98 protein-coding genes and 1 pseudogene (2 of these 99 cut by a window edge) are annotated in these 115,343 nt (G+C 51.4%); 9 read left to right on the top strand and 90 right to left on the bottom strand.

Going from position 1 to position 115,343, the window contains the following annotated elements; genetic code table 11:
• The 23 genes and pseudogenes from MKX42_RS17085 to MKX42_RS17195 form a co-directional block, all read right to left on the bottom strand.
• Nucleotides 1–1,074, bottom strand: the beginning of a protein-coding gene (locus MKX42_RS17085; protein WP_340753532.1) for an amino acid adenylation domain-containing protein. It extends 3,399 nt beyond the left edge of the window; the window shows 1,074 of its 4,473 coding nt (coding positions 1–1,074); the start codon lies at nucleotides 1,072–1,074; the stop codon falls past the left edge of the window.
• A gap of 1 nt (nucleotide 1,075) precedes the next feature.
• The gene (locus MKX42_RS17090; RefSeq protein WP_340753533.1) at nucleotides 1,076–3,736 is read right to left on the bottom strand and encodes a type I polyketide synthase; all 2,661 of its coding nucleotides are present in this window, start codon (nucleotides 3,734–3,736) and stop codon (nucleotides 1,076–1,078) included.
• A 597-nt stretch (nucleotides 3,737–4,333) separates the two neighbouring features.
• On the bottom strand, nucleotides 4,334–5,797 hold the full coding sequence (locus MKX42_RS17095; RefSeq protein WP_340753534.1) for an alpha/beta hydrolase family protein: 1,464 nt from the start codon (nucleotides 5,795–5,797) through the stop codon (nucleotides 4,334–4,336).
• Nucleotides 5,798–5,980: 183 nt separating this feature from the next.
• On the bottom strand, nucleotides 5,981–7,585 hold the full coding sequence (locus tag MKX42_RS17100; RefSeq protein WP_340753535.1) for a hypothetical protein: 1,605 nt from the start codon (nucleotides 7,583–7,585) through the stop codon (nucleotides 5,981–5,983).
• On the bottom strand, nucleotides 7,569–8,321 hold the full coding sequence (locus tag MKX42_RS17105) for an ABC transporter ATP-binding protein (RefSeq protein WP_340753536.1): 753 nt from the start codon (nucleotides 8,319–8,321) through the stop codon (nucleotides 7,569–7,571). The genes MKX42_RS17100 and MKX42_RS17105 overlap by 17 nt, the downstream gene beginning before the upstream one ends.
• Nucleotides 8,322–8,456: 135 nt before the next feature.
• Nucleotides 8,457–10,013, bottom strand: coding sequence for a glycine betaine uptake BCCT transporter (locus MKX42_RS17110; protein ID WP_340753537.1), 1,557 nt, complete (start codon nucleotides 10,011–10,013; stop codon nucleotides 8,457–8,459).
• Between the two features lie 116 nt (nucleotides 10,014–10,129).
• A complete protein-coding gene (locus MKX42_RS17115; RefSeq protein WP_340753538.1) occupies nucleotides 10,130–10,318 on the bottom strand; it encodes a hypothetical protein in 189 nt (62 codons plus the stop codon).
• A gap of 100 nt (nucleotides 10,319–10,418) precedes the next feature.
• Nucleotides 10,419–10,721 (bottom strand): MazG-like family protein, encoded by a 303-nt coding sequence (locus MKX42_RS17120; protein WP_340753539.1) that lies wholly within the window; start codon nucleotides 10,719–10,721, stop codon nucleotides 10,419–10,421.
• A 32-nt stretch (nucleotides 10,722–10,753) separates the two neighbouring features.
• Complete coding sequence (locus tag MKX42_RS17125; protein WP_340753540.1) at nucleotides 10,754–11,776, bottom strand: hypothetical protein; 1,023 nt, start codon at nucleotides 11,774–11,776, stop codon at nucleotides 10,754–10,756.
• A gap of 92 nt (nucleotides 11,777–11,868) precedes the next feature.
• The gene (locus MKX42_RS17130) at nucleotides 11,869–12,705 is read right to left on the bottom strand and encodes a class I SAM-dependent methyltransferase (protein ID WP_340753541.1); all 837 of its coding nucleotides are present in this window, start codon (nucleotides 12,703–12,705) and stop codon (nucleotides 11,869–11,871) included.
• A 194-nt stretch (nucleotides 12,706–12,899) separates the two neighbouring features.
• A pseudogene (locus MKX42_RS17135) lies at nucleotides 12,900–13,274 on the bottom strand (SDR family NAD(P)-dependent oxidoreductase); the annotation flags it as partial.
• Nucleotides 13,275–13,423: 149 nt separating this feature from the next.
• Entirely contained in the window at nucleotides 13,424–15,163 is a 1,740-nt protein-coding gene (locus MKX42_RS17140; protein WP_340753542.1) for an ABC transporter ATP-binding protein, read from the bottom strand.
• Between the two features lie 179 nt (nucleotides 15,164–15,342).
• Entirely contained in the window at nucleotides 15,343–15,735 is a 393-nt protein-coding gene (locus MKX42_RS17145) for a GNAT family N-acetyltransferase (protein WP_340753543.1), read from the bottom strand.
• The gene (locus tag MKX42_RS17150; protein WP_340753544.1) at nucleotides 15,722–17,008 is read right to left on the bottom strand and encodes an ABC transporter ATP-binding protein; all 1,287 of its coding nucleotides are present in this window, start codon (nucleotides 17,006–17,008) and stop codon (nucleotides 15,722–15,724) included. The genes MKX42_RS17145 and MKX42_RS17150 overlap by 14 nt, the downstream gene beginning before the upstream one ends.
• Before the next feature lie 11 nt (nucleotides 17,009–17,019).
• Complete coding sequence (locus MKX42_RS17155) at nucleotides 17,020–18,744, bottom strand: ABC transporter permease (protein ID WP_340753545.1); 1,725 nt, start codon at nucleotides 18,742–18,744, stop codon at nucleotides 17,020–17,022.
• Nucleotides 18,745–19,024: 280 nt separating this feature from the next.
• Nucleotides 19,025–21,271 carry a hypothetical protein gene (locus MKX42_RS17160; RefSeq protein ID WP_340753546.1) on the bottom strand — a complete coding sequence of 749 codons (2,247 nt, stop codon included), beginning with the start codon at nucleotides 21,269–21,271 and terminating at the stop codon, nucleotides 19,025–19,027.
• Nucleotides 21,272–21,463: 192 nt separating this feature from the next.
• Nucleotides 21,464–22,213 carry an ABC transporter permease gene (locus MKX42_RS17165; RefSeq protein WP_340753547.1) on the bottom strand — a complete coding sequence of 250 codons (750 nt, stop codon included), beginning with the start codon at nucleotides 22,211–22,213 and terminating at the stop codon, nucleotides 21,464–21,466.
• Nucleotides 22,210–22,995, bottom strand: a complete 786-nt coding sequence (locus MKX42_RS17170; protein WP_340753548.1) for an ABC transporter permease — start codon at nucleotides 22,993–22,995, stop codon at nucleotides 22,210–22,212. Before MKX42_RS17170 ends, MKX42_RS17165 begins: the two co-directional genes overlap by 4 nt.
• Nucleotides 22,992–23,705 (bottom strand): ABC transporter ATP-binding protein, encoded by a 714-nt coding sequence (locus MKX42_RS17175; protein WP_340753549.1) that lies wholly within the window; start codon nucleotides 23,703–23,705, stop codon nucleotides 22,992–22,994. The genes MKX42_RS17170 and MKX42_RS17175 overlap by 4 nt, the downstream gene beginning before the upstream one ends.
• Nucleotides 23,706–23,796: 91 nt before the next feature.
• A complete protein-coding gene (locus MKX42_RS17180; protein ID WP_340753550.1) occupies nucleotides 23,797–24,804 on the bottom strand; it encodes a HAMP domain-containing sensor histidine kinase in 1,008 nt (335 codons plus the stop codon).
• Complete coding sequence (locus MKX42_RS17185; protein WP_340753551.1) at nucleotides 24,801–25,478, bottom strand: response regulator transcription factor; 678 nt, start codon at nucleotides 25,476–25,478, stop codon at nucleotides 24,801–24,803. The genes MKX42_RS17180 and MKX42_RS17185 overlap by 4 nt, the downstream gene beginning before the upstream one ends.
• Nucleotides 25,453–25,668, bottom strand: coding sequence for an aspartyl-phosphate phosphatase Spo0E family protein (locus MKX42_RS17190; RefSeq protein WP_340753552.1), 216 nt, complete (start codon nucleotides 25,666–25,668; stop codon nucleotides 25,453–25,455). Before MKX42_RS17190 ends, MKX42_RS17185 begins: the two co-directional genes overlap by 26 nt.
• A gap of 187 nt (nucleotides 25,669–25,855) precedes the next feature.
• Nucleotides 25,856–27,265 carry a transcriptional regulator gene (locus MKX42_RS17195; RefSeq protein WP_340753553.1) on the bottom strand — a complete coding sequence of 470 codons (1,410 nt, stop codon included), beginning with the start codon at nucleotides 27,263–27,265 and terminating at the stop codon, nucleotides 25,856–25,858.
• Between the two features lie 236 nt (nucleotides 27,266–27,501).
• On the opposite strand from MKX42_RS17195, the gene MKX42_RS17200 reads away from it, so the two are divergent.
• Complete coding sequence (locus tag MKX42_RS17200) at nucleotides 27,502–27,738, top strand: helix-turn-helix transcriptional regulator (protein WP_340753554.1); 237 nt, start codon at nucleotides 27,502–27,504, stop codon at nucleotides 27,736–27,738.
• A gap of 114 nt (nucleotides 27,739–27,852) precedes the next feature.
• Here MKX42_RS17200 and MKX42_RS17205 read toward each other — a convergent pair whose 3' ends face one another.
• The 16 genes from MKX42_RS17205 to MKX42_RS17280 form a co-directional block, all read right to left on the bottom strand.
• The gene (locus MKX42_RS17205) at nucleotides 27,853–28,680 is read right to left on the bottom strand and encodes a hypothetical protein (RefSeq protein ID WP_340753555.1); all 828 of its coding nucleotides are present in this window, start codon (nucleotides 28,678–28,680) and stop codon (nucleotides 27,853–27,855) included.
• A 145-nt stretch (nucleotides 28,681–28,825) separates the two neighbouring features.
• Nucleotides 28,826–29,449: a TetR/AcrR family transcriptional regulator gene (locus tag MKX42_RS17210; RefSeq protein ID WP_340757709.1), complete on the bottom strand. Its 624-nt coding sequence runs from the start codon at nucleotides 29,447–29,449 to the stop codon at nucleotides 28,826–28,828.
• A gap of 112 nt (nucleotides 29,450–29,561) precedes the next feature.
• Nucleotides 29,562–31,424 (bottom strand): beta-L-arabinofuranosidase domain-containing protein, encoded by a 1,863-nt coding sequence (locus MKX42_RS17215; protein WP_340753556.1) that lies wholly within the window; start codon nucleotides 31,422–31,424, stop codon nucleotides 29,562–29,564.
• A 123-nt stretch (nucleotides 31,425–31,547) separates the two neighbouring features.
• The gene (locus MKX42_RS17220) at nucleotides 31,548–32,795 is read right to left on the bottom strand and encodes a hypothetical protein (RefSeq protein ID WP_340753557.1); all 1,248 of its coding nucleotides are present in this window, start codon (nucleotides 32,793–32,795) and stop codon (nucleotides 31,548–31,550) included.
• Nucleotides 32,796–32,809: 14 nt separating this feature from the next.
• The gene (locus MKX42_RS17225) at nucleotides 32,810–33,622 is read right to left on the bottom strand and encodes a hypothetical protein (protein ID WP_340753558.1); all 813 of its coding nucleotides are present in this window, start codon (nucleotides 33,620–33,622) and stop codon (nucleotides 32,810–32,812) included.
• Nucleotides 33,619–34,308, bottom strand: coding sequence for an ABC transporter ATP-binding protein (locus tag MKX42_RS17230; protein WP_340753559.1), 690 nt, complete (start codon nucleotides 34,306–34,308; stop codon nucleotides 33,619–33,621). The genes MKX42_RS17225 and MKX42_RS17230 overlap by 4 nt, the downstream gene beginning before the upstream one ends.
• On the bottom strand, nucleotides 34,301–34,756 hold the full coding sequence (locus MKX42_RS17235) for a GntR family transcriptional regulator (protein ID WP_445669328.1): 456 nt from the start codon (nucleotides 34,754–34,756) through the stop codon (nucleotides 34,301–34,303). Before MKX42_RS17235 ends, MKX42_RS17230 begins: the two co-directional genes overlap by 8 nt.
• 231 nt (nucleotides 34,757–34,987) lie before the next feature.
• Nucleotides 34,988–36,559 (bottom strand): glycoside hydrolase family 3 protein, encoded by a 1,572-nt coding sequence (locus MKX42_RS17240; RefSeq protein ID WP_340753560.1) that lies wholly within the window; start codon nucleotides 36,557–36,559, stop codon nucleotides 34,988–34,990.
• Nucleotides 36,560–36,589: 30 nt separating this feature from the next.
• The gene (locus tag MKX42_RS17245) at nucleotides 36,590–38,515 is read right to left on the bottom strand and encodes a DUF4838 domain-containing protein (RefSeq protein WP_340753561.1); all 1,926 of its coding nucleotides are present in this window, start codon (nucleotides 38,513–38,515) and stop codon (nucleotides 36,590–36,592) included.
• Nucleotides 38,516–39,008: 493 nt separating this feature from the next.
• On the bottom strand, nucleotides 39,009–39,368 hold the full coding sequence (locus MKX42_RS17250; protein WP_340753562.1) for a hypothetical protein: 360 nt from the start codon (nucleotides 39,366–39,368) through the stop codon (nucleotides 39,009–39,011).
• An 18-nt stretch (nucleotides 39,369–39,386) separates the two neighbouring features.
• Nucleotides 39,387–40,550, bottom strand: coding sequence for an N-acetylglucosamine-6-phosphate deacetylase (locus MKX42_RS17255; protein ID WP_340753563.1), 1,164 nt, complete (start codon nucleotides 40,548–40,550; stop codon nucleotides 39,387–39,389).
• The gene (locus MKX42_RS17260) at nucleotides 40,547–41,323 is read right to left on the bottom strand and encodes a 6-phosphogluconolactonase (RefSeq protein WP_340753564.1); all 777 of its coding nucleotides are present in this window, start codon (nucleotides 41,321–41,323) and stop codon (nucleotides 40,547–40,549) included. Before MKX42_RS17260 ends, MKX42_RS17255 begins: the two co-directional genes overlap by 4 nt.
• A 48-nt stretch (nucleotides 41,324–41,371) precedes the next feature.
• Complete coding sequence (locus MKX42_RS17265) at nucleotides 41,372–44,422, bottom strand: CBM96 family carbohydrate-binding protein (RefSeq protein WP_340753565.1); 3,051 nt, start codon at nucleotides 44,420–44,422, stop codon at nucleotides 41,372–41,374.
• A 74-nt stretch (nucleotides 44,423–44,496) separates the two neighbouring features.
• Nucleotides 44,497–46,065, bottom strand: a complete 1,569-nt coding sequence (locus MKX42_RS17270; protein ID WP_340753566.1) for an extracellular solute-binding protein — start codon at nucleotides 46,063–46,065, stop codon at nucleotides 44,497–44,499.
• Nucleotides 46,066–46,108: 43 nt separating this feature from the next.
• Nucleotides 46,109–46,978 carry a carbohydrate ABC transporter permease gene (locus MKX42_RS17275; protein WP_340753567.1) on the bottom strand — a complete coding sequence of 290 codons (870 nt, stop codon included), beginning with the start codon at nucleotides 46,976–46,978 and terminating at the stop codon, nucleotides 46,109–46,111.
• A gap of 15 nt (nucleotides 46,979–46,993) precedes the next feature.
• A complete protein-coding gene (locus MKX42_RS17280; protein WP_340757712.1) occupies nucleotides 46,994–47,920 on the bottom strand; it encodes an ABC transporter permease in 927 nt (308 codons plus the stop codon).
• A 303-nt stretch (nucleotides 47,921–48,223) separates the two neighbouring features.
• Between MKX42_RS17280 and MKX42_RS17285 the strand changes: the two genes are divergently transcribed.
• A complete protein-coding gene (locus MKX42_RS17285; RefSeq protein WP_340753568.1) occupies nucleotides 48,224–50,491 on the top strand; it encodes a helix-turn-helix transcriptional regulator in 2,268 nt (755 codons plus the stop codon).
• Here the strand turns inward: MKX42_RS17285 and MKX42_RS17290 are convergent.
• The 11 genes from MKX42_RS17290 to MKX42_RS17340 all read right to left on the bottom strand — a co-directional run bounded on the left by MKX42_RS17290 (nucleotide 50,441) and on the right by MKX42_RS17340 (nucleotide 63,375).
• Entirely contained in the window at nucleotides 50,441–50,926 is a 486-nt protein-coding gene (locus tag MKX42_RS17290) for a hypothetical protein (RefSeq protein ID WP_340753569.1), read from the bottom strand. The genes MKX42_RS17285 and MKX42_RS17290 overlap by 51 nt on opposite strands.
• Before the next feature lie 320 nt (nucleotides 50,927–51,246).
• Nucleotides 51,247–53,922: an ABC transporter permease gene (locus MKX42_RS17295; RefSeq protein WP_340753570.1), complete on the bottom strand. Its 2,676-nt coding sequence runs from the start codon at nucleotides 53,920–53,922 to the stop codon at nucleotides 51,247–51,249.
• A complete protein-coding gene (locus tag MKX42_RS17300) occupies nucleotides 53,919–54,602 on the bottom strand; it encodes an ABC transporter ATP-binding protein (RefSeq protein ID WP_340753571.1) in 684 nt (227 codons plus the stop codon). The genes MKX42_RS17295 and MKX42_RS17300 overlap by 4 nt, the downstream gene beginning before the upstream one ends.
• A gap of 82 nt (nucleotides 54,603–54,684) precedes the next feature.
• Nucleotides 54,685–55,674, bottom strand: coding sequence for a sensor histidine kinase (locus MKX42_RS17305; RefSeq protein ID WP_340753572.1), 990 nt, complete (start codon nucleotides 55,672–55,674; stop codon nucleotides 54,685–54,687).
• On the bottom strand, nucleotides 55,661–56,347 hold the full coding sequence (locus MKX42_RS17310) for a response regulator transcription factor (protein ID WP_340753573.1): 687 nt from the start codon (nucleotides 56,345–56,347) through the stop codon (nucleotides 55,661–55,663). Before MKX42_RS17310 ends, MKX42_RS17305 begins: the two co-directional genes overlap by 14 nt.
• A gap of 134 nt (nucleotides 56,348–56,481) precedes the next feature.
• Nucleotides 56,482–57,726, bottom strand: a complete 1,245-nt coding sequence (locus MKX42_RS17315) for an MFS transporter (RefSeq protein WP_340753574.1) — start codon at nucleotides 57,724–57,726, stop codon at nucleotides 56,482–56,484.
• A gap of 179 nt (nucleotides 57,727–57,905) precedes the next feature.
• Nucleotides 57,906–58,898, bottom strand: coding sequence for an alpha/beta fold hydrolase (locus tag MKX42_RS17320; RefSeq protein ID WP_340753575.1), 993 nt, complete (start codon nucleotides 58,896–58,898; stop codon nucleotides 57,906–57,908).
• A 125-nt stretch (nucleotides 58,899–59,023) separates the two neighbouring features.
• Nucleotides 59,024–60,157 carry a glycosyltransferase family 2 protein gene (locus MKX42_RS17325; protein WP_340753576.1) on the bottom strand — a complete coding sequence of 378 codons (1,134 nt, stop codon included), beginning with the start codon at nucleotides 60,155–60,157 and terminating at the stop codon, nucleotides 59,024–59,026.
• On the bottom strand, nucleotides 60,154–61,389 hold the full coding sequence (locus tag MKX42_RS17330; RefSeq protein ID WP_340753577.1) for a sugar efflux transporter: 1,236 nt from the start codon (nucleotides 61,387–61,389) through the stop codon (nucleotides 60,154–60,156). Before MKX42_RS17330 ends, MKX42_RS17325 begins: the two co-directional genes overlap by 4 nt.
• 21 nt (nucleotides 61,390–61,410) lie before the next feature.
• A complete protein-coding gene (locus MKX42_RS17335; RefSeq protein WP_340753578.1) occupies nucleotides 61,411–62,370 on the bottom strand; it encodes a phosphotriesterase family protein in 960 nt (319 codons plus the stop codon).
• Between the two features lie 24 nt (nucleotides 62,371–62,394).
• Nucleotides 62,395–63,375: an NADP-dependent oxidoreductase gene (locus MKX42_RS17340; RefSeq protein ID WP_340757713.1), complete on the bottom strand. Its 981-nt coding sequence runs from the start codon at nucleotides 63,373–63,375 to the stop codon at nucleotides 62,395–62,397.
• A 128-nt stretch (nucleotides 63,376–63,503) separates the two neighbouring features.
• Between MKX42_RS17340 and MKX42_RS17345 the strand changes: the two genes are divergently transcribed.
• On the top strand, nucleotides 63,504–64,238 hold the full coding sequence (locus MKX42_RS17345; protein WP_340753579.1) for an SDR family NAD(P)-dependent oxidoreductase: 735 nt from the start codon (nucleotides 63,504–63,506) through the stop codon (nucleotides 64,236–64,238).
• Here MKX42_RS17345 and MKX42_RS17350 read toward each other — a convergent pair.
• From MKX42_RS17350 to MKX42_RS17375, 6 genes are all read right to left on the bottom strand, one after another.
• Nucleotides 64,213–64,680: a hypothetical protein gene (locus MKX42_RS17350; protein ID WP_340753580.1), complete on the bottom strand. Its 468-nt coding sequence runs from the start codon at nucleotides 64,678–64,680 to the stop codon at nucleotides 64,213–64,215. The genes MKX42_RS17345 and MKX42_RS17350 overlap by 26 nt on opposite strands.
• A complete protein-coding gene (locus tag MKX42_RS17355; RefSeq protein ID WP_340753581.1) occupies nucleotides 64,677–65,099 on the bottom strand; it encodes an acyl-CoA thioesterase in 423 nt (140 codons plus the stop codon). Before MKX42_RS17355 ends, MKX42_RS17350 begins: the two co-directional genes overlap by 4 nt.
• The gene (locus MKX42_RS17360) at nucleotides 65,086–66,315 is read right to left on the bottom strand and encodes a glycosyltransferase (protein ID WP_340753582.1); all 1,230 of its coding nucleotides are present in this window, start codon (nucleotides 66,313–66,315) and stop codon (nucleotides 65,086–65,088) included. Before MKX42_RS17360 ends, MKX42_RS17355 begins: the two co-directional genes overlap by 14 nt.
• Complete coding sequence (locus MKX42_RS17365; RefSeq protein ID WP_340753583.1) at nucleotides 66,296–66,745, bottom strand: hypothetical protein; 450 nt, start codon at nucleotides 66,743–66,745, stop codon at nucleotides 66,296–66,298. Before MKX42_RS17365 ends, MKX42_RS17360 begins: the two co-directional genes overlap by 20 nt.
• A gap of 70 nt (nucleotides 66,746–66,815) precedes the next feature.
• Nucleotides 66,816–67,571, bottom strand: coding sequence for an SDR family NAD(P)-dependent oxidoreductase (locus MKX42_RS17370; protein ID WP_340753584.1), 756 nt, complete (start codon nucleotides 67,569–67,571; stop codon nucleotides 66,816–66,818).
• A 6-nt stretch (nucleotides 67,572–67,577) separates the two neighbouring features.
• A complete protein-coding gene (locus tag MKX42_RS17375) occupies nucleotides 67,578–67,973 on the bottom strand; it encodes an acyl carrier protein (protein ID WP_340753585.1) in 396 nt (131 codons plus the stop codon).
• A 197-nt stretch (nucleotides 67,974–68,170) separates the two neighbouring features.
• Here MKX42_RS17375 and MKX42_RS17380 point away from each other — a divergent pair, with 197 nt between their 5' ends.
• The 4 genes from MKX42_RS17380 to MKX42_RS17395 are packed head-to-tail and all read left to right on the top strand — an operon-like array spanning nucleotide 68,171 to nucleotide 72,536.
• Nucleotides 68,171–69,181 (top strand): NAD-dependent epimerase/dehydratase family protein, encoded by a 1,011-nt coding sequence (locus MKX42_RS17380; protein ID WP_340753586.1) that lies wholly within the window; start codon nucleotides 68,171–68,173, stop codon nucleotides 69,179–69,181.
• A 4-nt stretch (nucleotides 69,182–69,185) separates the two neighbouring features.
• On the top strand, nucleotides 69,186–70,469 hold the full coding sequence (locus MKX42_RS17385; protein WP_340753587.1) for a beta-ketoacyl synthase N-terminal-like domain-containing protein: 1,284 nt from the start codon (nucleotides 69,186–69,188) through the stop codon (nucleotides 70,467–70,469).
• Nucleotides 70,466–71,710, top strand: a complete 1,245-nt coding sequence (locus tag MKX42_RS17390; protein WP_340753588.1) for a beta-ketoacyl-[acyl-carrier-protein] synthase family protein — start codon at nucleotides 70,466–70,468, stop codon at nucleotides 71,708–71,710. The genes MKX42_RS17385 and MKX42_RS17390 overlap by 4 nt, the downstream gene beginning before the upstream one ends.
• 4 nt (nucleotides 71,711–71,714) lie before the next feature.
• Nucleotides 71,715–72,536, top strand: a complete 822-nt coding sequence (locus MKX42_RS17395) for an arylamine N-acetyltransferase (RefSeq protein ID WP_340753589.1) — start codon at nucleotides 71,715–71,717, stop codon at nucleotides 72,534–72,536.
• A gap of 68 nt (nucleotides 72,537–72,604) precedes the next feature.
• Here the strand turns inward: MKX42_RS17395 and MKX42_RS17400 are convergent, their stop codons facing one another.
• From MKX42_RS17400 to MKX42_RS17460, 13 genes are all read right to left on the bottom strand, one after another.
• On the bottom strand, nucleotides 72,605–74,212 hold the full coding sequence (locus MKX42_RS17400; protein WP_340757714.1) for a bifunctional metallophosphatase/5'-nucleotidase: 1,608 nt from the start codon (nucleotides 74,210–74,212) through the stop codon (nucleotides 72,605–72,607).
• Between the two features lie 21 nt (nucleotides 74,213–74,233).
• On the bottom strand, nucleotides 74,234–75,061 hold the full coding sequence (locus MKX42_RS17405; RefSeq protein ID WP_340753590.1) for a carbohydrate ABC transporter permease: 828 nt from the start codon (nucleotides 75,059–75,061) through the stop codon (nucleotides 74,234–74,236).
• A 12-nt stretch (nucleotides 75,062–75,073) separates the two neighbouring features.
• Nucleotides 75,074–75,958 carry a carbohydrate ABC transporter permease gene (locus tag MKX42_RS17410; RefSeq protein ID WP_036690801.1) on the bottom strand — a complete coding sequence of 295 codons (885 nt, stop codon included), beginning with the start codon at nucleotides 75,956–75,958 and terminating at the stop codon, nucleotides 75,074–75,076.
• Between the two features lie 85 nt (nucleotides 75,959–76,043).
• Nucleotides 76,044–77,339 carry an ABC transporter substrate-binding protein gene (locus MKX42_RS17415; RefSeq protein WP_340753591.1) on the bottom strand — a complete coding sequence of 432 codons (1,296 nt, stop codon included), beginning with the start codon at nucleotides 77,337–77,339 and terminating at the stop codon, nucleotides 76,044–76,046.
• A gap of 254 nt (nucleotides 77,340–77,593) precedes the next feature.
• Nucleotides 77,594–78,439, bottom strand: a complete 846-nt coding sequence (locus MKX42_RS17420) for a response regulator transcription factor (RefSeq protein ID WP_340753592.1) — start codon at nucleotides 78,437–78,439, stop codon at nucleotides 77,594–77,596.
• Nucleotides 78,436–80,286, bottom strand: coding sequence for a sensor histidine kinase (locus MKX42_RS17425; protein WP_340753593.1), 1,851 nt, complete (start codon nucleotides 80,284–80,286; stop codon nucleotides 78,436–78,438). Before MKX42_RS17425 ends, MKX42_RS17420 begins: the two co-directional genes overlap by 4 nt.
• A gap of 206 nt (nucleotides 80,287–80,492) precedes the next feature.
• Nucleotides 80,493–80,618 carry a hypothetical protein gene (locus tag MKX42_RS17430; protein ID WP_340753594.1) on the bottom strand — a complete coding sequence of 42 codons (126 nt, stop codon included), beginning with the start codon at nucleotides 80,616–80,618 and terminating at the stop codon, nucleotides 80,493–80,495.
• A complete protein-coding gene (locus tag MKX42_RS17435) occupies nucleotides 80,618–82,369 on the bottom strand; it encodes an acyltransferase domain-containing protein (protein WP_340753595.1) in 1,752 nt (583 codons plus the stop codon). The genes MKX42_RS17430 and MKX42_RS17435 overlap by 1 nt, the downstream gene beginning before the upstream one ends.
• A gap of 27 nt (nucleotides 82,370–82,396) precedes the next feature.
• Nucleotides 82,397–83,074, bottom strand: a complete 678-nt coding sequence (locus MKX42_RS17440; protein ID WP_340753596.1) for an MBL fold metallo-hydrolase — start codon at nucleotides 83,072–83,074, stop codon at nucleotides 82,397–82,399.
• A gap of 199 nt (nucleotides 83,075–83,273) precedes the next feature.
• A complete protein-coding gene (locus tag MKX42_RS17445; RefSeq protein ID WP_340753597.1) occupies nucleotides 83,274–84,689 on the bottom strand; it encodes a 6-phospho-beta-glucosidase in 1,416 nt (471 codons plus the stop codon).
• 12 nt (nucleotides 84,690–84,701) lie between these two features.
• A complete protein-coding gene (locus tag MKX42_RS17450) occupies nucleotides 84,702–86,582 on the bottom strand; it encodes a glucose PTS transporter subunit IIA (RefSeq protein ID WP_340753598.1) in 1,881 nt (626 codons plus the stop codon).
• Between the two features lie 26 nt (nucleotides 86,583–86,608).
• Nucleotides 86,609–87,160 (bottom strand): DJ-1 family glyoxalase III, encoded by a 552-nt coding sequence (locus MKX42_RS17455; RefSeq protein WP_340753599.1) that lies wholly within the window; start codon nucleotides 87,158–87,160, stop codon nucleotides 86,609–86,611.
• A gap of 14 nt (nucleotides 87,161–87,174) precedes the next feature.
• Complete coding sequence (locus MKX42_RS17460; RefSeq protein ID WP_340753600.1) at nucleotides 87,175–87,732, bottom strand: DJ-1 family glyoxalase III; 558 nt, start codon at nucleotides 87,730–87,732, stop codon at nucleotides 87,175–87,177.
• 222 nt (nucleotides 87,733–87,954) lie between these two features.
• Here MKX42_RS17460 and MKX42_RS17465 point away from each other — a divergent pair, with 222 nt between their 5' ends.
• Both MKX42_RS17465 and MKX42_RS17470 read left to right on the top strand, forming a co-directional pair.
• Complete coding sequence (locus tag MKX42_RS17465) at nucleotides 87,955–88,917, top strand: LysR family transcriptional regulator (RefSeq protein WP_340753601.1); 963 nt, start codon at nucleotides 87,955–87,957, stop codon at nucleotides 88,915–88,917.
• A gap of 146 nt (nucleotides 88,918–89,063) precedes the next feature.
• Nucleotides 89,064–90,440, top strand: a complete 1,377-nt coding sequence (locus tag MKX42_RS17470; RefSeq protein WP_340757715.1) for an MmgE/PrpD family protein — start codon at nucleotides 89,064–89,066, stop codon at nucleotides 90,438–90,440.
• Between the two features lie 29 nt (nucleotides 90,441–90,469).
• Here the strand turns inward: MKX42_RS17470 and MKX42_RS17475 are convergent, their stop codons facing one another.
• The 21 genes from MKX42_RS17475 to MKX42_RS17575 form a co-directional block, all read right to left on the bottom strand.
• Nucleotides 90,470–90,967: a DinB family protein gene (locus tag MKX42_RS17475; RefSeq protein WP_340753602.1), complete on the bottom strand. Its 498-nt coding sequence runs from the start codon at nucleotides 90,965–90,967 to the stop codon at nucleotides 90,470–90,472.
• A 73-nt stretch (nucleotides 90,968–91,040) separates the two neighbouring features.
• Nucleotides 91,041–92,816, bottom strand: coding sequence for an ABC transporter ATP-binding protein (locus MKX42_RS17480; RefSeq protein WP_340753603.1), 1,776 nt, complete (start codon nucleotides 92,814–92,816; stop codon nucleotides 91,041–91,043).
• Between the two features lie 23 nt (nucleotides 92,817–92,839).
• Complete coding sequence (locus tag MKX42_RS17485; protein WP_340753604.1) at nucleotides 92,840–94,624, bottom strand: ABC transporter ATP-binding protein; 1,785 nt, start codon at nucleotides 94,622–94,624, stop codon at nucleotides 92,840–92,842.
• A 198-nt stretch (nucleotides 94,625–94,822) separates the two neighbouring features.
• A complete protein-coding gene (locus MKX42_RS17490; RefSeq protein ID WP_340753605.1) occupies nucleotides 94,823–96,355 on the bottom strand; it encodes a methyl-accepting chemotaxis protein in 1,533 nt (510 codons plus the stop codon).
• 189 nt (nucleotides 96,356–96,544) lie between these two features.
• Complete coding sequence (locus MKX42_RS17495; protein WP_340753606.1) at nucleotides 96,545–98,098, bottom strand: stalk domain-containing protein; 1,554 nt, start codon at nucleotides 98,096–98,098, stop codon at nucleotides 96,545–96,547.
• Between the two features lie 325 nt (nucleotides 98,099–98,423).
• On the bottom strand, nucleotides 98,424–100,010 hold the full coding sequence (locus MKX42_RS17500; protein ID WP_340753607.1) for an FAD-dependent oxidoreductase: 1,587 nt from the start codon (nucleotides 100,008–100,010) through the stop codon (nucleotides 98,424–98,426).
• A 27-nt stretch (nucleotides 100,011–100,037) separates the two neighbouring features.
• Nucleotides 100,038–100,955 (bottom strand): ROK family protein, encoded by a 918-nt coding sequence (locus MKX42_RS17505; protein ID WP_340753608.1) that lies wholly within the window; start codon nucleotides 100,953–100,955, stop codon nucleotides 100,038–100,040.
• Nucleotides 100,956–101,348: 393 nt separating this feature from the next.
• A complete protein-coding gene (locus MKX42_RS17510; RefSeq protein ID WP_340753609.1) occupies nucleotides 101,349–102,182 on the bottom strand; it encodes a MurR/RpiR family transcriptional regulator in 834 nt (277 codons plus the stop codon).
• Nucleotides 102,169–102,876 carry an N-acetylmannosamine-6-phosphate 2-epimerase gene (locus tag MKX42_RS17515; RefSeq protein WP_340757716.1) on the bottom strand — a complete coding sequence of 236 codons (708 nt, stop codon included), beginning with the start codon at nucleotides 102,874–102,876 and terminating at the stop codon, nucleotides 102,169–102,171. Before MKX42_RS17515 ends, MKX42_RS17510 begins: the two co-directional genes overlap by 14 nt.
• A 128-nt stretch (nucleotides 102,877–103,004) precedes the next feature.
• Entirely contained in the window at nucleotides 103,005–104,534 is a 1,530-nt protein-coding gene (locus MKX42_RS17520; RefSeq protein WP_340753610.1) for a DUF4127 family protein, read from the bottom strand.
• Complete coding sequence (locus tag MKX42_RS17525; protein ID WP_340753611.1) at nucleotides 104,527–106,239, bottom strand: protein O-GlcNAcase; 1,713 nt, start codon at nucleotides 106,237–106,239, stop codon at nucleotides 104,527–104,529. The genes MKX42_RS17520 and MKX42_RS17525 overlap by 8 nt, the downstream gene beginning before the upstream one ends.
• Nucleotides 106,240–106,257: 18 nt before the next feature.
• Complete coding sequence (locus MKX42_RS17530; RefSeq protein ID WP_340753612.1) at nucleotides 106,258–107,076, bottom strand: carbohydrate ABC transporter permease; 819 nt, start codon at nucleotides 107,074–107,076, stop codon at nucleotides 106,258–106,260.
• Nucleotides 107,076–107,957, bottom strand: a complete 882-nt coding sequence (locus MKX42_RS17535; protein ID WP_340753613.1) for a carbohydrate ABC transporter permease — start codon at nucleotides 107,955–107,957, stop codon at nucleotides 107,076–107,078. The genes MKX42_RS17530 and MKX42_RS17535 overlap by 1 nt, the downstream gene beginning before the upstream one ends.
• Before the next feature lie 36 nt (nucleotides 107,958–107,993).
• On the bottom strand, nucleotides 107,994–109,316 hold the full coding sequence (locus MKX42_RS17540; RefSeq protein WP_340753614.1) for an ABC transporter substrate-binding protein: 1,323 nt from the start codon (nucleotides 109,314–109,316) through the stop codon (nucleotides 107,994–107,996).
• A 240-nt stretch (nucleotides 109,317–109,556) separates the two neighbouring features.
• Nucleotides 109,557–110,081 (bottom strand): TlpA family protein disulfide reductase, encoded by a 525-nt coding sequence (locus MKX42_RS17545; RefSeq protein WP_340753615.1) that lies wholly within the window; start codon nucleotides 110,079–110,081, stop codon nucleotides 109,557–109,559.
• Complete coding sequence (locus tag MKX42_RS17550) at nucleotides 110,078–110,797, bottom strand: ABC transporter ATP-binding protein (protein ID WP_340753616.1); 720 nt, start codon at nucleotides 110,795–110,797, stop codon at nucleotides 110,078–110,080. Before MKX42_RS17550 ends, MKX42_RS17545 begins: the two co-directional genes overlap by 4 nt.
• Nucleotides 110,790–111,611, bottom strand: coding sequence for an ABC transporter permease (locus tag MKX42_RS17555; RefSeq protein WP_340757718.1), 822 nt, complete (start codon nucleotides 111,609–111,611; stop codon nucleotides 110,790–110,792). The genes MKX42_RS17550 and MKX42_RS17555 overlap by 8 nt, the downstream gene beginning before the upstream one ends.
• A 2-nt stretch (nucleotides 111,612–111,613) precedes the next feature.
• Nucleotides 111,614–112,162, bottom strand: a complete 549-nt coding sequence (locus tag MKX42_RS17560; RefSeq protein ID WP_340753617.1) for a nitrous oxide reductase accessory protein NosL — start codon at nucleotides 112,160–112,162, stop codon at nucleotides 111,614–111,616.
• Nucleotides 112,159–113,526: a right-handed parallel beta-helix repeat-containing protein gene (locus tag MKX42_RS17565; protein ID WP_340753618.1), complete on the bottom strand. Its 1,368-nt coding sequence runs from the start codon at nucleotides 113,524–113,526 to the stop codon at nucleotides 112,159–112,161. Before MKX42_RS17565 ends, MKX42_RS17560 begins: the two co-directional genes overlap by 4 nt.
• A 221-nt stretch (nucleotides 113,527–113,747) precedes the next feature.
• Nucleotides 113,748–115,139: an erythromycin esterase family protein gene (locus MKX42_RS17570; protein WP_340753619.1), complete on the bottom strand. Its 1,392-nt coding sequence runs from the start codon at nucleotides 115,137–115,139 to the stop codon at nucleotides 113,748–113,750.
• A 96-nt stretch (nucleotides 115,140–115,235) separates the two neighbouring features.
• On the bottom strand, nucleotides 115,236–115,343 hold the final stretch of the coding sequence (locus MKX42_RS17575) for a phosphoenolpyruvate hydrolase family protein (protein ID WP_340753620.1). Its footprint extends 723 nt past the window's final position; only the last 108 of its 831 coding nucleotides appear in the window; the start codon falls outside the window, past its right edge; the stop codon is at nucleotides 115,236–115,238.

Consider the following 115,343-nt stretch of genomic DNA (forward strand, 5'->3'; position numbering starts at 1 on the left):
GGTTAACAGGTGGGTATTATAATAATTCACAGAGGCCTGGTATAGGCTGCCATACCCATTTTTCCGCAGCTGAAGCTGCTGTGCAAGGAGATCGAACGGATACTTGTGATTGGCGAGATTACGTGAATATTCACGGCGTACCCGCTGTAAAAATGCCCGGATGGACAAGCCTTCCTTAAAATGCAGGGACAGCGGCAGATTGCCAGTGAACATGCCAACGATTCCCTTGGTGTGAGAAGAGCGGTTGGATACGGGTATGGACAGGATTACATCCTCTCTCTGGTAATACCTGCCTAACACCAACCCGAATGCGGCAGATAAAAATAGGGGCAATGACACATTAAGCTCTGGCAGAATACGGGTGATCTGCTCTGTGGCCTGCTTGTCGATCAGGCGGGTATAGCGTCTGCCGGCGGGAGCAGTGGCAGTTTTGTCAAATAGCGGTTCGGGAAGAGCATCAAATTTGTTCTCCCAGAATTGTTTGTTGCTCTGACAGCGCTGAGAGCCCAGGTATTGATTTTCGAGATCGAGATAAGTCAAATAGGAGGGTTCGGACACGGCACAGTCAGAGATATCTTCCCTGCCGAGCGATTCATAATGTCCGAGAATTTGTCTGGTCAGCAGGTCCATTGACCAGCCGTCGCAGATGATATGATGGGCTTTCAGGAGAAAACCATTATCCTGCTCCCCCACCTTGAAGGTAGCGATGTGGTATAAAGGAGCATCAAAAAGCTCAAAGCGTTGTGCCGCTTCGGTATTCACCCACCTCTCAAAAACCGTCTGGGGATCGGTATATGAGCTGAAGTCGTAGTGAGGCAACGGCTGTAGCGAATGAGCATCTGCTACATATTGTTGCGGTTCACCTTCTTGTGCCTGCAAACGCAGGCGCAGGCCGTCATGGGCCTGAATCACATTAAGGATCGAAATTTCCAAACGGGAGAAATCTAGCGTTCCGTGAATACGGACACAGCCACCAATATGATGTACGGCTGTCTGGGGATGAAGGCATTCGGTATACCAAATTCTCTTTTGGGGATGGCTTAAACGATGCAAGGCCTTATTCACAAGATCCATGTCAGTGTCCGCCTTTCGCAGATTTAGAATTCAATCTCCAGGATTCAATGGATTCGGCTAAGCGGGCTATCGTCTGCTGCTCCAAAAAAACTTCAAGTCTAAGGGTCACGCAAAGCTGCTCGCATAGATATGCATGCAAGGAAGCTGCCAGCAGCGAGTTGCCTCCCAATTCATAATAATTGTCGTTGATTCCGATCGGGGCCACCCCCAGGTACAGCTCCCATGCTGCCACCAGCTCCCGTTCAACCTCCGTTCTTGGTGCGATATATCCATCCAGCTGTTCTGGACGTAAGTTGATGGGGTCCACCATGGGCTGAAGCGGTCCGGTAGAATCCAGTGCAGAATCATCACGCTCTACCCAGCAGCGTGTTCTTACAAACGGATAGGCAGGCAATTCAATGCGTTGGCGGCGCTCCCCTTGATAATAAGCCTTCCAATTGACGGGGTAACCTTCCATCCAGACTTTGCCGAGAAGAAGGTAAAGGCCCTTCCATTCCGTGGGTCCATGACTTTCCGAAGATTCAGCGAGATTCATATCCAGCACCAGCCGATCGTTTTCATTCCTACAGCTGGTCTGTAATGAAGGGCCTTCTTCCAGGGCATCTGTGAGATACGAAGTCCAAAAATCACTACTGCTCCACTCTGCATGAGTCATCTGGCTCTTTCCCGGTAGTGCGGCAATCGGAACTCTCATCGGTCCCGTTCTCAGACTGGAGACACGTTGCCGGTAGCTTCGGACAATAGTACCCTGCTCCTCCCCCGAAGTGGCGAGTGCGGCCGTATAGGAGCTGCCCAGATACAAAGCATCCGCATGAGTCATGAGGCCACAGGCATAAGCGGCGGCAAATAAGCCGCTGCCCGTGCCTTGGCAGCCTGAGGGATGGATTCCCCAGCTCTCCCAGAGTTTGAATAAGGAGAGCTGCACGGTTAAGGCGTATGCGGCTTGTGCCTGCAATGCTGCAACTTCCTTGCCGAACCATTCCTCTGCCAGGTTGTTACCCAGCACGAAGTTGTTGTAGAATACCGTTTCCTCTGCCATCCAATCTCCAAGCTCAGGAGTCTCGAAACCGGATAGATCCGGGAAGTGGAACAAGGGCATGCCCGCAAGATTCTTCCCGGTCTCCTGTTCTATCCACTCTGTCTCACCTCCACTGCCGTATAGCATAATTGCCCGGTGCTCAAACAGCTTCCGGCCGGTTTGCAGTGTATAGGCTGCATCCGCTAACTGCTCTTCTGAAGCCGAGCTTAGAAATTGCTGTAAGGATTGCTGTTTCCTCTTGAGCGCCTCTGCATTTTTGGCGGAGAGTACGAACAACTTGCTGCGGCGCAAGGAAGCTTCCTTTGGCAACACCGGTGCTTCTTGCAGGATTACATGTGCATTGGTACCACCAAGCCCGAAGGAGCTGACCCCAGCCAGACGCCGTTGATTGGGGCTGCTCCACTCCAGCGGAAAAGGATTTAGATAAAACGGGCTCCGGCCGGTCATTAACCTGTCATGTGGTGTATCTGCGTGAATAACGGGTGGCAGTATCCTCTCTCGCAGAGCCATGACTGTCTTGATTAACCCAACGATGCCTGCGGCTGGCCCCGTATGACCGACGTTAGATTTAACCGAACCCAAAGCACAAAAAGCGTTTTTTTCAGTATGTCTGGCAAATACCTCATGCAGCGCTTCAAGCTCAATCGCATCTCCTAGAGGAGTGCCGGTACCATGAGCTTCTATGTAACTGATGTCCCCGGCACTTACGTCAGCGTTCATTTGCGCTCGTTCAACAACCTGAATCTGACCTGTGACGGCGGGAGCTGTATATCCGGCTTTGAGGGCTCCGTCATTATTGACGGCAGAACCTTTAATTACAGCATAAATGGTGTCGCCATCCTCAAGGGCATCGCTGTATCGTTTCAGTACGACACAACCTGCCCCGTCGCTGTATAGGGTTCCAGTAGCGTGTTTATCGAACGCCCGAAGATGCCCATCAGCAGACATCAACCCATTGTCTTGATAGTAATAGCCGTTGGCTTGGGGAATGCCAAGTGTCGCCCCTCCGCATACCATTATGTCACTGGAGTATGTGAGCAGACTCTCACACGCCAAATGTACAGCAACCAGCGAGCTGGAACAGGCAGACTGGACATTCAGCACTGGCCCGGTAAGGCCTAGCTTGTAAGCGGCCATCATCGCCGCATGGTCTTTCTCATTTGCGATCTGCATTTGGAGTTCGGAGGCTGCTCTGTTGCCATTAAGAAGCGGCATAAGGTTGAACATCTGATAATAGTTCGCGTACACACCAGCATACATCCCGATAAGACCATCATAGGTTCCCGGATCACATCCCGCTGCCTCCAGTGCTTCCCAAGCCATCTCCAGCAGCAGACGATGCTGCGGGTCCATTAAGGACGCCTCTCTGATATTGAAATTAAAGAATGCAGCATCGAAATTCTCAATGTTCCGGATGTTGGTGTTTGTGCGAATAAAATTTTGCTTTCCCTCAGCAGAAGCAACTTCTGCTGTATCCTGTAAGGATGTGTCAGCAACGACCTCTTCTCCAGTCAGGATCGCCTTCCAGAATTGGGAAACGGTATCAATGCCAGGCAGACGGATGGAGAGGCCAATAATGGCAATATCCGCCTTATTATCATCATATTCGTGCTCCAATGACATGAGATCACTCCCGTAATATTGCTTATATTCAATATCATTGTAGTATTAAAACTGATTTTGACGAGGGCTTGATAATACCTACTATACTATGAAAATATTTAAATAAGTACCATACTTTAGGACTATATAACAATAAAAATAATTAATTTCAATTTATTATAAATAATAATTTTGTCTATGTATCTGCAGCATTCGACGTCCGATTATGTCGTAATATGCCAGTTGCTAAATAATGCGCAAATTCGGGAAAGTGCTATTAGTATCAATTTAGGTATAGAGTGATTTCAAATTAATATGCTAGAATCGTATAGCTGCCCTGTTTAGAGAACGGACTGCAGATTTCGCAAACTTCACAATAACGAAAAAAATTCAAAATCTCCTACGACAGGTGTTTGATATGTCCAAAATTCTTGCTTTTAAGCTCCTGGAGCAGCTAAGTCTGGAGAGCTATGCTTATTTTACAGGACAGGTAATGGAAGAACATCGCGCACAGCTCGCAGCCCCCCCTTCTTGTTTCTATTCTCAGAATAGTAATAAGAAGGGGGGGCTGCTCCCGGAATCGTTTGTAATTTTATCAATATCGTATATTATTTCATCTTAAAGGTCTTCCGGCTTTATAAATTTCACCTCTGGATAGCTGTCGTTTGGACCCTCAAGCAGTTGTCCCCCTTCTCCTTTCAATTCCTTATTAAAGAAATCGAGGACATATTGATTTACGAGGTCTGATCCTCTTTTACCATTTATATCTCCTGTGATTCCAGTCAGTTTAATCAGCTCAGAATAAAATTGAAGGTCCGTGAAATTGAAGTGTTGGGTACCCTCTATATAGATCGCAGGCCCTCCCTGATTGATCACATTTTTAATAATGTGCAGTTCTTCTTCAAGTTGTTTGGTGACTTCGTTATCCGGATGGGTATCCTTCTTGAAATCGGTCAACCAGTCTTTAAAAACTCCCGATCTTATGAACATAAACGGCTTGTTTAGATCATCTCTATTGTCCACTTCGATCAGTGACCCGTCCATATTGACCCCGGCCTTGATTCTAGGATCAACATAAGTTGTGTTAAACGCTGTTGCCCCACCGAAGGAATGCCCCATTACGCCCAGATGATCTAGATCGATTTTTCCTTTAAATTGACTTTCGATTGCACCTGAATTCAGCTTTTCAATTTCGTCGATTACAAACTCCACATCTTTCGTCCATATCTTACCGATTCTTCTGCGATCTTCTACGGTAGTCGTCTTGGTGGTATAGTCCGTTACACGGCCATCCGGAAAAATGGTAGCAAAGGTGCTATACGTATGATCAATGGTGACCACGATATATCCGTGACTGGCGAGATTCTCGGCCTGAGACGCATGTAGAACCCGACTGGTTCCCATACCGTGAGATAGCAGTACCACAGGATAAGGACTTGTAGAAGGCAATATTTCTACATTTTCATAAGAGTTGGTTTTACTGTACTTCCAGTAATCGAATACAAAGTCTGGAAGGTTTAAGGAATTAGAATAGGTCTGGATATACTTTTTGAACATTTCTTTATCCTTTGGAAAAAGAGCTTCACTCTTCTTATTACTGCTATTTGCAGTAGGGTACCACACTTGAACCATTAGTTCCCTCTTATCGCTTGGATCTGCAGTTAAGACTTCATCTCTGTTCTGATCCGTAAAATGAAAGCTTTGAGTACCCACCTTCTCCGGACCTTCAAGCTTCGGCAAATGAAAGACTGGCAAGTATACAGACAAGGCGGTAGATATAATAAGCAGAATGAGAATGATGGAAGATGAACTGTATTTCAACAGCTTCCCTGCTTTTATATTCCCTATATTCCCCATCTTACCTAAATGCCTGAGTATAACGATGAGTATGAGCAGCGCCGTCATCATGTATACCAAAAGCAACTGCCATCTGTATCCCTCTACCCATAATTGAACTGCCAATATAATGCTGCTTCCTATCCCCAAAACCAGTCCCGTTGTCTTTGCACCTCTTCTGATAAACAATAGATCTGCGAGCAGCGCGAAACAGGATAGAACTAAAAACACCTCAAATAATCTCATCTTACTCCCTCTCTTTCTACTACTACTTATTCTTCTGCTAAAATGTAAGCTTAACCAATGAACGTGTGCTCCCCGTGACGTCAATATGAACTGAATATGAACGGACAAAAGAAATGAACCCAAAGCTAAAAACCCTCAGGACGCTAGAATCGCGTTCCTGAGGGTTCATCCATTGTATATTAATTATTTCAGGCTGAATCTGCTGCATGAGTACCGTGAGACAAGCGGAAATGCACTGATAAAATAAATGACGGTGAGCGAGGCGACGGTGCCAGCTAGTATCCAGGGGGCCGGGTTCAGCAAGAATGCTGCAAGGAAACCAATCGAACCCAGACTGTTCAGCAATGTAAACCAGGGGTTACCTGTAGTCATATCCGGGGCATAAGGCTGGAGGAGATAATACAACAGTAAATGATGTACCGTGAACACCACAGCTAACGCCAGCGTTAACAGCCATACCGGAGGAAGGATTGAATGTAACTTCCCTTCAGCGACGATCAGGGTAAACACACTCAGCACAGCCGCCAGGGCCGCGCCGATTAGCAAATTCCGCCCCAGCAGCCAGCGGAGGCGCAAGCAGAAATGCTGCAGCACATCTCTCCGGTAGAAGGAATACCGCATCAGCGGCATGTCACAATGGCGAAACAGTGCTCTGCACCATTGATTGCCCATTGTCAGTTGAAACATCGCCAGAATGATAAAGGATACATACCGTTCAAGCTGTGTTACATTCAGAGGCTCCGTATAAAACAGCGCGGAAAGCGCTAGGAGAACGCCGATTACGCTAATGATTACTAACCTTTTATGAAAAGGTGCAGCTGCAAGTCCCCTATGCCGTTTAACAAACACAGAGTGCAAATAAGCGTACCCCCTCTTGTCTTGAGCAGGAAGAACGCCGCTATTGTCTGTGCGGTCTGTCTGTACACTTTTTTGTTGAAGATCCAGCAGCATCCGTTCCATGTTAAGCAGCGGATCATCGAAGCTGGTCACCGCTCTTACCGCATCTGTGTAATTTGTTCTGTGCAGCAGGATATATCCGGCGGTAATGCCGCTGAGCAGCAGCAATACCAGGAGCAGCGGTTGACCGAGCACTGCAGCACCGAACAGCGGAAAATCCATCAACCCTGTGAATGGCAGATAAGCCGCAGCAAGTGTGATCAGCATGACCAGTGAGACGAGCCCTGTCTTCTTCACCAGTATGATTTTGGAATACCGGAAAAGTCTCAAATGGAGCAGTTCACATAAGATCCTCCACATTGTCACAGCCCCAACCAGCAAGAGTGCCTGCTGTGCCGAGAGGCCTAAGCTGCCGGCAGTCATCATCATGGCGATCCATTGATAGAGCAAAAACGTCACATACCGGTTAACCAGTACTGCCCGCATGTACCTTGTAGGCGCAATCCGCATCAGCCGGACCGCAGTATATTTCATTTTATTCGATTCCAGTACCTTCGCACTTGATACCCCTGCCAGTAAGACGCTGATGCAAAAATACATATGCGTAAACAAAGCACGCCGTTCATCTGCCGCCCAGCCGTCTGTCCACAGAGCAATAGGCAGCGCAATCAGCGCTCCGAAGTAGAGCAGGCTCTCGGCTAAACCGCCCAAAAGGATCTGAACAACAGCGACAACCCCCGCCCTCCGCTTGGCCTGTACAGCCGCATACGCCCGGTCTGTAATCAACCTCCCGATCAGAGGCAGACGCTGGGCATAAAAAATCAGCTTGTTAACAAAGATGGTAACCTGCAACTGCCACATACGGACAAACGTATTAAGCATCTCCGGCATAGGCATTCTCCTTCCCTATCCCGGGTTCGCTGGCGTCATCTTCAGTCAACAACTCAATCACCTGTTGCTCAAAATCCGGCTGTTTCAGCACCTCTGCCGATACGCGCGTTAGCTTGCCTCTATGAAGTACCACCAGCTCATCGCATAAATCGGCGGCCAGCTGCAAAATATGCGTGGAGAAAATCAGCACATGCTCATTCTTCATTTCCCGCAGCAGATTCTTCATCTCTAAGGCCAAGATAACATCTAATGAGGTCAGCGGCTCATCCAACAGAATCACAGGGGGTCTCATTAGCAGAACAAGCAGCATTTGAAGCTTGTTCTTCATGCCGTGCGAATAGTGCTTAATCAGCTTGTGGCGGTCACTCTCTTCAATAGACATCAGGTCGAATAGAGCGTCTACATCGTCTCCCCGGTCTGCAATCGCGGCTTGATTCACATCCATATAGAAACGGATAAACTCACATCCGGTTAGAAATTCCGGCAAAATGGGCAGTGAATAGACATAACCGACATCCTCAGGCTGCAAGTCACGGCTTGAAGTCCCTTGTACCAGCTTCATCCTTCCGTGATCCGCCTGGATTTCCCCGCCTAAGCAATTGAACAAAGTCGTCTTCCCCGCCCCGTTGCGGCCAAGCAGACCGTAAATTGTCCCCTGCTCAAACACAAAATCCGCACCCGTCAATACAGGCTTATCGCCGAAATCTTTTAATAAGTTCTCTACTACTAGCTCCATCCCTGTATGTTCCTTTATCAGGTTATTCGTTGTAATCTTTAACACACACCCTTTTAAATATTTAAATTTATGTGTATTAAGGATAACACTGTTCATGGAGCAGGGCCTGTAGAGAATTTATTAAATTAAGTGTTACTACTGTAGTAACTCCTTTATATCACTTGCCTCTTGCTCCTCCAGCAGCCGCTTCAGCTTTTGACGTTGGCGCTTTTCCCGTTGACGGCGCTCTTTGTCCTCCTCCTTGAGGGCCTTAAGCAGGGAGAAGCACATGCCGATCAGGACAATGGCAAAAGGCAATGCAGCTACAATGGAAGCGGTCTGAAGCCCGCTCAATCCGCCGCTAATCAACAGCACTACAGCGATGGAGGATTGCAGAATCCCCCAGGTTAATTTGACTCTTGCGCTGGGATTCAGCTTGCCGTCTGAGGTCAGCATGCCCAGTACAAAGGTAGCGGAATCGGCTGATGTAATGAAGAAGATCATAATCAGGATCGTTGCTATAAACGATACTATAGTGCCTAAGGGGAGTTGCTCCAGCATGACAAACAGAGCTGTCGTCGTATCTGCTTTTACGGCCTCTGCCAACTGGACAGCATCGAACAATTCCATTTGCATGCCCGTTCCGCCAAATACCGAGAACCAGATGAAGCCGAACAGACTCGGTATAATCAGCACACAAATGACAAATTCCTTGATTGTTCTTCCTTTGGATACCCTCGCAATGAATGTTCCGACAAAGGGTGCCCAGGCAATCCACCAGGCCCAATAGAATAAGGTCCACGCCCCGACCCAGGTTCCCTTGGAGAATGGCGTTAGCCTCAAGCTCATATTGACGATGTTTTGCAGATAACTGCCTAATGTGGTTGTAAAGGTATCAAAGATAAACGAGGTCGGACCCGTTATCCATACGAACAGCATCAGAAGAACGGCAATCACCAGGTTGGTGTTGCTGAGAATTTTGATCCCCTTGTCCAGACCGCTGGTAGCGGAGATGAGGAACAGTACGGTCACTACAGCAATAATTGCAATCTGAGCAGGTACGGTATTCGGAAGCCCGAATAAATAGTGCAGCCCTCCGTTAATCTGTAGAGCCCCGAGGCCCAGCGAAGTCGCTACTCCAAAAATAGTGGCAATCACCGCCAAAATATCGATGGCCTTGCCCAGCCAGCCGGATACCAGCCGCTCCCCGAGTAGAGGGATAAAAGCGGAGCTGATCAAGCCTTTGTACCCTTTGCGGAACTGGAAGTAAGCCAGTGTCAATCCAATAACGGCATAGATCGCCCAAGGGTGCAGCCCCCAGTGAAAAAAAGAGTACCGCATCGAGATCCGCGCGGCTTCTGTTGTCCCTCCCGCTACGCCCTCTGGCGGAGATAAATAATGGGACAGCGGTTCAGCCACTCCCCAGTAGACAAGCCCGATTCCCATCCCTGCGCTGAATAACATCGACAGCCAGGATATCGTGGAATATTCCGGTTCGTCGTCATCGTCTCCCAGCCGGATACTGCCGAATCTGCTGAAGGCTAAATAGAAGGTGAAGATCAAGAAGAACAGAGTGGCCAGCAGATAGAACCAGCCGAAATTATGGATGGAGAAATTGTACGCAGCATTAGCTGTAGCTGCCATCTGATCAGGCGCTACGGCTCCCCATAATGCAAAAATCGCTACGATGGTAATTGAAATGATAAAAACCATATATGAACCTCCATGAGTAGGGTATGTATACAAATTAAATAAACAAAAAAAGCCTCAGGAACGCATCAAAGGCTTCCTGAGGGTCCATCCCTTGTACTTTTCCGTCAGGGTCCTGCTCAGTTCTGTCTGTTCTCCACCGATTTCATCCGGTTCTGGTCGTCAGGCAGCCGGTCATGACTGAATTCCTGGCCTGCTTCTACTTCCCCGTCTTCGGATACAGCCCTGGCAAAGTTAGTGAACTGTCTTTTCTCCTCGTCCTGCTCATGTTTACGCTTCAAAAGCTCCTTCGGGTCCTGAGTTGTCATTATGCTAACCTCCTGAGAAATCTAATCATGCTGTTTATCTGCACTGTATAAGTTTTTCCATACCATCGGGGTGCTTATGCACCAAATCGGAGAATGAGCTCTAATCCTTAACTTTTATCAGCACTCCGTCCCTATTCTCATAGACCCTGTTTTCATTTTTACCAATCTTGTTCATGATCTCTTCTTCCAGGTTAATCCCCAGAATCTCGGCCAGCCCAATCAGGTAGATGGCAACGTCCGCTAACTCTTCGCCGAGGTCATCTTTCTTCTTCCGGTAAGCATCACAGGCTTCTGACAGTTCGCCGTGGGTCAGGCAGAATTCCTGATAGATATCTGTGACATTGAACCCCTTCTCCAGCTTATTCTGATACACTCTCTTCTGGAGTTGTACTAAATCAATCATTGGGATCACTCCTATCTTCTATCTTATTGAACTTATCCTATATGCTTGCGTAAATGCACTAGCGACATGGGCTTAATCCGCTGGGCTTCGGCGATATTCTCATACAATAGGTGGCTCTTGCCTGCCTGGGCAAACGACTCACGTAAGGCTGCGATCCTTCCTTTTTTGAGATCAAGGAACTGGAAGTCGATCTGCTTCAGATGCTTCATTGCGGTCAAAGGCTCTAACTCCTTCGCGGTCACGGCTGCTGAAATCTCTCTTAGCTGTAACATTTCAAGCTGCGTTGCGGTCCATAAAGGGTCAATATCCTCCAGGGATTTCATCTGATCGAGTTCAAGCTGTATAAGCCCCGGCATATTCGAAAAGTCACACAAAGCCTCAAGCTTCGGCAAGGATAAGTTCAGGTATGTAAGATTGCTCATGGACTCCAGGGCATCCGCCTTCGTTAAGTTGCGGATAGCCGCCAGACTCAGCATGGGGACGGTAGAATCTGCAAGCGCATCCAGTGATCCTTTCAAGATGGAGTCGTGAATGAAGAGGCACAGCAGGTTCGGTAACCGGCGGACAAATTCCAGCTCATGAATCGTAGTCCGCAAGATTAAAGTATCCAGGCTGGCGGCATCGCCTATCGGCGTTAAGTCCTGAAATTGCCCATGGACCGAGAGATATTGTAGCTGCTTGAAGCTTGTGAGGAAGCTTAGGTCCACTGGCTTTTTGGCCGAAATGGATAAAAACTGCAGTCGCTGCAACTTGCCAAGCACACTCAGATCCACACTATGAAACAGATTCAACTCTAAGGCTGTGATGTGTTGTAATTCAGATAGGATCTGTAGCAATTCCTCGGAATAGCGCACTTTCCTGTCGGCTTGACTAATTGACAAGACCAGATCCGGGCGTTCGGCAAATACATGCTGATCTAATTCCTGCAGATCCTGGAGCTTGTCCACATCGATGACATACGAAATAAGCGCCCGCTGTCTGAGCTCCTTCACCGCTTGATCCATTTTACCTTTTGTCCAAGGTGCACCATTCATTGAGCTAGCCCATACTCCCATTCCCGTGATCCCCCATTCCTTCGGATATAAAAAGTCCCGCCTGTTTGTGGCAGACGGGATTTTGACTAAGTCATACTTATTGAGCGGCTACCTCATAACTTGCGCACCACATAGATGAGATTCATTCCACAATCTAGTGTGCCGGGTAATTTGGTGAAAGCAATTTCATGTTCGACAATCAGCTTCCAGAATTCCTGGTCACCCCGGGCATTCTCCAAGGCAGCGTCTCCAGCTTGCGTATATAGTCCGGCAGAGCTTCTCTCCAGAATATTAACCGGAAACTGGGCAAATAAAGCATCTAATTCAGAACTTCTCATCATATGGACGTAATGCTTGCTGGGAACGGGATAATGCTCTTCATCTTGAATCCCTGTGTTCATGATCCACTTGGTAGCCTCAATGCCGAACAGGTCTTTCTCATAGCGGATGCCATCCAGATAATACATGGAAGCGCCGATGAAGCTCATCGATCCCAGGATCAATATCCCGCCCGGCTTCAGTACTCTCAGGAGCTCCCGGATGCCATCCGTCTCTCTGTCCAAGAGATAGTTTATGACACCGCCGATACATACCACAGTGTCGAACGTACCCTCTTCAAACACGCTCATATCCAGCACATCTAGTACATGGTATGCCTTGATTCTGTCCGCCAGGGACAGCTCTTGCATTTTGGACTTGTTGAATTCAATCTGATGGCCCGACAGGTCAGCAACGGTCAACTCAGAACACATGGTCACGAGGTCCTTGGTGTACCTGCCTGAACCTGCGCCAATCTCCAGCACGGTATCTGTAGCCTTAGTGTAACGCTGAAGAATATCCAGATGCACCTGATACAAAAGCTCGCCTGGCCCATCCTTCTCCAGCCGTGTCCATTCACGGTCGCCATAGTTGTCGTACCGGGTTCTCGGGATTTCGGGGTTGTAACTCATGAAAGCCTCTCCTTTTCAAATTCAATTGGGTAATCGGAGTAATGCCACTAATGTCGCTAATATCGCCTGCACTCATACAACCACCACCTCCTTGGAATCCGTCTGCCCCTATTATACTAAGCCTCGGACCATTTAGCATCCTAAATTTCCCAAACCCATCAGAGGGTAAAGTTACCGGGTGGATTTAAACCACCTAAAGGTAATGCCTTTTGTACGGTGAAAATAGTTCCTTTGACGTTGACATCAAAAGTCTTGTAGTAGTGGGCTTCCGTAATTTGGCCTAACGGCAGGAATGACCCTAGTCCGGCATTTGCAAATAGAATGTCCAGGTGTCCCTTTTCCCGCTTGACGGTATCGAATAAGGTGTCCAGATCTTCCAGCTTGGAGATGTCACCTTGAACGCCTGTAACATTCTGACCGATTTGCTGTACCGCTTCATCCAGCTCACGTTGTCTGCGCCCTGTGATAAACACGTAAGCCCCTTCTTGTACGAACTGTTGTGCCGCAGCCAGCCCGATGCCGCTTGTCCCTCCGGTTACAACTGCCACTTTCCCGTCAAATCTACCCATACTATTATACACTCCTTTTATGGTTTGTAGTTCTTATGAACGCTAGTATGGGGGAAAAGTCACAAGAAAAATAGTACCCACTTTTTTGTGATATAGTCACCAAAAGGTGATAATTGAGGCGGATTAAGCTGTGTTATTCTGCTGAAGCTCTAAATTTTCTGCTTCTCCACCATCTTGTAATACATTCCCTGTCGGGCCAGTAATTCTGCTGGACTTCCCTGCTCTACAATGTGGCCCTTATCCACGACCAGGATGACATCTGCATTCTTCACAGTGGACAGCCGGTGTGCGATCACCAGGATCGTCTGCTTCCCCTTCAGGCTCAGCAAGGTATCGTTCAGGTCACTCTCCGTCAAGGCGTCCAGAGCCGAGGTGTATTCATCCAGCATCAGAATCCGGGGTTCACTCATGAATGCCCGTGCTAATAGAATCCGCTGGATCTCGCCGCCGGAGAGGTTGTCGCCATGGTTCTCCACTTGCTTGTCATACCCTTCTGGCATGACTTGTACGAATGAATTCACGTGGGCAAGGTCAACAGCAGCATTGAATTTGATCCAGGCTGCTTCATTCATTTCTTCTTTTCGCAGAGGATAAATGATGTTGTCCAAAATGGACTTGTTCCATAACACTCCCTTTTGCGGGGAATAGCCGACATATCGTCTTAGTTCATGAATGTCCAGTTCTTGGATCGAAACGCCGTCCAGGCAGATCTCCCCTTCATCCGGCTCTATGAATCTGTGGATCAGCTCGAATATCGTAGACTTCCCTGAGCCGCTTAATCCAACAATCCCCACGAAGGCTCCGGGCTGAATATCCAGAGTAAAACCGGTGATCCCAAAAGAATCTGACGGGGCGTAACGGTACGAGACATTCCTCATCTGCAGGAGGGGGACACGGTGATAGTCAGGAGCTGTAGCTCCCGACGAAATTTTCTCCAGTTCAAGGATGTCATTCAGGTTATTAATAATGACCGTCATGCGGCTCCTATCGATGTTCAGCGTAAACAGTGACTTGAAAATGCTATACAACCTTGGAAGAATCACAATGAAGGCCAGTAATGTGCCTGGTGAGATGCGCCCTTTTAGAATCAGGAACAGACTATAGCCGTAAATGATGCCCGTAATGATGGAAATGACTGTATCCGCGACCATGTTCAACACCACATGATGAAATAGCCTAGACTGCCGGGATATCCTCCACGCCTCGTCATTCCACTCCCTCCAGCGCTCCTGCTCAGCCTGATGTCCGTTACACCTGTGAACCGCCTTCAGATTCGTGAAGAAATCATTCAAATAATTGATGCCCTTATCCAAAATCCCATGATACTGTTTATCCAGGCGCTCTGTCTTGCTCCTGAAGCGCTTGAAGCCATACATACATAGAGGGAATGAGAGGATGGCTGCGAGTGTAAGCTCGGTACTCATCGAGAACATGATCCACAGGGTAGCGATCAGTAGAATAGCATTCGAGACCATGGCCATCAGGGTGTCTACCACGAAAATTTCACATAGCATCCCCACCTGCAAGGTGATCCGGTTAATGATTTCCCCCTTGCCGATGCTGTCCACGTTTCTTGGCCGGGTCTGAAGTACGTCAGAGATCAGCCGCAGGCGCAGATTCTTGGATAAATGGTTGCCCAGCTCATTATTATAATAAGAGGTGACGCTGTTCAAGGCGGCGTAAATTACGGGAATTAGAATTAGCAGGAGCATATAGAATGCAGCCGTCCCGATCTGCTTGTCAGGCAGGATGTCATCGAATAGGTCTTTGAACAGGAGGGGCTGAACAGTCGAGACGAATGCGGCTAAAATATTGAAGAATAGGATCATAACAAGGATTCTCTTACTATTAGACAATATCTCCTTAATCAACGTCCGGGTCGGATTCATAAGCCCGCAGAACCTCCTTCAAAGAGCGCAGCTTATGTAATCATACCGGATCGGGAAGATGGAATTAACCTGTCTAATGATAGTAAACCACCTTACATATTATAGTATTACTGTCGGTTTACGGTCGCTAAAAAGCCAGCGTTCATAAGGGTTCGCTGGCTTCTCAGTTCTTGTATGAATTACTTTCCTTCCTCCGCCCGCCAAATTCCGGCCGCTGTAGACGAGAAGCCGCACTTCTCATAGAACTCCTTATGCTCACGGCTATAAGTGAGGGTTACTATGGTCAATCCGCGTCGAATAGACTCGTTCAATAGCTCCTTAACAAGCTGCTGCCCCACTCCGCGCCTCTGATAATCTGGATGGACGATAATATCCTCCATATACCCGTGCTCCAGACCCGTTCCGGCAACATAGCCAAAAGCGATGAGTCTCCCTTCGGGATCTCTGGCTCCTGCCCAGAAATTGCATCGCTGAAACAGGGCTGGATAGTCAGAGTCTCTTCTTGACCAGCCCACGGTTTCTCTTAAACCGGGAACCTCCTCCGCGCGAATGTCCAAGTTAATCTGAATCATTTTCCAGATACAACACCTTTGCTTTTTTGTCGTAGGCAATCAGTTCAGCATATCTGCCCCAGTCGATCACAATGTCCAGTTGAAGAGCGGCTTCTTCTGCCCCAAAATGCTTTTCAAAAATCTCCGCGAAAAAGGCCCGTTCCATTTTGTTATTGGATTTTGATTGCAGAATCCAGATGATTTTCTCCATGATGGGAACATGCTTCAGAACCTGGTCTTTAAAAATTTCCTTCCGGAACAGAACACTTGCATTGGCAAACTGGCGTCCAATCTCTGTCAACTCGATATCTCCATGCAGAACCGCAGCAAAATGCAGCATTTCCACCGCTTCGACGATGGGCAGGAAATCTTCCAGCTTCAGACTTAATTGATCGGCTAGTTTGTACAGGTCCACTTGTTGGCCTAGATCGTCAATCAATTCAATGAAGCCTGTGAGGGCACCTGCCGGAACCGGTTGAATTTTCTCGATGGTATTTTTCTGTTCTTCGTTCGGATCGGTAGATTTCACTTCCCTTTGGGTCAGTATAGAATAGATGCGGTCTACCAGCGAGGTGAACTGCGGATCTTGCTTATCCCGCCAGTGCGGCAGCACAATGGGAATATCGGAGATCACACGGGCGGGATCTCTGGATAAGACGATCGCCCGGTCTGACATATAGACAGCTTCCTCTATACTGTGGGTGACCATAATAATGCATTTGGTAGGAATTTGCCGCTCCGTCCACAATTCGAGCAGGTCGCGCTTCAAGTTTTCTGCGGTCAATACGTCAAGAGCCGAGAACGGTTCATCCATCAGAAGAATATCCGGCTCCATGACGAGTGCCCGGCCGATGCCCACGCGCTGCCGCATCCCTCCTGACAATTCTTTGGGGTAGGCTCCTTCAAAGCCGTCAAGGCCAATCATATCGATGACCGAGAGCGCTTTACGCATTTTATCGGCTTCGCGTAACGGTTTGTTCGCAAGTCCCAGCTTCACATTCTCCAGGACGGTCAGCCAAGGAAACAACGCAAACGATTGGAACACCATTCCTACGCCCGGATGGGTGCCGGCAATCTCTTGTCCATTATAGAGCACCGTGCCTTGTGAAGGAGGGACAAGACCTGCAATGATGCGCAGAAGAGTCGATTTCCCTGAACCTGAAGGCCCCAGGATCGAGACTAGCTCGCCTTCTTTAATATGAAGGTTGATATCCTCCATAATGCTCACATTTGCCTGTTTCGGCTGATCATAACGTTTGGTGATTTGCTTTAATTCAATCAATGCTGTGGTCATGTTCTACACCTCTAATCCAAGTGATATTTGCTTTCAGCTAAGGCATACAGCCTGCGCCATACCAGACGGTTCATGATCACAACGAGCAGGCACATGACGAGAATGCCCCAGATGATCTCCGGCCAGTTCCCGTTCGTGGTGGCTTGCGCAATGAATGTACCTAACCCGGCTGCCTGCAGATCTTGATCCTTCCAGGAGACGATTTCGGAGACGATGCTGGCGTTCCAGGCGCCTCCGCTTGCCGTAATGCAGCCAGTGACGAGGAAGGGGAAAACAGCGGGAAGAATGAGCGTCTTCCAGGTCTGCCAGCGTGTTAATTTTAAAGTCACAGCAGCTTCCTTGAGATCGGAAGGAATGGCCATTGCTCCGGCAATCACATTAAATAATACATACCATTGTGTACCCAGCATCATCAGCGGAATGGCCCCAATCTCCATCGATATTCCAAACTTCAAGTACAGAATCGTGAATATTGGAAACGCCATGTTGGCCGGAAAAGAAGACAGAACCTGCACAACAGGCTGAACAATTCGTGATAGCCGCGGATTTGTTCCGATGAACACGCCTACAGGCAGCGTCCAGATTACAGCCAGCAGTGTTGAGACGACTACCCTCAGTGCGGTCAGCAGGCCGAGGTACACCACATGAATCAGCTCGCTCCAGCTTAATTGGGCAATTTCAAGAATACCCGAATACAAATATCGGAGTATAAGAATAACTACCGCAGACAGGATTAGCCATTGAATGGCCTTTTTGACCTTTAACGGGACATGTGGCAGCTTCAACTGTGCGCTTCGGGCAGCAAGCCGCAGGAATCCGTCATGAACCCCACGGCGCAGCTTACGGTTAAGATAATGAACAAAGCTGGCCCGCTTCAGAAGATTCAATACCCATGAGGTAGACACCTCGCCTGCTTCCGTCTGTTCATTCTTGAATTTCTGACTCCAGGCAATCACCGGACGCCAGAATAATTGGTCTACCATCACAATCAGCACGATCATCGTCAGGATCGCATAGATAAGCGCCCTAATATTGCCGTCATCTGCGGCCAAGGCCATGTACGTCCCGATTCCGGGCAGATGCAAGTCCTGGTTCAACACGCTGATCGACTCGCTGGCCGCGAGGAAGAACCAGCCCCCGCCAAATGACATCATGCTGTTCCATACCAGACCGATCATCGAAAAGGGGGCTTCCAGCTTTGTGAACCGATGCCATCCGCCCAATTGGTTCATCGCGGCAGCCTCATTCAGCTCGCGCGGAATCGTCTTAAGGGAATGATAATAGCTAAGGGTCATATTCCAGACCTGGCTGGTAAAAATAGCGAAGATCGAAGCCAGTTCCACGCCGAGCAGGCTGCCCGGGAACAAGGCCATGAAGGCCAGTACTGTGGCCGACAGGAATCCAAGTACAGGAACGGATTGCAGGATATCAATGGCGGGAATCATAAACTTCTCTGCAGTCCGGTTATCCGCCGCGATGCGGCCGTACACGAAGGTGAAGATCAGGGATGCTCCAAAAGCGATAAACATCCGCAGCAGCGAGCGGCCTGCATAGTAAGGAAGCCATTTGGGGTCCAGACTTAAGGAGGCTAATTGATCCGGGTCCAGTGGCACCTGCATACCCGAGCCTAGCTTCGCTGCGGCATACAGGATGGATAACAACAAGGAAATGACGAGAATATCCGCCCAGCCGAATGGTCTTCGCTGGTTCCCTTGCTGGTAAAAGTTCATTTGCATAGTGTACAACTCCAATCTGCTCCAAATAAAAAACTCTCCTCTGCATCAGCAGGGAGAGCTACACATTCCTTCATTCACGAGAGCTGCAAGGCTATTCCGATTCAGTCATCCAGGGGGGCCTGAAGACAGACTGAATACAATAGACCTATACCGCAATGGGGGAATGGGATGCTTCCTGCTTAACCGCAACCATAGGTTCGTAAGATTGTATATTCGGCTTCTGCTGTCCATCTCCAGTTCCCTCCCTTCATTAAATGAATTTACCAATCCTTGACTGTGCTTACGTGGCATAATTAACAATAGTGGCTTCCCCGGTGCGCTCATCGTAGGCAATCCATAAATCATCCCCGGCTTCTACGCCATACACCGGTTCTATAGATTGCCTGATCCGGTAGCTCTGTCCGCCGCGTTCGACGGTGATCGTGGCAAGCGGCCGGTCGCCGGTCGTTCCCCGGTAGTCGACCGATCGCACGCTGGCACTGCCTTGCTTGCCTTGCAGAAGCCGCGATTGAAGCGCAACCTCCTCCGGCTTAGCAGTTACGGGAACTACCGCGCCTACAGTGACTTCCAGATTTTCCGGGACGAACTGGCTGTTCACCTTGCGCAGACGTTCCTTTCTGTTCACTATCACTATCTCAAGCAGCAGCAGATCCTGGCCGGCAATCTTCACCGGCAACCGCTGAACTCTTGTAATTTCAGCCTCTAAGGTGAGCTGGGTTGCCTGATCACTCCGCTCCGCAGGACCATATTTCAACAAACGGGCGTTGCCGCTTGTGATTATCAGATCTGCCCGTTCTCCGGTACGGTAGACGAAGCCGGAGGGCTGCACCACAGGCACACTGTAGCTTTGGCCTGCTGTCTCAAAGTGCAGCAGCAGTGCTTGCCCGCGGTTTACAGGTCCGCAGGCTTTCATCTGTCTTAAGACCGCATCATGAATGATCCGGGGAGGTGCCTGGTTCTTAAGCTCGCTCTCCCGTACCAGGATCGCCTTATGCTTGCTCCGGTTATAGCTGATCATCACCTGATCGCCTGGACGGATCGGATTCAGATAAGAAATGACCTGCTTGATCTGGACTTCCTTACTCTGGCCCTGGTCCGTGAAACGGACGGTAAGCCGGACCTGTGGTTGTTCGTTGACCAGCATCCCCGTCTCGGCCAGATTGATAACCGTGCCTTGAATCAGAACCCCCTCGGCCAGCTTCTGCCACCGTTTGCGGATAAGAAGCTGTGGCAGCCAGAGTAGTCCCGCCACCATCAGTAAAGGAATTGCGAGCCAGATCACCCAGTTCACAACCAGGGCATTCCATGTCAGCACATAGTTCTTGAAGGTCGCTGCAGATAATTGATCCTCCCCGGCAGCCATCTGCCATTGCTGCAGCTCCCCGTTGCTGATCTGTCCGCTAAGCCCCTCCTTGACAAGCAGCCAGCCTCCCAATGAATCCGGACTTGAATAGTACAGTGTATCATTATTCGCTTCTTTATAGAAGCTCAGCTTCGGATCTTGCAGCTGATCGTAGGATAATGTCTTAAGCGCGGCATTGACATTCGTAAATTCCCCGGTCTGCCCATGATACAAATAACCGCGCAGGGTACCCTTGATCTCGTCTTCCGTGGTGGACCCAGCAATCAGCGTCTCCTGGTCGTTCAGCGGGAAGAGCCTGGACTGATAGACCGGCTCCGGCGTCTTGACGGCTTCGCCCCATTTACCCGCAGTCTCATTGTAATAGTGAACCTGTTTTGGATATTCGCTGCTTACCCGCAGTAGCCGGGTATTGTCCAGTCCGAACTGCGCGGCAAACTCCTGCCCTACCCTCTTCTGCGCTTCGGGAGCACTCTCTTGCGCCCCCTTCAGCCCAAGTAGAGGTATGCCATCCTTGCCGAAGAGGGCAGAAGCATAAGCAGTGCGCCCGTCCTTGAGTCCCACCTCATAGACGGGCAGAGAATGCTCCTCCTGGAAGCTGAAGAAGGCTTCACGGATGGAGACCGGCCGTGCGGGAAGCCCGGCTGATCCGTTCAGATTCGCGTAGTGGAGCTGAGCCTGGCTGACTTCCGCCACATGGACCGCTGAGCTTTTATCCGCCCCGGCGAACAGTAATCTGCCCCGCCACTCATGCCCGTCGGAGCTCAGAAAGGTCGGGATATTAAAGCTTCCCTGTACCAGCTCTTTCGCGCCCCCCGCCGGATCAATAACATTCACCTGTAGGCCTGCCTTATCCTTAGTTGCGATCACCAGCTTACCGGCCTGATAAGAGACCAGCTGCTGCCGGTGGATGTCTGAGCGAAGCTCCACCTCTTGTTCAGCCTTATGGGTGCCTGCGTCATACAGCGTCGCCATTAACCCGTTGCTGCTGTCCATGACCGCAATCACCTTCTTGCCCTGGTCCAGATAATACAACGCTTTGACCGGGTGCAGGCGATCCGCTGCACTGCGCACATAACCGGAATAATCGTTCCAGACCAGGAAGCTAAGGATCACCGCAGGAATCCAGAATATTAGAATAAATAAGGAAAAAACTGATTTTCTCATCGATTTCTCTCCTCTGCAGGGTTCGGTGTTCACTATAGCCTTCACCGTAAGGTGCGAGAATGAAACGGCCAGAAGCTTTCATGTTGTATAGGATTGTATAGGTGAACTCAAAAAAGCAGAGCAGTGATTCTCCCGTCACCGGAGTTTCACTGTTCTGCTCGCTTTAAGCATTGTCTATTCTCAGCGGTAGCTTCAAGCATCCCGGATACGGTAGAATACAATCGCTATTGCCACAAGGGATACTGTCCAGATCATTAAAATACCGCCTCCCTGCACAGGTGTAAGGACATTAAGTTCGCCAGAGGAAGGCAGCAGGTACATGTAACGTCCAGCCGTATCCGGGAAGTAAGCCGGCAGCAGCTCCCGCGACCATGGACTGATAATGAAATAATAGCCGAGCAGGATCACCAGGGCCGGAAGGGTTCTTCTCAATAAAGCCCCTATCGCCGCACTAAGCAAGGTGGTCAAGGTCAGATAGCCCGTTGCCCCCAGCAATGCTTGTATGACATCATGAGGCTCTACCCCCGCTGGATGACCGTCCAGTCTCCAGCCTGCATATAGAACACCAGAGGCTGTAAGGATAAACGCCGCGGGAATCGTAATCAGGGTGAGTGCCAGATGCTTCATGAATAATTGGCGCCCGCGCCAGGGGCTTGCCGTTAACGTTGTCCGGATCTGTCCGCCTGTATACTCCGAGCAAGCCGCCAAGATCCCCAGAATAATGAACCCTGCCTGAAGATAGGTCATTGAGGCAAGTCCTGTATTCAGGATTCCGGGGCCTGCGGCTCCTTCCTGCAGAGAGGCGGAAGTGAAGGCTGCGGTCAAAAGCAGATGAACAAGAAATGTAACCATAACAGCAGTCCATGTCCATGGCAATGTCATCAGCTTGTCCAGTTCAGCCCTAAGGATTCGTATAGTCTTCCTGCCGGATGAGGCATTCATGCTGCAACATCCCTCCTATGGAACATAATAGCTGCAATCCCAAGCAGCACGGTCACCCAGGCAAACATGATCAAACCGCCGGTGAACGGGGTGTGATAGCTGTCGAACAGACTGCCTGTAACCTCGGTCAAGGCGCTGTTCTTAGTGAACATAAACATCTCCACGCCGGCCCGGTCCGGCAAATAGAATGCCAGCTTCGTCACCTTGGCCAGCAGGACACTGAAGGATACCAGCGATGAATTGATTATAAGCACAGTAAGCGGGATCGTACCCTGCTTGGTCAGCAGCGTAAGCCCGAAGGCCAACAGTGCAGTGAAGGTCCAGTAACAGACGGCACCGGCAAGCCGGGTCCATTCCAGAGCCGGGGCATAGTCACCTAATATATAGTGTGTGGTTGGCACAATCAGAATCACAGCAAGGATACACAGCAGGATGCTAATGACGGATACAGCGCCTGCTTTTGCCAGAAACAACTGAAGCCGCGATGACACAGCCATCAGACTTGTGGAAATCTGCTGCCCTCCGGCTCCTTCACTGCTCTCTGTCCGGTACTCGCTGCTGCCCGCCAGCACCCCCAGGATAATCACGCCCTGTATACCAAAGCCTAACCCGATATAGCCCACCTCAGGGAGCCGTGTGCTGACGCCTGCCAGAATGTCCTCCTTCTGGGCCAGACTGTCGAAGGCGGCCACCACTGCCGGAGCCAATGCTCCAATAAGTAGGGCAAGCCAGATCCCCGGCAACGAGAGCAATTTCGAGATTTCTGCATGGAAGGCCTTCACCAAGCATCACCTGCCTGTTCAGAGGTCAAGGCAAAGAAGGCATCCTCCAGCGTGGAATGACTGCCGGTTACCTCCTGCAAGGTGCCGTCTGCGACAATTCTCCCCTGCTTAATGATCACCACATCGTCAACCGTCTCGGCCAGCTCGCCCATAAGATGACTGGAGAGCAGCACCGTATTCCCGGCCTCAGCCCGCTTACGCAGAAATGTCCGTATCCAGCGGATGCCTTCGGGGTCGAGACCGTTCACAGGTTCATCCAGAATCAGAATCTCCGGGTCTGCAAGCAGCGCTGCCGCGATCCCGAGCCTTCTCCCCATGCCGAGAGAATAACGCTTCACTCTAGTGCCTGCCGCCTTGGTAAGACCGACGATATCCAGCACTTCCTCGACACGGGAGCGGGGCAGACCGGCGGCGCAAGCCATCCAGCGCAAATGTGCCCGTCCCGTCCGCATCGGATGGGCTCCTGATCCGTCAAGTGCAGCACCTACGGTTCGCAGCGGATGCTGTAATTCTGCGAAGGGCTTGCCGTGAATCAAGGCACTTCCGGAGGTGGTATGATCCAGTCCGAGCAGGATACGGAGGGTAGAGCTTTTGCCGGCCCCGTTGGGTCCCAGGAATCCCGTGACTCTTCCAGGTCTCGCTTCGAAGGTGATCCCGGATAGAATTTCCTCCTTACCGCGGCGTTTGACTAAATTATTGATGGTAAGCAACCATAACACATCCTTTCGTTATGGTGCTAAGTATACAGCTGCAAGGTTACATTCCGGTGGGCAGGCCGTTTACTTCCGGGTTAACTTCAGGTTACATTTTGCCAATGACTACCCTCGTCCCCTGCCCGCTGGAGTTGAATTCAGCCTTCAGATTCATTGTATTCAGCATGTATTGTACGGTCGACAGCCCTATTCCCGCCCCGCCACCGTGAGCGGAGCGATCCATGCCCGGACCGCTGTCAGCGACAAGAATCCGTTCCTGCTGCACATCCACGGCGATACAAGCATATTTCCCGTCCGCTGCATGGCGAATGATATTCTGAAACAGATTATCCAGCACCCGGGTCATCCACCCAGGATCTGCTGTCCAGTGGAAGGTCTCTTCTGCGGGCAGATCAACATCGACCTGAATGCCATGTTCTTCAAAAACCGGATACCACGCAGCAACCGAGGCTCTTACCAGGCGCCCCATGTCTGTGTGGGCAGGCTCGAAGGGATATTTTCCTGAGGTAAGCAAAGTATACGATAGCAAATCATCCATCAGCTCGCCGGTCCGGGTAATGGTCTGGTTGATCTCGGCTAAGGAGCTCTTTCCTTCTGGACTCATAGGTTCTTTGTTCAGCCGGTTGACATGTCCCCGCATGATGGTCAGCGGTGTCCGCAGATCGTGGGACATGTTGGCAATGAGCCGTTGCCGCAGCCCGGCCTCTTCCTGCTCCCGCCTGCGGCTGTCTTCCAGCTGCCGGATCATCCGGTTGAAGGAAACGCCTAACAGGTCTATTTCATCCATGCGGTCCTTTTGAATCAGGATAGGCTCTGTCCACGAATCAGCAGCGGTAGTAGCGGACATAGCTTCTTGTAAGCGGGTTAGACGTTTGCGGAGTCTCCAGAAGAACAGCCAGGATAGAACAACGAACGCCACAATAATACCCGTGAACATAAGGACTGTAATGTAAAACAGATTCAGCGTATTGAACCTTGCTTCTGGCCCGGAAGTTCCGAAGAACGATGAGAAGACGATCATCGAGAGGGGCGGAAGAAGGATGAACAGAAAGTGCAGCTTCAGAAAATGCCGGAACAAGGAGCGGGGCTGCTTCATAGCTTCACCCTGTAGCCGATTCCCTTCAGCGTCTCAATAATCTCCGGGGTCTCCGGGTCACGCTCCAGCTTCTGCCGCAGCCGGTGGAGATGTACCAGCAAGGTCTTGTCGCCAGGGAGATAGGCTTCCTCCCAGACGGCTTCAAAGAGCTGTTCCTTCGGCAGAACCTGATTCGGATGGCGCAGGAAATACATCAGGATCTGATGCTGCTTCCCGGTCAATATAATCTCTTCTCCTGTTCGTATGTCATAGAGGGTCTGGAGCTTCATATCGACTTCAATATGAGTGCCCAGTGTAATACGGTCCGGGTAGACTCCGGCGCTACGGCGGATTAATACCTCCAGCCTGGCCACTAATTCATCGGTATGGAAGGGCTTAGTGACATAGTCATCCGCGAATTGTAAACCCTCCACCTTATCGTCAACAGAGGTCCGGGCGGTCAACAGCAGCACAGGGACGGCGGGTGCCGCCTTTTTCAACCTCTTGCCTATAGTGAATCCATCTAAGCCCGGTAACATGATATCCAGAATAACGACATCATACTCCGCGACCTCAGCCTCGGTTCCCTCACCGGATAACAGCCACTGTACCGAATATCCGCGCTGCTCCAGCTCCTCTTTAACCCAAGTGCCGATTTTCTCATTATCTTCAATATAAAGTATGCTTGTTCTCAAGTGATTCCCTGCTCTCTATTAATCTCTGCGGCTCTCCCTTCTTATTATACTGGTTAATCAATTCATCCAATACCATGGATTGCTTAAGGACCGCAGGATGCTGAAGATCATGATGTTTCTCCGCCAGAAGGTGAAGCCGGTTACGGGCACGTTCAATCCGGACATGTACGAGCATATTTCTGTTCACCATAGAATCCTCCCTTTATGCTATCTTAGGGTTTTATGTCAGATAATAGGATGTTCGTTTAATTGCAAAAAAATAGATGCCCCCGAGATGTCAGGAGCACCCTTGTATATTTTGCGAAAATGATTAAGTTCCCCAGCCATGCCCCATCGTAGTCACCAAGGTTATAGTCGTTGAAATAACAATCGAAACACTACAGAGCGTCAAGAAGAATAAGATCTTTTTTTGCATTGAGCTGATACACCTCACTTGATAGTTTTTTAAATCTTTCCAGCAGTTCTTGATCCGCAAAATCCCTATACTGTTCAAAAAGAATCATACAAGCAACCATATTTTTACTGCTATTCATGGCAATAGATATTTCCAATCCTTTCAATACAGTGTTCAATGCCTGCTCCTTACTCTTGTTGTGATTGAAAAGATAGATTGCCAGCTCGATGAGGAATTGCGCATAGCTCTCTTTTAGAATGGTCTGCTTGTATTCACCGAACTCTGTCTTGCTGGATTCATAAGGTATATATGGCGCGAACCGATCCAAGATGCTGTCGACATTAAGCTTAAATACATTCGCCGCTCGAACGATATAACGCACTGCCACAAATATTTCATTCTCGTGAAGAGCTATATAGTCTGCATACTCATCTAATACATCCAATTCTCCGGTCATCAATCGGTACAGATAGGTATTAGCAACAGCCCATTTTGAAAATTGTGCAATGATCTGCCTGGATTGCTCGTCGTTCTCATGAACCCAGCGTTCACCATTTGCATACATTTTCACAAAGGATAATGCTCGCTTATAGTCGCCGCACTCTTCGCTGGCAGTAGCTCTGGCTAAGTAAGCGTACAGAATATAATAGTAGCAAGGACGCTCAGGACGCTTCAACCCTTCATCTATTGTGTCTGACCGGCGGTTTTCCAGTTCATATTGAATGGATGCAATCCGGTGCATTTTCTTAGCGAGTTCGTCCACTCTCTTCCACTTGTGTACCAGACCATAAATATGCATCAGCTGTTTCATTGCATCGAGCTGATCGGCTGCGTCTAAGCGATATACATACAACTCAAATTGAGCAGCTGCGCGTAATTTCTCCTCCAGATCGTGCTGGTCTTCTATTTCAATCCGAAATATCCGGTACTGGCATAACGCTAACCGTTCGGAATGCTGATACTTTTCGGCTTCGCTCACACCCTGATACAGTATCCTTGCAGCTTGGCGTTTATTGTCCCCATACAAAAGTTCAGCGAATTCAAACAGTAAAGAGGCATAAGACAAATCCTCCAGCAGACGGTTCACAATCTGTTCAAGACAATCCAGACGATCTAACTGGGCTGAGCGGAAAATAAAGGGGCGTATCCGCCGCATGGAGACTACAAAAGCAAAGCATTCCTCGATGTAGTCTTCAAAAAAATAGTCCTCCGGCAGCTTCATTCCAGCAGTAATCGCAGCAAGTTGTGCCATGGAGATTGGATGTTTACCTTTTAAGATCCGGCTGAGCGTACCTGAATTGAGACCCGATAACTCCGCAAAATGGGAATGTATCATTTGATTTCCGTTCATATACGCGAGCAGTTCTTCCCGGATAGAATGTACCGATCCCAAACTAACATACCTCCTTCCATAAAATAGGATTAAAAACATACGTATAGTTGATACTAAGGTTGAATCAAACAGCGGTCAATATAAAGGGATATTTTACTATTTAACCCGTTTACATCTATTATTATATCCATAAAATTATAATGCGCAATATATTTCGTGTATTATAAATCGTTAAATTAACGGCTCTCCTCCCCTATCATAAAAACATACCGAAAAGTTGAGGGAGATATTGCATTTTGAGGATAAAGGATGCACGGAAAGCCGCAGGGTATACCCAAGAATCCATCGTACATCAGATCAATGACACCATGAAATGCACTTTGCGCAACTACCAGAATATTGAGTACGGTGTGGTACTCCCGAATGTTACCTTGGCGCTGCTCATCAGTCACTTGTTTGGTGTTGATCCCCGTGAAGTAGATGAATGGAAATACTCAAATCAACGTGCAGATGCGCAAAAAAATGGCAATTGAATTTCCAAAGTCAATTTTTTCACGGCAAAAAATTCATTCTATACGCAAAAAAACCACCGATGAAGGTTCTAAATCTTCACTGGTGGTTTTTTTATTTTCATATGAATACACGTATTAAACCTTATAAATTCTCCTGTAGCTGTCGCGCAAGCGCATTCCGTCGCCCTCTAACACAGTGACAACATAATCTCCCAGGTCTTCGGAATAATTAAAATGCACATTGGCCCCTGTATCCAGGAAGACGATCATGACATCCAGACTGCGGCATTGCTCCATGATCTGAATACCGTTATGCCGGGCAAACGCCCGGAAATCCCCCCACGTGAGGAATTCGTTATCCTGCTGTTCTTCCTCTTTCGCATCCCCTTCGTGATCCCCGGTGAATTTCATATTCTCGCCTGTAAACTGCAGCTCCTCATCATAAAAAATCTCCAGCAGCCAATGCTTAAATTGAAATCCCAATATCGTTCCCGTGATACTGCTGTGGCTTTCTTTGGTGGTACAAAGTGTGAGCAATTCCGGGAATGGAAGGTTCTGCTGCTCCGGCAGCTTGAAGAATCCGCCTTGCTTCAGGTATTCGCTGACTGTACAACCCATGCTCTCCATCGCCAGGATCATTGGCTCAGCTATGATGCGGTTGATTTTTCTTGAGTTGCTGTAACGGCTACTGATCCGCTCCAGCAGATAATCGCCATGGTCCGCCGAGTATTGGAAAATAACCCGCAATCCGTTGCTTAGCTGCGCTCTAATACTCTTGCGGGTCTGCGTGAAGCTGACGGTGGTCAGGCCCAGCTCTGCCAAGACATTCGGGAAATACTGCCATAGGTTCATGGTACTCCCTGTAACTCTCCGTCCTCTGCGGTTGAAGTCAAGCTGCGAACCGAAATAGCCTTTAGTAGTGTAGATTAAAATAATCCATTTGACAATCCAGTTGCTTCGCACGCTCCATGAGTCCTTGGTTCGGCGTTCTGGATATACATATCAGATGGTGGGACGGGTCGATTAATTGATTAGCCAGGGATTCACCGATTCCTCTGGATGTTCCTGTAATAATAATATGTTTCAAGTGTAGTTGCCCCCCTGTAAGTTACTGGTTATCTTCACGAAGAATTATTCTTCGGACAGCCTCTTCCCAAATCTGCTCATATTCGAGGTCCATCCTCATCATCTTGCATCTGGACAAATTATCAATAAGCAAGGCAAGAATGGCTGCGTTAACCCCGATGGTTGAAGAAGCAATAAGCCCGAATTCAGCGCCCTTCGACAGAAGTTGAACAAAACCGTTAACAAAATCCTGTTGAATTTTTAATAGCGGAGCTCTAAATTGCTCATCACGCTCGGCCAGCATCGCAAACTCACTCAGCACCCTTAATGTGGAGCGATACTCCTCCTCACCGCTTGGCAGCATGCTTAGACCGCCGCTGAGTAATATTTCTGCAAAATTGTCTTTATTGGCGGATTCCGTATCAAAGTACGCTGTAAAATGATGATCCCGGAAAATATGCGCAAAGGTCCGGCTGATCAGCTCTTCTTTGGTCGCAAAATGATAATAAATAGAGGATTTGGTGATCCCCACTTTTTTGGCAATCAAGCCCAGACTCGTCTTCTCTATGCCATACTCAGCAAAAAGCTCAAATGCGGCCTGGATGATATAACTGGATGTAATCTCTTTCTTCTTGATAACCCTCAGGCTCCCTTCGATTGAATTTATGTCATTATAAGGATTAACCTAATGAAATGTCAATAATTTAACGACCGATCGTTCAAAAATAAATTTACGCATAAAATAACCACCTGCAGGATGCAGGTGGCCGTTCTAACATCTATTCGTTTCGCACCGGGAAATACACCTGATAAGTCTCATACCCGATATCCCGGATTCTTCTGAGCTGAATGCCCGGGTCCTGGCGGGTGGTCTTGAAGAAGTAACGCCAGCTCCCCCACTCCCGTTCGTTCTCCATGATGATCTCACCGGCTGCATCCGCCAACGGGGTGTAGAGAATTCGTTCGTTCTCGGTAATGCCAGCCAGTACTTCCGGTCCGTAGCGGAACGCGCCAGTCTGCCCGTCGTCCGGCAGAGGAATGAAGCGGATGCCTACCGGCATAATGATGCTGATCCGGTCGCCGTCTTGCCACTCTCTCAGTATCGTATAGAAGGCGGAGTGATCCGCAGACTTCCCGTGCAGCTCCCCGTTCACATAGATCACAGCTTCTGACATGATCCAGTCTGGAATGCGCAGATGGACGGCAAACTCGCTGGCAGAGCTGGTATGGACGGTGAAATCATATTTTCTGTAATCCGGCATGTTCTCATGAAGTGCAGTAATCTCATTCAGCTCCTGCTGCCCGGCTGTGTTCGAGGAGTTCAGCATGCTTCCGCTCATATGATCCTGGGATTGCTGAATCCGCACATTCTCTCCGTGGATCCCGGTGGTCAGCTCCGAACGGAAATACTGGCAGACATAGATATCGTTCTGCTCCTGATAATAGATGCCTCTGTTGAGCGCCGCATTGGCCTGGACCATTGTTCCGTGACAACAGAAGAAACTATCCGTCTCCGTGCTCCAGTCCTTCCGCAGCCCGGCCTTCATCGGCAGGAAGTAGGTTAGCAGCCCGGTTGCCGGATCGCTATGCTTGTTGCCGGTCAGATGGTATTCCTGGTAATAGGCCTGAGCCATAATGCCGTTGTACATATTATATTCAATATACTGCGCGTAGGCCGGATTCGAGGTGTGCCGGAAAAGGAACTCAGCCAGGCGAATCATGTTATACACTGTACAGTGCTCCTGATTCTTATCTCCAAGGCGGGCCTTGATCTTCATCTTCGGCATCCATACTTCACCCGCCGTATTACCGCCGGTAGCCAGCATTCCCCGCTCAGTGACCGCACATTTCCAGTAAGCCGTGACAATATCCATCCAGCGCTGCCCGCCGGTGACCTCGTAAGCTCTGGCGCAGCCGAGTACCTCGGGAATGGTCGTGTTGGCGTGCATGTTGGTCAACGGGTCTTTATTCTCCAGTAATGGGCGGAACAGTCTGCTGCGGTAATACCGTTCCAGCAAAACAGTGTATTTATCGTTCCCGGTAAGCTCCAGCAGATCAGCCCAAGCCTCCAGCATACCGCCTGTCTCCATATCCAGAATATCGTCGAATTTCTCTCTGGTGAAGGTACTGCTCCAATCGACGAACCAGTCAGCGAATCTGTCCGCGATATCAAGCGCCTTGTCACTCCCGGTGAATTGATGCATATCGACAAGACCCATAAATAACTTATGAATATTATATTGCGGCGCCCAGATTGCCTTGCCTTGGGCCACCCAATGCAGATATTTCTCAGGAATCGGTGCGGCCCATTGTCCTCCGTTGTCCTTCTGGCATTCAGCCAGCTCATCCAGGATAAGGTCGGCCTTCACCTTGATTTCCAGATCCCCGGTCTCATGATACCGGATCGCTGCCGCAGACAGCCAGTGTCCCAGAAAATGGCCGCGGATCTGGCAGACCGGCGTCTCCCAGCCCCCGTGGGCATCTTCCGGGATATCCCTGCCGTCATATCTTCCCGCCTCTACTTTATAGTTAAAAAGGAGATTATCATTCGTCAGTTTCATCAAATACCGGCGGTTGGCCTCTTCCCTGCGTCTCAAATCATGATCTTGAAGAATGACCTCTTTGCCCTTCAGTTCTCTCATTGCTGCAGCCCCTTAATGGAATGACATTGTTTGCACAATGAAATTATAAAGAAGCCTGCGTCTTAATCCAATGATGGATACGAATATAAAGTTGATTCATACTGATGATTAGCCAGTGAATGTTCATCTTGTGATATACATGTTCAACAACGATACCTCATCCAGTTGATCGGCTGGTCTTCCGTTCGCTTTAACGATTGCTGGCGTGCCTTTGTAGAGAATATGGCCGTCAGCAGCATCGGCAACTGCCGCGATAGGCATGTTGTTATTCTTAAAATAGTCACCGGTCTGCAGCAGCAGATAAACCTGGCCATTCGCCACCTGTGCTTGACTGATCCTCCCTTTGCCTATTTGACTTGCCTCAATAGTCACTTGGGAATGAGCGAGGTTGGAGGACAGGTCATAGCGGTCTACGGTTACTGCCTCCTCCGAGATATGCAAGGAGGTGAATATGTCTCCCTCCAAGATACGGGTTGTCGAAGTTACCGGTTCGTTTCTTATGGTCCCCGTTACGGGCGGCAACTCCTTCAGGTCTTCAGAAGCGTAGCGATACTCAAATGTTTTTTCAGTGAATATTGTGACTTCGTTTGTAGAAACTGCTTTGCCAGGCTGGCCCTCGCTCTGCTCTGTCACCACAAACAACACCCGGGAGTTAGCTACAGTCGGCTTTGCTTCGGCGATACTTTTTATTCGCAGCTCCCGTCCGGTACCGGATGTTGCCCCTAATGGCAGCTCGACACTCCGAACTGGCTCTCCCCGCTCGATGTCAAACACCTTATCAATGACCTCATTGTCACTGTTTTCTCTGCTGACCTCGGTGAGTACATGCACTTCAGATCCGATTTTCTGTACGTCAATCACATTAGCGTAGAATGCAAAGCTGGGCTGTTGATCCGTGTAACGGGTTTGCTCCCCGGTTGTCAAATCCAGTGAATCTATACTCCAACGAATAGTCCCTTCTTGGTGCGAATCTTTCGGTGTAGCATAACTGGCTTTAGCATAAATAATTACTTCTTGATCTGAGTAAAAGCCATAAGCATCCGACTTCCCTCGCATGAACCCTGAATGCTCTTCATACAGCGCGTTTAAATCGGAATAAAATTGTTCATGCGGACCTTGGTCTCTCATCCATTGATCCCTGAACGTCCGCTCGATTCTCTTGCTGCCTGATGTTAATACCTCAATGGGATACGAGCCTTTGCCACCGGTATAACTGCCTGACAACGTTAACTTATCTGCCAGGGAAGGGTCTCCTTCTATGGTCTGCAGCTGATATTCCGGCAGGCGCAATTCAGCCCCAAACGCATAATAGGTGCCGAGCGAAACCACTGTCAACAAAATAAGCGCACAAGTAATTGCATAGCGTTTCATAAGTCATTCCCTCCTTACACAGTGATCTTCTTGGAGATTAGTCTGAAGCCCAGCGTAAGCGTTATACCTAACACAGCAAGGTATACCACCATACGGATGGCTGTGAGCTCTCGCGGATAGAAATAACCGTACGCATTAAGATGTACTGTGAACCCGATGACAGTCCCGCAGGCGGCAACATATAAGATTGCATAGATAATGCCTGTCCAGCGGTAGCATCGTTCTAACAAGATTGCCGTAAAGATAACGCAGACAGCCAGAATGCCGATACCATAATAAACAACAAATTGCAGTCCATCCTGTGGAAGTAAGATTTGATTGAATACCCGGTTCGATGCGACGGCTTCGGCAAACAAGGACGAGATGCGATATTCAGCGGGAACCATCCAGTTGAACAATTGGCGCTCTAACAGCAGGAGCAGCAGCTGAAAAGCGACTAAGGCAAAAACAAACAGAAAGATAGCAGTAGCTTTGGCTATATATACGTTCCACCTTGCTGTCGGCAGGGTAAACATCCGGTAGGCAAATTTATCACGGCCGATCCAGTCCAGGTACCAAATCAGAAAGACATACAGACCCAATACCGTAATGCTGATCAAAATAGGAATGGTGAACCAGAACTGTGAATCCCCGATGATATCGGCAAATGAAAAGTTATGCGGTGTTTGATTCTCCAAGCGGGCGGCCTCTTTCCAGTTGTTAACTCTTACCTGTACAGCAAGCACAAGTCTGATGATTTGAAAGACTGCCGTCAAGCTCATTAAGCTGAAAAGCACATACTGGAAGCGCTGGACTTCCAAATGAACAAGCTTAAGATATCTGTTCATGCGAGGTACACCTCTTTCATGACGTCAACGACGGATTTGTTCTCCTCGCTTCGTAGCTGTTCGCACTCAAAACTGCGGGCAACAGTCCCTTCACGCAGCAGCACCGCTTTATCGATGAGATGCTCGATCTCCCCCACCTCGTGAGTGGTCAGTAGAACACCGCGGCTGCCGACCATTTCGCTGGAGAATACTTCGGCAATCCTCTCCCGGCTGATCAAATCAATTCCGGAGAAGGGCTCGTCCATGATTACATAATCAGAGTCTTGGGCCAAGCCGAGCACCAGATTGAACTTGGCTGCTGTTCCCTTCGACAATTGGCGGATACGCTCCTGGAAATCCAGATCAAAGAAGCGCATGAGTTCGTTCGCTCTATCCTTGTTCCAACTGCAATAAAAGTCTTCCATGAACCGGAGAGCGTCAGCTAGCTTCATGGAAGGCGGAATAGCCAGGTGATCAGGGATATAGGAGACCCGCTCATAAGTATTCCAGCTAATCGGCTTACCTTCAATTCGAATGGACCCTCCATGAATCGGCGTTAGTCCCATAATCGCTTTGAGTATTGTTGATTTGCCTACACCGTTAAGCCCGATCAGGCAAGTGATCTGTCCCATTTCAGCAGTGAACGTGACATCTTTTAGCACATTTTTATAAGCATATCTTTGTCTGACATGTTCAAGCTCAATCATTGCTGTTTCCTCCTTGCTCACTGCCGAAGGGTTCTCCCGTTGGCTGTTCTCTTTTTTTCACTTGAGCGTTCTCATATTTTCGTTGAACCACATCCAGGACTTCATCTAACGGAACGTCAATGCTGCTGATGGAAGCCACAAACGCCTCAACGGCTTTACCGAGCAGCTCCGACCGAATCTGTCTCAACACCTCCCGCTCCATAGTGATGCGGCTGGGAGAGTTGCCTTCCGTTACAATCAACCGCTGATCCTCCATTTCTTTGTAAGCTCTCTGCGCAGTATTGGGATTAATCTTTAGCAGGGCAGCCAGCTCTCGCCTAGACGGTATGGTCTGGCCAGACTGGAGAACGCCGGTTACGATCTTCTCCTTAAACAGGCGAACGACTTGAAGATAGACAGGATCACGACTGTTGAAGGGGATTGTGGCCCATTCGTTGACTTTGTTCACAAGCGACACCCTCTTATCTTCACATGTGTGTGTACTAAGTGGTGCATACACTACAAGATGTATTATGTGGTTAATACACTTGTTTGTCAATCGGTTGTGGTTCAAAAAAACCGTTGAATCTTTTCAGATCAACGGTTTCCGCAAAACTCAATTTTTGCCCTATACCTTATATAATGGCGTAATTAATAATTGTGGCTCGTTCCCTGGTACTCAATCGTGCCGTATATAGTCTTATCCGGCTGTTTCAGGCCTCTGAATAAGCACTTCCGCCAGCGCCTGAAGCGAATAATCGGAGGTCGAGCACAGCAGGATGCTTCCGGCGTTCTGTGGCAGGTGCGCATCGTCATACGGGTTACGCAGCACCAGGTTCAGCAGCGGTCCGGCGGCGGCAAGCTGCGCGGCAAGTTCGAGCTGTCCCTGAAACAGATGGGCATTCAGTGTCCCCTGGATCACGGTATGTCCGGCAGCTTTGACACATAAGTCAACGATCTCCGCAGCTTCAGGCTTCATGCTGCAATACTCTACCTGTACGGACAGGCCTTGGGCTTCCAGCAACGCTGCCAAGCCGATTGTCTGTCCACCGGAGTTGTCGGCGATGGTGAGCTGCTCCTGGCGCGGCAAGATCAGCATATATTGATGCGCGGCAGACAGCGGCAGCAATTGTTGCGGATCGCGGCTGATCTTGACCGTGCGGCGTGCATATTGAAGGGCCGACTCATTCCATCCCTCGCGCGAAATAGGCCGGGCTGCCCCCTGGTATTGCCGGAATTTACCATAGAGGCGGTGTATACGGTTGACCGATTCGTCAATTCTCGATTCATCGATGACGCTGTCCAGAACAGCCTTGCGGATGCCGGCGATCACCCGCTCCTGGTATTCTGGCGTATGACACATTAGAATCATGTCATTGCCGGCCAGCACAGCCAGTACGCCCACCTCATCCGGGTTGAAATTCTTCTTGATCGCGCCCATCTCAATGTCGTCGGTGCAGATGACACCCTCGAAGCCCAGCCTGCTGCGCAGTAAGTCTCCTGCAAAGAAGGGGCTCAGTGAAGCAGGCAGTCCTGCCGACTCGGTAATGTTAGGAAATACGAGATGTCCCATCATGATTGAATCGGCCCCGGCTTCGATGGCAGCGATAAATGGCAACAGCGGCCCGTTCATTAACTCCTCTATTGTGAGTTCGCACTCTGGCAGGACAACGTGGGAATCCCCGCTGACTTGTCCATGGCCGGGGAAATGTTTGGCCGTGACCGCCACGCCTGCCTCATGCATACCGCTGATGTATGCCTTGCCGAAAGCGGCTACGACTTCGGGGTCTTCGCCGAAGGAACGCACCCCTACAACTGGATTGTCTATGTTCGTATTCACATCCAGCACCGGTGCCCAGTTCATCGGGATGCCCAGCGCATGGAGCTGGCTGCCAATGATTTTACCCTGGAGATAAGCGGTCTCAGCATCCAGGCTTAATCCGGCTGCACGGTTACCGGGGATATAAGGATAAAAGGTCTTGAACTTGGAGAGCGTACCTCCTTCCTCATCAATCGATACATAGTAAGGCTGGGGAAGGCCGGAGTCTCCGGCAATGGCCTGAACCTCCGCCATCAGCCTCAGCGTCTGCTGCTCATCCTTAACATTATGGGGGAACAAGCCGATCCCCCCGAACCGGTTCTGAGACATCCGTTCACGGAAGTCAGGCTCTGCTGCTGTGGAGGGGGTTCCGACCACGCACATCAGGGATATTTTGTCCTCCAGACTCATGGCTGCCGGAGCTTGTGGTGAATTCACTTCATTCAGCTGCATAACTGTTCCATCCTCCTGTCGGTTTGTTGGCTAACCCTCGCTGTGGACAAGGCCCAGCTCCTGATAGAGCGTCCGCTCTAGATAATCATGCAGATAAAAGCGCGATGTCACGAAATGTTCAGCCATATCCCGGGGCTGGTATTGCAGAAGCGCCTCCAGCATCCGAGGCCGGACGGCTTCGCGTCCGTTATGGTTACGTGTGTAATTGTTCAGCAGAGAGCGCCATTCTGCGCTGTCGCCCGGGTACAGCTCCCAGCGGTAGGCATACTTGTGGATCGCCCTGGAGCGGTCGGTCGCCACCTCGAAATCATGCATAATTGCAATTAGTTCGGCGTAATCCTTATTCCTCTGCGCATGCTCCCGCAACTTCCAGATGATTTCGTAGTAATCCTCTAACTGGTAATTACCAAGCTGAGAATGGCCTGTCTCAGGTGGTATACCATGGAACAGCTCCAGGAAGCGGTCGATGAACGTACCAGCATCTGCCCGCCGGTTCCAGGCGAGATCGGCATGAAGCAGCATCGGATACCAGGTGGTCTCGAATACGCCATAAGGAACGCCAAGGCTGAATGGCCCGGTCCAGTTCGTTGCCACCATACAGCGGATATCCAGCTTCTCGGCAGTCTCTGCCCACTGTAGCAGATTGTCGGTCCGGTTATTAATGACCGGGTAGTTCTGGTGCTCCGCCCAGTCGAAGCTGCGGACTGCCGGAGCACCCATCACCTCAATGCCCAGTGCCCTGAACTTATTGGTCAGGGAAGTAACTTCATGTTTGATGTTGCGGCCGTTATAGATCCAGATCATCGCCGCGCTGCGCGGATCAAGCTTCGCCAGCTCTTCTGGCGGGCATTTGTCCAGCATATCATGCCAGAAGAGCGGCTGCCGTCCCCGGCTGACCGTGAATTCGATCAGGCGGTTCAGGAAAGAGATGAAGGCCCGTTCCCGTACGCCGCCGAATTCCTTCCGGCACGCTTCACATTCACACAGGCTATACACCTCGTCACAACCCAGATGAATATAACGTGATTCAGGATGGGCATCCATCATCTCCGCCAGCAAGCTTGTAATCAGTTCATACGTCTGCGGATGGGACGGGCAGATCTCGCCGGTAGATTCCTCGGTCTCCCGCAGATGCTTCCAGGCGTCATGGCGCAGCACATACTCCAGGTGGCCGAAGCTCTGCTGCAGCGGAATAATCTCGATATAATGCTCATGGGCAGCAGCCTGAAGCGCCTCCAGTTCTTCCCGGCTAAGCGCATGCTGCGGATGGACGAATTCCGGGTGTATGCTGAACGGGAACTTATCCTCGTATTCAATGAGCACCGCGTTCGTCTTGTAGCGGGAGAACTCCGCCAGGTAATCGATTAGCCGCTCCGGCTTCGAGAAGGTCTGGCGCAGATCGAAGTTCATCACCCTCAGCTCCGTATCGGGCCAATCGGTAATGGACACCGCAGGAATATCGCCACCGGCTTGCAGGCACTGCAATTGCAGCAGTGTCTGCAAGCCGTAATAGAGTCCGGCAGCGTCAAGGGTGCGGATTGCTGCACCGCTTGCGCTAACCTCTAGATGGTAGCCTTCAGCCCGGCCCTTCAGCACGGACAGATCAGTCTCAGCAAGCTTAGAAGCCGAAGCCCCGCCGTTATGAAGGCCGGCTTCTCCGGGCTCAGCCCAGGCGGCAACCTGCCCGGAAGCTCCGGGTTCAGTCTGCGTTGAAATGATCTCAGTGCTCTCAGTTCCCTTGCTTTCCGCAAAATCCTCAATCAGCAGCGAGTACCCCTCACCTGCTCCCGAGACAGTGGCGATAACCTCCTGGCCGCGAAAAGCCCGCCGGCAATGAAGCACCAGCCGGGGGTCTTCCACTTCCATAGCCAGTTGCAGACGGACCTCCCCGCCTGACCGCCATGGCTTCTTGTCTGTAATCCTCACCTGCTTCGGCTCGGGTATCAAGTTTAGCATTGCACTCTCCTCCTCTTACAACTTCAGGTTTTCAACTACATTGCTCTACGCGCCGCCCCCGTTCCAAATGTAATCGGTTTTTCGACTACATTTGGTCAACGCGCCGTCCCCGGTCCGAATGTAATCGGGTTTTCGATTACATTTGGCCAGCGCGCCATCCTCGGTCCGAATGTAATCGGTTTTTCGATTACATTTGGCCAGCGCGCCGTCCCCGGTCCGAATGTAATCGGTTTTTCGATTACATTTGGCTCACGCGCCGTCCTCGGTCCGAATGTAATCGGTTTTTCGATTACATTTGGCTCACGCGCCGTCCTCGGTCCGAATGTAATCGGTATTTCGATTACATTTGGCCAGCGCGCCGTCCTCGGTCCGAATGTAATCGGTTTTTCGATTACATTTGGCTCACGCGCCGTCCTCGGTCCGAATGTAATCGGTTTTTCGATTACATTTGGCCAGCGCGCCGTCCCCGGTCCGAATGTAATCGGTTTTTCGATTACATTTGGCTCACGCGCCGCTCCGGTCCGAATGTAATCGGTTTTTCGATTACAATTGGCCAGCGCGCCGTCCCCGGTCCGAATGTAATCGGTATTTCGATTACAATTGGCCAGCGCGCCGTCTCCGGTCCGAATGTAATCGGTTTTTCGATTACATTTGGCTCACGCGCCGTCCCCGGTCCGAATGTAATCGGTTTTTCGATTACATTTGGCCAGCGCGCCGTCCCCGGTCCGAATGTAATCGGTTTTTCGATTACATTTGGCTCACGCGCCGTCCCCGGTCCGAATGTAATCGGTATTTCGATTACATTTGGCTCACGCGCCGCTCCCGTCCCGAATGTGATCGATTTTTCGATCATATTGGGCTACAGCGCCGGCTAATCCTTATCGGCCGCTGTAATCCGGCCGTTTTTCCATACCGCTTGGATCTCCATGGCTCCGCTGTCCTTGCGGAAGCCGATCAGATCTGCTGGCCTACCTGCGGTAAGTCCGGCAGCCTGCCGAAGGCCCAGCAGCCTGGCCGGGTGAAGCGAGGCGCAGTCGATTGCGTCCTCCAGTGGCGCCAGCCCGGCCCGGGCCAGGTAAGCCACCTGGTCCGCCAGCATCATAGCCGATCCGGCCAGCAGCCGTGGATGGCCGGCCAGATGCAGCCGCCCTTCCGGCGTCAGTACTACGTCGCCGCCGATATGCAGCCGGTAAGCACCCGGCGCCATGCCGCTAAGCGAGACGGCATCGCTGACCAGAATCGCCCTCTTCTGCTTCACCCGCAGAATCACCTTCAGCAGCGTATCCGGCAGATGGCAGCCGTCGGCAATCATGCCGCCATACAGCTCATCGGCAGCCAGCTGCTCCCACAGATAATGGGGATGGCGAGGGAGCGTGAGATGTGTGCCGTTGCCCAGATGAGTAGACATCACCGCGCCTGCGGCCACCGCTTCCCGGATCTGCTCCGGCGACGCGGCCGTGTGTCCGATGGAGACCCGGACGCCGGAGGCGCTGCACCGGGAGATGAATGCTGCGGCACCCGTCCATTCGGGGGAGACAGTAATGATCCGGATCAGTCCCTCCGCTGCTTCCTGCCAGCGGCAGAAGGCCTCCCAGTCGGGCGGGCAAATATGCTCCAAGGGGTGCGCACCGCGCGGACCATCCTCCGGCGACAGGAAGGGTCCTTCCAGATGTATGCCTGCAATCAGCCCGCTGATATCCGGCTGTGTACGCACGGCTTCAGCAATCGCGGACGCCGCCTGGGTAAGCTGGTCCGGCCCATTGGTTATCAGGGTCGGGCAATACGAGGTGACTCCCCGGGCCAGCAGTCGGCGCGAGAGTCCAGCCACGGTCTCCGGCTTAAGCGGCAGCGTGTTGAAGTCCAGCCCCCAGCCGCCGTTCACCTGCAAATCGACCAGCCCCGGCGCAAGCCAGGGCCAATCGGCCATATGCGGACTCTCGGCCAGCGTATGAACCGCTTCGATGATGCCATCGCTAACGTGGACCTCAAGCGGCAGGCCGGTTCTGTAATGTCTTCCCGAGATTACACCGTTCATAAGCCGAAGGCATCCCGGTCCGTGAACAGCATAATGGCGGGATGGGTCCGCAGTACGCTCGCCGGACACGCGGTACTGAGCGGGCCATGAAGTGCAGCTTGAAGCGCGGCCTGCTTAGCCTTGCCGGGAACAATAGCAAACAGTTGGTGACCTGCCATCAAGGCAGGCACGGTCAGTGTCAGCGCATGGGTAGGGACATCGTCAAGCGTGGCGAAGCAGCCGTCGTTCACCTGCTGTGTCCGGCAGGCTTCGTCCAATTCGACCGCTTTAACAGCGAGTTGATCGGCGAAATCAGCTACAGGCGGATCATTGAACGCAATATGCCCGTTCTCTCCGATGCCGAGGCAGACGATATCAATGGGCGCTTCATTCAGCAGCGCCGCGTATCTCCGGCGCTCCTCTTCAATATTGCCCGTCCGTCCGAGCAGCTCGATCCGTCCGGGATTGACTCTGCGGAACAGCCGTTCCTGCAAGTAGTTCCCGAAGCGCTGGGGTGCTTCTGCCGGAAGACCGATATATTCATCCATATGAAAAGCGTGCACCCGGGACCAGTCAATCCTCTGCTCCCTTACCAGTCCCTCATACAGCTCATTCTGTGACGGGGCCGCGGCAAATACGATGCGGACCGGAGCCTGGGACTTCCCCTGCAAGTCTCTGATGCTCTGCCCGACCGCTGCCGCTGCCGCCGCTCCCATCTGGCTGCGCTGGTTGTACACCTGCACGCGCATACGCTCCGCCTGATGCTCTGCCGCCGGAATCAACAACTCTTCCATGATGAACCCTCTCCTCCTAAGAGGGGCGGAATAACCGCCCCCTCTCTGTTATATTCCGCTATCGACCAACAAATATGGCTTGTTATCCGAATTCTCAGAACTGGCCAGCGTTACAACGATTCCCGTAGTATTAGGGTCGCTCCACTGGAAGGTGTGCTGCAGTCCAGCGGCTGCGGCGGCACCAACGTAAGCTGTAATATCGATGCTGTACCACCCGGCCCCGGTGACCCGGACCGTTCCGAGATTCGTTCCGCCGCTGACGGGCCGGTTATTCCAGGTGATGCCGCTCTCGGTCCACTGCGCTCCGGCGTAGCCCTTTAGTGCAAGTGTAACCGGAGCAGCCGGGGCAGCGGTTACATACACGTTCAGCGTTACGGACTGCACCGCCGTTCCAGAGAGATTCAGTTCCGCCTTCATGAAGGCGATACGGTCTCCTCCGCCCTGTGCATTTGGAAGATCGGCGATCTCCAGCACAGGCTCCTGCCCAATATTAGTCGAAGGCTGAAGTTCATGGACATAGGCATCCATGGTCACCGGGATCACCGGATCTGCCGGAGCACTTCTCTCGATATTCAGCAGATAGAGATCTGCGGTTCCATCTTCGTGGTACACCAGGACCGACACATCCGCAGGCTCTGAACCAATCGTAACGGACGCGGCTGCTCCCGATGCCACTGGCATTCCATTTACAAGCACCGCATCCGAGGCCTTGGCGGTAACCGGGGTGACCTGCAGCGAATTTACATTTCTGTTGACAGTTACGGTATAGGCCTTGTCACCCGCAGCAAAAGGCTTGTCCCAGCTGCCTGCCGACAGCGTTAGTCCGCTAAGCCCGCCATGTGGCAGCAGCGCCGTGGTGTGCGGCAGGTCATGGGCGCTGGCATAATAGTAACCGGCTGACTGCACTCTTCTCGGCTCGAATCCGGCTTGACGCCCCGACGGAATAGCCTCCGAAGTGAAGGCGGCATACCCATCTGCTCCTGTGACAGCCGCTGCATAGCGGCCTGCCGAATAGGTGAACCGCCCTTCTACCGCTGCCCCTGTGAGGACCGCCCCGGTAGCATAGTCGCGTACTTTCATGGTAGCGGAAGCCGCAGTACCGTTATATGCGAGCTGCATATCCGTCACAATCATCGGTTTAAGCGCCGTGCTGCCGGTGACCGCAGACACAACACTTGAGAACGGCCCGATATTGCCCGCCAGATCGCGGGCGGCAACACGGTAATAATAAGTCGTCTCCGGGAGCAGTCCCTTGTCCTGATAATTCAGGCCCCGGGCAAGTCCGGCGATATCCGCAGAGGTGGGCGTGAAGCCGGGGACTGTGCTGCGGTAGATGATGTAGCGGCCTACCTCTAAGTTGTCAGTAGCCATTCCGTAATTCAGCCGGATGCTCTGATAGTCACTGGCAACAGCGGTTGGCGTACCCGCAGGTGCAGACGGTGCTTCATGATCTTCCGGCGCTGTCCAGAATACACCGCCGGGTCCCCAATACGAAGGCAATGCCCTGTAGGAATCATAGTGATGGACAGCGATCCCCCCGAAGGCGCTGCTCAGCCCGGAAGCGGCATAGACTTTGTCCAGCTCGGCTTCCATATGGCTGCGTCCTTCCTCCTGGAAGGTGATCGTCTCCGGGTCGCCGCTGTTTGCAATATCCAGCGTCTCCACCCCGATGACTACAGAATTCGGCTTACCGATGGCCTCGGCATAGGCCAGCTCACCGGCAGCCCCGGCAATGATACCGGCCGTTCCATCTGCGGAATCCCGGTAATCCATGATCGAGATATAATCGGAGATGTCCTGGATATGCTCGGACAGCCACTTCGTTGTGCCGTTCCACTGGATATTCGCTCCCTGCTCGGAGGAGTCATACCATTTAGGCACAGCCGGGCCGAAGGGCAGCCGGATACCGGCCGTATCGCGCCGGTCAATCATTTTACGCAGGCCATCCAGGTACTCCTTTTGCAGGAATTTGCTTGGATCTTTGAAATCCGGGGATATATACGGCTCGATGTCCACATTGATTCCATCGAACTTCTCATCTTCGGCCGCTGCAAGATTGTAATTGATAATCTGCTCAATCTCCCGGACGGCATGACTATGATAGCGCTCATATGCGCCCATGTAAGCCGGGGAGGTTCCGCCCGCCACAAGGGCATGGACGCTTAAGTTCCGCTCATGTGCCCAGCGCATGAAGGAGCGCAGCTCGTCTTCCTGCTCCTCTAGCGCCCGGTAGCCGGAGTAGTTGCCCACGGCCAGATACAGGGTCGTCACCGGCTCTGATCCGAAGGTTGCGGTGTCCGTAACGAAGGACTCCAGTACCTCCCGCGAGCCTGGATTCAGCAGCAGCTTATAGCTCTCCGGCTCCCAAATCCACATGGCCCGGTCCTGATCCGGCGAGGGAATCGACGGTTCATGCGTGCCTGCACCGACCTGTGCATAGACGGTTGGGCTGTAGCCGTAGCGTCCGGGAGCATTCGTCGCTCTGGCCTCCAGGCTGATCGTGTGGTCACCGATCCCCGCCGTATTCCAGGTATATACATATTCCGTGCCATTATAGGCGGTCTGCTGCCACGGTCCCCGGTTCACCCGGACCTGCACGGCCGAGACCGGCGCAGCCGATTCTGCCTGAACGGTGACCGCTACCTGTCCGGTCACGGCAACCCCTTCATCCGGACCCGTAATGGTCACCACTGGCGCAACACCTGCGGGGTTGTTCACCTCAAGGGTGACGGACGGACTCCACACCCCGTAGCGGGTAGTGGTATCCAGCCCGCGTGCCACCAGCTCCACCGGACCGTTGTAACGGGAGCTGTCTAGCGTATAAGACCAGCTGCCGCTGTCATCCCCGTCCGGGTCATCCAGCAATACCTCGAACTGGGCTGTCCCGTTCACATACAACCGGACATCATATAGTCCGGTATAGGTTCCACTGACCTCAACCTGCCCGCCGGAGGAACCATATCCCCCGGGCGGTTCATCCAGTGTAATGGTGCCTGCGGCCTGGGCGGTGCCCGGAACTGCCATTATCACAATCATTAGACCGATCACAGATAACACCCATCCAAACCGTTTACCAGAGCCCTGCAGCCATTGCTTCATAAGCGGCGCCTCCTTATAATGGTCAAGCGAATACCCTGATTGCCATGCCTGTGCTTCTGCGGTTCTTCCTGCAATTAGTTGCTGCTTAATTGAATGTTCTGAACACGGTCATACGCTTCCTTGTACGTTGCCAGCAGCTTGTCTACGCCCAGATTGTTGATCTCCTCAACATATTTATCCCAGTCCGCCAGTTTGCGGGAGCCTGTAACGAATTTGGCGAAGCTCTCATCGCGGTGCTTCTTGATTGCCTGTCCGGTGATCGAGATGACTTCATTCTCCTTCTCCGTGAAGGCAGGACGCGGCTGCATGTTGGCCGGATCATATTTGACAGCTTCTTCATAGGCGTGCTTCAGGTCGTCCGAGAACAGGGACAGATGGGCGTTGAAGTCAATCCACGTATACGTTCCGCTGGTCTGAAGTCCTGTCTGTTTCCGCATTTCTATCACATCGGTGAATTCCGGCTTGAACTTGATCGCATCGCCTTCCTTCACATAGGTCTCACCTTCCACACCCCAGCTGCTGAGCGTGCGGCCGTCTTCCGAATAGAAAAAGTCCATATAACTCATGATATCTTCAATATTTTTGGAGGTCGAAGCAACCGTCAGGCCTCCTTCCATGTAATGGAAGTAAGGATTGAGCTGCTTGCCGCCCTCAAGCCCTGCGGGAGGAGCCATGAACTGCATATTGAATTCAGGATTCTCCTTGCGCATTGCATTATTGAAGAAGTCCACCCGGCTGATATAATCCACAGTTACAAAAGACTTGCCGGTAGACACCATGTCCTGCCACTGCTTGGTCTGCAGTGAGAGGAAGTCCGGCGGAATCAGCCCTTCATCGTAGAACTGCTTCCACATGCCGACCATTTCCTTGTAGCTGTCCTCTGTCGGACCGTAGCGCCATTCTTTGGCATCGAAATCGTAGTAAGCCCCTTCGCCCGTTCCATAGTTGACCGTCATATTCGTGTTCATCTCATCCGGGATCTGACCGTAGCGGAGCGACAGCGGGTAGCTGTCCGGGTATTTCGTCTTGAGTGTCTTCAGGGCCGTATGCAGCTCATCATAAGTCTTGGGAGCCTGAATGCCCTCCTTCTCAAAAACATCCTGGCGGTACATCCAGATCATGCGGTTCGTCTCCCCGAAGCCCTGGTTCGGGAACATATACATTTTGCCGTCAGCGGAGAGGGCGGCCTTCGCTTCATCCGGGTATTGCTTCATCCAGGCGGTCAGATTCGGCAGCTTGTCCATGTATTCCATCAGGTCTACGAGTGCGCCTTGCTGGCCGAATTTGTTCGATTCCTTGCGGTTGGGCATATACATCAGATCGGGCAGCGCATTGGAGGCCACCGCGAGATTCAGCGCTTCAGCCAGCTTCCCGGAAGGGGTCTGCACCTCCAGCGTGACGCCGGTCTGATCTTTGATCCAGCCCCAGACCGGCCAGTCCTTGGAATAAGGGAAGGTGGCATTGTTGTCCAGCAGTGCGGTGAAGGTATGGGCCTGCTTCGCTTCCGAAGTGGCCGGAGAAGCTTCTCCCCCAGGTGCAGCCGTAGCCGCAGGCGAAGTGGCATTGTTACTGCCCCCGCTGCAGCCGCTCACCAGTATTGCCGCTGCCGCGAGGGGCAGCATTACAGACTTCCATTTGTTCATTCTTCATCTCTCCCTTAAGTAGTAGTTATGGTTCAGGGCCGGTTCAGCCCTTCACTGCACCGATCATGGCGCCTTTGACAAAATACTTCTGAACAAACGGATATACCGTGAGTATCGGCAGCGTAGAGACCATAATCGTTGCATATTTGAGCGACTCTTCAACGACCTGGTTGTCTCCCCCGATCCCGGTCACATCCCCCGAGCTTGCGCTTCCTGCCAGCACCAGATTGCGGAGCAGCACTTGGAGCGGGAACAAATCCGGGGTGCGAAGATACAGGAGCGGATAGATGAAGTTATTCCACATGCCCACCGCATAAAATAAAGCAATGGTGGCGAAGGAAGCCTTCGACAGTGGAATGATGATGCGCATGAATATCCCGATATCATTTAACCCGTCGATGCGTCCCGATTCCTCCAGCTCCTTGGGAATACCCGAGAAGAAGGTGCGCATCAGAATCAGATTCCAGGTGCTGACTGCGCCCGGCAGGACCATGCCCCATACGGTATCCACCATATTCAGGGAGCGGACCACGAGGAAGGTCGGGATCATTCCCCCGCTGAAGAACATCGTAACGACGATCAGCATCGTGAAGGTCTTGCGCAGCGCCATATCCCGGCGGGAGAGCGCGTAAGCCCCGGTTGACGTAACCACCAGCGAGATCAGCGTGCCGAGCACGGTGTAGATCAGCGTGTTTTTATAGGCCGTCCAGATCTTCGGGTCTCCCAGCACCAGCTCGTACATCTTCACATTGAAGCCCTTGGGCCAGAACGAGACCGTGTTCTTGATGACATTGATATCGCTGCTCAGAGAGACCGCCAGCATATGCAGGAACGGATAGAGCGTAATAACCACAACAATCATCAGAAAGAACGTGCTGACCACATTAAACCAGGAAATTCTCGGTGATCTCATCACCACACCTCTTCTCTACCATAGACTTGTCTCGCTGACCCGGCGGCTGATGTAATTGGCGCTATAGATGAAGATCAGACTGATGATGCCCATGAACAGGTCGATCGAAGCGCCATAGCTGAAGTTCCCCTGTTCCATCCCGACCCGGTATACATACGTGCTGATAATGTCGGCCGTATCGTAGATCGCCGGGTTCTGCATCAGGAACACCTTCTCGAAGCCAATCTCCAGCACCTTGCCGATGTTCAGAATCAGCGTGATGACAATCGCCGGCGAGATGCCGGGCAACGTGACATGCCATATTTTGCGCATCCGGCTGGCCCCGTCCATATCGGCCGCTTCATAGAGCTGCGGGTCAATTGCCGTCAATGCCGCCAGATAGATGATGGTCTCCCAGCCGATATGCTGCCAGATCTCCGACAGAACATAGATCCCCCGGAACATTCCCGGCTCATTCATGAAGTTAACCGGTCCGATCCCGAAGGTGCCCAGCAGATTGTTAATCAGCCCGCCTGTCGGCGACAGGAACATAATGACCATGCTCGCCACAATGACGTTGGAGATGAAATGCGGCAGATAGCTGACGGTCTGGACGAATTTTTTGAACGCAGCCTTACGGACTTCATTCAGGAGAATAGCCAGGATCACCGGAGCAGGGAAACCGAACACCAGCTTGTAGAGGCCCAAGAGCAGAGTGTTCTTCATCAGCGGCCAAAAGTCAGGATTCTCAAAAAACATCCGGTAATACTTCAGCCCCACCCAATCGCTGGCCCAGATTCCTTTAAACAGATTATAATCCTTAAACGTAATGACGAGGCCGAACATCGGCGCATACCGGAAAATCAGATAGTACAGCAAGCACGGCAGGAACAGCAGCCATAGCGTTTTGTTATGGTTCCAGGTCCGCAGCAGACGCCCTTGACGCTGGTAAGGATTTTTCATTTCCTTTCGCAAGTTGTCTTGTACTACATTCGTTTGAGCCATAGGCATTCCCCTCTTGTTCTTAATGATGCAGCGCACTGAATGTCAGCTTACTTCCCCTGTGGTTCCGGGGTTTGTCTCCGAATTATAGCGGCATTGCTTTGGGAAGCGCTATCAGCATGTTATATAACTTTTCGTCCTATCTGCATATTTCCCGGTACCGGTATATAAATCGGTAAAAGTGCATATTGTGCGTGTCAGCTTTGGGCCGCTATGATAGGATAAAACGATAACCAAGCGGCTGCACCTGAAGGGGGAATACCTATGAAGAGACCGCTTACCAGCCAATTTGCCCTTAGCGGCCTGTTCGTTAAGCTCATGCTCAGCTTCCTGAGTGTCATCCTGCTGCTGGCTTCATTCAATTTGTTCTCTCATCTATATCTTAGCGGGAAGGTCTATCAGGAGGTAGTCCGGCAGAACGAGCAGAGTCTGAAGCAGACGGTGGAGGGATACGAGAATCACTTCCGGCTGACCCAGAATATGATTCTGGCGCTGACCCAGTCGGATACGTGGACAGCCAACCTGGGCATTCTCAGCCATCTGAAGGAGAACCGGCGGTATGATATTCTCAGTGAGGTCAAGTCGGATCTGATGACGCTGTACGGGAATCCTTTTATGCATATTGAGAATTTCATTCTGTACTTCAAGGCGGAGAACTATGTGCTTGAGAAAGAGGGGTTAAGTACCGCGGCCGACATGTTTGGCAAATATTATTACAGCGGGGAGTATCCGGCGGACTTCTGGAGCGGCCAGACCATGGACAATCAATATCTGAAGGTCCTCCCTGCCGCCTCCTTCACAGAGACTACGATGAATTCCTCGCGTCCGCTCGGGCGGCTCATGCCGGTCATGATCAAGGCGATTCCTTATGAAGAGGTCTACGGCATTGTGATGCTGAATCCGCAGCGGCTGGAGCAGGCGTATGGGGATGCCGGGAAGAATCCCTTCTATATAATGGATGCGCAGGACCGTCTGCTCTTCTCCACCGCAGAGACGGAGCTGCCAGCTCTAGAGTATGCCGTGAATACAAGCGCTCATGAGCGGATCGGGGATAACTATTATTTCTATCAAAAAGGGGCGCAGACCGGATTCACCTACGTCCGAGTCACCGAGGTTGCCGCCATTGCGAGCGGGCTGCGCGGCATGCGGGTGCTGCTCGCTGTTCTGCTCACTGTTGCGGTGCTGGTCAGCCTTCTGTTCTCCCTCCTGTTCAGCTACCGGTTGAACCAGCCGCTCCAGCGCCTGATTGCCGCGTTCGACCGCAAATCCGGCAGCGTCCCCGGCAAGGTGAGCAGCGTCAAGGAGTTTGCCATTATCGGCGACCGCCTAAGCTCAATTATGGAGAACAACCGGTTCATCCAGAACGATCTTGCGCACAAGAATTCGCTGGTCCGCCAGTATGCTTATACCCATAAGGTGAAAAATATACCGCTGGGCGCAAGCCTGAGCGAGCTGGAGGATGCGCTGCATTCCGAACGGCCGTATGCCTCCATCCTCTTCAAACTCAGCTTCACCCGTCCGCCGGAGGAGCCAGAGAAGCATACGCTGGCCTTATGGCAGCTGATTCAGCGCCTGTTCACCGGAGAGGAATCCGAGACCGTCGCCTTGCAGCCCGAACAGGATCTGCTCTTGCTGCTGCTCTTCGATCCCGGTCCGCAGAGCGGCATTCTTCAAGTGCTGGGCACGCTGCAGGAGCTGCTGGCAGAGGAGCGCTCTCTCTACCTCACGATAGCGGTCAGCCCGGTATATTCGGGGGAGACTCCGTTTACGGATGCTTACCATAACTTGTCCGAGTTGCTGAAGCAACGCAGACTGAACGGGGAGACACAGATTATTGTGGAGCCGCGGGCCTCGTCGGCCAAGGCCTTTCATCTGAAGGTCACACACGGGGAGGAACTGCATAACCTGCTGCAGTCTGGAAGTGAAGAAGCGGTGTTCGGGTGGCTGGACCGCCAGCTGGAGCAATTGCAGAATAAGGATGCCGCTGCTGAGGATTTCCGGGCTTTTGCTGCGGGGGTGGCAGAACAGACCAGCAAAACAGTCATGAAGCTGAATCTGCCGGAGCTTGAAATAGGGCTGGTTGCGGCACTGTCCGGTGAGCCGTTCGCCGCCTTCTATTCCACGCAGCAGTATAGTGAATGGCTCCGGGAGCTGGTGACTCCGGTGCTTGCAGCAATCCGCAGCGGCTCGGAGACCCGGGACCCGGTCATCAGCTTCGTGCTGGAGTATCTGGACAAGCATTACGGGGAAGACATTAATCTGAACCTTGTCGCCGACAAGCTGAATCTGACCCCCGGCTATCTCTCGAGCATCTTCAAGGAGAAGACCGGTATCAACTTCAGCGAATATCTTAACACCTTGCGCATCGAGCGGGCCAAGGCGCTGCTGATGAACATCGACCTGCGCATCCAAGATATCGCGCTTCAGGTCGGTTACCAGAATGTGAACTCGTTCATCCGTATGTTCAAGCGTGCCTCCGGCTTAACGCCGGGTGAGTACCGGAAGCGGGCTGCCGGGGAGAATCACACTTAAGCGTTTATCGGACGGGGACCCCGGTTTCAGCCGGAAATCTTCATGGGCGGCGTCCTTGAACTGCGGATCGGCAAACTGCGAGCTGGAATCGTTCCCCGTGCCGCGCTGATACAAGGCGAAGCCGGGGTATTCCTTCTTTTTCCATACCCATACAGCCTGATCCACCCTCTCGTCTCCGGCCGTTCCCTCAAACCCGATCAGGTCAATCCCGACATAGCTTCCCGGCACCGCGAGGTCCGCAGCATGCTGAAGCGTCTTCCAGGGAGAATCTATGGTCCCCTGATTACTGTCAGCCCCATCGATAGCTACATAGTAAGCGTTGGCCTTATTCGGCTGTGGCGATTGAACGGACAACGGCGTGTTTCGGGCGCTGGAACATCCGGGCAATACGATCAAGCTAAGCACAATAGCAGATCTCCAGAGATATTTTCGCATAGATGTTACCTCCCCTAGCTTATTTATTATCCTCACCCATTCAAATGCGGGTGATTGCTTCCATCAGGGTCAAACCTGGGATCACCTATCGTCCCTGATTCTTCAACAAACAAGTAGAAAAACGCACCTTAATCTACCGCTTTCCGTCGGATTTACTTAAGCAAGTGGAAAAACAGCATCTAATCATGCTGTTTTTCCCGCTTTTCCAAATATGAGTGAAATTAAGTGCTGTTTATACAACTGCTGCCTCCCCAAGATTCTTTCATATATCAGCAAGTGTACAAAATCTAACTGTTTGCCGCTCCCCTAGCCATCTGCTATCAAGTCATATCATCCCGCAGCGCATCAATGATATTCTCCCGCTTGATTGTGCTGACCGAATACAGCATGGTGACGAATACGATCAGGAGCACGCTGAACACGCTGATGCCGATGCTGGCCCAGGGGAAGATATAGCCGATCTGGTCCGCGCCGCCGATGAGCATGCCCCGGTAGATTAGCCAGGAGAAGACCAGCCCGATGGGAAGCCCGAACAAGAGCGCACGCATGCCATAAAAGGCACATTCGAAATTCATCATCCGCTGGAAATTGCGGTCAGACATCCCGATAGAGCGGAGCATCGCCAGCTCCCGGCGGCGCAGCTTGATGTTCGTCGAGATCGTGTTGAACACATTGGCAATCGCAATCAGCGAGATCATGATAATGAAGGTATAGGCGAACACGTTGATGATAAAAATCATATTGCGATTCTCATCCATCATCGCATAGGTATTGTACAACTGATACTCATCTGTAATTTGTGCGCCTTGGATGGTCTTCTCCATCTCTGCTACCGACTGTGCCGGATGCTTGGAGCGAAAGGTCAGGCCCTTCACTGCCGGCGGACTGTCCGCCGCTTCAAACTTGCCGATGAGTGAATAAGGAGCGATCACCCGGAAGAAGAACGGTTCACTTGCGCCGGGGCTCCCCGTAACCGGGAGGGTATCCGGCGGTACGGTCTCTACGAAGGTAACCGTTACGTCATGCCCCTGCCTAATCTTCGTCCCTCCCTCCGATTCAAGGGCAATGGTCAGGGGAGAGGATGAACGCTTGAACAAATTACGGAACTCGTCATCCTGCTTCAGCCGCTTATCGTCGGCAGGACTCATCGATTTGGCAACGGCGATGAACTTGGCATTGGAGCCTGTATATTCCGCTGCGGACAAGCCCAGCCCTTCGAGAATCTTCAGATAGGCGCTGTCATCCAGAAACTGCAGATCGACGGGCAGGGATACCTGCTCATCCGACCGGCCCGGCGAAGGAGCACCTGCATTTCCTGCTTTCCCATCATTTCCTGCTGCCCCCGCTGTTCCCGCCCCCCCCTCTTCGTCCCAATAAGCATCGGAGAGCTCGCTTGCCCGGGCTATCCCGGTCATTTTCATGAGCATCTGGTAAGAGCTTTCGTAGACCCCGCCTGAGGTTTTGAGCTTGTCATAGAGCGCCAGCATTTCACTGTCTTTCATAGATTGTGTGGCGAAGCCAATATCATAGGTGGTGAACGCTACTGCCTGCTCCGACATTTGTTTCATATCTGTGACAAAAGCGCTGGCCGATATAAACAGCACGACGCTTAACATGAGCGACAGCACAATGCTGCGGTAGCGTTTCTTGTTTCTTTTGAAATTCTTAAGCGCAAGGGTGCCTTCGAGACCGTAGATACGCTGCGCCCACCCGGACGTCTTCACGGCCTTGGCTTCAACCTTGACCTCGTTCGTCTGGCGGATACTCTCCATCACCGGAGTGCCTGCCGCCTTCCTGGCCGGAATATAGGCTGAGATCAGAATCGTGATCATGCTCAGCGCCGCTGCACAAGCAATGGCCGGAATGGACACCTGCAAGGTTAAAGGGACATGGGGATAGAGGATATTCCCGAAGTTCCTGGATACAACCGTTAGAACGAGTCCCATGCTGCCTATTCCCAAGAGAATACCAACCGGTATGCCGGCCACCCCAATACACAGACCTTCGAACAGCACAGAGTTACGCAACTGCTTCGCTGTGGCTCCCACCGATGAGAGAATGCCGAACTGGCGTGTACGCTCATTCAAGGAGATGGTGAAGGCGTTGTAGATCATGAAGATCGAACCGGTTACGATGATAAACGCTACAATCCCCCCCACCGTGTACAGCAGAGCGGTGAGCAATCCATCGCTTGAGACGCCCATGAAGCGCAGCACATTATCGTTATAGACGTAAGCATGGCCTGCGGCGGTGCTGTTTGCGTAAGCCTTCACTTCACGCGGGTGCTTCAGGCTAACATACAAGCTGAAGCTGTCCGCCTGTTCTGACGGATCGGCTCGGGTAATCAGAGTATAGCCTGGAGCGGCGGATTCCTCAAAAGCAGGTCTTGCGCAGATTCCGACGACCTTGTAGGTCCGCTCTGCCCGGGGCACCAAAGCTTCTGCGTTCTTCCCGGACGGGTCTCCCGCAAAATAGGCATCATGCTGGTTCAGCCGCTGGTTGCCGTTCATCCGGTCTCCGACAGCCAGTGTGAGCGTGTCGCCCTCAGCGAACTTGATCCCGCCGTTCGCTGCCAGATGTGACGGAACTAGAATCTCCCTGCTGTTATCCGGCATCCGGCCGGAGACCAGAGTGACAGGCAAGATGCCAGGTGCAGCTTCGTCTTCACCTACGCCAGCAATGAACAGATAAGGCTTATCCGGGTTCTTCCCGCCGCTAAGTGCCGCGTAGCCGATATTCTCGAAGGATGCTGTACGGGATACAGCCTGATCGTGTGCCCGTTCCTGCACGAAGGCGGAATCTACAGCCGGGAACCCGATGTGCCAGCCGCCGTATTTGGCGATGGAACCCTGGATCATGTAGCTCTGCAAGGACACGGCGAAGGTGGAGACGGCAGTAATCATAGCGGTCGACAGGATGACTCCGATAATCGTTACGATGGTCCGCGTGCGGCTTTTTTTCAGGCTCTGGAGGGTAACCTTGTTGAAAATATTCATGGCCGTACCCGTTCGTCCCGCACAACCCTGCCGTCAGAGATGCCGATAATGCGGTCTGCCTGGAGGGCAATATTCTCGTCATGCGTGACGATGAGCAGGGTCTGCCGGTACTTCTGATTGCTTAATTTCAACAGATTGATAATCTCATGTCCATTCCGGCTGTCCAGACTGCCCGTGGGTTCATCCGCCAGCATGACCGCCGGGGCATTCATCAATGCGCGTCCGATCGATACACGCTGCTGCTGTCCGCCCGAGAGCTGATTCGGCAGATGCGTTCTCCGGTCAGTCAGCCCCAGCAGCTCAAGCAAGTCGTTCAGCCGTTCCTCGTTGACCTTGCGTTTGTCCATCAGGATCGGCAAGGTGATGTTCTCCACCACATCCAGCGTAGGAATCAGGTTGTGGAACTGGTAGATCAGCCCGACCTGCCGCCTGCGAAAAATAGCCAGCTTGTCATTGCTCTGGGCATACACATCCTGTCCGTCCAAATAGACGTGGCCGCTTGTCGGCACATCGACACCGCCGATAATATGAAGCAAGGTGGATTTGCCGGAGCCGGAGGAGCCAATGATCGCCGTGAACTCCCCCTTCTCAATCGTCAGCGACACCTCGTCCAGCGCCGTAACCCGATTGTCTCCTTTCCCGTAGATCTTACTCAGCTTCTCAATTCTCAAAAACTCCATACTGCAATTCTCCCTTCACCTGATTTCTCCCTATCATAGAGCCGCAAGCTTACATCTCTGTGACTTTCAGGTGAGAGATCCGTCACTTAGGGAAACGAAGCCTGAAGAGCGCACCGCCCTGCGGGTGATTATGTGCGGTAATACTCCCTCCCTGCCGGGTGATGATCCCCTTGCAGAGCGCGAGACCGATTCCGTAGCCGGTATAGTTAGGACTGCTGCCGCGATAGTACCGGTCGAACAGCCGCGGGATTTCTTCCTTGCTGAAGCCCGGGCCGTTGTCATGCACCGTAAGCTCGGTGTACAGCAGATTGTCTGTGCAGATCAGCTCTATCTTCCCGTTCTCCCCTGCACTTTCCAGACCATTCTTCAGGATATTCCGGATCGCTTCCGGGAGCCAGGCAGAATCGCCTTGGATCACTACTCCTGAGGGGCAATCGATTCTTAAGTCTACATTGCGCAGCTCCATCTGGATCAGGAACGGACGTACAGCGGTGCAGAGCAGGTCGTTAACGGCGATAGGCCCGCGTTGAAATACAACAATGCCCGCATCCAGGCGGGATAACTTAAGCAGAGAGGTAATCAGCCAATCCATCTGCATCAGCAGTTCCTCGGTCTCCCGTATAAAAGCCTTCCGCTCCTCTTCCGCAGGACTATTCGCAAGCAGCGTCATAATCAGGTTCACTGAGGTGAGCGGGGTGCGGAGCTGGTGGGCGATGTCAGCCAGGGAATCCGCAAGATGGCCCTTTTCCTTGATCAGCTCGCGGTTCTGGTCCCGGATGCGCTGAGTCATTTTGGTAATCTCGCTATGTAAGATGGATAACTCGCCTTCTTCCGCATCCGCGATGAACAGATGGTCTGCATTATGCAGCACCCGGTCAATCTGATTGGAGATGCGCGCTATGCTCTTGTACCGGGCCCTGGTGAACAGCAAAAATGCTGTGCCGAAGGCAACAGCACAACCAGTGGCAAGGAATCCCGCTGCCGTATGTAAGGTGAAGCCGACTATAATCGCTACAGCGGACATTATGGAGTACAACAGTGTGAATTGCCGGATTTCTTTATTCCGCAGCATCGCTGCACCCCAGCCGGTATCCGGTTCCCCGGACGGTCAGAATGAGCTGCGGGCTTGCCGGATCACTCTCGATCTTCTCCCGCAGGCGCTTGATGTACACGGTCAGTGTGTTGTCATTCACAAATTCGCCCGCTGCGTCCCATAATTCGTCGAGCAGCCTGCTTCGCGTAATAATATTCCCGGGGTTGTTCACAAACACCAGCAGCAGGCGGTATTCCAGGGCTGAGAGGTATACCTCCTTGCCCTGCCGGGTTACAACACCGCTTGCCGGATCTACATGAAGCCCGCAGATGTCAAAAGCAGACCCGGTCCGTCCGCTCTTCCGCAACGCCGTTCCAATCCGCGCAATCAGTTCACGCGGGCGAAACGGCTTGGTAATATAGTCATCCGCCCCCATATTCAGCCCAGTAACGACACTTGCCTCATCCCCGGAGGCCGTCAGGAAGATGACAGGCACCTCCCTTGTGGCCTTGATCTCCGTGTACACCGTAAAGCCGTTCCCGTCAGGCAAAGCAATATCGATCAGTGCCAGGTCAAACGGATACCCGCCAAGCATAGCCACAGATTCACTCCGCGTAGTGGCGTGAGTGACTGTGAACCCTTCCGAGCGGAGCAGCAGCACGAGATTTCTTGCAATGGCCTGATCATCCTCAACCAGTAATATTTGCGGCATTCTTCAGGGCCTCCATTTTACAAAAATATAAGAATTTATAAGTTTCACACGATAAATTATCCTTCTATTTCTCGCTGAAACGGTACCGTCCTTTAAAAGGGCGGCAATGCCGTTTCCACTTGTCTGCTTCTTATTTATTGTGCAGGCTGTGCCAGATCCGGCGCCTTTTGCTTCATAATCGGCAACATCATCATTGCGCCCAGGAGGAACAGAATTCCGGCTCCGCTGTAGATGGTACTGAGCGGTAAGGCACTCTTCAGCGCACCGGCGAAAGACATGGACACCACCATCATCCCGACGAACATCGGATTCAGCACCCCGTTGACCCGGCCGACAATCGAGCTATTAGACCATCTCAGAATCATGGTACTGATCCCGATATGAATGCATGGGAACATCAGCCCATTCAGGAACTGGATCGTGAGCGTAAGCGGAACGCTTGTTGAGAACCCGACGATAGTGGTGCATACGGCACCTGCGAGCATCCCCATGGCGAGCAGCAGCTGGGGCGGAACCTTTTTGGCAAAGGCGGCCACCAGCCCTCCCCCGATCAGCATGGCTGCACCGTTAACCATAAGCATGTACTGGAGGAACTCCTTGCTTCGGCCCAGCCGCTCTGTGACGATGAACAGATTCAGCGCCTGGGCTGCGCCCACGGCAAGTCCCGCCAGTACAAACGCAAGTCCGAGCATCCGCAGCACCTGGCTCTGCCAGACATACCGGAAGCCCTCGGTGAAGTCCTTACGGAATTGCCCCTTCGCGGCAACTGTCCCGGCTTCCATATGATCCTCCGGCAGACGAATAAGCACAAGTGCAGACAGCAGAAAAGCCACGCCCATTACAGCGATGGAGATCTCAAGGCCGAAGGTGCTGTATACGAAAGTGCCTAACATAGGTCCGAGGACCATGAAGATGGCCATCAGTGATTGGAAGAGCGCCATCCCCTGCTGCAGCTGTTCCTCCGGTACATGGAATTTAAATAACCGCATACTTGAAGGCTGTGAGAACTGCGACAAAATAGCCGAGATGAACGCGACCAGATACACCGATTCCCACGAGCCAAAGTGAATGCTGAGCAGAACGGCGAATACCGATACCGCAGACAGGGAATCACACCAGATCATCGTCCGCTTCGGCCGCCACCGGTCCGCAAAGGTCCCTCCAATGAAGGAAAAAACAAAGATAGGCGCAAATTCAGCAACGCTGATCAGTGAAATGGCGTAGGGATCATTGTTGGTCCTCTCCGCAACGTACAGCAGAATAGCAAAATTACGCACCCAGATCCCGATCTGCAGCAGCACGCTGGATAACAGAATTGTCTGCAGGAACCTGTTAAGGAACAGGCTCGGTGAATTAGCGCTTTTGTCATGCTGATTCAATCCTTTAACCCCCTACTTAGCTTGAATATACTACTTCTAATGCTTTGGGACGGTTCTCCTTCCCTTCCTTATTATACGGACCCGATGCAGAACTATAAAGATTATATTATTCATGCTTAACTTACAAAAAAACTGCGGCACCAAGTTAGGCACCGCAGCTGTAATTCGAGTATTCTGTTCTACTTCGCTTGCTTCAATTGAACGGTCTTCATGTATTCCTTGAATTCCTCGGCAATTTCTTTGTACTTCGTATGGTGCAGGTAATGGGAGCCTACCATCGGGATCAATTTGCCCTGTGAAGACTGCTTTGCCTGCTCCTCATGCAGCGGAATCCACTGTTTGTTGTGCTCGTTATTGGATTGCGCGAACAGCAGAACTGGCAGGTCCTGCGGGTATGTCAGCTTTGAGCCGTTTTTGAAATTGGAACCAAGGTGGCTAAGCTCATTCATCAACGTTGGATTATTGCCGTGCACGGCAGAGATGAATTTCATCTGTTCTTTGGTATGCTCATCATAGTCAAGCGATTTAAACGAATCTCCGCTGAGCTTCGTTAGCAGCCGCATCACACCTGAATCTTTAGCAAACTTCATGGCCTTCAGCGGCAATTTCACATCCATGCCGGGCTGATTGGGCACACTACTGTCAATCCCTACAAAAGCTTCAACTTCATTCGGGTATGCATTCACATAAGACACGGCATAAAGTCCCGTGATGGAGTGGCCCATCAGGACATAACGCTTCAGACCCAGCTGCTGCACAGCCTCATGAATTTCACTGATGATATTCTCAGTTGTTCTTTCTTTATCCGTCCCATCGCTTAGACCGTAACCGAAAGGCTCAATGGCCACGACTTTGTAGGAAGGCGTCAATTGGTCAATCAGCAGCTTGAAATCAAGCACAGGTGAGGCGGTGCCTTGCCCCGGCAGAAGAACGATGGTCTGTTCCCCGCTGCCTTGAATCATCACATTCATCTTTTTGCCTTCTACATTAACATACTGTCCGTACGATTCGATCTTCTTCTTCTCGATCCCGGTGCTGATGGCGTTAACGATAAAGGTGATACCTATGAACAGCACAAGCACTCCGATAATGCCACCTACTATTTTCAACCATAATTTGCGCTTCTTACGGCTCTTCTTCCCTGGTTGCTGGTTATTCATTGTATCTGCCATATTCATCTTCTCCTGTCCTTCTCTCTGTAGATCCGTCTTAGCGGTATAGATAGAGTCTACTTGATTAAGATGTCCTCTTCATGACGGGAATATGAACGGAGTATGAACAGGCAGACGCACTGCGGCTACAGCCCGGATAGATTTACAGCAACAGATTGCATAACCTCAATAACTCTTTCTGCAGACGGCTGTCTGTAATAGAGCAGATCATAGGACCGCGGAACGAGCTGAATCAGCAGATTCAGGTCCGAACGGGAATAATCAAGCACCAGGACGTTGTGTGATTCCAGCGCGCGGGTGATTCTCGCGAGCCACTCTTCCACAGGAACGGAGTCGTCGTGAATCACTGCCACTTTATACAAGCTGTTCATCTGATTGTATAAGCCTTTTACAGACCGGACCGCCAGTTCGTACCGGATAAAAGCATCCTTCCAGGGCTTTCGGCGGGCCGGGTCGAACCAATCCCCGAGAATGCTCTGAAGCTCAACCTCCAGCGTGGGATGCTTTTGCTTGAATAATTCAAGATTCGTGAACCAGCCCAGGTATTTCTTCTCGTCGTAAGTGGTGGGATGATACTGGTGCAAGACTATACATTGTGTGTTTAAGATGAATTTGGCACCTTGCTGATATAAGCGGTATCCAAGTTCACAATCTTCAAGTCCCCATTCGATAAAATCTTCATCGAATCCTCCGGCTGTGGAATAGTTGTTGCGGGGGACTGAGAAGTTACAGCTATAGAGCAAAGCCCAGATGTTCTCAATATTCCCCGCGTTCTCCGAGAACCGCTGGATGACCGGCAGGCGTGGATCTCTGCGTTCCAGGAGTAAGGACGAGCGGTTACTGTCTTCCACTTGGCTGAACGGTAGCCGGTTGTCCTCAGCCAGAAAGTCTCTCAGGCCCATCACGACTACAGGCTCATCGCAGAGCTGGTGCACCTTCCAATGCTGATAGATGAAGTCCCGCTCTACGACTTGATCACCGTCCAAAAACAATAAAATGTCGCCGCCAGCCTGCGACACGCCCAGATTTCTGGCCGCTGATCTGCACTTTGTAGCATCCGGTGTTTTGTAAACGTATTTCAGGGAATAATCAAGGTCGAGCGCAGTAATCCGCTCTTGCGTTCCGTCATCTGAACCGTCGTCAACGAAAATGACCTCGAAGCATCCTTCCGGCACCTGAACCTGGCGGTTAAGTGATAACAGGCATTCGGCTACCAGATTTTTAATATTGTACGCCAATACAAGTATACTTATCTTCATATTTTCCCGGCCTCCTTATGGATGGTTCTCCTGTTCGATGTGTTAACCAGCCCGAAGATGGACAACGCCGCCAGCGATATTGACATACAGGCCACGAATACGGAACGGTAGCCGAACATTCCCGATAGGGCTCCTGAGACCACGCCTCCCAGGGAGGAGCCGATTCTGGAAGTGTTGCTGTAGAGGGTGGTCGCGGTTCCCGGCTCCTCCGGCAGCAGATCCTGAAAATAACTGATGCCGTAGCCCATGATAATGGACACTGAAATGGCACTGAGCACCTGGGCGAAATAGAGCAGGATAATGGAGTGAGCCAGGGCAAACACCAGGAAATACAGGACATTGGAGATGATGCCGATCAGGATGATCGCGGTTTTGCCCATTTTTCTGGACATCACTCCGACAATGACCATCAAAGGAAGTTCAACAATCGCCGTAATGCTATAGAGCCAGCCTAACTGCTGATAATTCCCATGCATCGTGGTTGAGAAGAACAGCGGCAGCACAAGGGTACTCATCGAAGAAGCAATACTGAGCAGTATAAATGTACCCAGTACAGAGGAAATTTGCGGCTGCTTAATGAATTGTCCCAGGTGCACAGGCTGCTTGTCTTCCTGAACAGCTAGGGTTACAGGATGGCTGCGGAACAAAATGAAGGCAATCAGGCTTACGAAGATGTATGTAGCGGCTACAATCAAAAAAAGATAAAAAAAGTTATATTGATTGACTAAAACCGAACCGATCGACGGCCCCACAATCCAGCCCAGGGAGTATAACATTCTTAGAATATTCATCGCCAGCGGCTGATTAATAGCACTGATATTGGACCTCGAGATGGAGTCTCTGGCATAAGCAAAGACCTGCGGGAACGAAGCGAACGATATTCCGAAGAATAGGGCCGACACGGCCAGCAGCACATAATAGTTGGTGAACAGGGCGAATAGCACATAGGCGGCTGATGTTGAGAGAAGGGTGAAGATAATGATGGTTTTTCTGCTGAATCTGGTATCGGAGGCTTTGCCAAGGAACGTACTGATGAACAGGCCGAAGACCATGGTGATGGACATCAGTATGCCATACGACAAAGGAGTCATACCCGCCTCCTGAATACAATACAGCGATAAAAAGGGATTGGTTGCCGATACACTGAGTCCCAGCATGGTTATGGTAAAGACCAGTGCTACGAAACTCGGCATTTTGATAATATCTTTGAGAAAACCGGAATTCATCCTCATCGTTCTGTCTCCAGTTATGATTTAGTAGGTACCTTTTGCTGCATGTTCAAACCATTCCCGTACATTGTTGACCATGATCTCGCTTAGAATATCCCGGTCCACCCCTTGATCTATGATATACGGACTGACATCACGGGTCAGATGGGTCATAGACCAATCGGGGGCAAAGGAACGTACCTCTTCCCGCTCCCACCAATCAATGGACCCGCAATAATCATGAGAGACCAGCAACTGTTTGTGATAACCGCTCTGTATCAGCTTCAGCAGCAGGTCAGGACGTTCCCGGGATGACATCCCGATTGACAGTCCAAACCGGTCTAAGCCGAGCAGAGCTTCCCGGTTCAGCAATTGAGATAAGTAGGCCATGTCATGGGTGTCCCCTGAATGCCCAATAATCACTGCCCTGGCGGGGACTCCTTCTTGCTCAAGCAGATCCAATTGGTCCAGCCCATTCTTTGACGCCGCGTGGGTATGGGTCATAATGGGAACCCCGGTTCTCTTATGGGCGCGGGCAGCAGCGCGGATAATCTTCTCCACATTCGGCGTAATGCCCTGAACATCAGTTGCACATTTAATGAAGCCGGCCTTGATCTCCGTATTCTGAATCCCCACTTCAATATCCCTGATGAATAACTCCGCGAGGTAATCAATATTTTTTCTCCTTAGCGGCTCAGGCAGGTCCTGACAAGTATACATTCCGGTCGCTGCAATAATGGTTACCCCTGTGCACTCGGACACCTCCCTTATGAAGACAATATCCCGGTCCTGACCCATGACGGTGGGATCACAGATGGTCTGTATCCCTGCATTCCTGGCGGCCAGAACCTGCTCCTTCGCCAATTGAAGCTCTTCATTGCGGTTGTATAGATGAGGGAATTGGGTCGCGACTTCGACGGATCTGACCCGCATATGCTCATGGATAAGAGCGGGTCCAAGCTGCGAGCTGTCAACGGTCCCTGTTACAGAGTTTATGTTTGTCATAGGATTTATTTTCCTTTTTCCAGATTAGATCCGTACTAGTTGTTTGCCCGGATTCGTGCCGCTGAACAAATTAATGAAGGCATCGATAGTGTTCTCCAGCCCCTCAGTAATGGTCTCTGAGCATTTCAGCTGCCCTTCCCTAAGCCATCTCCCCAGTTCCAGCCTGGCTTCTGAAAGACGGTCTTCATAATCGGCGATCAAAATTCCCTTGACCATCGCTCTGTGAAGAAGAACAGCCGGTAAGATCCGGGAGCCTGCCTCTGGTCTGACGAGATTATAGAGCGCAATTTGGCCGCAGACCGCGATCCGGGCGTAATCATTGATATGACCGAATACAGCATCGGATATATCTCCCCCGACATTATCGAAGTACATATCAATTCCATTAGGACATGTCTTCATCAATTCAATACGCAGATTGTGATCCAAGCGGTAATTCACCGCTTCATCGAAGCCTAATTCCTCTTTCAAATAGTGAACCTTCTCATTCGAGCCGGTAATGCCAACAACATGGCAGCCGTAGATTTTTTTGGCGATTTGGCCAACGGCTGCGCCGACGGCCCCTGCCCCGCTGGATACTACAAGGGTCTCGCCTTCACGCGGCTTACATACGTCGGCAAGACCGAAATAAGCGATCAGTCCAGGGGTACCCAGAATACTCAAATAGGCTGTAGCTGGCTGGACGCCCGGGTCCATCTTCAATAATTGTCCGGCCTTATGTACGCTATATTCCTGCCAGCCGAGGATGCCCCATACCCTTTCTCCTGCCCGAAGACCGGATGACCGGCTCTCCACTACCTCGCCAATACCCGCCCCGCCAAAAATCTCCCCGATCTGATAGGAATCCATATAGGATTTGCTGCGGCGCATCAGGTTGCGCATGTACGGGTCCACCGACAGATAGTTGTTCTTTACAAGTACCTCTCCATCCGAAAGGGCTGGAACCTCAACTGTCTCCAGCCGAAAATGTTCTTGCTGCGGGATGCCCTGAGGCCGCTGACACATTACAATTCTGGTATTTTTTAAGGATGACACGCCGCCATCAATTCCTTTTAATATATAATATAGTATAATATTGCATTAAATCTACTAATTGCATATGATAAGAACAACCAGACAGGGAGGCGTTCATTATGGATTTCGATTATACCGGTAAGGTAGTCCTGATTACAGGCGGTTCACGGGGCATCGGCCGTCAGCTTGTGCAGTCATTTAGTGCGATGAAAGCTAAGGTATACTATACTTATCTCTCTGCTGAACGATTCCAGCCTGTCCTCGCCGATTCAGTCGACGGTCCGCAACCGGTTGGGGTCCAGGTCGATGCGGGGTCAGACCTACAGGTTGAGGCATTTACTTCGGATGTCTGGCAGCAGCATCAGGCGATTGATCTTCTGATTAACAATGCCGCGTTTATATGGAGAGCTGATTTCGGCAACACCACAACAGAGCTATGGAATACCTCCCTTCAGACCAATCTGATGGGTGTGGTGCATCACTGTACCTCCGCACTCCCATATATGATCCGGCAAAAATCAGGCAGCATCATCAATATATCCACAGTCTGCGCCGATCACCCGGTCCGGGGACAAGCCGCCTATTCCTCCACTAAACAAGCCGTCGATTCCCTGACCAAATCACTCTGCATTGAATATGGAGCCTTTGGCATCCGTGCGAATACCATCTCCCCCGGTCTGATTGTCACCGAGAAGCCGAAACGGGTCACAGAGGAAGATGTCCGCAAGATACCGTTACAACGGGTGGGCTACGCTTCGGATGTGTGTCATGCTGCTGCTTTTCTGGGGAGCGAATCGGCAAGCTTCATTACAGGAGCAGATCTGCTGGTTACGGGCGGCTCCCACCTGAACTGAGATTACGGGTTAGAATTCCGGTTAGGGACCGGCAACGCTCCTCCCTGTGAAGCGCATCTAGCGGGACCTCCCGGAAAAGAACGGAGCCTTCACAGACAAGCTCTGACTCCCTGCACATTACTCTTGCCCGCGCCTTCATGTCCCCTTCGCTGCCGGTATTCTCAAAGGTAAGCTCCACCCCAAGAATGTCCGGCGGCGATACCATCCGCAAAAACTTAAGCCGTTCAAAGCTTACGGGGATCAGCGAACAGCGGTAATCGCTGTTGATCCATGTGAACAACCTCGATAATTGAATGATAGACTCCGTAATCAGTGCCGCAGGCAGCACAGGCTGTTCGGGAAAGTGATCCCGGAAGATATCTTCATTCAAAGAGACATACTTCTTCCCGGAAATAGAGTCAGCCGTCAGAGCAGTGATTTCATCCATAAAAATGTATCTCATATTCTGCATGCTCCTTGGACAGCAGAGTATATTTTCTCAGGAATGGGAGCAGGTGCTTTGGTCAATAGATTGACCGGAACCATCCGGTTCTCCGCAGTATAACGCTTATCCTGATCCACCCAGATTTCGGTGTGGAAATCAATCCAATAATGCATGATACGCTTAACGGACGTTCGAATCTCTATGCATTCGTCATAGTAGACCGGGTGCAGAAAATCAATTTCAACTTTTTTCATCACAAAAAAAAGTTGGTATTGATCAAGAATTTCTTTCAGGGAAAGGGCATGTGTCCGAAACCATTCGGTACAACCGGCTTCAATAAACTCACAGGCGTTACCGAAATAGACCACCCCGCCGGCGTCGGTGTCCTTGAAATATATCCGTCGACGGATCACCGAATAGGCCTCATTGTCCAGCATCCTGCTTCCTCCCCTTTTCTCCCGTTACGACGGTAGTAAACGGTGTTTTTTGATGATAGACGAGGTTTCTCCATTCCATTTTGTTGGAAATCACGGCCCACAGCGAGCTTATGCAATACACCACAGATACAAATGAAGCGAGCACCAGCACGGCTATTCGGATAAACGACGGGCGATAATCCTGAATCTGCGAAGCGTCCCGGGATACGGCGGCCACAACAAGAGTGGCCCCTGCTATATGCAACAACGGCCAGTACAAGAAGATGTACAGCAAGGAAGGGACATTCCCTGTTATTCTGAACCCGAGGGCAACCAGGAACATAATTGCCCCCAATAACCGCGGCATCGTCACCAGGAAGAAGCCAAACGCCCATAACCGCTTGTAATTTACCTTCGTGTTCAAGGCCTGGCGCTTCACCCATTTCACCCAAGCGAAGCCTTGGATATCGAAATGCTCCGGTACTAAGCAATCGGGTACGTATTGGATGCGGAATCCTGCTCTCCTTACTACATCCGAAATGGTGAAGTTATCATGAAAGGCCTCTGACCAGATGGATTTCATCCCGATCTGTTCAAACACATTTTTGCGTATCCCAAAAGAAAAACCTCTGGCAAAACAGGTCACGGGAAACGTAATCATGGTAGTCGCCAGGAAATCCCAGTATCTTGCCGCCAGGGCCAGCACACTCTTGCTCTTGGATACGATCCATGCACTGCCGCTGGTGAGGCCGACATGATCGGACTGCAATGGCTGTACCATTTGTTCAATCCAGGTCCTCTGGGGCACGATATCCGAATCAATAAATACATAGATTTCGGTATCCTTGGATGCATGCGCTATGCCGGTTAACAGATTATTCACCTTATCGCTCCGGTGCCGGGAGACCTCGGAATGAGATGCCTTCACCAGATGAATCAGTGGTGATTGCGCCGCATATTGATGAACCAGTTCCTCCCCTCTTCCGTTCTCCTCCGAAGTCACCGCGAGCACTTCATAGTTCCCGGCATACTGCTGGCTGGCAAGACTTCGCAGGGTGGATTCGAAGTTATAGTCCAGCCCGCGAAAGGGAAGCAGCACGGTAACCTTAGGATGATAAGGCGGCTCTGCGGCTATTGTCCGGCGGGAGCGCTGCCTCTCCAGTATAAAATAAACAGCAAGAAATCCCGGCACCAGAAATAATGACATCATCACAATATTAAAAATCCAGATCCACACGTTCGTCCCCCCTCTTCAATCTGAGCAGGTTCATTCCGTCTTCTGCAGACAGCCTTATGTTGTTATTCAAGCTATGAGTTGAGATTACATCCTCCTGCTTCGTGATTAATCTCCCGTCAGGCACAATCAACTGTCCTTCTGCGGAAATAGTAATCCGGAAGAAGAAGCTGCGCTTCTCCTCATTGACCGATAATAGCTTGGCATAATAGGTGACTTGTTCATCCTGAAAAACAGGCCTGGCAAACACAAAATTACTAAAGCTTACAATTCCGGCCCCATGCCGGTTATGGGTCACTTCACGCGCAAGCCTGCCTGCAGTCTGGAATACGGACTCAAGCAGAACATAGAAAGGCACCGTCAATCCTGTATCCCATTCCGCTTCAAAGACATCCTCACGGGGCTGTAGAACCTGGCAGGACTCTGCCTCCATGGGGCCCACTCTTGTAAAAGATACCAATTGCATATACCGCAAGCAGCTTCACATCCCTTACCCGCCAAAGTTAATCCAAATGTCTTCCTCCGGTCACCGGCAATTGGGTGCCTGTAATATATGAGGCATAATCACTGGCCAGGAACAGCGCTGCATGACTGACATCGTCTACGGTGCCGTTTCTTCCCAGGGGCGTGCGCTCCAGAATCTTTTTCTTGACCCCGGTTTGCATCGTATTTACGACATCGGTTTCGATTAGTCCAGGCGCAATAGTGTTAACGCGGATGTTATACGAACCGTATTCCAGCGCCAGTACCTTCGTTAGCGATTCAACCGCACCTTTAGTTGCTGTGTATACCGCTTGTCCCCGCCCGGGCTGCAGTGCCGAGCGGGATGAAATATTTATGATCGATCCCGATTTATTCAGGATCATATATTTGATAGCTGAAGAGCAGAAGGCAATGACAGAATTCAGGTTGGCGCTGATTCCCTCGCTCCAATCCTGCTCGCTCATTTGCAGAAACAGGCCTCTTGGAATCCAGGCAGCATTATTAACTACAACATCTATGCGCTTATGATCATTCCAGACCGTATCCATAAAGCTCTCCACCTCAGACTTAGATCTCCCGTCCACTCTCAGTCCGGTGACATCCGCCCCGTATTGCTCCCTGCACTCTTGTACAACTGCTGCTGCCTGATCTTCACTGGATAAATAGGTGAAGTATACGGTCGCGTTAGCCCGTGCGAAATGCGTAACCAGTCCCCGCCCGATGCCTCTGCTTCCTCCGGTAATAATGACCACTTTTCCCGAGAAATCAATCTTCACGACCGGTCACACCCTATTCTCCGACTTCTCTAACTTGGCGGATACGAAATCTACCATATTCTCTACGGTCAGATAATTGAACAGATCATAGGGACTGGCGAGGGCTGAGAGGTCCTCATCCGATACAGTGAAATATTGCCGTACAGAAGACACGGCTTCCGGAGACAGCCGGCTATTGCTGAACATTCCCCGGTTGGCAATCACATTGGGCAAATTCCAGAACTCCTGATTGTCGATCTTGATATTGAATTCCTGTTCAAGCATGAACGTTAGCTCCAGCGTCTCAGCACTTTCCAGATTTAAATCTCTGTAAAGATAAGTATTCGGCATGATTTGAGCCTCTGGCAGATCAAGTACATCCTGCAACAATTTTTTCACTTTGCTGTAAATGGTTTGATCCATAACGCACCTCCGCGAAGAATAGATTTCTTTGTTATTGTATACATATATTTCTATTAATAGCAATGATTTTTTTGGCGGTAAAAGAGTTAAAGATAGTGTCATTTACTATTGAAATTATTTTCATAGTGAGTTATTATCGGCAAAAATGGATGTATTATCCTAGTAGTCTATCAGTCGATTTGTGGGAGGTTATGTCAATGAAGGGCGCTTTATCGGACTGCCGTGCGCTGGTTACAGGTGCATCAGGATTCGTAGGAACATGGCTCACTCAACATTTGCTTGAACAAGGTGCTGAACTAACCTCTATCCTGAGTGAGCTCAACCCGCGAAGCCCGTTTGCCAAAATGGGGCTGGACAAGGAAATCCGCTGTTATTATGGTTCAATTGCCGACTACCACTTAATTGAACGCGCTATCACGGACGAAAGAATTAACACCGTCTTTCATCTGGCTGCCGTATCCATGCAGGATTTGGCATACCAGATCCCCTGGCAGACGTTCGAGACCAATGTGAAGGGCACTTACAATCTGCTGGAGGTCTGCCGGATTCACAAGGACCAGATCTCCAAAATCATCATTGCCTCCAGTGACAAAGTATACGGTGACAGCCCCATTCTCCCCTATGATGAAGAGATGCCCATTCAGGGCAGGAATCCTTACGACGCCTCGAAATCCTGTTCCGATCTGATCTCCCAGAGCTACAGACACAGCTTCAGCCTGCCTATCGTGATCGGACGCTTTGGCAATATTTACGGAGGAGGCGATCTGAACTTCCGCAGGCTTGTTCCCGGGACCATACAGCGGCTATACGGCAAGCTTCAGCCTGTCATCCGAATCTCTTCAGACGGAACCTATATGCGGGACTTCCTCTACATCAAGGATTTGGTCCAGGCTTACATGGCTATGTACCATTATGAAGGACATCAGGCTGGAGAGCATGTATTTAACTTCGGGACCGGCAAGCTGTGGGAGATCCAGAAGGTTACCTCACTTATTCAGCACACAATGAATCTGGATTATATTGAACCGCACTATGAAGTTCAGAACGGCAGGGAAATTCTGCACCAGCATCTCTCCCCTGAGCGGGCCAAGGCGATTCTTCATTGGTCAGCAGATACTCCGCTGGAGGAAGGAATCAGGCAAACCGTAGACTGGTATGAACGGTACTGGCTACCCGAACCCCACACAGCAACGACAGGAGTTGTATAATCCCATGAAACCATCCGTTGTTATAACCGGCATGGGCTGCGTTACTCCTCTGGGCCAAACGCCCGGGGAGATCCATGAAGCCATGCTTCAAGGTAAAACAGCCTATAGCGCCATTAGCCTATTCGATGCATCCCCCTGCAGATGCTCCATTGGAGGTGAAATTCCGAATTTCAGTATCAGAGACCTGGGCATTTCCGGCTCTAACATGATGCTGAGATACAACAAGCTGCAGATGAAGGCCGCCTATCAGATGCTGAATGACTATGGATTGATGGCAAGTCTGGAGAATAATGCTATGAACTGTGCGGTATATGTGGCTAATCATCCGGTGAATCTGGACCCGGAGACGCTGCAGATCTTTCGTTCGATCTGCAGCAGCGGGGATGGAGACATGGATTTTTCACGGCTGGGGGATAACTTGCACCGGATTCCGCCCTTAAGCGGCGTGAAGCAATTAACCACGGTCCCCTCACACTTCATGGCCAAAACCACCGGAGCGCACGGTCCCGGCAACTTGTATTGTAATAGCGACTGCGGAGGCGTAACAGCCCTCCTGTCTGCGGCTAGGGCCATCGAAACCGGAAGAATAGAGCAAGCCATGGTATCCGCCTCCTTCAGCCCCTTCAGCGCCCATGAATTCAGGTGGTGGCTTGAAACCGGACTCGTCAGAAGCACGGCTTCACCGGAAAATCCTGAAAAGCTGGTCACCCCCTTCAGTCCGCAATCATCCGGCACGCTTATGAGTGAAGGCGCGGGTGCGATTTTCCTGGAAAGGGAAGATGTTGCTCTAAGAAATGGGCGCCCTGTTCTTGCCAAAATCCAAGGCGGGGCCAGCCTGACCGTTCCTGGTGAGACTTACTTTGGATTGTCGGGGACAGGCTTCACCAAAACTCTGGATCTGGCGCTGGAGCGTGCCAAGCTTGCCCCGGATGACATTGATCTGATGATGTGCAACGCACCGTCTGTTGCCGCTTGGGATGAAGGTGAGCTTGAGGGCATCTCTGCCGTGTGGAATGGCTCTAGCATAAGTGCTGCTGCGTTGAAGGGGTATCTTGGGTATCTCGGCCCCGTATCCGGTCTGTTGGACGTGATACTTGCTGTGCAATCGATGATCAGGCAAACCGCTGTGCCGCTGAACCACACATCCGCGCCCTCTGACAGCCGCATTGAATGGGTCCGCCAGGAGAATGCGGCCATGGCTATTGAACGGACTGTCGTGAACAGTGCAGGACCGGGCGGGGCCTACAGCGCTATCATTCTTGAGAAAGGGGACAATCACTCGCGATGAGAAGCAGAATTGTAGTAACTGGAATAAGCGCGATTACCCCTCTGGGCAACCAACTGGAATCCATTGTCACAAATCTGAAGGCGGGTCATTCAGGAATCAGGCCGATTGAACGGTATCAGGTGGGGAACCTGCCTGTTAAACATGCAGCTATGATTGACGATTCGGGGCTGGACCGGGTGCAGTACCCTGTTGCCGGCAATATTATTTTCAAGCTATTCTACTCCTGCGTGAAGGAGCTTCTGGAAACCGGCGGTCCGGGAAGGTTCTATGCTCCCGAACGCATCAGCTTAATTGTAGGCACAGACCCCAATACCTCCTCTCCTGAGGATCTCCGTTATCTGTATGTTTATGGTAATGAAGGGCAGCCTCCCTCTGAGCCGATGGATCTCGATACACTGCTCGCCAATCATCCATCGTATATGTTTTATCATGCTGCCCGTGATTTTGGCATAGGAGGCCCAAGTATAGCGAATTTCGGCACTTGCGCTGCTTCCGCGCAGGCGATTGGCGACGCCATGCTTATGCTGAGATCCGGGGATGCCGATGCGGTGATAACCGGGGGAGTCTCGTCCAAGTTGGACCCGATGTCGCTGGCCCGCCTCTGCCGGCTCGGTGCGCTTGAGCCCACGAAGGAGGATTGCACTGAGAATTGCTCCCCGTTTGACCTGAACAGGAACGGCTTTACGATTGGAGAGGGTTCTGTTCTATTTCTTCTGGAGCGTGAGGAGGATGCACTTAGCCGGCATGCGCCGATCTATGCGGAGATACGGGGGTATGGCAGCTCGCTGGACGGTTATTCCATCACCGACCCGCATGAGTCTTCTCTGGGAATGATCCTGTCCATGGAGCGGGCTATTGAGGATGCCGGAGTGCCGCTGGAGGCCATCCGCTACATTAACGCACATGGCACAGGAACACCCAAGAACGATAAACATGAGACTGAAGCGATTAAGGCAGTCTTCGGCCCCCTCGCCGGGCAACTGGACATCAGCTCCACCAAATCGATGCATGGTCATCTCATGACAGCCGCCGGGGCCATGGAGACTCTGGTAACGATACTTAGCCTGGGCAACGGGTTCATTCCGCCAACGATCAATCACAGAACCCCTGATCCCCAGTGTGACCTGAACTATACTCCGAATATATCCAAACCTGCGGACATAGAGACGGCCCTCACCAATTCATTCGGCATGGGCGGACAGAATGCGTCTCTTGTCATTGCTAAATATAAGCGGGGATGAACGAATGGAGACTCCTTCAGCATGGGCTATGTTGTACTTGAAGCGGATCGGCATGGATGCGGAGCCTCCCAGCCTGGATTATCTGCAGCGCTTAGTCAGGTCACGGATGACTCGTCTAGCGTTTGAGAATATCTCCAAGCTGCACTATCTTAAGGCCTTTGAGGAACAGCAGTTCTATCTTCCTCCGCAGGAAGTCTACATGGAGCATATGTACAGATTCGATTACTCCGGCGTGTGCCACACGGGCAATTATTATTTCTGCAAGCTGCTGCAGGAGCTTGGCTATGACGCTTATCCTATTAAATATGCTTCGCATCTGGCAACCATAGTGAAGCTTGCAGACCGGCTCTATTATACGGATGTAGCACTGGGGCATCCCACCCATTATCCGCTGGATATCTCCCAGCCGCATGAGCTTACGATTCACCACTCCCGAGTTATGGGGTATCCTGACCCGGGCAACAAGCTTAAATTCCATCTGGTGCACGGCATTACAGGCAAAGAACAGCATCACTGGACATTTCGTCCCTATGAACGCGCAGGCTTGCCCGAAGTTCACCGGCTTATTCATTGGAGTAATGAGCCGCAGCGCCTGTTCACCACCATTCTGCGGGTCTATCTGTGGCAGCCGGACCGGCAGCGCTCACTGTCTCTTGTAAATGATACATTCACCATTCGGTATCAGGAGGGCCATGAGCAAATGAAGCTGCATTCCATACAGGAGATTCAGGATATTGTGCACAATGAATTCGGTATGAGTAATCTCCCGGTTCATGAAGCTGTAGAAACCCTGGAATCCCTGGGCACACCAATATGGGGTGCATAAAATTCACTCCACCTTATCCGGAAGCAGCCCCACATTGATCATTCATTCAATGAGGGGCTGCTCTTATTTCAAACCATTCCGGTAATTGACCAGTTATGATCTACCTCCGGTATGACCGTCTGGCGGTCCCGGATATAATGAACCAGCATCTCGCGGACGCTGCAGTCCGACTCCCAGTGCTTGACGGCGCTGACCAGTCCCGAGGCCTTCAACAGGCTGCTGTAACGATAATTGTTGACGGCAAGCTGTAGCTCGTCCGTATCGGCAAGCGGTCTGCCCCGGTAGGCCAGGTGGATGATCCGCCGGCCTACCGGCTGCGAGATGTCGATCTGATAATTAATCCCGGCGAACATATCGTAGAGGTAGCTCGGCACCTCAGGATCGGCGGTGATATTCGTATCCCCGGGCTGCCACTGCCGGAAATGGGCAGCCGAAGCTTCCATATAATCCTTCAGCTCCTTGCCGGTGACGGTCACAACATACAGCACATTGTCAAAAGGATAAATGCGGTAGACATCTGCATACGTCAGCGGTCCCTGCTTCAGATCCGCCTTGTCGTTGAACAGGCTCGTAGCGGCAACATCCGCCCCGCTGGCCTCCAGCATGGCGCGCTGGATCAAGGTAATGACCGCCGTATCCTGAACTCGTCCCACTGGCAGGCCGGCAGTCTCTTCAGGTTGGAAATTAGCGGCAGCATAACCCAAAATGCCGCCCTCCCCCTCTATGGAAGGGCCACCGCCGCCATCAGCGATGAACCGGAGGGTCTCTTCATGCGCCTCGGCAACCAGACTGCAGAGTTCCGGGTCCGGCTTCCAGCCGTTCATATCTATCACCGTGACCTCCCGGCTCACAACCTTGGGCTGACCGCCGTCAAGCTCTAGTGTAACGTCGAAGCGTACAACTTCCCGCCCCCGGTCCCGCGGCCCTCCAATAACGGTATTCCCTATACGCTGGTTCACGGTAATATGCATATGGCCGACCAGCAGTACATCTGCTTCAGGAACAAGCTCCGCAATCCGTCCGGCAGCATCCGAACCGCCCTCTTCATCGAACTCTGCGACCATGCCCGCATGGGCGCTGATCACAATCAGGTCCGCCTTCCCTTCCGCCCGGAGGGAGGCGGCAATCGCCTGCGCGGTCTCGGCCATATGGCCGAACCGTAGGCCCTCTACCTTACTTCCATCCCAGCGTGGAACGTTGGGATTCGTCAGTCCGATGACCGCAATCCGCATGCCGTGCTGCTCAAGAATCACATACGGCTCTGCAAACGGCCTGCCTTCCGTATCCCAGACATTCGCAGCGAGCACCGGGAAGTTCAGCTCCTGCTTGATTCGCCCGATCAGGCCAAGGCCGAAGTTAAACTCATGGTTGCCCAGCGTCAGCGCGGCATAGCCCATGGCATTAAGTGCTGCCGCAACCGGATGCCTGTCATCCGGCCGCTTATTGTAGACATCGTCAGTCAGCATATTCCCCTGGAATACGTCACCGTTATCGATCAGCAGAATCTCGGTCCCGCTCTCTCTAAGTTCGCGGACGTAAGCGGCTACTCTGGCGAGCCCATCATTTACGGTATCGAGTCCGTCTTCATAACGGTAGCCCCACAGATTGCCATGAACATCCGAGGTAGCGATAATCACAATCTTGCACAGGTTACGGCTTGCTGCCGGTTCCATCATCTCGTTCACCCTTCTCGTCTCTTATTTCAGAATTGCGCCTGCGGTGAAACTCTTCTCCATCTGGTCGCTGAACAGCACATAAGCGAGCAGAATCGGCAGCGTGGAGATTACCATTGCTGCAGCCAGCGGTCCCCAGCTAATGCTGTACTGGCCGCTGAAGTTCATCAGCCCGAGCGGCAGCGTCCGCAGCGATTCCTTCTGGATGAAGGTTGCCGCCATCAGCAGCTCATTCCACACGGCGAGGAACACGAAGATCGCAACCGAGGCCAGAGGCGGCTTCAGCAGCGGCAGCACGACCTTGAAGAAGGACTTCACTACCCCGCAGCCGTCGATAAACGCGGCTTCCTCCAGCTCCTTCGGCATACTCCGCAGGAACGCAGACAGCATATAGACGCCAATCGGCAGATTCACGGCAATGTACGGCAGGATAATCGACAGCCGTGAGCTGAGAAGGCCAAGATTCTTCAGGATCATGAACAACGGAATCAGCGTAGCATGAATCGGCACCATGACCCCCATGAGCAGAATGAACAGAATCAGTCCGTTATATTTGAATCTCATCCGTGTCAGCGCGTAAGCCATCATCGAAGCGAACAGCAGCACGAAAAAGAGGGTAATCAGCGTAACTGACACACTGTTGAAAAAGTATTGATTCACCTTGGCGCTTACCCAGGCCTCTGAGAAATTGCTAAACCGCCATTCTGTGGGGAGCGCCCAGACCACTCCGCCGATAATCTCCGAATTATCCTTAAATGCACTGACCACAAGCCAGTAGAGCGGGAACAACTGGAGGACGGCAATGAGGCCCATCAGCAGATAGAGGCCTGTGTTTTTGGTAGTCTTCAGCATGTCCGGTCCTCCTTAATATTCAATTTTTTCACGGGTAAGCACTTTATTGAGCACCCAGGCGATGATTAGACACTCCAGCACCATGAACACAGCAAGTGCGCTGCCGTAACCGAAGTTCTGCTTCAGGAACGCTTCCTGGAACATTTTCAGAGCAATCATGGTTGTGGAATGCAGCGGTCCGCCATTCGTCATCACATACACACTTTCAAAGGTCTTAAGCGCATAAATCACGTTGAGCACGACACAGATCCGCAGCACATCAGATAATAACGGAAGCGTGATATAACGGACGGCTTTCCAGCCGACAGCTCCATCCAGCTTCGCAGCCTCATAGTACTGCTCCGAGATACCCTGGATACCGGCGAACAGTATCAGCATGTTATAGCCAACATAATGCCAGGTTGTTACGATCAGGACTGACAAGAGTGCTGTCTTGGTGTCTCCAAGCCAAGCCTGCGCCCAGCTGCCGAGGTGAGCGGCTTCCAGCAGTGTGTTCAGCATCCCAATGTTCGGATCGTAGATTTTGACCCACAGCAGACTGACCATCGTCGTTGACATGACCACCGGGAAAAAGTAAATATTGCGGAACCATTTACGTCCCTTCATTTTGCGGGAGACCAGCAGCGCCAGGCCGAACGAGAGCGGAAGCTGAACGAACACGCCTGTCAGCAGGAAGGCCACACTGTTCCATACCGCCTTCCAGAAGCTTTTATCTGCGGTGAACATCTTGGTGTAATTGTCCAGGCCCACGAAGGCCATAGGGTTAATTCCGTCCCACTCCTGGAAGCTGTAATACGCTGTCATGAGGATCGGCACGAAATAGAAGACCAGAAATACGGTTAAACCAGGCACTAGAAACAAAGCGATTAATTTCTTATCCGAGAGCGCTCTTTCCATCACTATCCACCTATCAGAGTGCAGAAAAGCGATGCGGTCCAAGAGACTGCATCGCCTTTCCCCTATTATATTTGTAAAACGTGTCTTACTCTGCCGAACGGAGCAATGTTTCCAGCTGTGCAGTGTATTCTTCAGGCGTCAGATTGCCGCCATAGAGCTGCTGCGTCATATCGCGGTATTCCTGACCTGTATCTGCCGACAGCAGGCCGAACCACATCGCTTGGGTTTTGGCTGTTTTGCTGATATCCGTAGCATAAGCGGACAGCTGCTCATTCTGCGACTCCGACTTCACTTCGCTGGCCGCATATCCGGGCAGGCCTTTGCGTACGAACTCATCATTGAGCTTGAGGGACAGCTTAATGGCGAATTCCTTGGCTTTGCCCACGTGCTTGGAGCTGTTGTTCACGAACAAGGAGTAAGGCGCCGCCGAGTTCTGGAAGCCGATCGTTGCACTGTAGACATCCTCTGCACCAGTCTTCGGGAATGCAATATATCCGAGATTATCGCCCATGGCCTTCGACAGCGCGCCGAAGTTGAAGCTGCCGTCGATCCAGATCAGAGCCTTATCGTTCTTGAAAAGCTCCTGGGCATCCAGATAAGCCGAGCCGAGAAAGCCCTTCTGGAAGGCATTGCTGCTTACCAGGGTGGCTACCTGCTTAGCTGCATCTACAAATGGAGCATCCGTAAACTTCGCATCGCCTTTAATCGCATTGTCGAAGGCGTTAACGTCCTGACGCGCTACGAGCAGGTTGTACAGCAGATCGCCCTGCCATCTTTCTTTGCCGCCAAGGGCGATAGGGATGATCCCTTTATCACCAGCCTTGGATACAAGCGCCTGAAGATCGTCCCAGGTTGCCGGAGGCGTAGCGCCCAGATCGCTCATGAGCTTTTTGTTATAGTAGAAGACCAGGGTTGTACTGATATTGGAAGGAACGGAATAGATATTGCCGTCTTCCTCCTTCACCAGCTGGTTGTCCAGAAATTTCGCGCCAAGTCCTGTGGAATCCAGGGTATCGTTCAGCGGGGCAACCGTTTTCGATTGCAGTACAGGTGTCCGGTAGGACTTCCCGGCATGCTGCTGGAAGACATCCGGAAGCTCATTGGCAGCCAGCGCAACACTGATTTTGGTCTTGTAGGTCTCGTCCTGTATGTACTCATAATTCAAATCCACGCCGACTTCCGCTGCGGTAGCCTCGGCAGCAGCCTGGTACATCGGATCTGCATCGAACATCCATAAGGAGACAGATTCCTTGCCTTCCGCCGCTTTCGCATCCTGATTCTGAGTTGCCCCTTCGTTACCATTGGCTCCTCCGCAAGCACTAAGCACTACACTGCTAAGCGCGATGGATGCTGCAACTACCCCAAGCTTTTTTCCGAACATTTGTGTTGGACCACCTTTCAATATTTCGGGTTTTGACTTACAGGTATCATCTTAACAAGTGAACCGCCGTGTACGAATGGAGATATATTGGTTCTAACAGTAAAATTTTTAGGTATGTCAGATTACTTTACACTCAATTTACGGGGCGTTCCCATGTTAACGGCAGCTTAACATAAGGTTAACTTTATTCAGCAAAAATCTAATCAGCGAAAAAGCCCGGCTGCAAAACACCGGGCCCTGCGTATAGCTGCTCTTTATGTATCCGAATAGGAGCCGCTGTATACGGTATTCGGGGTCATTCCGTAACGTTTCTTGAAGCATTTGCTGAAATAGAACGGGTCCTTATAGCCCACCTGCCGGGCTATCGTAGCAATCTTGGGCGCCGGGGCTTCCTCCCCGGAGGCCCCTTGGCTGAGCAGCTTCATAGCCTCGCCAAGACGGACGTTCGTCACATATTCCACAAAAGACTCGCCGGTCTCCTTCTTAAACGCATGGCTTAAATAGCTAGGGTTCACAAACAGAGCGCTGGCCGTACTCTGGAGTGACAATGTATCCTCGGCATAATGTGCCGTCACATAGGCAATAGTCTTGCCGATTAAGGCAGTGCCGCTGCTCTTCCGCTTCTGAGCACGGGCATCGCCTGCCTGCGGCTCCTGCACATCTCCGGCTTTGATTCTGAGCCGGTTGATGTAGCGCTCTGCCTCCCACTTCTCTGTCAGCTGCGTCCGGATCGTGCGTAGGGCCTGTTCGACAGCATCCTCATCGACGGGCTTCAGCAGATAATGGTCCGCTCCAAGCGAGATAGCCTGCTGTGCATAAGAGAAATTATCGTAGCTGGTGATGAAAATCAGCTTGGCTGCCGAATTCAGCTTACGGACCTCCCCAATGAATTCAAGCCCGTTCATATTCGGCATCTCAATATCCGTAATGATGAGATCGATATGCTGCTCCCCGATGATCTGTAGCGCGGCTGAGCCGTCATCGGCTTCTGCAGCCACCTCGAACCCGGCGGCTTCCCAATCCACCAGACGGATCAGCAGCTGCCTGAAATAATATTCGTCATCCACAATCAGGACGCGGGCTACCGGTGCTGTGCTCATAGTCTGACTGTCCCCTCTTCCTGTTGGTTCGTCTGCTTAAGCAGCGGCAAGCGCAGCTTCACTTCTACGCCCTGGCCCGGCGCAGAGGTTAGCAGGATTCCATAAGCCCCTCCGAACCGAAGGCGGATGCGGTCCTGAATATTTTGGAGTCCGAAGCTGTACCTCTCCGCGCTGTCATGCCCGGACCAGATCAGCCGCTGCTGCTCTTCACTCATGCCTTTGCCGTTGTCGCGGACGGTGAAGAGAAGCAGACTCTGTCCGTCCGTGCTTTCCGCTTCGCAGGTAATTTCACACCAGCCGCCGTCCGACATTCCTCTAATGCCATGGTGGATCGCATTCTCGACCAGCGGCTGAAGCAGCATAGTCGGCACCAGGCAGGCTTCCAGTCCCGGTCCGAACGATATCCGGTAGTTCAGCTTAGGGAAACGGATCTGCTGAATATACAGGTAGCTCTCCAGATGCTTCTGCTCCTGGGCTACCGTAATCAGCTCCTTTCCGTTACTAAGCGATATCCGGTAGAACTCTCCCAGCGCCTTCAGCATCTTGCTGATGTCCTTCGCCCCCGACATCACAGCCATCGCACGGATCGTGTCCAGTGTATTGTACAGGAAATGCGGCTTGATCTGCGAATAGAGCAGCCGCAGCTCCAGAATCCGTTTGGTCTGCTCTTCCATCTCCACTTGGACCATCAAGCCCTGGATGCGCTCCACCATTTCATTGAAGGTAGCTCCCAGCCGGCCGACTTCGTCCTCAGAATCGGCGGCGGCGCGCCGCTCCAGATTCCCGCTGCCCACCTCAACAATCACCTCGCTAAGCTGGCTGAGAGGCCGGGTCAGCCGGCGGGTGAACAGAATAGACAAAAGCACTGCTGACAGGATGCTGATCAGGCCGAACCCGGCCAGCAGCAGGGCGATTTTCCAGTACCCGTAGGTTAGCTCTGATATCGTCACCAGCTGGACTACCTTCCACTCATAGGGAGCGAGACTCTGCATGGATACTAAATAACGGTCTCCGGCGACCTCCTGGGTCCGGGTTCCTTGTGAGACTGACTTGACCCAATCCGTAAGGGATGCCTCCGCGACCGTCTGGTTCACTCTTGTGGTTTCATTCGCAGAGATGATTCTTCCGTTCCGGTTAATGACCAGCGTAGCGCTTTCCGGGTTCTGTTCATTATGATAGAGGCGGGCAAGCGTCCGCTCGTCAATGTTGACATAGATATAACCAAGCGGGGTCCCCTTCTCCATGCTCTTAATGACCCTGCCCACACTGATCATATTCTTGTGCTTCATCCCGGACAGAAAGGCAGGCGTAAGTGAATCCGCCCAGACCGCCCCGCCTCTGGCTGCATCAATCTCCGCTCGGGGGTAGATCCTAAGGCTCTCCCGGGTCACGCCGGTCAGATTGGAGGTGTAATAGAGGTTGCCATTCAAGGATTCAATAATAACAGAATCAATATTCGGCTCGGTCACCAGCATTGCAGCCAGTGTATTGTAGATCGCCTTCAGTGCAGCCACATCATTGCCGGCACCGTTATCTCTGCTGAGCAGCTTCTGGGTGTCCTGATTAATCAGCACGAACTTGGTGAAATTCTGGACCGACTGGAACACCGTCTCCATCGACTGCTTGACCAGTCTCACTTCCTGCTGTGAGCTTGCCGTGGTTCTATCCAGAGTCTGATTGAAGACAATCCGCTGAATGCTGACCATGAAAATCACCAGTGCCAGCAGGACAATCAGGAGGTTGCTTAGCAGAATCTTCCGCCGCAGCGGCATACTGCCGCTGAACAGATAGGGCAGATCCGCCCTTAACCTCTTCAAGAGGGATGGATATGACATGAACCGCTTCATCGTTCCCTCCGTTACATGTATGGTTGTACATGTATTATACACAAATTATAAAAACAGAAAAGCAGCGGCTCTGGTCGCGCGCAAAAGACCGGAACAGCCTGATACTCACTTACGCGTCCCTCCCATCACCGACGAGTCAACAATATAACCCGCGCCCTTGCAGGAGATGCTGAAATTGCGGTCATCCAGATGAATGGGGAGCGGCTCTATGCTGGCAGGTTCAGGTCAAGCAGCACCAGCTGCGGCACTTCCTGCTCGAAGATTTTCTCCACCGCCTGGAAATCTGCAACCTCCACTACCTCATAGCTGTACTTGCGCAGGATATCAGTCATCAGCGTAGGTGTTCAGGCAACAGCCCCTCCAAAGCTTGCAGCAGCCGGGATTCTGTAGCACCGGTCATGGCTTTGGCCGGAAGCACAAGGGTGTATACATATTCCTCGCGCAAGACGGATACCGCCTTGAATTGCGGGAAATTCTTGAACTGGCTAATGACCCCCTGCCCGCAGCGGCTGCTCTGCTTGATTTCGAACAGCTCGGTAGGTACGGTGAACCCGGTCTGAATCACCTTGGACATCGCTTCCTTAGCCGTCCAGAGCAAGGTTAGAAAGAGCGGCGTTGCAAGCTGGGGCCCCAGCTCATAGTTCAGTTCTTCCTCCTGCCTGCTGGTGATTCTTCTGATGGCCTCCACGGCCTTCTCGTCCACAAGCTCTATGTCAACGCCAGCGAGAAGGCGCGGATCATAGTCCACCGCCGCTCCCAGCGTATCGCAATGGGTGATGCTCACCCGGCGGGTGCTTCCCGCCACAAGCGGCTGGCACAGAATGCCGTGCTCGATCTGAATCCCGGCCAGATCCTCCTGCTCACCGGCCACGGCCATTTTGGCTGCCAACTTTCCCAGCACATAGCTATTGCGTCTCTTGGGATACTGGAAGCTGTAATACTGCTTCTTCTCCTCCGCGCTGAGATAATCGAACGGCCCCTCCTCCGCCGGCAACGAAACCAGACTCAGCTTCAGCGGGTAACATCCCTCCGGTCCTTCCAGCTCCAGTTGAATTCGTCTCACGGTCTCTGAGAGGAACACGTGGTATGACTTTGGCAAGCTTGTAAATTGCATCTTCAGGCCCCCTAAGGTATCATTCACAATCTCATTCAGCTTCCCCAGCTCGCTGGCCATCGGCGTAACCACTGAGCGGACCTTATGGGCCAGCGGCTTGCCGAGAATATACTTGCTGAAGTTCTCCAGTGTACCCGACGGGCTCAGATCGAGCAGCAGCCGCGGCCCGCCGGCAGTCAGATCCTCCAGGGCTGTGCGGAAATTCATCGGCTTCCTCACTACATCCCACAAGAATGATTCATCCACCATTTGCACATTCCCCCCGGTCATGGCCGATACCAGTGTCACTCCCGGAGCAGGCGTCTTGTAATCGAGCTTTTGCATATATGTACGGTAAGGCTTCTCCAGTTCATCGATGAATGCCGAATGAAAGGCGTAGTTCACAGGCAGCTTCAGGCTGGCCACGCCCTGTTCTCTAAGGAACTGCTGGATTTCGCCGGTATGCCCGCTTCTGCAGGCGATGGTGAAGTGCTTGTCGAAATTCACAGCGATCAGCTCGGAGCGGGTGTTCAGCTCGGCGTTCCCGTGATAGAGCTGCACATGATCCAGAACGGCAATCATCGCACCGTTGCCGCAGGTATCCTCAAGCAGCCGTACTTGCGTCACAATCAGCTCCAGCACCTGTTCAGGCGTCAGTACCTTAGCCACCGCCAGCGCAACATACTCCCCGAGACTGACTCCCAGCGTGTAGCGTGGGGTTATTCCCTCAGCTTCCAGAGTCTCCGCCAGCGCGTATTGCACCATGAAGATTGCAGGGTGGGAAAAGACAATATTTTCGAAGCTGGCGCCCTTACCTCGTGAGTTCTGATACAGCTCTTCGATCACGCTCTTGCCGGTCAGCCCATGAACAATCCGGTCCAGGCGTTCCATCGATTGCCGGAATACCGGCTGCTTCCCGAACAGTTCAAGCCCCATTTTATTATATTGCGAGCCTTGCCCGGAGAACATAAACACGATTTCGCTGTGCATTTCCGTACCCCCTGATTGTAAAGCGGCTTATTTGAAATCAAACAGTCTGGCATTATTCTTACGGTTCCTGAATTTCACAAAATGATTGATATCATCAATCTGAAAATACAGATTATTTTTGTAGAGATAGCTCATCTCTTTGCCTGGCGGATCGCCGAAGGAATGTCCCGGGTATACCCGGGTGCTGGGAGGAATCAGCCGGATGAGCCGGTGGATACTGTGGAACATATCCTCGGCCGAACCACCGCTGCTGTCGCATAAGCCGCAGCCTTCAATAAATACCGTATCCCCGGAGAACAGATGGTCCTGCCCCCAGTAACAGACACTTCCCTGCGTATGTCCAGGCGTCACAAGACAGGTGATTCGTGAATCACCGATACGAATGAGGTCCATATCCTCGACGGTTCGGAGCCTGTTGCAGCGGTATTTATAGTAATCGGCCTCAGTTTTGGAGATGTAGACAGTAGGACGATAGAGCAGTTCAAGCTTCTTCACCATATTGGTATGATCAAAATGAGAGTGGGTCAGCAGAACAGCCGTGACTGTGGCCTCATGCGAATCCAGAATACGGATCATCTGAGATACATCCCAAGACGGATCAACCACAAAAGCTTTGCGGGAGGTCTTGTCAATTCCTAGATATGCGTAGTTCAGGAAATTCATACAATGTGTTTTGATCGTAAACAGATCATAGGTTGATTCCATGCCCGCCTCCTTGAAGATTTGATAGATCTAATTTCCATTATTTATAGGATGAATCTACTAAATTATCATCTATTTTTTCGCGAACTGTCAATGAATGTTATTGCTTCCATAGCAAAAAGCCTGCAATCTAGCATTGCAGACTTTCCACATAAAAACGTATATTTCTTTTTTGTTACAAATCATGTCGAATGATTGTTGCCTACAAATTCTCCCCGTGGCTGGCGATACATTCCTTGTACCAGTGGAACGAATCTTTTTTGACCCTTCTTAAGGTGCCTTTGCCATCATTGTCTTTATCAACGTAGATCAGGCCGTATCTCTTCTTCATTTCTCCTGTTCCTGCACTGACAAGATCAATGCAACCCCAAGGGGTATAGCCCATCACTTCTACCCCATCTTCCAGTATGGCTTTTTTCATCTCTTCCACATGCCGTCTAAGATAGTCAATTCGATAAGGATCATGCACTTTATCATCCTGCTCCAGTGTATCTACGGCACCAAGACCATTCTCTACGATGAAAAGTGGAATTTGGTACTTGTCATACAGCCAGTTGAGCGTAATTCTGAGGCCGACCGGATCAATCTGCCAACCCCATTCACTGGCCGGCAGGAGCGGATTCTTGTATCCGCTGATCTCATTCCCCTCGCTCTTATCCTGGTCTGTGGGATTAGCCATAACAACAGAGCTGGAATAATAGCTGAAGCCGATATAGTCTACCGTTCCCTCGGTTAGAATTCTTGCGTCCTCAGGCGCTGTCTGGATCTCCAGGTCGTGCTGCTTCAGAAAGGCATAGTACGCGGCCGGGTACTTCCCTTTGACATGAACATCGAGCAGAAAGTAGGCTTGTTGAAGTTTTTTGACATGGGCGAGCACATCATTAGGATCACAGGTTGCTGCATAAGACGTTGGATGAAGGAACATTCCGCCGATGACAAATTCGGGATTGATCTCTTTACCCAGCTTGACTGCCCTTGCACTGGCTACCAGCATATAATGTGCTGCCTGATACATCGTTTGCAGCTTGTTCTCCCCTTCAGCCCACTTGATACCTCCTGGCTTCCAGGGCTTTCGTACAATCATGTTGATTTCATTAAAAGTCATCCAATACTTGACCTTGGTCCGGTACCTGGTACAGATGGCTTCGCAGTAGTTTAGGTAGAAATCAATCAATTTGCGGTTGCGCCATCCTCCGTATGCTGTCACCAGATGATAAGGCATCTCGAAGTGCGAGATTGTGACCACCGGCTGAATTCCGTAGGCCAGGCAAGTATCGAACAGGTCATCATAGAATTGCAGCCCTTCCTCATTCGGCTCTACTTCATCCCCGTTGGGGAAGATCCGGGTCCAAGCGATACTGGTTCTGAAGCATTTGAACCCCATCTCATGAAACAGCTTGATATCTTCCTTGTAGCGGGCATACAAATCACTTGCCTCATGGCTGGGATAATACACATTCTCTTCAATTCCATCGGTGATTCTCCGCTCTACACCATGCGCAGCAGCTGTCATCACATCTGCAACACTGACACCCTTGCCGCGCCGGTTCCAGCCCCCTTCAACCTGATTGGCTGCTACAGCGCCTCCCCACAGGAAGTCTTCTGCTAACTTGCTCATGATGACCCCTCCTCAGACTTGTATACGCAGCAGGTGCTCAGTCGGGGCCACACGACCGGCAGCAACCTGTTCTACACCTTGATAATCAAATGTATTGGAGATAATAATTGGAACGACGGTATCATATCCGGCTGCTCGGATCGCTTCAACATCATATTCCAGCAGCACATCACCTTGCCGGATAATCTGATCCTGCTGCACATGTGCAGTAAAGTGCTTGCCTTTTAGCTTGACCGTATTGATTCCGACATGTACCAGCATCTCAACACCTTCATCGGACATCAGACCGATCGCATGACGGGTTGGAAATAAGGATACAACCTTTCCGTTAAACGGGGCATATACCTTTCCATCCACGGATTCAACGGCTGCCCCGCTGCCCAGAGCAAAGATCGGATCATCAATTGCAGTGATATCTTTGATTGTTCCATTAATAGGGGAGCAGATCATAAGGGGTCCTGCCGGACAGGCAGCTCCGCTGGTCACAGGGCTAACCGGTGTGGCAGGAGCATCTCCGGAAGCAGCATTAGCGGTTGCCGGAATATCCTCTTCAATGCCCCAGATCAGCACAGCCCCCATAGCAAGAATAATACTGATTGCAATACCAATAATGATGTGAATATAGCTGTCTGCGATATAGGTTGGCAATGCCAGGATGCCCGGCAAGATTAAGGCTGTAGCACCGCCACCCCAAAAGTTAATATAAGCAGCTCCAATACCGCCGGCTAACATGGCACAGATAAATGGTCTTTTGTACTTCAGATTGAATCCGAAGATCGCCGGCTCTGTGATACCGAACAATGCGGTTACACCGCTGGATAATGCACTTGACTTGCTGGCTTTATGCTTCAATAAGAAGAATACGCCCAGACAAGCTCCGGCCTGAGCCAGATTCCCTGTCAGGTTCGCCGGAGAAATTACGGAATAGCCGTATTCTGCAATCAGCTGGCTGTTGATGGGTGTAATCGCATAGTGCATGCCGAAGATAATCAGAATCGGTCTGAAGGTTCCGAACAGGAAGGAGCCGATGACACCATTCACCGTATACAGATATGTGACAACCGCGGCTACACCCTTGCCGATGTAGGTTCCAAGCGGCCCAATGGCGATCAGTCCCAGTGGAACCATGATGAATAGCACAAGCATCGGAACGAACAGGATTTTGAACATATCCGGGATGCGTTTGTCCACGAAGCGGTATACATAACTCATGACCCATACGGAGAGAATGATCGGAATAATGGTGGATTTATAATTGACCAGCAGTAACGGTAGCCCAAAAAAGCTTATGCTGGTAATACCTGTCTCCGCTGCTTTGGCCGCCCCCTCCATAATGGTAGGGTACATGTACGCCCCTGCGAGGGCGACTGCCAGATACTCGTTTGTTTTGAATTTCTTAGCTGCACTAACCGCAAGGAAGAAGGGGAAGAAATAGAAGATCAGATCACTAATCAGATTAAAGGTTACATACGCGCCGCTTGTTGTCTCCAAGAGCTTCATGGTAGTCAGAATGGCCAGTACAGACTTGACCATGCCGCATCCGATCAATACAGGGATTACAGGTCCGAATATACCTGCAATCGTCTCTATAACCCGTGATATCACATTCTTTTTCTGCTTCACACTTTTGACTTCGATATCTGAATTCTCCAGATCGAGTCGTTCACTCACTGCATCGAATACAATTTTGACTTTTGCACCAATTATGATCTGCAGCTGTCCGCTGTTGAACTGGGCTCTGAGCACACCCTCCAGCCGATCAAGCGCTTTCAAATTGACCAGAGATTCATCTTTTACATTGAATCTCAATCTTGTTGCACAATGGGTGGCATACGTAATATTATCCTGACCTATGTTGGCAATAATCTCTTTTGCCAAATCCTCTGTTTTCATAAGTTCCCCCGCCTTCTTAGCTGTCCCTACTTGCCCCCGGCCATATGGTATAACATTTTCTCACGCAGTGCGGAGGTATCCTTGCCGAAGATTTCCGCAATCTTATAGGCGAACGGATATGGCGTTGCCGGACCCTGGCTCGTAACAAGATTCTGATCCGCTACAACGACCTGGTCTTTGAAAATACCGCCAATCAGCTTTTCCGCATAGCCCACATATCCAGTTACCTCTTTGCCTTCAATAACTTTAGCATCGGATAAGACGACGGTTCCCGAGCACATTGCAGCGATGTGTTTATTGTTCTGGTTGAAGTATTGCACCATTGCAATAACGTCCGGATTCTCTTTCAGATTCTGTCCTCCTGGACGGCCGCCCGGCAGTACAACCATGTCGTACGCTTTAACTTCTTCGCCAAAAGGCTTGTCACCCTCCACATAAATGCCGTGCATGCCCTTAACCAGCTTGTCGCCGAAATAGAATGTATCACAGGTCAGTCCGGCTCTTCTCAAGATATCTACAATGGTTAATGTTTCGCCTTCTTCGTAACCTTCCGCCATCAGTACTGCTATTTTACTCATGATGTGTATTCCTCCTATTCAGCATCAAATGCGTTGAAATATACCATTCGGTTCTTGACAGCCATACTATCTCCACCTAATGCATCCACCAATGCGTAAGCGAACGCATATGAGGTTGCCGGTCCCCGGCTTGTAATGAGATTGCCGTCAATGACAACAACATCTTCCTTAAAGGAGCCGCTCGTTTCAATCTTGTCCTGATAACCGACATAAGCGGTGAAATTCTTATTCTCCAGCACCCCTGCTCTGCCTAGTGCAAGAGGAGCTGCACACATCGCTCCTACAAATTTCCCCGCTTCATTCATCTCTTGGAGCAGTCTGATGACCCGGTCGTCATCGCGAAGATTAGCCGCTCCCGGCATGCCTCCGGGCAGTACGATCATGTCGTAGCTTTTAACATCATCACCAATAATTGCATCTGCTTTGACTACAATGTCGTGACTGCCGCGAACGAGTTCACCTGCTGTACTGAACATGTGACACTCGATCTGTGCCCGTCTCAAAATATCCACAATGGTCAGTGTTTCACTCTCTTCAAATCCTTCTGCCAGTATAACTGCAACTTTGCTCACGTTCATACCCTCCTGTTATTTCAATTCCCTGCAGGACAACAGTCGCCTGCTTACGCTTACAACGCTAATGTAGCCGCGGTTACATTCATAATTTAGCATGAACATACGCAACTCGAAAGCACATATATACTGCTTGTATGTAACTATTAGCTGCAGTATGATGGTACAGTTACTATCACAATTACCGTCAAAATCTCGAATGGATCTAACCAGGAGGTACTCATGCTCAATAACTATAAATACTTTCTAGTTCTGGCCGAAGAGCTGAACATTTCAAATGCAGCCAAACGTCTCTATATTTCCCACCAATCTTTAAGCAAATACTTAAAAGGGCTGGAAGAGAAGCATGGTGTTGCTTTTTTTGAGAGGAAGCCCAAAATAACCTTAACATCCGCCGGGAAAATCATGCAGAACACCTTGCGTCAGATTGAGCTTCTGGATCAAAATATGGAGAATCAGCTCATAGACCTTAAGGAAGATAAATCGGGTAGCATCCACTTCGGGATCACTGAAGGGCGCTATCCCATTATTGTTCCGAAGCTGTTAAAGGAGTTCTACGATCTTCACCCCAAGGTCGAGTTGATTATTCATCGAAGGACTTCACCGCAGATGCAGGAGATGGTACTGAACAATTCGCTGGATCTGTTTCTGTCTGGTGTTGATAATATTGTTACTCCACTTGTGAAGTACGAGACGATTCTCCATGAGCAGATGTATATTGTGATCTCGGACAATTTACTGAAGCAGTATTTTCCGGATCAATATCCGGGATGTATCAATACGTTTGCCGATGGTGCCGACCTCAGACTGTTCCAGCATGTGCCGTTTGTGCTGAACAAGAAAAACTTCAATTCCCGTATTCTGCTTGACAAGCATCTGTCTGAACGCGGAATATCGCTGAACTGCATTAATGAACTGACTCAGCCTGATATCCATCATCTGTTGTGTGCCGAAGACTATGCAGCCAGCTTCTGTCTCACAATGTATCTCAGGGGAATCGATGGGCTTAATGAGTCCGGTAATACGAACTCCCATCTTCATGTGTTTCCGATTTCGGACTTTGCTTACTTTAACCCGCTGGCGCTAATTTATCATAGAAATAAAATTTTCCCGTCCTATACGGAGGATTTGAAAAAAATAGTAAAACGCTACTGTAGCCCTGCATCGTATCTCCAGCAGTCGTAAGCATGCTTGATTTGCTCCTATGCATCCAAAAGTTGAGTAAGTGCAGTTAACTTGTGCTTGAGTTAAGCAATAACGCAACCTTATATTTTGTTGTGTAAACTTCTGCAGGTTGAAGTCAAAATAATGAGGTGAAGGTTGTGAGTTACATGATTGTTGAACTGGCAGATTATGTGGCCCGTCTCCGGTATGAGGATCTATCCGAAAGGGCTATAGAGGTTGGTAAACAGGTGATCCTGGATGCCTACGGGAATCTGGTGTTCGGCCGTTACTCTGAAACAAGTGAGCGCATTATGGAGTATGCGCAGATGGCAGATAGCTTGAATACAAGTGAAGCTCCGGTATCGCTGATCGGTGAGGAGGAGATCCATACCAGTTCAGATACAGCGGTGTTCGTACATACGATGCTGGCACGTTGCGCAGATCTGGATGATGGATACCGCCACGCCATGGGGCATCCCGGCTCTGTGCTGGTCCCCCTCCTGCTTAGTATGGCAGAGCTGCACTGCAAGGACGGCAAACAAATGATTACGGCAATTGTGGCAGCATATGATGTGTACGCCAGGTTAGGCGAGGCGATTAATCCCTTTATGTACCGGGAACGGGGCTTTGATGCTACCGGGGTATGCGGGGCGGTCGCGGCTGCTGCTTTGGTAAGCAAATTAACGGATGCGGATACTTCCCGGACCAAGGATGCTATGGGAATTGCTTCGCTGTTCACAGGGGGATTAATAGAATATCAGAACGACGGGACTTCCGGCAAAATTCTGTGCAGCGGCTGGGCTGCTCTAACAGGGATGAGGGCTGTAAGACTGGCGGCCTGCGGATTTACCGGCCCGGATGCTGCGCTTGAAGGGAAGTATGGGTTTTTCCAGGCGTTCAAGGGTACCAGCGGTCATTGTAATACGAGTCAGGTGCTTGAAGGATTGGGCCAGAACTTCAAAATAACCAGTATCTATTTCAAACGTCATGCCTGCCAGCGCGGGCTTCATGCCACACTGGATGCCATGCTGGAAATGCGGGATAAGTATGATCTCACACCTTCGAAGATAAAATCCGTCGATGTGAGAACGTCTTCCTTCGTCTATCGTCTAAATAACCCCAAACCCAAGACAGCCATAGGAGCTCAGGCCAGCACACAGTTTACTTCAGCCGTAGCACTCAAGTATGGCCGTATGGATTCAGAGGCTTTAATTTTCAGAAGCTTTGAAGATCCTGAGATTCATGAATTGGTTCAAAAAATAACAGTCACCCAGGATGAGGAAGTACAGCAGTACTTGCATGAGAACCCGACGCATTTTTGTGCTGCACGTGTTGTGTTGACATTACATGACGGCAGTACATACGAGAAGTGGATGCCTGTTCCGCTTGGCGATACAGAAACCCCGTTCGGCTGGGAGATGCTTGAACACAAATTCAGTCAATTGATTGCAGGCACGCCGTGTGAGAGAAACGGACAGGACAGAATCAGACTGATCAAAAATCTTGAGAACACGAGCAATGCCAATATGCTCCTTCGGATCTGAATGACTTAGTGGCTTCTATTAGCTGGTCCTCAAGCAGGATAACCGCCCCCTGGCGGCGGCCACGCTCCCTGCAGACGGCGGAGCAGAACAATCTCCCCCAGATGATAGGAGTTATGAGAGGCAATGTTACGCAGAAGCCCTCCCTTGGTCTCCCCTGGAAAATGGGCTAATGGCTCATCAAGCTGGGCATTCTGAGCGATGGCAACCGCCTTATCGACTCCTTCCAGCAAATGCGAGATAGCCTCTTGAAGCTGGGACTCTTCTGCCGGGGCCTTCTCCGCAGGCCAGCTCTCCTGTACGCTTGTAGGCCGCTGAGGCTGGCCGCCCTCCAGGTGGGTCAGCATGAAATCCTGCCAGTAGCCCATATGCTTCACCAACTGATAGATGGAGTAGGGAATTCCCTCTATTGTATAACCTGCAAGCTCCAGCGTCAGATCCGGCAAGGCCCGGGCGATCGGAATATGTCCGCGTTCCCCTACCAAAGATTTCACCAGCGCTTGACCAAAAGCATGATTGGATTCAGACATCAGTAAGCTCCTCCTATTAATTGCGCGAAATATAATTTACCGAAATTCAATATATCCGGATTCTAACGCTTTGTCAATAAGCATCCGCCTGTACCTTAAACATCTGGAAGTACTGTCCCTGAAGGTCCATCAGTTCATCGTGAGGGCCAGCTTCAAGAATCCGGCCATCTTCCATATAATAGATGCAATCTGAGTCTCTTACAGAGGATAGCCGGTGCGAGATTATGATGACCGTACGGTTCATTGCAGCTTTATTCATCAATTGCATCCACTTGTATTCTGAGATGGAATCTAAAGCACTTGAGGGTTCATCTAGAATCAATACGGTATGATCTCTGTACATTGCGCGGGCCAATGCCACCTTTTGATTTTGACCGCCAGATAGAATGATCCCCTCCTCTGAGAATTCTTTGGTTAACTCAAGCTCTATCTTGCTCTTATCCTCTAGAAATAAAGAGAAATCTATGTTGTCCAATATATCCATCATTTTGTCAATCTCTTCTGCTGTAGGGTTAGACTCAAACAGAATATTCTCAATTAGTGAACAAGCATAGCTATTATGATCCTGAAACACGGTATCGAACTGAGACAGGTACTCTTGTTTGTTGAATGTTTTAATATCGGCCCCTTTAAATTCTATTGAACCTTTAGTGGCGTCGTATAAGCGCATCATCAGCTTAATTAATGTGCTTTTGCCAGCACCATTCTTACCGACAATTGCTATTTTTTCCCCTGCTTTAATGTTAATGTTTATATTTTTCAGAACATCGGACTGATTGCTATAACTAAACGATACGTTAGTCAATTGAAGAAGATAAGGTGATAAATTGGTCTGTGGAATTCTGGAATCCCCATCTGTTACCTTGTTTCTATAGTTGCAAAAGGTACGGAATCGTTCTATGTATATGTTATGCTCCTGAAATGCCTGGATTCTCTCCATAATCTTGCCGAGATTGCTGCTCATTAGCGCCACAGCTTCTTTAATCGCGATAAAATCCCCTGCGCTAAGTGTCTGGATAACTACGATTTTATATATGAGGTACAGCAGGATCAGAGTGTTATTAATATGAGTAAAGGCATCGCTCACTAAGTACAATTTCGTAAACCGGTTACTGAACTTCTTGTAGAGTTCAATTATATTTTCAACACCCTCCAGAAACAGCTCTTCAAGCACTACATGAATATTGGTGATACGAATATCTAGGGCATTCTCTCGAAGATAACTGGTCCGGAGCACATAATCCATTTTTCTTTTTTCGGGAATGATAGCATGGGTTCGCTCTATTCGGGCCTTGATCATCCTTGTTCTGACAAACGAATCTCCAAGAATAGGAATAGCAACAAACAGCAAGATTAGAGGATCACTAGTCAAAATAAAAATTCCGGAAAATGTTATGGATAAAATAGTTTGGCTTAGTTGAAATAAACTATTTAAGAAGAGAATCGGCCTTGTTGAGCTTTCTTCTACAGAGTAGATATATTGGTTGTAGTAATCCGTATCATCATAGCAATTGATGTCTACCTCATTAGCCTTCTTGAAAGCAACATGCTGAAAACCGGAAATAATGATAGGGTCAGAGCGTTTCACGTAATATTCCCAGGCAGAATCGTAAACAAGTTTAACGGTTTTGAAGCCAACTACAATCGAAACCATAATGATCATTCGGCTAATGTCAAAATTATTCATTAAAGCATCTAAGATTACTTTGATGGCATACACCTTAATGAACCAAGTGTCGAATGCGACAAATAATGCAGTAAGAATTAGGCCAGGTATTCTAATCCAGTCACATACGAAAATTGATTTCAGGTAAAATATGCTATTGCTAAGAGAAAATTTCTTGCTCATTCTATTTCACCTCCCGCCCTGTATTACAGGTACTTTTCTGCTTGAAGTTTATAGAGCTCTGAGTACTTCCCTTCTTGACTCAAAAGCTGTTCATGTGTGCCACTTTCCTTGACAGTCCCTCCATCAATCAAATAGATCTTATCCGCTGATTTGGCGGCTGTTAACCGATGGGAAATAATGATAATCGTCTTATCATGGAAATGTTCTAAAATGTGATTGAACAATTGATATTCGGCTACAGGATCTAACGAACTGGTCGGCTCATCAAGGATAATAAAATTCCTTTTACTCACAAAGATACGGGCTATAGCCATTTTTTGATATTGCCCTTTGGATAGGCTGAGTCCATCGGTACTAAATTCAGAGGTTATGCAGGTATTCAATAGTTCTTCGGGCGTACGATCCAGGTTCAAATCAACCTCATGAAGGGCTTGCCTGATTTGCTCCGCAACAGTATTTGCCGAGGTATCCGCTTTGTCCATTAGGATATTTTCCGCTACTGTACAGGTATAATATTGGAAATCCTGCTGTACTACTGAGAACTGCTTACGATACTGCTGTAGATCATGCTTCCGAATGGATTCCCCGTTGATCGTGATCTCACCCGAGTAATGGTCGTACAGACCTAGCAATAACTTGATGATAGTGCTTTTTCCTGAACCGTTTACTCCTGCCAAAGCTATCCTTTCACCTGGATTAAAACGGAGGGTTATATTTTCTAACACTTGTCTATCATTTGCTGCATATTTAAAGCTTACATTTTCGAAAGCGATAGTATTACCGTTGTTTAATGAAACAGGTAATCCTTTGCGAGATTCCACAGACTTATCCGGCTGCAAAAAGAGAAATAACTTATCTGAATACAGCTGATATTCTTTCAGTGAGGTAATGACTTCGGTCAAGCCGAATAAATAGCCCGAAAAACTATATACTGCAATTGTTATAGGAATTATATTAGCAACTGTGGTCCCGCTTTCACTGTGAATTAATGAGAATAGAAGAACTGACATGGTTCCCCAATATAAGATGACCTCCTGATTAAAAGCTCTCAGGAATTGCAGAGCGCCTGTTTTCCAGCCATACTTTTTCGTGAAGTGTAAGATTTCCTTTACAGCATTATCGTACAAATTAAACAAGATCTTCTGTATGGGATACAACCTTAGCTCTAACGCATACCTCTTCATATAAAAGGTTCTTTCAACGTATTTCGTCTTTCTATTGGGCGAGAGGATGTCCTGGTCAAACTGGTATTGTGTCTTTATTAATGTAGTATTGATTATAAAAGCAGCACAGAGCGTTAGAACTACGATGGCAACCAGCTCAACATGCATAACTCCAATGACTGTAACGGTTGCGATGATTCCTGCTACATTCGATAACAAATTAGAGATTAACAATATGCTCCCCGTCGTCCTCTTCTCAACCTGGTTGATAGCAAAGGAGAAATTGTTGAGATAAGCTGCGTTGTCCAAGTTTTTAGTATCTGTGTGCATTATCGTATGTATTAACTGTGCAACAATTTTTTTGTGAAGAATCTGCCGGGCAACGGGATCTATTTTGCTGTAATACAAGGATGTACTTATTCCCCCAAGCATGACCACGGCTTGAATGAATATAACAGGGACTATAATCTCCATAAATGATTTATTCGTGGCTAACCCGTTCAATACGACCTGGATTAGAATAACCGAACTCAAAAAGCTACAGACAACACCAAATATACTATTGAAAATTGTATAAGAGGACCAAAGTGGTATAGATTTATAGGTTAATTTCAACATCTCAGCATAGCTTTTAAGCAATTCCAAGGAAGTCCCTCCGGTTCCACTTCAGACTAAACTGTAATCTTATAATATTATTGTATTCCTTTGTTTTTTTTCAACAACCTTACAGATTATAGGCTTTCGATTAGCGCGTTCAGTAATTTGCAACACAAAAAAGCGAAACGCTTGAAGCTCCATTTCGCTTTTTGATCTCATGCTATAATGCTCCATTCCAGTTAACCCTTATAAAGTACGCAAAATCCCCAACAGCTCCTCCGACATCCTGCTTACTTCTTCTACCGAAGCATTGACCTCTTGCGTCAAAGCAGCCTGGGCTTCGGTCAAGCTGGACATGCCGTTAATGGTGCTGATAATATGGTCGATCCGGTCATTCATCTCCTGCGTAGTTTTCTCAATATTGTTCGAAGCCATCTTGCTGTGGTCTGCGAGCTTGCGCACCTCACTTGCCACAATAGAGAAGCCCCGGCCATACTCCCCCGCATGAGCAGCTTCAATGGAAGCATTCAGCCCGAGCAGACTGGTCTGATTCGAGACTTCGCTGATGAATTTGGTGATTTCTTTGGTTTCATTCGTTTTTTCTTTGACATCAACTGCAGCCTTGTAGGATTGCTCCTGGACTTCGGCGATATCCTGAGCTTGCTCTGTTACCGATACAATCCCGTGAACAATCTCGTTAATCGCAGTCAGCAAGCCTTCCATCTGCAGGTTTACCCGTCTGATTGTATCCTCTTTATTGATTTCCTGCGTAATATCACGAATCGTTCCTGCTACCCGCAGAGGGATGCCCTGCTCGTCCCGGATCGTTTCACCGCCTGCGTGGTACCAGCGGTACTCGCCATTTTTGGAGCGCAACCGGTAGTTCACTGTATAGTCCGTTTGCCCGGTGTAATCATTCAGATGATTGGCGAAGGCATCCAGCGTGGGCTGAAGATCTTCGGGGTGCAGCTGGTTGCTCCAGCTGCTTAACAGGTTCGGGAAATCATGCTCACCTTCAAAACCAATCGTTCTGCGGAACTGCTCCGACCACCAGAACTCATTATCCGGGTTGACCGGATCGCCTGCGATAACCACCATATCCCAAGGGGCTTCCACCAAGGCACGGTTCACCAGATCATAGCGGACCACCAATGCGCTTAGCTCGTCCTGCTTGATTTTTTTATCATGAATATCCAGCAATGCTCCAGCTACCATAATAGGTGATCCGTCAGCGGCACGTACGGTTGTACCCGTCGCCTGGAACCATTTGTACTCGCCTGCTTTCATCTTGAGCCGATACTCGATGTCGTATTTGATCGTTCCCGTCCGGTCCAGCATATGATCCGCGAACAGCTGCAGTACGCCCTCTTTATCCTCGGGATGAAGGCAATTGGACCAGCTCTCCAGCACATTGGGGAAATCATGCTCATCCGTATAGCCGATCATCCGGCGCAGCTCATCTGTCCACCTGAACTCATTGTTCGGATTCACCGGATCTCCCTCATATACATCCATCTCCCACAGGGAGATCTCAATCGCTTCAGTGATCATCTCCAACCGAACCTTATAATAGTCCTCACGCTTATGTATCACGGACGTTAGTCGCGTTAACAATGCTTGCAGTTGATCAGGAACTGCGGCAGAATAGGTATCGGCTTGCTCTTCTTCCTTGCGTTCAGCCCGCTCCACGTAGTCTCTAAGTAAGTCGATCAGCTGATGGTCTGCTTGGGGTGGCGCACCTGCGTGTGTGTTTCCTTTGAATCTGTTCAGAATTGGCATGTTCTCTCAGTTCTCCTCATCTCATGGTGTGCGCTGCTTGGGAAAGCTAGATTGAGTATATAACAGGCCTGAACTTTTATATATAAATTTATAGTTAAAATTTAATATAAAACAGCGGCAGAATAAGACTTGACAAAAGTCTCAGGCTGCCGCTGTTATTTGACTGACGTTTAGTGGTTTCCCGTTAAGTTAGTTCACTTGTATGCTTTTCAATATTTCATTGAATTCCGCCTTGGCCTGTTGGATAATCTTCGCTGGAGAAGCTGACACCAGGGTATAGATTTCATTATTTTTCTCGAATAGAATCATTTGAAAAATGAGCTTTTCATCTGTATCGTTCAAAGTATAGGTCAACTGCTTCGCATTGATTTTCCCTGCTTTTACAGACTGTTCCGTGATTTTCGATGCATTCTTGTCCGTTATATCTTTTTTGACGAGGCTAATATATTGTTCAAAGTTCATATCTAATTCACTCTTACTATAATGGCTAATAATCAGCATACTCTTCTCGGGTGAGATCAAGAACAACTGGCGATCTGCTGCATTCTCGACAGAAGAAGTTACGTCGCTCCAATCACTGTAGCCTGTGACTTGGATTTTTTTATCCTTGGTTGTAAAAGGCTGCTTCGTAGATATTGTGACAGTCTGAATCTCCGCGAGCCAGTTCACCTTCGCATCCACGGCTTCGCCGATGAAACGCAATGGAACGTAAGTGCTTCCCTTGATGTTAGTAGGGGCTACGGTCAGTTTTTTCTGATTGCCATTAATCTCAGCAGTAGTAGAACCCAGCTTAAGCTTGATCAGAGCACCCGGTTTGCTTCCTTTAATCGTTTGCGTTTTGGAATCCCATTCAACCTTCAGCCCCAATGCTTCAAAAATAGCGCGGAACGGAACCATGACTGATCCATTTTGCCGGATGGGTGGAGCTTGGAATGTCATACGCTCGCCATTCAAATGCACCATGATTTCGTCAGGATTTGAAGGTGCGGGTTCATTGGTCTCTTCATCAAGCACTTCGACGCCTTTGGCAGCGAGCTTGGTCAGGATTTTCTGTGCACCTGCATTCAGAGGATTATTGCTGATGGAAACCTCCTTAAGCTTCGGAAGAGTGGTTAAGACACTAATGTCCTCGACCAGATTGTTCTCAAAGTAGACATGCTCCAGCTCCGGGTGATTTCTTAACGGTTCAAGAGACTGGATTTGGTTATCATTTATGATTAACCAGTTCAGCTTAACCAATGATTGAATGGGAGTCAGATCCTTAAGCTGATTATTGCCGATTAACAGATCGGTTAGATGGGTCAATCCTGACAGTGCATCAAGCTTCTCTATGTTGTTCGAATCAAGATTAAGCTGCTCCAGCTGGGTCAACTCCTGCAGCGGCTCCAGCCCAGTAATCTGATTGTCGTTCAGAGCCAGGAAGGTGACATTATGTAGATTTTGAAGGGGCTCAATGTTGGTAATGCCCAGCCCTGGGAGCATTAAGCTTTTCATATTAACAGCGAGCTCTAGTCCGCTTAGACTGTTAATTTTCTGCTCAGGATCTTTAGGATAGAGGGATGTTAGGGTCTGCAGATCTTCTTTGGTAAGGGGAGCGGCCGGCTTCTTCAGCTCGACACGAATCGCCTGTTCCAGATTCTTGTCTGAGATGAGAGCGGCTTCTGCAAATACGGATGGAATAGAAATGAAGCATAGCAGGAAAGCAAGTACAGTGGTTGATACCAGTTTGATCGTCTTACACAAAATAAATTCACTCCTTGAAATGTCATAAGGACTAGATTCGACATTTCTCTACCATTACCTTTAAAGAAGCTTACGGGATAGTAGTTGGAGTAAGGGCATTTAATTTTTCATATTTTCTACTGAGGAGCGAGACTGAAGCAATTTAGTTGTACAATTTCCACTTACTTCCTCCGTTTCTGCCAAAACCAACTGAACAAGATACGTTTATCCACCTACTTGCTGCCAGGTATCATCTACTAAAAAGGCACCCCGCTGACGGGGCACCTTACGTTGGATATATGATTATAGCCATTTGAGCTAGGTGGGAGTGGTGGGGCATGTGTGCTTAATCCTCCAGCTCCTCCGGGGTCCAGTGCAGCTGTACGCCGAGCGCAATCAATTGCTGCTGATAGGCTTCTAGATGTTCCGCTGATTCCCTGACTGCCGAGGGTTCGACCTGCTGCCTGATGGCATAGGCCGCGAGGGTGCCCGCCGCTTCGCCGATATTCCATTCGGTCGGATGCAAGCGATAGCAGCCGTTCGCAATCCGGGTCATGGATATGTTCTTGCAGGCCGGAAGCAGGTTCTTGACCCGCACCGGGATCAATGATCCGAGAGGAATCTCATAAGGATGATTCGGGATATAAAAGGTGCGCTGGCTCACTGTCGTGGGATGAAGATCCAGATGATAGCTGCCTACCCCTACGCTGTCCTCATAGCGCTTAGGCCCGGCCGGTCCGCGAAGTTCCTTGCTGACATCCTGCTCCGCTATCGTGTACAGCCCGCGGATGCGCCGGGATTCCCGGACATAGGGGGCTTTGGCCAGTCCATCCTCCGTGCCGAGCACATCGCCGCGCAGCCGTACACCCGGGTAGCCCTTCCCGCCGTCCAGGCGGGGCGCTTCGGTTTGAAGCCAGTACACGAGCGAGAGGGTGAGCTGCCGTGCTCCCTCCAAATGCCGCTCCCGTTCCTCCGGCGATACGCCGATAATTGGCCCGGCATAGTAATCGTTCAGCGCCCAATTCAGCAGAGTGACTTCGCCGTCATTCAGCGGCTCCGTCCAGATGGCCGGGTCTACGATCCGCCGGTAATCCCACAGGGAAACAATCCCCTGCTCATTCGGGAACATCGTGAACTGCTTCAGCTTGGTCGTATCGTCAGCATCGGAAGCGAACCAGCTTAAGATCGGATACTGCGAGAACGAGGGGATATATTCGCGCCAGTAATCATAATCTCTTGGACGCGGGATTGTATAGTCTCCACCCGGCACATAGTCCACCGCAGCCACGTGGGTAATCGACTGCATGTCGAGCGGGTCCTGGACCTCCAGGGCGTGCGGCTCCCCTGTCTCGCTGCGGGCTTCAGCGCCGCTGACATGCTCCACTCCGGCCAGCGGCAGCAGATCGCCACACTCCGTGGCATCCAGATAGTAGGCTCCCCGCAGCCTGATCAGGTCACTGCCTGTTCCCTGCCGAACGGTGACACCAGTAACATAGTCCCCTTCCGTATCGGCCGCGACTGGCACCGTATGATAGAGTACCTCAATCCGTCCAGTGTTCACATACGGGGCCAGCATCTCATGAAGTACCGCCAGCGCGACCTTCGGCTCATGCGCCAGACGGCTGACCCATCCGTTGCCGGGGTTCAGTATCGGGTCCCTCTTCGCAGCCTCCGTAAGCGGATAATTCCGCCTGTAGTACTCCCTGACCCTGCTGCGGAACTCCCGGTAAGACGCGGTACTGCCCGATTCCTCAATCCAGCGGTGCTCATCCGGCGGCACGGCCTGGGAGGTCAATTGCCCGCCGAGCCAGTCCGTCTCCTCTGTCACAAGCACACGCAGCCCGGCTTTGGCTGCGGCCAGTGCCGCCGCCGTTCCTCCAAGGCCGCCGCCGATAATTATTACATCCGAACGCTTCTCCTGTCCGCCAGCCATCTCTCCATCTCCTCCCTGCATCAGCAGTTAGATCTGTCTTTCGCCTTCGTCCCGGAGCAGCCGCTCCAGCGCCAGCCGGGCCGCGCCAAAGCAGCCTGCCCGGTTGCCCAGCTCTGCCGGCACGATCCGGGCGGCCAAACTGCCGCCCGCCTGCCCGGCCAGCAGCGGCCACCAGACCGCGCGGCTCTGAATGACCCCGCCGCCGATAACAATCAGCTCGGGGTCTACCGCCGCCCCGATATTAGCTGTCACCAGCGCCAGATCCGCTGTGAAGCGCGTAAGCACCGCCAGCGCTGCCGCGTCGCCCTGCTCCGCCGCCGCCATAATCTCCCGCCCGTGCGCATACGCCCGGCCGGTCTCCTCCTGTGCCAGCCGCAGCAGCGCCTGGCCGGACACATATTGCTCCGCGCAGCCGCGCTTGCCGCAATTACAGGGGCGGCCTCCCGGCACCAGCACGCTGTGCCCCCAGTCGCCACCGCTCCAGGCGGCTCCGCGCAGCAGCCGGCCTTCCGCCAGATTCGCCCCGCCGACCCCGGTGCCCAGGGTCAGCATGACCAGGCTCGACCTGCCGCGTCCCGCGCCCTGCCAGGCCTCACCCAGCAGCGCCGCGTTGGCATCGTTATCGGCCGCCGCAGGCCGTCCGAACGCAGTCTCTGCCCACTGCGTAAGCTGCATCCCCTGCCAGCCTGGCAGATTATCGGTGGCGTAGACCACCTCGCCAGTATCTGCGTTCACCCTGCCCGCCGAGCCAATCCCCAGCACTTCCACGGCAGGATGCTCCGCCAGCAGTTCCTCCACCAGACTGTGGAGCTGGCCGAGAATAACCTCCCGGCCCAGCCGGGCCTCCGTGTCGCGCCCGGCTTCCGCCAGAATCGTCCCCGTTTCATCGGTCACAAGCCCCTTGATGCCTGTCCCCCCGATATCCACGCCTATGACTTGCCGCATTCGCGCCACCTCCACTACTGCGTCTGTACCATACGGTAACGGATCATCCATCCTTATAGGAAAGGTACCGTTTTAGCGCTAAAGTGTCAGCTCTTAAGTGACACCTCATTGGTCTCCATTCACCTGCTGTCTGACAGCATACAGCATGATCCATGAGGAGCAAATACACTTGTAATCGGTTTTTCAATTACATCTGGCCGTCCGCCCTCTCACGAGCGCATTGTAATCGGTTTTTCGATTACATTCGGCCGTCCGCCCTCTCGCAAGCACATTGTAATCGGTTTTTCGATTACATCTGGCCGTCCGTCCTTTCGCGAGCGCATTGTAATTTCACTATCTCTTCATTTCTCCCAGTCGTTTCATTTCTCCCTACCGCTTCATTTCCCCCGCACCCTAATAAATACGGTCAATAACCGCCCGGGCGGTCAGCTCTTTCATCCGTTTCGTCTCTTCGGCATGAAGCTGCTCCAGCCCTTGGCAGAGCAGGTCGATAATGAACAGCTGCGAGACCTTGGCCCCTACGGAGCCGCCTTCCAGCGGCGATTCCTTCCCGGCCGTCAGCAGCACAATGTCGGCAATCGAAGCGATGGGGGACTTGGCATAGTTAGTCATGGCAATGACTTTGGCCCCGTTCTGCTTGGCCTTCATCAGCATGTCATTCGTATCCAGTGTGCTGCCTGATACACTGATGCCAAAAGCCACATCGCCCGCCCCCATCGTCACCGCCATCATCGACTGAATATGACTGTCGGAATTGGCTTCGACACGCCGCCCGATCCGCAGGAAGCGGTTCTTGGCGTCCAGTGCCGTGATCCCGGAAGAGCCTACGCCGAAGAACTGGACATACCGGGCCTGATCCAGAGCCTCCACTGCCCGCTGCAGCTGCTCCCGGTCCAGCATACCCAGGCTGGATTGCAGCACACCAACCATCAGGGCATACAGATGGTCAGCGTAATCTCCCTCGCCAGCCCCCTGTTCGCCGTCCGCCAGAGTCTGCCGTTTCGGCAGGCCCTGGGCCAGCATCAGCTTGAAATCCTGATAGCCCTTGAAGCCGATTTTGCGGCAGAAGCGCATCACTGTGGTCTCGCCCGTTCCGGCGAAGTCGGCCAGCTCAGTCACAGACAGATAGATCAGATTATCCGGATGCTCAAGCACACACCGGGCTACCTTTTGCTCAGACTTGGTCATGGACGGGTAATACGTGTTGATCCGGTCATTCATTTCCATTAAGGTTCATCCTCACTTTTCTCGCCGCTGCTGCGAACGGCCGGGTGATCAGCTGCGGCCGGGTAATTGCGGAGCCTACCACCACCGCATAGGCCCCCAGCTCCAGCGCTGCCTCCACTTGGGCGGGCTGGCTGATCCGGCCTTCGGCAATGACCGGAATCTTCAGCCGCTGTGCAGCCTGCTCCAGCAGCTCCAGATTCGGCCCTTCCTGCTGGCGGGAATACGGTGTATATCCCGACAAGGTGGTCGAGACGCAGCTGACTCCAAGCGACTCAGCGTATAGCGCTTCCTCCAGAGTGGAGATATCTGCCATGGAAGCCGCCGGGCTTGCGTTCAGCAGATCTATGATTTGCTCCAGCGTACAATTCCCCGGCCGGGTCTGCCGGGTCCCGTCAAAAGCTATAATATCCGCCCCCGCTTCCAGCAGCTCCTCAGTCTCTCTAAGCGTAGGGGTAATATAGACGGCGGAATCCGGGTAATTGCGCTTCACGATGCCGATCACCGGCAGCGCAACTGCCTGCTTGATCGCCCGCACATCTGCCGCCCCGTTCGCCCGGATGGCGATGGCTCCGCCTTCCGTTGCCGCTACCGCCATCCGGGCCATAATCTCCGGCCCGTGCAGCGGCTCGTCAGGCAGCGCCTGGCAGGATACAATCAGCCCCAGATGCAGGCTTTCCAGTATATTTTTGCTCAGGGTCCCCACCCTCTCTCCTTATATTATATATAAATTGAACTTGCTACCGCTTCTACAGCTCCATAATCCCCTTGATCACTCTTCCCCGTTTGCATTGTTCAATTCCAATTTATATCATCCGCCTGCCCTCACGATGGCACATACTGCACACTTAAGCCCACCTCAAACATCCGGTTCCAAGGCATATAGCAATCGGTAATCTTAACGCTCCCTGATGGACTGTCAATCCGAACAGCCAACTCCTCACTCAGCCGTTCCTGCACACGGGCAGCCACGCGCCCGCGCGGTCCGTCCAGTTCGTATTTACCATAACCCATCTCCTGCACAGGGCCATCACTAAGCTCTCCGCGCACTACTGAACAATAGCATACATCTTCGGCATAGCGGAGCGCCAGGAAATCCAGATGGCCTGTTGTACGTCCGTAGATCAGATAGAGCATAGCCTGCGAGATTACAGTTCCAAGTGAGTTGGAGCTGGTATTCCAGGCGGCGTATCCGGCCAGATCGAACAGCAGATTCTTGTGCCGCAGCATCTTGACCAGCTTCTGGTCACCGCCATTAGCATACCCGACATCTGCTACAGCCACAGGTATCTTGTGGTCACGAAGCAGGTAGTTCCCGTACTCCACCAGCTCCATCAGATTCCGGTAGATATCATAGCTGAAGTAAGCATGATGCTGCGATACCGCCTCCGCCATCGTCTCCCCCGGTGTGCTGACCAGCAGAACCAGGTCTGCCTCGGCAGCACTGGATGCGATCAGCCCGCCGGCGGCCAGGATCTGATACTTCAGCGTCTCGTAGAAAAAGCGGTCCTCGAACAGCGGCGTCACAAACGCCCCCTGCACAGCGGACAAACGCGGGTAGATCATCGGCCTCCGCCCTTCGGCCATGTTCATCATCCGGGCAAGCAGTGTGCAGCCCACCTCATCCGCCCCCGGATACATATAGACCTTAAGCTCCAGATCAAGCGCCGTGATCCGAGACCGCACCTTCTCCTGGTCCTTGGCGGTATGTCCGTACGGAGCCGAGTCATCCTGCGGCACAATCATGAAGTCGATTACCCCGTCCCGTACCAGCTCCAGCGTCTGCTTATTCGCTTCAATATTAATCGCCCGGCGGCCGAGATAATCCTGGAGTACCTCTGCCGGGAGCCGGAGATCGATATCGGCCAGCTCACGGATCTCCTCATCCGTGGCAATGCCCAGCTCCAGCCGGTGGCCAATGAAGCCCTTACGGAAGATCTCCCGGCCCCAGTCCGCATAATAATCCGGCTCCTCATCCGAGAGGGAGTACTGCGGACAACGCATAATCAGCTGGAATGCATACAGCTTCAGCTGCGGATAACGCCGCCGGATCTCCCGCAGCCGCTCCAGGCGCGCAGCCAGCACTTCAAGCTCCAGCTGATGCAGCCGCGAGGGAATAATGCCGCCGTAGAGCAGCGTATCCAGCGCGACCACCGCCCCGTCCGCCCCTTCACAGGCAGCCTCGAACCAGGACCACAGCCGCTCAACATCACCCGGACGTTTCTTCAGGCCCATAATCCCCGCGGGCGGACGCTCTACCCTATAATCTGTTCCCTGAGCCAGCAAATAAGGGAATTCATAATTGCAGGGCCGCTCATCCAGCGGAACCAGTATCAGCTTATAGTGCTTAGTCATGTCCGTCCTCCTCCTTTGTCTCCGTCTTCATCTCGGGCAGCTCAATCCCCAGCGCCTCAGCCGCACGCACGGCCGGATCACTGCCGAGCCGTACACCATAACTGCGGCAGCGCTCCAGGCACTTAAGCACATCTTTCCCAGCCAGCGTCTCCTGCGTATTCTCCGTTTGCCTGCGCACAGCCCGCCACAGCGCAGCATCCGCTATCGCCCGTCGCAGCCATGGACCTGCTTCATCGATAAACTTGGCATTGTCTAAGCCGCCAAGCCGCACGGCCGTCTGCTCCAGCCGGCTGAAATAAGCATCCAACCGCTCCAGATCGCGCTCCGCCAGCGCATCATCCAGCTCCGGGTAGCCGCCGGAATACAGGCGGCTGTTCAGATTTTGGCGGCAGAAGAACATCATGTCCTCCGCAAGCTCTCCGGCGAATTCACGCACGGACAGCTCCCAGGACAGCTCCGGCATGTAGCGCTCGCTGTTCCACATATAATGGGCCATCGTGTTAAGCGTGATCTTGGAGCATTCCCACTGATTCATCGGATTGGCAACGACTGCTGTATGCCCGTACCTGCCGAGCCGGGAGCTGCGCCCGCGCACCGGATCAAGGAACAGCCGGTCCTTATCGCAGTCATTCACCGGAATATTGTCCCACAGCCACAGCTCATGCCCGTAATAGCCATGGTTATCCTCTGCATGCCCTCGGCCAATCTCCGGGGCGAAGACGAAATATCCGGTCCAGAACACTTTGACAGCAGGATGAAGCTGCTCCCGGATATCCTTCTTGTACTCCGTATTCCAATACGACCAATATTCGGATGGACACATCGCCAGGGTGAAGTGCGGCAGACATCCGGCTAAGTAATCATAGACCCGGTTCGTCACATAAGCATGGGCGGTCCCGGAGCGCTCCAGGAACTGCTTGTTGTCTCCTTGGAGCACATAATCTATGTCATCCATCAGCATTGCGAAATGCCGCACTCCAATCGCGATCATTGCAGCAAGCTTCTCCTCCAGCTTCGCGAAGTCGCCTTGGCTGCGGAATTCCAGATCATTTCCAGGACTAATACAATAGTAGAAATCCACCAGATGCTTGTCGCATTCCTGCTTAAGTTCATGTATCCTGGTGAACACCTCGTCCGGGTACGGCTCACGCCACAGCTTCCGGTGATAAGGGTCATCCTTCGGCGCGTACATGAAGGCGTTCATCCGGTGCCCGCTCATATATCTGACCGAATCCAGCCGGTCTGCGAAGCTCCATGGCACGCCATAGAAGCCTTCAATAATCCCCCGCACCGGAAAAGAAGGCTCATCCGCCACCGTAACCACCGGAAGGCGGCAATAATCTTCCTCCACGGTAAGGAGCATTGTCAGCGCATCCAGCCCGTACTTCAGCCCCCGCCGGTTAGACGCAGCAACAACAAGCTTCGCGTCCTCTCCAATCATAAGCCGATAGCCGTCCGCATCCAGCCCGGCGTCATACTCCAGCATCAGCTGCGCATTGCCTTTATCGGCGGTGGCTACGCCCGGTCCCGCCGGTTCCAGAATTACGATGTCTCCGCCTTCTTCAAGCAGACCGTGGACATCCTGATTCATCGCATACCGCGAAGTCAGCTCACAGCGCAGCTGCGGGCCCTCTACCACCAGCTCTTTCCCTTGCGTATAATAGTCGCGGAACAGATATTGGCAGTCCCGTAACGAAATTCCCATTGAGTTATGCCTCCTTAGTTAGCCTTTTATCGCGCCAGCAATCCCTTCCATATAGTACTTCTGCGTGAACAGGAACACGAGGATGATCGGCAGCACCGAGATCATGGTTCCAGCGGCAATCCAGCCGAAGTTATAGGAGAATTGCCCGTTCAGATACGTCAGGGCCGCAGCGAGCGGATATTTCTCCGGGTCGTCCAATACGACAATCGGCCACAGGAAGTTGTTCCAGAACGCCATGACCTCCAGTAATCCAATCACTGCAATCCCGGGCTTGACGAGCGGCATGACCAGTTGTATGAAGATGCGCAGCTCGGAGGCTCCGTCCATTTTACCCGAATCCCGGATGTCTGCTGGAATACCCAGAAACGTCTGCCGCATCAGGAAGATATTGAACACGGACACCGCAGCCGGAAGAACAACGCCGAAGAACGTATTGCCCAGCTGAAAAGCCTGAATCGTCAGATAATGCACAATCATAGCGGTGGCCGACGGAATAATCATAGTCGAGATCAGCAGTGTGAAGACCAGGCTCCGGCCCTTGAACCGGAAGGCCGCCAGCGGATACGCCGTCAGACAGGATAAAATAATGTTGAACACGACTCCCAGCAGCGTGATGATGACCGTATTCAGAATGTATCGCGGGAAATTCATGAAGTTCCACACCTGCACATAGTTATCTAACGCAATGAAGGTGGGCAGAATGGCCGGCGGGTTCGCAAACACGTTGCGCCCCGGCATCAGCGAGACACTGAGCAGCCACAGGAACGGACCCATCATGAACAGAGCAAGCAGGATCAGCAGAATATAAGTAATCAGAACACGCAAGCTACGCGGCATCAATAGGAATTCACCCCGCCTTTCCGGTTCAGTCTGAATACGAGTACACTAAGCGCTCCCACCATCACACTGACGATCAGCCCGAGCGCCGAGGCATAGCCGAAATTGAACTGCTCCAGCCCTTTTTGAAAAATATAGACGCTTGAGGTCAGTGTGGACGTCCCCGGTCCGCCCTTGGTCAGAATGTAGACCTCATCGAACACCCGGATCGCGCCCATCACCGAGATCAGTGTGCAGAACAGAATATGCGGGCGCAGCAGCGGCAGCGTCACATGTACAATCAGCCGCAGCGGTCCTGCACCATCCACCCTTGCAGCCTCGTACAGATCAGCCGGAATGCCCTGAAGACCGGCCAGATAGAGCATCATGTAATAGCCGAGGCCCTTCCACATTGTAATGAACATTAGAACATACAGCGCCGTGCTGTTAGTGGACAGCCAGGAGACCTGCTCACTGATAATCCCTGCCTTCAGCAGCAGGTAATTGACAACCCCGTTATTGCCGAGCAGCCAGCTCCAGATCAGCGCCACCGCGACCATCGAGGTCACGACTGGTATATAATAGGCGGCGCGGAACATTTTGACTCCAGGAATCCGGCTGTTGACCAGAATCGCCATTAAGATCGAAATGATCTGGATCACTGGCACAATCAGCACATAGACCAGTGAATTCCAGAGTGAAATCAGGAAATTATGATCCTGGAAGGCCCGGGTGAAGTTATCCAGACCTACAACATTCGTCTCTGTAATGACAGAATAATCTGTCAACGAGAGCGGTATGCCGTAAATAATCGGCCAAAAGGTAAACACCGCCAGAAACAGCAGCCCCGGCGCCATAAACGCCCATGCGCTAAAAGATTCAGACCGAAACCCCTTGTACACACGCTACACCTCCCACTCCTTCAAATAACCCGCAAATTAGGAACCCTGACTGATAATATTATTGACTTCCTTCTCTACCTTGTTTAGCGTCTCCTTGATATCCACGCCGTTCATCAGAATCTCCTGCAGTCCCCGCGCCAGCGCAGAGTTGATATCTGCGGCGCTTGGGACGCCGACCATATAATCGGTAGCCTTATCCAGACTCTGCGAGGAAGCCACCTTCGCTTCAGCTTCGAGTGAGCCGTCAGAGTCGGTGAAGAACGGATCTTGAATCGATGCCTTGCTTGACGGCAGTGTGTTGGCCACCTTGGAGAAGGCTGTCTGGTTCTCGGCATTCGTAAGGAAGGCAGCGAATTCCACCGCCTGCTGCGGGTTCTTCGACTTCTGCGGCACGACCAGATTCATCGAATTAGAGAGACGCAGGTTCGCCTTGCCTGTCGGCAGCGGGACTGCAATGGTGTTCTTGTAGACATCCGGCGCGGAGGTCTTGATGAAGTTAATGAACGTTGGACCGGACAACTGGAAGGCTACCTGCTCACCGGAGAAATACTGAATCTGCTTACTGAAATCCGCGTCCTCCTTCAGCACTACCCCTTCCTTCATCAGATCGCGCATCTGGGCGATCATCGCTTCGGCTTCCGGCGTATTGAAGGCTGCGGCCGTCTTGTCTTCATTCAGGATCGGGATGCCGTCGATCGGGAACAGCTTGGAGACCAGCTGCTGCGCATATCCCGCAGCCCCGGTCTTCTCATGAACCTGGCGGGCCCACTCTACCAGCTCCTCACGGGTCTGCGGCGGACTGGCCGGGTCGAGGCCCGCCTTCTCCACCAGCTTTTTGTTCATGAACAGCACCTCAGTGCCTGTGTACCAGGGAAGCGCGTAAGCCTGGCCGCCCAATACTGTAGAATTATAAATCCCCTCAAAATAACTCTTCGCCTGCTCATCCGTCAGGTACTCGTTCAGATTCAGCAGCGCTCCCTTACTGCCTAGCTGGCTGGCGAACTCGGTGTTCAGATTCACGACATCGGGACTCTTGCCGCTTGCTGTACTGGTCAACAGCCGCTGCGAGATTGCATCGTAGGGATAGTCCTTCCACTCCACCGTCACGCCGGGGTGACTGCTCTCATACTGGGTGATCAGATTATTGAAGTAATCGTTGAACGTAGGCTGAAGTGCAATCGTCCAGAATTCAAGCTTCACCGGCTCCGCCGCAGCCGTAGCTTCAGCGCCCGTACCGGGTTCTCCGGTGCTTCCGGCATCCGGTGTACCCTTCGTATTGCCATTTCCTCCGCAAGCCGCAAGCAGCATAGACATGGTCAGCAGCAGCGATACTGTGAAGCCCTTTCTGTTAGTTCCCACACCACATTCCCCCTCAGATTAAGTGTAAGGCGAGCACCCTTCCCGCGTCAGGATTCCTGACTTATTGCTCCCTCTTTGCATAGAGTATAGCAGAATTCGCATTTAAATAAAGTATTTTTCCTAAAATTAAATAAAAAAAGAAATAATTTTTCTTTTTTTTATTCTCAAAAAACCTCCGCCTGCACCGGAAGCGTCTTCCCGGCAGGCGGAGGCTGTATATAAAATAGAATATCCCCTTCATTATTCAGCTCCGGCCTCAGCCAGCCATTGCTTGAGCGTCTCAAGATCCCCGATCTCTCCGACCACAACTTTGCTTATCTCGCCCGCCTTATTGATGATATAAGTTGAAGGCAGTGCATTGACGCTATACGAAGCAGATATCCTTCCGGTAACATCGATAATTACGGGAAAAGAGAATTGCTGCTCCGCCATATACTCCGATACCGTCCCCTTGGATTCCCCTGCGTTCACGAACAAGATCTCGACTGGAAGCTCTGCCGATTGGCTTAGTTCATTTAACAGCGGCATTTCCCGCATACAAGGCTTGCACCAGGTAGCCCAGAAGTTAAGCAGTACGACCCGGCCCTTGTATTCGCTGAGACTCACCTTCTCTCCCTGCAAGGTTACCGCTTTGAACACTGGAGCCGAAGCGCCTGTAGTCATTCTCCCGGCAGGAGGCTGGCTGGACTGCTGAAGGTACACCCAGATTCCGGCAGCAGAGGCGGCGGCGATAATCAGCAGAGTAACGAACCGGCGCAGCTTCATCCCAGCCCCAGACTGTGGTAAAAGGCGGCGTACAGCGAACCGAATTCTGCCCGGATCTCTGCCGTAGTGCCTGCCCCCACATGCTTGCCCTGGTTCAAGAAGACAATCTGATCGGCTACCCGATCCGCAATCTCCAGCTGGTGGGTGGAAAAAAGGACCGTATGTCCCTCTTCCCGGATGTCCAGCAGCAGCTTCACGAATTCGTTCATCCAGAACGGGTCCAGCCCGTTAGTCGGCTCATCCATAATCAGGAGCGGCGGCTTCGCCAGCAGCGCTTGCGCGAACAGCACACGTTGGCGCATCCCCTTGGAGTAGGTGGTCACCAGGCTGTTGCGCTTATCCGCAAGTCCGACTAGAGCCAGCACCTCCTCTACCCGCTCTTTGCGTCTGGGAATCCGGCGCAGCGCCGCCCAGAAATTCAGCAGCTCTTCCGCAGACAGCCCGTGGCTGAACTGATAATCATCCGGCATATAGCCGATTTGCATGGAAAAGCGCTTGCGGGATTGCTTCCAGCTCAGCCCGTTCACCGTAATTTCGCCTGAAGTCGGCTGTAGAATGCCGGCTGCCATCCGCAGCACCGTGCTTTTGCCGGCGCCATTCCCGCCGCACAGGGCAAGTATGCTGCCGCCGGGAACCTGGAAGCTGATCGCTTCGACCAGTGTTTGCTGCCCAATGACCTTGGTAATCCCTTTCACCTGAATTAGCGGATTATCCACGGGAACGCCCCCTCTCCCAGATCCAATATACCGCTAAGATGGACAGCAGCACCCAGGCAGCGCAGACCCCGAGGAACAGCAGGCTGCCGCCCGGACGGCTAATCCATTCCACCCACTGATAATATTCCGGCCCCAGGACCGACCCTCCGCCCAGCTTCACCACCACGAACAGTCGCACCAGCTCAGCCGGATTAAGAATCGTCAGCACCATCAGCGCAGGCTTGATCCAGAGATACGGGAGCAGCCCGAGGCCTGCGATCAGGAACGTCGGCCAGCCGATCACCGCGAAGAACCAGACTGCCACGGAGATCGTCAAGGCCTGCCAGCGGTTGCGGGATAACGAGCCGATGAAGAGGGCAAGGGTCAGGAACAGCAAGACCAGACCTACCGAGAAGGCCAGGAACAGGAAGTAAGTATCCGCCGCAAAAGCCATGCCGAGCAGGCCGCTGACCAGCCCCATCAGCCCGTAACCAAACGCTACAATCGTCAGTAGAACAGCGGCTAGCCCAGTATATTTTCCCAGGACAAAGGATAGGGTTCCAATGGGATAGGTAGATAAGAGCTGCCAGCTTCCGTCTTCCCGTTCCGAGGTCAGTGAGAAGGAGCCCAGAAATAACGTCATCAGCGGCAACAGATACAGAATCAGGCTCAGCATGGAGCCCGTAACCGCCGTATAGCCTTCCACCGCGTTATTCGCATGGATCAGCAGCAGCCCGAGACTGAAGGTACAGAACAAGGCCAGGAAGGAATAGGCCCACGGGTTGCGGAAGCCGATCTTAAGCTCTCTGCGGGCGATATGCAGGATGTCTGCCATACTCACATATCCGTCTCTTCGGAATGCGTGCCTTCTTCTGAGCTATGCTCATCCATATGACCTTCCCCGCTCTGCATGTCCATATTCATCATATCCTTGTTCTGCTTCCATTCATGGGAAGCCAGCTCTCCGGCGGTCAGCACAGTGCCTAGCGCCTGCTCCTTCACGAATGCTTCTGCTGCCGCCTTATCCTTGAAGCTGATCACTCCATAAGCCATCGGCGTACGCAGAGAAGCGTCATAGACATAGCTCGCCTTGCTGAATTCAACCCAGCTCTTGTCGTTATAGTCGCGGACATAATCCATGCCGATCTGCTCCGTGCCGTTGCTCTTTTTCCACTCATTCATACAGCCGATATCATCGAACTTGTAATTCTTGCCGTCCTTGGTCGTTAGCTGAGTGGCAAAAGCATCATCCTTCACCTGCATATTGCAGACCACACAGATATCGACGTCTTCATTAATCGCTACCGGCTCGTATTTCTTCTGTCCGCAAGCCGCGAGGATCACCAGACTCATTGCTACCATCAAGACCAGACTCCATCGTTTCATAATCGCAGTACCCCCAAGTATATTATTGTAATTACGGATAGGAACAGCAGCAGCCAGCCCGCTACCATGACCGTGCCTTGTCCGCCTGCCGCCTGATCCGGGCTAACTGTACCTGCCTCAAGCTGCATTAGCGGCGCTGAATCGGTGGACCACCCTGCCGAACCGCCGGTGTACATATCGCTCAGGAACGTCATCCCCGGTGACTGGAAAAACAGCTGATACGCTGCATTCCCCGCAACCAATTGCTGATAGAAGGGGTTGATCGCATATTTCAGGTCGCTGACCCCATCCCCCGTGAGATCCAGTCCGCCAAAGGCGTCCCAGTAATTCCCGTTCATCTCATTGTCCCTGCTGCCTGTGGCCTGGGCCTCAATGACGTTTGCCACAAACCCGTTACGCTCAAAGCGGTTGCCCTCTGCATTCTCGAACAGCACGCCGATATAGTTGCGGAGCACCAGGTTCTGCTGCAGCTTGTTATCCGAGGATTGCTGCATGTAAATCCCCACCCGGTTGCCTTCGACCCTGTTGTTCATAATCTCTGAATTCCGCACATCGTAGAGCAGAATCCCCTGTGAATGTACATTCCGGCTCTGCTTGCGGAAGGAGTTCCCGGACACGACCACATCCGTTACACCCATCACCATCGCGCCGGTAATGTTGTATTCCCCTGTGTTGGTAGTGACCTTCGATCCATTGATATACATGCAATGGACCCCGTACCGCAGATAAGAAAGCTTGTTCTGATCCACCACCGTATTGCGGCTGTTCTCCAGATAGATACCATCCCGCAGGTAAGCGATGTTGTTGCCCCGGATCACAGCGCCGTGAGAGTTATAGAGATCGATCCCGTTGCCTCTCGTTCCCGGTGCTTCTCCCTTGGGAATGAACCAGCTTATCTTATTATCCGAGATCACCCCGCCATCGGCTTCACGCAGCAGTATTCCGTACCCTGCCGAAAGAATCACCAGCCCCTTCAGGGTGACCCTGTCTGCTTCAACGCGCACCGCTGCCGCTTCCCCGTCATTATTCTGCTGAATCTTCAGGTTCTCAAGCCTTACACCGTCTGACGCGATCAGCACCGCAGCCTGTTCGTCCTTATCCGTATGCAGCAGAATCGCCTTGCCGTTACCGTTAATCGTCACTTGCTTATCCAGCCGGACCGGACCGGAATAGGTTCCCGGAGCCAGGGTGATGAGATCTCCCTCACGGGCTGAATCAATGATGGGCTGGAGCGGAAGAGCTCCGGCGCTAATGTCTGCGCTTACAACGCGTCCATGATTGAAGGAGAAGAAGATCAGGCTTGCAATCATTAAGACAAGAACCCTGATGCCGATGGAGCAGTTATACCTTTTCTGTACAAGCATTGTTCACCCCCACTGTAGGATGGTTTCTAGTGCAAACCCGCATTAAGTGTAAATAAAAGGAATTGAAGTGCCTATAGCCCGAACTGGCTATACCGGCTGGAGTCTGTGACCATTTTGTGATTTATATCATATCCTCTGTTCTATGAACATTCGAAAAAGACACTCTTTATTTAAAGAGTGCCCATTTCCAGCTAATATAGAAGCCTTTACATGCTGCAAGACTAATCTTTTATGCGGGTGGACGGTTGAAGCTGCCGAATGAGCAATATTCCGTCATATTGTTCGCGCGGGATCATTTTCTCATCCAAAACTCCCCATGCCTTCGCTGTACGCGGGGTGTACATCCATTCCGTGGACGCGCTTAACGTGGTGTCTCTTAAGTTGATAAACTGCGCAGCGCCTGCACCTGCACCCATAATCTCTTCAAGACTTCCCTTGTCATGCGGCATAACCTGCTCCACCTTACCGTTGTTCTTATGCGCACTTCCTTCATAAGCATACAATCCGATCACATAGCCATCCTTCTTCAAGGGCCAAGGCAGCATCTCCCCCATTGTAGGATAGGGTGTGTGATCATAACCGAAGCCATTGTGCTCAGTAATCATCGTAGAATTGTTTTTACGGATATGGTAGTTGTGTCCCCACAGAATGAGCTTTTCTCCCGGATACATTGTGTTAGCAAGCCATGCTACATTCCCAGCCATTACGCGGTCCCGCTGATAGCTCCCCTGCTTCACCTGATTCTCCTGGTCTACACCCGCCAGCAGCTTAACAATATGAGGATGGTAATACTCCAGCATATCTATCCGGTTCTGAAGCACACGCTCAAGGGTCTGGACCAGCTTGGACTGATTAGGATGAACTGTGCTTAATGCTGCTGCATGATCCTTCACGAAGGTCTGGAAAATCATATATTTGCGCTTGATTGCCTCCTTCTGGGCGGTATACTCTCCGATATCATCAATCATATTAAGCTTCACATACCATTCTTCCGTCTGGGCAAATGCTTGGGCTTTGGCAGCATCCACCCCGGAGAACCATTGTTCAACAAATGTAATGAAAGAATCGGTAACGGCTTGGGAGTCAAATCCGGTCAGTATGAGCGGATGATCTGTACGGTTCTGCTCCGCTATGTACTCGAACAACGGCAGATTCTCTTCCACCTGCCATACGCCGTAGACGGAATTCTCCATCAGCTGTTGCGGCTTTAGCACCTTAACCTGTGTATATGCTGCGGCTGCATCCGCCAGATTGGACTCGAAGGCGATGACGTTATAGTTCAGCTTTTCATGCAGATACTTAATTAGCCTTACCTTCACCAAATTATATTCGGCTGCCCCATGCGAGGCCTCGCCCAAGCTCACGATCCGTTTATCCGCCAGAATCGGCTGAAGAAACGCCAGGTCGGAATAGGTGTCGCCCTGCTCCGGCTTAATGGTTGTAATGGTGTTCGCAGTGGCCCGGATGCTGTCCTTCCAGGCGGCTTCTGCGGACAACATGCTTCTAACGTCAGTTCCCGGCACTCCTTCTGCATGTACAGTTCCCCTGACGGCCATTAGAGTAATACTGCACAACACGGCGGACAATACGGCTTTTTGAAGCAATGGATTCATAATGATAACCCTCCCTTTGTATATGAAATCAGCTTAACAAGGGAAGGTTAAAACGAGCGTGGTGTCCTGTTTAAAATTAGGTTAAAGCCAGCCTGCTTATTGTCCAATCGCTTTGAACGACTCGGTCTGGCGGGTAATTCCCTGCTCCGCTGCGAAGCGCTCGATGCTTGATGCGCCGAAGAATCCGTTGATGCCCTTCGTCCG

This window comes from Paenibacillus sp. FSL R7-0204, from assembly GCF_038002225.1.
Classification (GTDB): Bacteria; Bacillota; Bacilli; order Paenibacillales; family Paenibacillaceae; genus Paenibacillus_AQ.

Coding starts and splice junctions, on each gene's coding strand:
- MKX42_RS17520 (WP_340753610.1), bottom strand. CDS start 104,534: ATGACTAAGCACTATAAGCTGATACTGGTTCCGCTGGATGAGCGGCCC.
- MKX42_RS17395 (WP_340753589.1), top strand. CDS start 71,715: ATGGAGACTCCTTCAGCATGGGCTATGTTGTACTTGAAGCGGATCGGC.
- MKX42_RS17570 (WP_340753619.1), bottom strand. CDS start 115,139: ATGAATCCATTGCTTCAAAAAGCCGTATTGTCCGCCGTGTTGTGCAGT.
- MKX42_RS17490 (WP_340753605.1), bottom strand. CDS start 96,355: ATGCCAATTCTGAACAGATTCAAAGGAAACACACACGCAGGTGCGCCA.
- MKX42_RS17245 (WP_340753561.1), bottom strand. CDS start 38,515: ATGCTAAACTTGATACCCGAGCCGAAGCAGGTGAGGATTACAGACAAG.
- MKX42_RS17285 (WP_340753568.1), top strand. CDS start 48,224: ATGAAGAGACCGCTTACCAGCCAATTTGCCCTTAGCGGCCTGTTCGTT.
- MKX42_RS17145 (WP_340753543.1), bottom strand. CDS start 15,735: ATGATTCAGATTAACTTGGACATTCGCGCGGAGGAGGTTCCCGGTTTA.
- MKX42_RS17475 (WP_340753602.1), bottom strand. CDS start 90,967: ATGTCTGAATCCAATCATGCTTTTGGTCAAGCGCTGGTGAAATCTTTG.
- MKX42_RS17450 (WP_340753598.1), bottom strand. CDS start 86,582: ATGAAAACAGAGGATTTGGCAAAAGAGATTATTGCCAACATAGGTCAG.
- MKX42_RS17470 (WP_340757715.1), top strand. CDS start 89,064: ATGATTGTTGAACTGGCAGATTATGTGGCCCGTCTCCGGTATGAGGAT.
- MKX42_RS17410 (WP_036690801.1), bottom strand. CDS start 75,958: ATGGAAAGAGCGCTCTCGGATAAGAAATTAATCGCTTTGTTTCTAGTG.
- MKX42_RS17430 (WP_340753594.1), bottom strand. CDS start 80,618: ATGACTGATATCCTGCGCAAGTACAGCTATGAGGTAGTGGAGGTTGCA.
- MKX42_RS17290 (WP_340753569.1), bottom strand. CDS start 50,926: ATGCGAAAATATCTCTGGAGATCTGCTATTGTGCTTAGCTTGATCGTA.
- MKX42_RS17405 (WP_340753590.1), bottom strand. CDS start 75,061: ATGCTGAAGACTACCAAAAACACAGGCCTCTATCTGCTGATGGGCCTC.
- MKX42_RS17100 (WP_340753535.1), bottom strand. CDS start 7,585: ATGCCGGAGATGCTTAATACGTTTGTCCGTATGTGGCAGTTGCAGGTT.
- MKX42_RS17255 (WP_340753563.1), bottom strand. CDS start 40,550: ATGAACGGTGTAATCTCGGGAAGACATTACAGAACCGGCCTGCCGCTT.
- MKX42_RS17505 (WP_340753608.1), bottom strand. CDS start 100,955: ATGCGGCAAGTCATAGGCGTGGATATCGGGGGGACAGGCATCAAGGGG.
- MKX42_RS17435 (WP_340753595.1), bottom strand. CDS start 82,369: ATGCACAGCGAAATCGTGTTTATGTTCTCCGGGCAAGGCTCGCAATAT.
- MKX42_RS17355 (WP_340753581.1), bottom strand. CDS start 65,099: ATGCTGGACAATGAGGCCTATTCGGTGATCCGTCGACGGATATATTTC.
- MKX42_RS17155 (WP_340753545.1), bottom strand. CDS start 18,744: ATGCAAATGAACTTTTACCAGCAAGGGAACCAGCGAAGACCATTCGGC.
- MKX42_RS17225 (WP_340753558.1), bottom strand. CDS start 33,622: ATGAACAGATATCTTAAGCTTGTTCATTTGGAAGTCCAGCGCTTCCAG.
- MKX42_RS17340 (WP_340757713.1), bottom strand. CDS start 63,375: ATGTGTCAGCGGCCTCAGGGCATCCCGCAGCAAGAACATTTTCGGCTG.
- MKX42_RS17240 (WP_340753560.1), bottom strand. CDS start 36,559: ATGCAGCTGAATGAAGTGAATTCACCACAAGCTCCGGCAGCCATGAGT.
- MKX42_RS17260 (WP_340753564.1), bottom strand. CDS start 41,323: ATGGAAGAGTTGTTGATTCCGGCGGCAGAGCATCAGGCGGAGCGTATG.
- MKX42_RS17190 (WP_340753552.1), bottom strand. CDS start 25,668: ATGGTGAACAGAAATATGCTCGTACATGTCCGGATTGAACGTGCCCGT.
- MKX42_RS17105 (WP_340753536.1), bottom strand. CDS start 8,321: ATGGAGCTAGTAGTAGAGAACTTATTAAAAGATTTCGGCGATAAGCCT.
- MKX42_RS17420 (WP_340753592.1), bottom strand. CDS start 78,439: ATGAGCACAGCACCGGTAGCCCGCGTCCTGATTGTGGATGACGAATAT.
- MKX42_RS17095 (WP_340753534.1), bottom strand. CDS start 5,797: ATGAGATTATTTGAGGTGTTTTTAGTTCTATCCTGTTTCGCGCTGCTC.
- MKX42_RS17300 (WP_340753571.1), bottom strand. CDS start 54,602: ATGGAGTTTTTGAGAATTGAGAAGCTGAGTAAGATCTACGGGAAAGGA.
- MKX42_RS17375 (WP_340753585.1), bottom strand. CDS start 67,973: ATGGATCAAACCATTTACAGCAAAGTGAAAAAATTGTTGCAGGATGTA.
- MKX42_RS17215 (WP_340753556.1), bottom strand. CDS start 31,424: ATGAGAGAACTGAAGGGCAAAGAGGTCATTCTTCAAGATCATGATTTG.
- MKX42_RS17090 (WP_340753533.1), bottom strand. CDS start 3,736: ATGTCATTGGAGCACGAATATGATGATAATAAGGCGGATATTGCCATT.
- MKX42_RS17310 (WP_340753573.1), bottom strand. CDS start 56,347: ATGCCGCAAATATTACTGGTTGAGGATGATCAGGCCATTGCAAGAAAT.
- MKX42_RS17525 (WP_340753611.1), bottom strand. CDS start 106,239: ATGGGAATTTCGTTACGGGACTGCCAATATCTGTTCCGCGACTATTAT.
- MKX42_RS17295 (WP_340753570.1), bottom strand. CDS start 53,922: ATGAATATTTTCAACAAGGTTACCCTCCAGAGCCTGAAAAAAAGCCGC.
- MKX42_RS17305 (WP_340753572.1), bottom strand. CDS start 55,674: ATGCTGCGGAATAAAGAAATCCGGCAATTCACACTGTTGTACTCCATA.
- MKX42_RS17325 (WP_340753576.1), bottom strand. CDS start 60,157: ATGAAGATAAGTATACTTGTATTGGCGTACAATATTAAAAATCTGGTA.
- MKX42_RS17555 (WP_340757718.1), bottom strand. CDS start 111,611: ATGGCAGACATCCTGCATATCGCCCGCAGAGAGCTTAAGATCGGCTTC.
- MKX42_RS17380 (WP_340753586.1), top strand. CDS start 68,171: ATGAAGGGCGCTTTATCGGACTGCCGTGCGCTGGTTACAGGTGCATCA.
- MKX42_RS17440 (WP_340753596.1), bottom strand. CDS start 83,074: ATGGAATCAACCTATGATCTGTTTACGATCAAAACACATTGTATGAAT.
- MKX42_RS17425 (WP_340753593.1), bottom strand. CDS start 80,286: ATGAAGCGGTTCATGTCATATCCATCCCTCTTGAAGAGGTTAAGGGCG.
- MKX42_RS17265 (WP_340753565.1), bottom strand. CDS start 44,422: ATGAAGCAATGGCTGCAGGGCTCTGGTAAACGGTTTGGATGGGTGTTA.
- MKX42_RS17510 (WP_340753609.1), bottom strand. CDS start 102,182: ATGGAAATGAATGACCGGATCAACACGTATTACCCGTCCATGACCAAG.
- MKX42_RS17115 (WP_340753538.1), bottom strand. CDS start 10,318: ATGACAACTCAGGACCCGAAGGAGCTTTTGAAGCGTAAACATGAGCAG.
- MKX42_RS17130 (WP_340753541.1), bottom strand. CDS start 12,705: ATGAGTTACAACCCCGAAATCCCGAGAACCCGGTACGACAACTATGGC.
- MKX42_RS17480 (WP_340753603.1), bottom strand. CDS start 92,816: ATGAGCAAGAAATTTTCTCTTAGCAATAGCATATTTTACCTGAAATCA.
- MKX42_RS17275 (WP_340753567.1), bottom strand. CDS start 46,978: ATGAGATCACCGAGAATTTCCTGGTTTAATGTGGTCAGCACGTTCTTT.
- MKX42_RS17345 (WP_340753579.1), top strand. CDS start 63,504: ATGGATTTCGATTATACCGGTAAGGTAGTCCTGATTACAGGCGGTTCA.
- MKX42_RS17270 (WP_340753566.1), bottom strand. CDS start 46,065: ATGAACAAATGGAAGTCTGTAATGCTGCCCCTCGCGGCAGCGGCAATA.
- MKX42_RS17455 (WP_340753599.1), bottom strand. CDS start 87,160: ATGAGTAAAATAGCAGTACTGATGGCGGAAGGTTACGAAGAAGGCGAA.
- MKX42_RS17140 (WP_340753542.1), bottom strand. CDS start 15,163: ATGAATCCGACCCGGACGTTGATTAAGGAGATATTGTCTAATAGTAAG.
- MKX42_RS17500 (WP_340753607.1), bottom strand. CDS start 100,010: ATGGCTGGCGGACAGGAGAAGCGTTCGGATGTAATAATTATCGGCGGC.
- MKX42_RS17230 (WP_340753559.1), bottom strand. CDS start 34,308: ATGATTGAGCTTGAACATGTCAGACAAAGATATGCTTATAAAAATGTG.
- MKX42_RS17125 (WP_340753540.1), bottom strand. CDS start 11,776: ATGGGAGTATGGGCTAGCTCAATGAATGGTGCACCTTGGACAAAAGGT.
- MKX42_RS17390 (WP_340753588.1), top strand. CDS start 70,466: ATGAGAAGCAGAATTGTAGTAACTGGAATAAGCGCGATTACCCCTCTG.
- MKX42_RS17150 (WP_340753544.1), bottom strand. CDS start 17,008: ATGACCACAGCATTGATTGAATTAAAGCAAATCACCAAACGTTATGAT.
- MKX42_RS17280 (WP_340757712.1), bottom strand. CDS start 47,920: ATGAAAAATCCTTACCAGCGTCAAGGGCGTCTGCTGCGGACCTGGAAC.
- MKX42_RS17545 (WP_340753615.1), bottom strand. CDS start 110,081: ATGAAGCTGCGCCGGTTCGTTACTCTGCTGATTATCGCCGCCGCCTCT.
- MKX42_RS17335 (WP_340753578.1), bottom strand. CDS start 62,370: ATGACAAACATAAACTCTGTAACAGGGACCGTTGACAGCTCGCAGCTT.
- MKX42_RS17445 (WP_340753597.1), bottom strand. CDS start 84,689: ATGAGCAAGTTAGCAGAAGACTTCCTGTGGGGAGGCGCTGTAGCAGCC.
- MKX42_RS17250 (WP_340753562.1), bottom strand. CDS start 39,368: ATGATCGAAAAATCGATCACATTCGGGACGGGAGCGGCGCGTGAGCCA.
- MKX42_RS17385 (WP_340753587.1), top strand. CDS start 69,186: ATGAAACCATCCGTTGTTATAACCGGCATGGGCTGCGTTACTCCTCTG.
- MKX42_RS17365 (WP_340753583.1), bottom strand. CDS start 66,745: ATGGAGGCAGAGTCCTGCCAGGTTCTACAGCCCCGTGAGGATGTCTTT.
- MKX42_RS17565 (WP_340753618.1), bottom strand. CDS start 113,526: ATGCTTGTACAGAAAAGGTATAACTGCTCCATCGGCATCAGGGTTCTT.
- MKX42_RS17180 (WP_340753550.1), bottom strand. CDS start 24,804: ATGAAGCAGCCCCGCTCCTTGTTCCGGCATTTTCTGAAGCTGCACTTT.
- MKX42_RS17415 (WP_340753591.1), bottom strand. CDS start 77,339: ATGTTCGGAAAAAAGCTTGGGGTAGTTGCAGCATCCATCGCGCTTAGC.
- MKX42_RS17160 (WP_340753546.1), bottom strand. CDS start 21,271: ATGAGAAAATCAGTTTTTTCCTTATTTATTCTAATATTCTGGATTCCT.
- MKX42_RS17400 (WP_340757714.1), bottom strand. CDS start 74,212: ATGATGGAACCGGCAGCAAGCCGTAACCTGTGCAAGATTGTGATTATC.
- MKX42_RS17165 (WP_340753547.1), bottom strand. CDS start 22,213: ATGAATGCCTCATCCGGCAGGAAGACTATACGAATCCTTAGGGCTGAA.
- MKX42_RS17110 (WP_340753537.1), bottom strand. CDS start 10,013: ATGGTTTTTATCATTTCAATTACCATCGTAGCGATTTTTGCATTATGG.
- MKX42_RS17560 (WP_340753617.1), bottom strand. CDS start 112,162: ATGAAACGATGGAGTCTGGTCTTGATGGTAGCAATGAGTCTGGTGATC.
- MKX42_RS17350 (WP_340753580.1), bottom strand. CDS start 64,680: ATGAGATACATTTTTATGGATGAAATCACTGCTCTGACGGCTGACTCT.
- MKX42_RS17530 (WP_340753612.1), bottom strand. CDS start 107,076: ATGCCGCGTAGCTTGCGTGTTCTGATTACTTATATTCTGCTGATCCTG.
- MKX42_RS17465 (WP_340753601.1), top strand. CDS start 87,955: ATGCTCAATAACTATAAATACTTTCTAGTTCTGGCCGAAGAGCTGAAC.
- MKX42_RS17220 (WP_340753557.1), bottom strand. CDS start 32,795: ATGAAACGCTATGCAATTACTTGTGCGCTTATTTTGTTGACAGTGGTT.
- MKX42_RS17320 (WP_340753575.1), bottom strand. CDS start 58,898: ATGGCAGATACAATGAATAACCAGCAACCAGGGAAGAAGAGCCGTAAG.
- MKX42_RS17120 (WP_340753539.1), bottom strand. CDS start 10,721: ATGATTGATTTAGTACAACTCCAGAAGAGAGTGTATCAGAATAAGCTG.
- MKX42_RS17330 (WP_340753577.1), bottom strand. CDS start 61,389: ATGAGGATGAATTCCGGTTTTCTCAAAGATATTATCAAAATGCCGAGT.